A 113,713-nucleotide genomic window follows, 5' to 3' on the forward strand; every position below is an offset into this window, starting at 1 on the left:
ATACAGATTAATCGATACGTTGGTGAGACGTGTTGATAAAACAGAATTTGCCTGGCGGCACTAGCGCGGTGGTCCCACCTGACCCCATGCCGAACTCAGAAGTGAAACGCCGTAGCGCCGATGGTAGTGTGGGGTCTCCCCATGTGAGAGTAGGGAACTGCCAGGCATCAAATTTAGCGTGCTGATATGGCTCAGTTGGTAGAGCGCACCCTTGGTAAGGGTGAGGTCCCCAGTTCGACTCTGGGTATCAGCACCACTTTTTAGGTTAAAGTTCGGCACGTTGTAAAGAATTTGTCTGGCGACAATAGCGCGGCGGTCCCACCTGACCCCATGCCGAACTCAGAAGTGAAACGTCGTAGCGCCGATGGTAGTGTGGGGTCTCCCCATGTGAGAGTAGGGAATCGCCAGGCATCAAATAAAGCAAAAGGCCCAGTCGAAAGACTGGGCCTTTTGCTTTTGTGTTATCTGTTGTTTGCCGATGAGCTTCTTTGCTGCCCAGGGAAAATCTAACTGGCATCGATATGAACATTGCGCAGCAACGGCCCGGAGAGAGGGAAAGGACGTTCGCCATCATTGCTCACCATCAGAGTAAAGGCCCGCTCTTCGACCGGGCCTTTGGTGTTTGTTGGTTCTGAACCCTGAATCTGAAAAGTTTGCCGATAGCGATGGACGACTCATTGCCAGCGGTCCCTGGCAACAACAACGGCTAAGAAAGCTGGCGAACTATCGTCAGGAAGAACCTGAATGATCGCTTACTTTGGGGAATGGAGTGGAGCAGATACAGGGGATACACCTGTATCTGCGGTTGGGGAAGCGATCTAGCGGGTCAGAGCAACGATCCCTAACGTGAGGCCGGCTACCGCGGCCGCACCCCCGGCGATTGCGCCTGCGGTTTCCCAGTTGTCTTCTGTTGTGCCTTTCATACAGGTATTGGTATGGACTAAGCGGCCTTGCGAGTCATAAACCGGTACGCAGGGAGAGTCATGGGCACAGCCTGCCAGCAGAGAGGCCAGCAGCGCCACGATTAAATACTTTTTCATGATATTACCTCTGGATAATCCGCTGGGTTGTACTGAAAGCCAGTGCAGAACGGAATGGCTTATTTTATCACCGCGAATTGTCCGGGCCGGAGGCCGAAATCATCTCAATATATGAGCCGCGTAAATATCGTGAAGATAAGCGCGGGAATATGCAGAAAAGATGGAGAGAAAGATTGTGATTCAGCGATGCTGCGTGCGATGGCGGTTGCCAGACTGCGGCGCGTTTAGCTGGCTGCCAATATTGCATGCGAAAAAAAGCGCCCGCAAGGGGCGCCTTCAAGACATAGCCGAGTTATTCAGCGTGCCGGGTAAAGCGTCGTCTAACGACCACGAAGAACACCGGAACAAAGAAGATCGCCAGCAGCGTCGCGGTCAGCATCCCGCCCATCACGCCGGTGCCAACCGCATTCTGCGCCCCGCTGCCGGCACCATGGCTAATCACCAGCGGCATGACCCCGAGAATAAAGGCCAGAGAGGTCATCAGAATAGGCCGCAGGCGCATCCGCGATGCCTCCAGCGTGGCCTCAATGATCCCTTTCCCTTCTTTCTCCATCAGATCCTTGGCGAACTCGACGATCAGGATCGCATTCTTGGCCGACAAACCGATCGTGGTCAAGAGTCCGACCTGGAAGTAAACGTCATTATTCAGCCCACGCAGCGTGGCGGCTAACAGCGCGCCAATGACCCCTAGCGGAACCACTAACATGACTGAGAAGGGGATCGACCAGCTCTCATACAGCGCCGCCAGACACAGGAAGACGACGATCAGCGAGATGGCATAGAGCGCAGGCGCCTGGTTGCCGGAGAGCCGTTCCTGGTAAGACATCCCGGTCCAGTCATAACCGATGCCGCTCGGCAGTTTACTGGCCAGCGTTTCCATCAGCGCCATGGCTTCCCCGGTACTTTTGCCTGGCGAAGCTTCACCGAGGATCTCCATAGATGGCAACCCATTGTAGCGCTCCAGGCGCGGCGAGCCATATATCCAGCGTGAAGTGACAAAGGCGGAGAACGGCACCATTTCGCCGTTGGCGCTGCGAACATACATGTTGTTAATGTCGCTCGGCAGCATACGGAAGTGGGCATCAGCCTGAACGTACACTTTTTTCACGCGGCCGCGGTCAATAAAGTCATTGACGTAGTATCCGCCCAGCGCGGCTGATATCGTTTCATTGATATCAGAGAGTGATACGCCCAGCGCCTGCGCTTTTTCCTGATCGACATCCAGTTTGAACTGAGGGGTATCTTCCAGCCCATTAGGGCGTACCCGAACCAGCTGATCCGGATGCTGTTTCACCATGCCCAGCAATTGATTGCGCGCCTGGGTCAGAGCGGTATGACCGAGTCCGCCCTGGTCGATCAGTTCAAAGTCGAAGCCGGTGGCGGTACCCAGCTCAATAATGGCTGGCATGTTGAACGGGAAAACCATGGCGTCTTTGATCTGGCTAAAGGCTACGGTGGCCCGCTTGATGATGGACTCCACGCTGTTTTTATCGCCGCTGCGTGCTTCCCAGGGCTTCAGGCTGACAAACGCCATACCGGAGTTTTGTCCCTGGCCGCTGAAGCTGAAGCCGTTAACGGTAAAGACGCTTTCGACGTTGGCCTTCTCGTTATGCAGGTAGTAGTCTGTCACCGTATCCAGGACCTTCTGCGTGCGCTCCTGGGTAGCACCGGACGGCAGCTGGATCATGGTCAGGAAGACGCCCTGGTCTTCGTCGGGCAGAAAGGACGTGGGCAAGCGCATGAACAGCACGGCCATCCCCACGACGATCAGCAGGTAGATCACCAGATAACGGCCAGTTCCACGTAAAATACCGCTGACGCTGTTGGTATAGTGGTTAACGCTCTGGTCGAAGCGGGCGTTAAACCAGCCGAAAAATCCTTTTTTCTCATGGTGTTCAGCTGAGGCTGGCTTCAACAACGTGGCGCAGAGCGCCGGCGTCAGTACCAGCGCAACCAGCACGGAGAGCGCCATGGCGGAGACGATGGTGATTGAAAACTGACGATAAATCGCGCCGGTTGAGCCGCCGAAAAAGGCCATCGGGACAAATACTGCGGAGAGCACCATGGCGATACCCACCAGCGCTCCCTGGATCTGCGACATAGATTTTTCCGTCGCTTCTTTTGGCGAGAGCTTCTCCTCAACCATCACACGTTCGACGTTTTCCACTACTACGATAGCGTCATCGACCAGCAGACCTATCGCCAACACCATGCCAAACATTGTCAGCGTGTTGATGGAGTAGCCAAACATCGACAATACCGCGAAGGTTCCCAACAGCACCACGGGTACGGCAATGGTTGGAATGAGCGTTGCGCGCATGTTCTGCAGGAACAGATACATGACAAGAAAGACGAGAATAATTGCTTCAAAAAGCGTTTTGACCACTTCGTGAATGGAGATTTTGACGAAAGGGGTCGTATCATACGGATAAACCACCTTCATCCCCTGAGGGAAGTAGGGCTGCAGCTCGGCCAGCTTCGCTTTAATCGCGGTGGCGGTATCCAGGGCGTTGGCGCCGGTCGCAAGCTTAATACCCAGACCAGAGGCAGGTTTACCGTTAATTCTGGCGACAACGTTATAGTTCTCTCCCCCCAGCTCAATGCGGGCGACGTCTTTCAGATGGACGACAGAGCCATCGGCATTGACCCGCAGCGTGACCTTGCCAAACTCCTGCGGATCTTTGAGCCGCGTCTGAGCGATGATTGACGCGTTCAACTGTTGGCCTTTCAGCGCTGGCGTACCGCCGAGCTGACCCGCGGCGATCTGATCGTTCTGGACCTGCAGCGCATTGATGACGTCCACCGGCGTCAGGTTGTATTTATTCAGCAGGTTGCCATCCAGCCAGACGCGCATGGCGTATTGCGCGCCGAACAGCTGCACATCGCCCACGCCGTTGAGGCGGCTAATAGGATCTTTGACATTGGAGGCGACATAGTCAGAGATATCGTCCTGGGTGGTGGTCGGGTTATCAGAGATAAAGCCGGCGACCAACAGGAAGCTGCTACTGGATTTCTCGACGCTAATCCCCTGCTGCTGTACTTCCTGGGGCAGCAGCGGCGTGGCCAGCTGCAGTTTGTTTTGCACCTGTACCTGGGCAATATCGGGATCGGTACCCGATTTAAAGGTGAGCGTAATGGTTACCGAACCGGCAGAGTCGCTGGTCGACGACATATACATCAGGTTGTCGATGCCGTTCATATTCTGCTCGATAACCTGGGTGACGGTATCCTGTACGGTCTGGGCATCTGCACCGGGGTAGGTGGCGGAGATCGCTACCGCAGGAGGGGCGATTGTCGGGTACTGAGCTATCGGCAGCTGCAGGATGGCCAGGCCGCCGGCAATCATCATAATGATAGCCAGCACCCAGGCGAAGACCGGTCGATGAATAAAAAACTTAGACATGGCTGGGTATCCTTATTGCACGGCCGGCGCCGCACGCTCCGCTTCCGCTTTGACAGTGACGCCTGGACGAACTTTCTGTAAGCCGCTGACAATCACTTTATCGCCCGGCTTCAGCCCACTGGTGATAAGCCACTTATCGCCAACGGCCTGAGTCGCGACCACTTCCCGGGTTTCAACCTGGTTTTTGTCATTCACCAGCATCACAGAGGCATCACCACGCGGCGTGCGGGTCACCCCTTGCTGCGGTACCAGGATAGCCTGCGGATCGACGCCTTCGTCTATGCGGGCGCGGACGAACATCCCCGGCAGCAGGACATGCTGCGGGTTAGGGAAGATAGCGCGCAGAGTAATTGAGCCCGTACTTTCATCAACAGTGACGTCAGAAAACTGCAGTGAACCTTTGAGCGGATAGGCCTGGCCGTTCTCCATGACCAGCTCAACGCTTTTGGTATCACCGCCGCGCTGCAGGCTTTCCTGCTTAAGGCGCATGAAGTCATTACTGGACTCCGTCACGTCAACATAGATGGGATCGAGCTGCTGGACGGTAGCCAGGGCATCCGACTGGCCGTTGGTGACCAGCGCCCCTTCGGTGACGCTCGATTTACCGATGCGCCCGCTAATGGGGGAGGTTACTTTGGTGTAGGCCAGGTTGATACGGGCCGTTTCCACGGCAGCTTTGGTGGCGATGACATCGGCATCGGCCTGGCGGGCGGTGGCCACTGCCTGATCGTATTCCTGCTGGCTGATATATTTAGTACCCAGCAGTGGAACGTAGCGTTTCACCGTCAAATGGGCGATAGCGGCCGCGGCTTCGGCTTTGGCCTCATCGCCTTTGGCGCTGTTCCACGCCGCCTGGTAGGTCGCCGGATCGATCTGATAGAGCGACTGGCCTGCTTCGACATCACTTCCTTCAACAAAGTTACGCTTCAGAATGATACCGCTCACCTGGGGGCGGACTTCCGCTACGCGAAAAGCAGAGGTTCGGCCCGGCAGTTCGGTGGTGACTGATAGCGGCGCGCTGTTGACGACATGGACCGTCACCTGCGGCGCCCGCGCATGGGGTTGCTGGTTGTCAGAATTATCGCAACCGGTTAGCAATAAGGCCGAGATAATTAAACCGGATAAAAGTGTCACTCTGGCGTGAGTCGTCATGGCGGTTCCTTATAGATTACGTACCCAATCAGGCGGCGAATCTGTGAAAGAAAGAGGGAATCAAAAAGCAGTTTGCCATCCTACAAATAAACGCTGTTGGATGTAAGAGATACTTATTTTTAAGCAGTCAGCAAGGCACGCAAAAACAAAAAAATGGTCACTGTAGTATTGCGATTTATCGCAATTGTAAAAGTTGATAAATAGACATTATTTCAGTGAATGTATTTTCCGGTGATATTCACTTGAATAATTAATTCTCTTTTTGCATCAGGATTAACTTGTCTGCATTTTTGCTAAATAATACTTCATGGCAAATGCTAGATTAATTCTAATTAAGAATATCCTATATTATCTGCTTATCGGGAAGTGGGGCCTTGTATGGCAAGAAAAACAAAAGAAGAGGCGCAGCGCACGCGGCAGCTCCTGATTGAGTCCGCAATCCAGCAGTTCGCCCTGCGCGGAGTAACCAACACCACCCTGACGGATATCGCCGATGCGGCGGGAGTGACTCGCGGCGCGGTGTACTGGCATTTTGCCAGTAAGACGGAGCTGTTTAATGAAATGTGGCAGCAGCAGCCGCCGCTTAGAGATTTGATTCAGCCCAGTCAGGCCATAGAGTACGAACAGGAGCCGTTAAATGCTTTACGCGAGCGGTTTATTGCAGGCCTGCGCTATATTGCTACGAATCCTCGACAGCGCGCTCTGATGCAAATTCTTTATCAGCGCTGTGAGTTTTCCAGTGATATGCTTTCGGAATACGAAATTCGCCAACGTATTGGTTTTAATTATTCACTCATTGGCGGCATCCTGCAGTGCTGCGTGCGTAACAATATATTGCCAGCCGAAACAAACATTGAGATGATATTAATTGTTTTACACAGTGCTTTTTCCGGGCTGATTAAAAACTGGCTGCTCGATCCGCAACGCTTCGATCTTTATCAGCAGGCGCCTGCGCTGGTGGATAATATAATGGCGGTGGTCTGTGCTGCGCGTTTATCCGGAGGGCCTGCGCTACGGCTGGTGAATCAGTAATGAGGTCTGTTGGCGCAGATAATAAAAAAGGCGCTTCCCCATGCCGAAGAGCGCCTTTTATATCAAGCAAGCAACTGACTAGTATCAGTTCATGCCGTATTTTTTCAGTTTTTTACGCAGCGTACCGCGGTTGATGCCCATCATCAGAGCAGCGCGGGTCTGGTTACCACGGGTGTATTGCATCACCATGTCCAACAGGGGCTGTTCAACTTCAGCCAGTACCAGCTCATACAGGTCATTCACATCCTGACCGTTCAGTTGAGCAAAATAGTTCTTCAGTGCCTGTTTAACCGAGTCACGCAGGGGCTTTTGAGTTACCTGATCCTGAGAGTTAACGGTAGAAACGGTCAGTACGTCAGAATTTACGCGTTGTTCGAACATAGTTCTGTCAGCTCTTTATTTCTATTACGCAAAATTTTCGAAGTATGCCTCCAACGCCTCCAGCTGTTCGCTGGCATCCTCAATGGCGTTGAATGTGCGCCGAAACTGGTCATCTGGAGCATGTTCCTGAAGATACCAGGAGACGTGTTTACGCGCGATTCGGTACCCTTTTGCCTGACCATAAAAGTCATGCAACTCCCGAACGTGCGCACAAAGCAAGCGCTTCACCTCTGCCAGCGGCAGTGGGGGCAGCAGCTCTCCAGTGTCCAGATAATGCTGGATTTCCCGAAAGATCCAGGGTCTTCCCTGAGCTGCACGGCCTATCATCAGGGCATCAGCCCCTGTATAGTCGAGCACAGCTCTGGCTTTAAGCGGGTCAGTAATGTCGCCATTCGCGATAATCGGAATGGAAACTTTCTGCTTAACTGCCCGAATACTGTCGTACTCAGCGTCTCCGTTAAACAAGCAGGCGCGGGTGCGTCCGTGAATAGTCAGAGCCTGAATGCCACACTCTTCGGCCAGTTGGGCAATCTCTACGCAGTTACGGTGTTCCGGTTCCCAACCGGTGCGAATCTTGAGAGTCACAGGAACGTCCACCGCGTTAACGACCGCCGTCAGGATCGACTTCACCTGGTCGGGGTACTGCAAGAGGGCTGAACCTGCAAGCTTGCGATTCACCTTTTTCGCCGGGCATCCCATATTGATATCAATAATCTGGGCGCCGCTTTCCACGTTAATCCGCGCGGCGGCAGCCATCTCTTCCGGCACGCTACCGGCGATTTGCACGGTACGAATACCGGGCTCATCGATATGCACCATCCGTAAACGGGACTTGTCGCTCTCCCACACCTGTGGGTTAGAAGACATCATCTCGGAAACGGTTAAACCCGCTCCCATCTCGTAGCACAGCGTCCGGAATGGTCTGTCAGTAATGCCAGCCATGGGCGCTGCGATCAGGCGATTTCTGAGCTGGTGGTGTCCGATGCGCATGAGTTAAGAAATGACCATACTGTGACTGCAAGGCGGCGTATATTACGCATTTTTTGCACGAGATGAAAGGCCAAACTTTGAGCAATCCTCTGTTGCAGATCAATGAATCCGGGACTAGCGTAAAAGGGATGAATAAATACTTATATTAATCATTGATTTAATGGATGGTGGATAATTTGTGTCCATTTATAAAATCATAAAACTTCTCGATTTTTCTTGGATAAACTGGCCGTATGGCGATATAAAACGCTGTTTTTGTAGCCAAAAAAGTGCTCTGTAGTGCGATCTGCCTCTCATTTCCTGGCATTATTTGGTGGCTACTGGAAACAAAAATGCGGCCCGTAGGCCGCATCGCGCTTAGTTTTTCCGGCCGGTAATCCGGCACCACTCTTCCTTCTCGACCACCGGGTCAAGGGCGAAGAGATCGGCATAGGCTTCACAGACGCTCTCCGCCTGGCTGGCAAGGATGCCGGAAAGCCCCAGCAAACCGCCTGAAACGGGCAGGACGCTGATTAATGGCGCCAGCTCACGCAGCGGGCCTGCCAGGATATTCGCGACCACCACGTCGGCTTTCATCGACTCCGGTTGGTCCTGAGGAAGATAGAGCTCCAGGCGTTCAGAAACGCCGTTACGCTGCGCGTTATCACGACTGGCCTGAATAGCCTGCGGGTCGATATCAATCCCGATTGCTTTTGCCGCCCCCAGCTTCAGTGCGGCAATCGCCAGGATGCCGGAGCCGCAGCCGAAATCAATCACCGTTTTTCCGTTGAGGTCGAGTCCATCCAGCCACTGCAGACACAGGGATGTCGTCGGATGCGTACCGGTGCCAAAGGCCAGACCCGGATCGAGCATCACGTTGACGGCATTTTCATCCGGAACATCGCGCCAGCTTGGGCAGATCCATAGCCGCTCCCCGAAGCGCATGGGGTGGAAGTTATCCATCCATTCCCGTTCCCAGTCTTTATCTTCCAGCTGCTCGATCTTATGCGCGAACCCGGCGCCCAGCAGCGGATGCTGCTCCAGTTGGGCAACGACCGCTTTCATATCGGTTTCAGCATCGAACAGGCCGATTACGTCGGTATCCCCCCACAGGCGGGTTTCCCCGGGCAATGGCTCAAATACCGGCGTATCGTGCGTATCCTGGAAGGTGATCGAGACCGATCCGGCCTCCATCAGCGCATCGCTAAGATCTTCAGCGTTCGCGCCGGTGGTATTTAGTTTCAGTTGGATCCATGGCATAGCAAAACTCTTTATTTATCAGTAGTCAAAATGGGGGACTGTGGGGCGGGACGACCGAAACGGTTCCCCGCCACAAACGCCAGCAAACTCAGCAGCAGCGCGGGAACGATCGGGTGAAAGCCCAGAAACTGCACTTTCAGCGTGGCCAGTACGGCATACAGGACGCCGCCTACGATCATCGCGCTCAGCGCGCCAGCCGCGTTGGCGCGTTCCCAGTAAAGGCCCAGCACCAGCGGCCACAGGAAGACGGCTTCCAGGCCGCCGAAGGCCAGCAGGTTCAGCCAGATTATCATCTCCGGCGGCCGCCAGGCCGCGAGCAGCAACAAGACCCCCAGCAGGAGCGTGATGCCGGCGGACATGCGTTTAAGCCGCTTTTCGTTAGTCGCCTGATCCGGCCGCCAGTTCAGGTACAGATCTTTGATGATCGTAGCGGAACTTTGCAGAAGTTGGGCATTGATCGTCGACATAATCGCCGCCATCGGCGCGGCAAGGAAGATCCCGGCGGCAAAGGGCGGAAGCACTTTAACCATCAGCGTCGGGATCACCAGATCCGGCACGGTTAAATCGGGGATCACCGCCCGGCCTAATGCCCCAGCCAGATGCATGCCAAACATCAGGATCGCCACCACGATGGTGCCGATAATGATGCCGCGATGCACGGCTTTGCTGTCTTTGTAGGAGATACAGCGCACTGCGGTATGTGGCAGACCAATAACGCCGAAGCAGACCAGCACCCAAAACGAGGCCATAAAGGTTGGCGAGAGGATATCCTCCGCGCCCTGCGGGGACACCAGCTTGACGTCGATCGACTGCAGCGTCTCTACCGCATGGCCAACCCCCCCGGCGGCGTGGATCACGCCCACCAGCAGCACGATCGTGCCGATCAGCATTACCATGCCCTGCATCGTGTCGTTGAGCACGCTGGCGCGAAAGCCGCCATAGGCGGTATACAGCGCGATGCTGACCCCGAAGATCAGCAGGCCGGTATCGTAAGGAATACCGGCAGCCGTCTCCAGCAGGCGGGCGCCGCCGATAAACTGGACGGTCATGGCGCCGACAAAGGCCACCAGCAGACTCAGGCTGGCCAGCCAGACCAGCAGGCGACTCTGATAGCGAGCAAACAGCATGTCATTGAGGGTGACAGCATTATAGCGACGCGCAAGGATGGCGAATTTTTTCCCCAGCACGCCCAGCGACAGCCAGATGGCGGGGAGCTGGATCATCGCCAGCAGCACCCAGCCCAGGCCGTATTTATAGGCGGCGCCGGGTCCGCCGATAAATGAGCTGGCGCTGATATAGGTGGCGGTTAGCGTCATGGCCAGCACGAAGCCGCCCATCGAGCGGCTGCCGAGAAAGTACTCATTAAGAAAGCTACCTGAGGCGCGTTTTCTCATGGCGTAGAGGGATAAACCGAACACCACCACCAGGTAGGCGATCAGGGGAATAATGACCTCAAACTGCATCATCGTCCTCCAGAGAAATATCGCGGAAAATCAGTTTGACCATCGCCCAGCACAGCAGAATGAACAGCAGCGGTACCAGCAGGCAGGCCATTTCAAACCAGTGTGGCAGGCCGGTAAAGCCAATAGCCACCCCCGGCAAATAGGCGGCGGCCAGCCAGGCGGCAAGGTAGAGAAGGGTCAGCCACAGCGCCCAGCGCGCTTCTTTGTGGGCCTGAACAAAGCGTTTGTCCATTTTTTGTCCCTTGAGGATGAAGAAAGCGGGGATTGTACCGCATGGTATAGATGAGGAGAGAGAAAAAGAAAAAAGGCCGGTTTACCCGGCCTTTTGCTGAGAGAGCAGAATTATTTTTCCTGCAAGCCGAGTTTTTTCTCCAGATAGTGGATATTGGTGCCACCATGCTGGAAATTCTCGTCGCTCATAATGCGCATCTGCAGATCGACGTTGGTTTTGATGCCATCGATGATCAGCTCCTGCAGCGCATTCTTCATGCGGGCAATCGCCACGTCACGGCTTTCGCCGTAGCAGATCAGTTTACCGATCATGGAGTCATAGTACGGCGGTACGGTGTAACCGGCGTAAATATGTGACTCCCAGCGCACGCCAAAGCCACCCGGCGCGTGGAAACGGGTGATTTTGCCCGGGCTCGGCAGGAAGGTGTTCGGGTCTTCGGCGTTGATACGGCATTCCACCGCATGGCCGCGAACCACCACTTCATCCTGCTTGATGGACAGCGGCTGGCCGGCTGCGATACGCAGCTGCTCTTTGATCAGGTCAACGCCGGTGATCATTTCAGTTACCGGATGCTCTACCTGGATACGGGTGTTCATTTCAATGAAGTAGAACTCGCCGTTTTCGAACAGGAACTCAAAGGTACCCGCCCCGCGGTAGCCGATATCCACACAGGCTTTAGCGCAACGCTCGCCGATGTAGCGACGCAGTTCCGGGGTGATGCCCGGCGCCGGCGCTTCTTCGACCACTTTCTGATGACGGCGCTGCATGGAGCAGTCGCGTTCAGCCAGATAGATAGCGTTACCCTGACCATCCGCCAGCACCTGAATTTCAATGTGGCGTGGGTTTTCCAGGTATTTCTCCATGTAGACCATGTCGTTGTTGAAAGCCGCTTTGGCTTCCGCTTTGGTCATGGAGATGGATTGCGCCAGTTCAGCGTCGCTACGTACAACGCGCATACCGCGACCGCCGCCGCCGCCGGAGGCTTTGATGATCACCGGGTAGCCGATGCGTTTGGCATGGGCGCGGTTAGCGTCCATGTCGTCGGTCAGCGGGCCGTCAGAACCTGGAACGGTCGGAACGCCAGCTTTCTTCATGGCGGTGATGGCGGACACTTTGTCGCCCATCAGGCGGATAGTGTCGGCTTTCGGGCCGATGAAGATGAAACCGGAGCGCTCAACCTGCTCAGCAAAATTAGCGTTCTCAGAGAGGAAGCCATAACCCGGGTGAATCGCTACCGCGCCAGTGATCTCAGCGGCGCTGATAATGGCCGGAATGTTCAGATAGCTTTTTACGGACGGAGCCGGACCGATGCAGACCGTCTCATCCGCTAACAATACGTGTTTTAGATCGCGATCCGCAGTGGAGTGCACAGCGACAGTCTTGATGCCCAATTCTTTACAGGCACGCAGGATGCGCAGTGCGATCTCGCCACGGTTAGCGATGACAATTTTATCCAGCATGTTCGCCTCGTTACTCGATAACTACCAGCGGCTCGTCGAATTCTACCGGTTGGCCGCTTTCGATCAGAATGGCTTTCACCACGCCGGCTTTGTCGGCTTCGATCTGGTTCATCATTTTCATCGCTTCGACGATGCACAGGGTGTCGCCCACGTTAACTTTCTGGCCAACTTCCACAAACGCTTTCGCGTCCGGGCTCGGCGTACGATAGAAAGTACCAACCATCGGGGAACGTACGATGTGACCACTGATTTCCGCTTTCGCCGGCGCTTCAGCCGCAGCAGCTGGTGCGGCAGTCGCGGCGGCAGGCGCCTGAGGCTGCATCATCGGCGCAGCATAAGCCTGCTGCATAACCGGATAGCTTGCGGCCGGTGCAGAGCGGCTGATGCGAACAGACTCTTCGCCTTCAGAAATTTCCAGTTCGGAGATACCTGATTCTTCAACCAGCTCGATCAGTTTTTTAATCTTACGAATATCCATGAGTGGGTTCCGTACTCTTTGTTTAGTGTGATTGTGACAGGCGTTTTACCGCCGTCTGTAAAGCGTATGAATAACCATCCGCCCCCAGCCCGCAAATGACGCCAGCGGCGACATCTGACAGATACGAGTGCTGGCGGAAGGGTTCGCGTGCATGCACATTGCTCAGGTGAATCTCGATAAACGGGATGTTCACGGCGAGCAAAGCGTCACGGATTGCTACGCTGGTATGCGTGAACGCGGCCGGATTAATCAGGATATAGTCCACGTTGTCTTTAGCCTGATGAATTCGGTCGATTAACGCATGCTCCGCGTTGGACTGCAGGTGATCCAGACTCACATTCAGCGCCGCCGCTTCAGATGTTAAACGGTTAACAATTTCAGCCAGCGTGAGAGGGCCATACTTCTCAGGCTCGCGGGTACCGAGCATGTTAATGTTTGGACCATTCAAAAGCAAAATGTGAAACTTCACTGCCATTGTGTGGCGATCTCCTGCCATTTTCGGGTAAAAAACAACATATACCTTCAATGCGCCCTTGTCACCTTTTCAGGGTCAGAAAACCCCGTCAGGAAAACCAAAGTCGCACATTATAACGATTTCGTAGCAATTGGCAGCTAAATACTGGTCTTATCAGGGAAGATTATCAACCGCTATCTGAAAAAGAGTCGCGGTTGATAAAGGATCTGCGGGAAACTGCACATTACCGGATTGCGCGCCACCACTGGCGGAACTTCTTGTAACGCCATGTCAATAGCCCCGCTGCCAGCAGGGCATATATAACGGGCTGCGGCGAGACGATCTTCACTGACCACAGGTAGTGTATCGGCGCGAGGATCGCCACCAGATAGACGAAGTTGTGTAAAAGTTGCCAGCGACGCCCCAGTTTTCGCTGCATCGCTTGCGTGGAGGTCACCGCCAGCGCCAGCAGAATCGCCCAGCTGATCATGCCCAATGTCAGATAGGGGCGGGTGATAATCTCCGAGCCCAGCAGAGCCAGATTGTTAATGCCCAGCTCCAGTAGGGTATAGCTGGTCAGGTGCAGCGTCGCCCAGGCAAAACACCATAAACCTAACAGCCGACGAACGCGAATCAATAATGGCTGCTTCGCATAGCGCGCCAGCGGAGAGACCAGCAGCGTCGCCAGCAGAAACTTAAGCGCCATTCTGCCGGTAAAGTGCTGGATATCCTTGGCTGGATCGGCGCTAAAGTAGCCCTGGTGCCCGGCCCAGAATAACCAGACCAGCGGCAAAAACCCCGCAAGGTGAAGTGAAACCTTCAGCCAGACGATCTGTTTGACGGTGAAACGCACTAGAAGTTCTCCCGCAGATTCATGCCGCGATACAGCGACGCCACTTCGTCGGCATAGCCATTAAACAGCAACGTCGGTTGACGCTTCACATCGAGCACGCCGCCGGCGCCGATAAACCGCTCGCTAGCCTGCGACCAGCGGGGGTGATCGACGTGCGGATTGACGTTGGCGAAGAAGCCGTATTCGTCCGGCGCCGCCAGGTTCCAGGTGGTTGGCGGCCGCTCGCGGGTCAGCTCGATACTAACAATGGATTTTATGCCTTTAAAACCGTACTTCCACGGCACGGTCAGGCGGACCGGCGCGCCGTTTTGCGGCGGCAGCGCTTTGCCATACACCCCGACGGTGAGTAGCGTCAGCGGGTGCATCGCTTCATCCAGCCGTAGCCCCTCCACGTAAGGGTAAGCGAGCCCCCCGCCGATAAACCGGTCTTTCTGGCCGGGCATTTGATCCGGAGCATAGAGGGTTTTGAAGGCCACATAGCGCGCGCTGCTGGTGGGCTCCACCAGCGCCAGCAGTTTATGCAGCGGGAAGCCGACCCAGGGGACCACCATCGACCAGGCTTCCACACAGCGCATACGATAAATGCGCTCTTCCAGCGGGAAGCGTTTGGTCAGATCGTCATGGTCAAGGGTCAGAGGTTTCGCCACTTCGCCACCGATGGTGAGCGTCCAGGGATCGGTGCGCAGGCTACCCGCGTTCGCCGCCGGATCGGCTTTATCGAGGCCGAATTCATAAAAATTATTGTAACCGGCGACCTTATCTTCTGGGGTAAGCGTCAGATTAGCCTGCCACTCGGCGGGTTTAGCAAACTCCAGGGCCTTGCCCGCTGGCGCTGGTGGGCGGTCGTGGCCTTTAAACCAGTCCAGCAGGTCGGCCTGCGCGGCGGCGGGAAGGGAAAGCGCGGTCGCGCTGATACCCAGCATTTTCAGCACCTGGCGCCGCTTGAGCATAAAAACGGATTCGGCCGTGACGTCGGCTTCCGTCAGTTTTTTTCTTTTCATGGTGTCCTCCGTCATGCGTTTTCCTAAGCATGACGGAGACGGCGATGAATGGCGAATATGTCACGAAAAATTGCACATTAGGATGAGGAGCCGCCGCCGAAGCTGAGGCGCGGTCGTCCAGGAATCATCGGAAAGTGGCGCAAGACGTTTCCTTTGCCGCGCATGACCCGGCATCTTTAGCAGGGAAAAGGGGGCGGCAAGCAGGCCAAACGGTAAACCGGTAATAATTTGCGTCGCTGGCGCGGGTTTGCCATCCTGCGTCTAAAATTAAAGCGCTTCTGGCGCAGGCCGCAGGCGGGCGACGATTGGCAAATTTTTTCTGCAAACTATACTCGCTATCGGCATACTTTTACCGATAATACGCATTCCATTGCCAGACTCGCCATCTTTGATAGTATGCGTCGCGCTTTAAAAGGTTAATGCTTGCGGCAAGGCGCGCGCCGGCACGGGAGCCTGATGGTTCATCGGGTAGTCATTCACTCGCGGAGTTAACACAGGGATGCGATTAACGACGAAGTTCTCAGCCTTTATTACGCTGCTAACTAGCCTGACCATCTTTGTCACGCTGATTGGCGCTTCGCTGAGTTTTTATAACGGCATTGAGAACAAGGTCGAAAACCGCGTTCAGGCGGTGGCGACCATGCTGGATAACCGGCTCATCACCACCTCTTTCGATAAGCTTGAACCGCAGTTGGATGAGCTGATGACGCCGATCGAGATCGTGCATATCGATTTCATGCTCAACGGCAAACCGCTCTACAGCCATTCCCGACCCGATAGCTATCGCCCGCTCGGCAGCCATGAGCAATTCCGTGAGATCACGGTTCAGTCGCTTAAACATCCTGGTATTACGCTGCATCTGGTCTACGTTGACCCGATGGTGAACTATTTCCGTTCGCTGTCGATCACTGCCCCGCTGTCGATCTCCATTGGCTTCATGGTGGTAATTATTTTCTTCGCCGTCCGCTGGATCCGCCGCCAGCTGGCCGGCCAGGAGCTGCTGGAGCTGCGTTCCACGCGTATCCTGAGCGGCGAGCGCGGGCCGCAGGTGCGCGGGTCGGTCTATGAATGGCCGGCCAGCACCAGTAGCGCGCTGGATATGCTGCTGTCGGAGCTGCAGTTCGCCAGCGATCAGCGCAGCCGGATGGATACGCTTATTCGCTCCTACGCGGCGCAGGATTCGAAAACCGGACTGAATAACCGCCTGTTTTTTGACAATCAGCTGGCCACGCTGCTGGAAGACCAGGAGAAGGTGGGAGCCTACGGCATCGTGATGATGATCCGTCTGCCGGAGTTTGATCTGCTACGGGACAACTGGGGACGGGCGGCGGCCGAAGAACATTACTTTACGCTTATCAACCTGCTCTCTACCTTTATTATGCGTTACCCCGGCGCGCTGTTGGCGCGCTATCACCGTAGCGACTTCGCCGTGCTGCTGCCGCACCGTACGTTGAAAGAGGCGGATAGTATCGCCGGCCTGTTGCTGAAGGCGATGGATGCGCTGCCTCCAACGCGTATCCTCGATCGCGACGATATGATGCATATCGGCATCTGTTCTTTCCGCAGCGGGCAATCGGCGGCGCAGGTGATGGAACATGCGGAAGCGGCGACGCGCAACGCGGTGCTGCAGGGCAGCAACAGCTGGTCGGTCTATGATGACACCCTTCCGGAGAAAGGTCGTGGCAACGTTCGCTGGCGAACGCTGATCGAACAGATGCTGAGCCGCGGCGGGCCGCGGTTGTACCAAAAACCTGCTGTCACCCGCGACGGGCGGGTACATCATCGTGAACTGATGTCGCGGATGTACGACGGTAAAGAAGAGGTGATTGCAGCGGAATACATGCCGATGGTGCTGCAGTTTGGCCTGGCGGAGGAGTATGACCGCCTGCAGGTAACGCGCCTGCTGCCGTTTTTAGGCTTCTGGCCCGAGGAGAATCTGGCGCTCCAGCTGTCGGTGGAGTCGCTGATCCGTCCGCGTTTCCAGCGCTGGCTGCGCGATGCCTTGATGCAGTGTGAAAAATCGCAGCGTCAGCGGATTATTTTTGAACTTGCAGAGGCAGATGTTTGTCAATATATCGGCCGTCTGCAGCCGGTTATGCGATTGGTTAACGCTCTGGGCGTTCGGGTGGCAGTGGTTCAGGCGGGGTTAACCCTGGTTGGAACCAGCTGGATCAAGCAGCTGGATGCGGAGCTGATCAAACTGCATCCGGGTCTGGCGCGCAACATCGAAAAGCGCAGCGAGAACCAACTGCTGGTGCAAAGCCTGGTGGAAGCCTGTAAAGGCATGCCTATGCAAGTTTTTGCGACGGGCGTACGTAGCCGCAGCGAGTGGTTGGTACTGTCCCAATGCGGTGTCACGGGCGGGCAGGGGGAATTTTTTGCCGCCTCACAGCCACTTGACACAAATGTGAAAAAATATTCGCAAAGATACTCGGTTTGATCTGCCGTTTAGCGTGATTTCACGTAGAATAACGCGCGCCATCGTGAAGGGGGTGTGCTTGTCTACCTGCCGGATCATCGCAATGTAAATGCCAGTGACCCTCCTTTGACAGGTTACAAATTCAGGCGTGGAGCGCTGCTGAAGATTTCAGCAATGAACGGAGTCGGGAAAATTTGTAACAAAGGAAATGAACTGCACTAATTTTCACCGCAGCAGGTGATTTTTGCGCCTTGTCGCTGCTGCGTGTGGTTGGTAAAGTAAGCGGATTTTGTTTTCCGCCCCAGCTTTCAGGATTATCCCTTAGTATGTTAAAAAAATTTCGTGGCATGTTTTCCAATGACCTGTCCATTGACCTGGGTACCGCGAATACCCTTATTTACGTAAAAGGACAAGGCATCGTATTGAATGAGCCTTCCGTGGTGGCCATTCGTCAGGATCGTGCCGGATCGCCGAAAAGCGTCGCCGCCGTGGGTCATGAAGCGAAGCAGATGCTCGGCCGTACCCCGGGTAATATCGCGGCGATTCGCCCGATGAAGGACGGCGTTATCGCTGACTTCTTCGTGACGGAAAAGATGCTGCAGCACTTTATCAAACAAGTGCACAGCAACAGCTTTATGCGCCCGAGCCCGCGCGTGCTGGTGTGTGTACCGGTTGGCGCAACCCAGGTCGAACGTCGCGCTATTCGTGAATCCGCGCAGGGCGCAGGCGCCCGTGAAGTCTTCCTGATCGAAGAGCCGATGGCGGCAGCGATTGGCGCAGGCTTACCGGTTTCTGAAGCGACCGGCTCCATGGTGGTGGATATCGGTGGCGGTACCACTGAGGTGGCGGTTATCTCCCTGAACGGCGTGGTCTATTCCTCTTCTGTACGTATCGGCGGTGACCGCTTCGACGAAGCCGTTATCAATTACGTGCGTCGTAACTACGGCTCCCTGATCGGTGAAGCGACCGCTGAACGTATCAAGCATGAAATCGGTTCGGCTTACCCGGGCGATGAAGTGCGCGAAATTGAAGTGCGCGGTCGTAACCTGGCGGAAGGCGTGCCACGCGGCTTCACCCTGAACTCAAACGAAATTCTTGAAGCGCTGCAGGAGCCTCTGACCGGCATCGTGAGCGCGGTCATGGTTGCCCTTGAGCAGTGCCCGCCGGAACTGGCGTCTGATATCTCTGAACGCGGGATGGTTCTCACCGGCGGTGGTGCGCTGCTGCGCAACCTGGACCGTCTGTTAATGGAAGAAACCGGTATTCCAGTCGTGGTTGCTGAAGATCCGCTGACCTGCGTAGCGCGTGGCGGCGGCAAGGCGCTGGAGATGATCGACATGCACGGCGGCGACCTGTTTAGCGAAGAGTAGTCAGCCTGAAGGTCTGGGGCGGCATACGAGCTGCCCCTGGTCTTTACTGACACGAGAATACGCATAGCCTATGAAGCCAATTTTTAGCCGTGGCCCCTCGCTACAGATTCGCCTTATTCTGGCGGTGCTGGTGGCGCTTGGCGTGATTATCGCCGACAGCCGCCTGGGTACGTTCAGTCAAATCAGAACGTACATGGATACAGCCGTCAGCCCTTTCTACTTTGTCTCTAATGGTCCCCGGGAACTGCTCGACAGCGTATCGCAGACGCTAGCTACCCGCGACCAGCTCGAACTGGAAAACCGCGCGCTGCGCCAGGAGCTGTTGCTGAAAAACAGCGATCTGCTGATGCTGGGCCAGTACAAGCAGGAGAACGCGCGCCTGCGTGAACTGCTTGGCTCGCCGCTGCGCCAGGACGAGCAAAAAATGGTGACGCAGGTCATCTCAACGGTCAACGACCCTTACAGCGATCAGGTGGTTATTGACAAAGGCAGCGTGAACGGCGTCTATGAAGGCCAGCCGGTTATCAGCGATAAAGGCGTCGTGGGGCAGGTCGTGGCCGTGGCGAAAATGACCAGCCGGGTGCTGCTGATCTGCGATGCCACTCATGCGCTGCCGATCCAGGTTCTGCGTAACGACATTCGCGTCATTGCCGCCGGTAACGGCTGCACGGACGATCTCCAGCTTGAGCATCTGCCGGCAAATACCGATATTCGCGTCGGCGACGTGCTGGTGACCTCCGGTCTCGGCGGTCGTTTCCCTGAAGGGTATCCGGTTGGGGTAGTCTCCTCGGTGAAACTGGACACCCAGCGCGCCTATACCGTGATTCAGGCGCGTCCGACGGCCGGGCTGCAGCGCTTGCGCTATCTGTTGCTGCTGTGGGGCGCCGATCGTAATGGCGCTAACCCGATGACCCCGGAAGAGGTTCATCGGGTGGCTAACGAACGTCTGATGCAGATGATGCCGCAGGTACTGCCTGCGCCGGATGCGATGGGGCCGCAGATGCCGGCGCCCGCCACCGGGTTGACGCCGCCTCAGCCGTCGCAGCCTGCAGGGGGGCAATAGTGGCAAGTTACCGTAGCCAGGGACGCTGGGTTATCTGGCTCTCGTTTCTTATCGCGCTATTGCTGCAAATTATGCCCTGGCCGGCGGACATCAGCGTTTTCCGGCCCAACTGGGTATTATTGATCCTGCTGTACTGGATCCTCGCGTTGCCGCACCGGGTAAACGTGGGGACGGGTTTCGTGATGGGGGCTATTCTTGATCTCATCAGCGGTTCAACGCTCGGCGTTCGCGCGCTGTCTTTAAGCATCGTCGCCTATCTGGTCGCGCTGAAGTATCAGCTGTTCCGTAACCTGGCGCTGTGGCAACAGGCGCTGGTGGTAATGCTGTTATCCCTGGCCGTGGATATCATTGTTTTCTGGGCAGAGTTTTTAGTGATCAACGTCTCTTTCCGTCCGGAAGTATTCTGGAGTAGTGTAGTAAACGGTATCCTCTGGCCATGGCTCTTCCTGCTGATGCGTAAAGTGCGTCAGCAATTTGCAGTGCAATAAGGTTGATATGACAACTCTGTATCTCGCTTCTGGTTCCCCGCGTCGGCAGGAACTGCTGACTCAGCTTGGTCTCGCTTTCGAGCGTCTGGTTCCTGGTATTGAGGAGCAGCGCCAGCCGCAGGAGAGCGCCCAGCACTATGTCGTCCGCCTGGCGCGCGAAAAAGCGCAGGCCGGGGTGGCGATGGCCACCCGCGATTTGCCGGTGCTGGGAGCGGATACGATTGTCATTTTGAACGGCGAAGTGCTGGAAAAACCGCGCGACGCCGAACACGCTGCAGCGATGCTGCGTTTGCTTTCCGGCCACACCCATCAGGTCATGACCGCGGTGGCGCTGGCGGATAAGCAGCAAACGCTGGACTGTCTGGTGGTCACGGAAGTGACCTTCCGGCGGCTCAGCGAGCAGGATATCGCCGATTATGTGGCCAGCGGCGAGCCTTTAGATAAAGCAGGTGCATACGGTATTCAAGGGTTGGGTGGTTGCTTCGTCAGGAAGATTAATGGCAGCTATCACGCCGTAGTCGGCTTACCGCTGGTGGAAACGTATGAGTTGCTCAGTAACTTTAACTCACTGCGTAAAGGAAAGGGATAAAGATGACGGCTGAATTATTAGTTAACGTAACGCCATCCGAAACGCGCGTTGCGTATATTGATGGCGGTATTCTGCAGGAAATCCATATTGAGCGTGAAGCGCGACGCGGAATAGTAGGCAATATCTACAAAGGTCGTGTTAGCCGAGTGCTGCCGGGAATGCAGGCGGCTTTTGTAGATATTGGTCTGGATAAGGCGGCGTTCCTTCACGCCTCCGATATCATGCCGCATACCGAGTGCGTCGCCGGTGAGGAGCAAAAGCAGTTTACCGTGCGCGATATTTCGGAGCTGGTGCGCCAGGGCCAGGACCTGATGGTCCAGGTGGTTAAAGATCCGCTGGGTACCAAAGGCGCGCGTCTGACCACCGATATTACCCTGCCTTCCCGCTATCTGGTCTTTATGCCAGGCGCCTCCCACGTGGGGGTCTCTCAGCGGATTGAAAGCGAAGCCGAGCGCGAGCGCCTAAAAAAGGTCGTCGCAGAATATTGCGATGAGCAGGGCGGGTTTATCATTCGCACCGCTGCGGAAGGCGTTCACGAGCAGGAGATGGCCGCCGATGCCGCTTATCTTAAGCGCGTATGGACCAAGGTGATGGAGCGCAAAAAGCGCAACCAGACCCGCTATCAGCTGTATGGCGAGCTGGCTCTGGCCCAGCGCGTGCTGCGTGATTTTGCCGATGCGCAACTGGATCGCATTCGCGTCGACTCGCGCCTGACCTATGAGGCGTTGCTCGAATTCACCGCCGAATATATCCCGGAAATGACCAGCAAGCTGGAACACTACAGCGGCCGTCAGCCGATATTCGATCTCTTTGACGTTGAGAACGAAATTCAGCGCGCGCTGGAGCGTAAAGTCGAGCTCAAATCGGGGGGCTATCTGATCATCGACCAGACCGAGGCGATGACCACCATCGATATCAACACCGGGGCCTTTGTCGGGCACCGCAATCTTGACGATACGATCTTCAATACCAACATCGAAGCCACCCAGGCGATAGCCCGCCAGCTACGTTTGCGTAATCTCGGCGGCATTATCATCATTGATTTCATAGACATGAACAATGAAGATCACCGTCGACGGGTGTTGCACTCTTTAGAGCAGGCGCTGAGTAAAGATCGGGTGAAGACCAGCATTAACGGCTTCTCCCAGCTGGGCCTGGTGGAGATGACCCGTAAACGCACCCGTGAAAGCGTGGAGCATGTGCTGTGCAACGAGTGCCCAACCTGCCACGGACGTGGAACGGTAAAGTCGGTGGAAACGGTGTGCTATGAGATTATGCGTGAGATCGTCCGCGTACATCATGCTTATGATTCCGATCGCTTCCTGGTCTATGCTTCCCCTGCGGTGGCGGAAACCCTGAAAGGGGAAGAGTCGCATGCGCTGGCGGAAGTGGAAATCTTTGTCGGCAAGCAGGTGAAGGTACAAATTGAGCCGCTCTATAATCAAGAGCAGTTCGATGTGGTTATGATGTAAGACACCGCGTCATTGTGCGGCTGACAAGGAGAGAGGCGTGAGGCGACTGCCCGGGATTTTATTGCTCACCGTGGCAACATTGATTGTTATCGTCGCGCTGCTGGTGAGTGGCTTGCGTCTCGTGTTGCCACAGCTCGACGCCTGGCGTCCGCAGCTGCTGGAGAAGATCTCCACCCTCACCGGTACGCCGGTGGACGCCTCGCAGATCACCGCCAGCTGGCAGACTTTTGGTCCGACGTTAGACGCCCGCGATATCCATGTCGGGCTGAAAGATGGCGGCACAATGGCGGTCAAGCGCGTAACCCTGGCGCTGGATGTCTGGCAGAGCCTGCTGCATATGCGCTGGCAGTTCCGCGACCTCACCTTCTGGCAGCTGCAGGTCCATACCAATACCCCTATTCAGACCAATGACGGTGGCGAAAGCCTGAAAACCGACCGCATCAGCGATCTCTTTTTACGTCAGTTCGATCACTTTACTCTGCGCGACAGCCATCTGAGCTTCCTGACCCTTTCCGGTCAGCGGGCGGAGCTGGCGGTTCCGCAGCTGACATGGCTTAACGGCAGGAACCGTCATCGCGCCGAGGGGCAGCTCAGCCTCTCCAGCCTCACCGGCCAGCATGGCGTCATGCAGGTGCGGATGGATCTTCGCGATGAGGATGGCCTGCTGAATAAAGGCCGGGTCTGGCTGCAGGCGGATGATATCGACGTCAAACCGTGGCTGGGACGCTGGATGCAGGACAATATCGCCCTGAAAAGCGCCCGCTTCAGCCTCGAAGGCTGGATGACCATTGAAAAAGGTGATGTGGCCAGCGGCGACGTATGGCTGAAAAAAGGGGGCGCCAGCTGGCAGGGCGATAACGAAGTCCATCATTTGTCGGTGGATAACCTGACGGCGCATCTCTCCCATGATAAGCAAAGCTGGGCCTTTTATATTCCCGATACGCGGATCGCTATCGATGATAAACCCTGGCCAAGCGGAGCCCTGGCGATGGCGTGGATCCCGGCGCAGGACGTTGGTGGCGACGATCGTCAGCGTAGCGATGAGTTACGTATTCGCGCCAGCAATTTGGCCCTCAGCGGCCTGAGCGGGTTACAGCCGTTTGCTGATAAGCTGGCGCCTTCTCTGGGCGAACTCTGGCGAACCACGCAGCCTGGCGGCAAAATCAATTTGCTGGCTCTCGATATCCCCCTGCAGGCGACGGAGAAAACGCGTTTTCAGGCGCAGTGGAGCGATCTGGCGTGGAAGCAGTGGAAACTCCTGCCGGGGGCAGAGCACTTCTCCGGCAGTCTGAATGGCAGCGTTGAGCACGGGGAATTACGCGCTCATATGGCGAAGGCGCTGATGCCGTATGCCGGCGTCTTCCGCGCGCCGCTGGAGATAGCCGCTGGCGAAGCCACGCTCAGTTGGGTGAAAAACGACAAAGGGTTTATGCTTGATGGCCGCGATATAGACGTGCAGGCGACAGGCGTACGCGCCCGCGGCGGCTTCCGCTATCTGCAACCGCAGGGGGACGATCCCTGGCTGGGCATTCTGGCGGGCATCAGCACCAATGACGGTGGCCAGGCATGGCGTTATTTCCCGGAAAATCTGATGGGCAAAGCGCTGGTGGACTATCTCAGCGGCGCGATTAAAGCAGGGCAAGCCAGCGATGCGACGCTAGTGTATGGCGGCAATCCGCATCTATTCCCTTATCCGCATAATGAAGGCCAGTTCCAGGTTTATGTTCCGCTGAAGAACGCCACTTTTGCCTTCCAACCGGACTGGCCGGCGCTAACCGGGCTGAACATCGACCTCAATTTTATCAACAACGGCCTGTGGATGCGGGCGGATAAAGCGATGCTTGGCAACGTGACCGCCAGCAATCTCGATGCCGCGATCCCGGACTATGCGCAGGAAAAACTGCTGATTGATGCCGATATCAAAGGCCCGGGCAAAGAGGTTGGACCTTACTTTAATACTACGCCGCTGAAAGAGTCGCTCGGGGCGGCGCTGGATTCCCTGCAGCTGGATGGGGATGTGAGCGCTCGCTTACATCTTAATATCCCCCTCGACGGCGAGATGACCACCGCGAAAGGCGATGTGCGCCTGCAGAATAATAGCCTGTTTATCAAACCGTTAGATACTACGCTGCAGAACCTGAGCGGTAATTTCAGCTTTGTGAATGGCGATCTCAATAGTCAAACGTTGAGCGCGACCTGGTTTAATCAGCCGCTGAACCTCAATTTTTCCACCCGCGAAGGTGAAAAAGCGTTTCTGGTGGATGTCGGGATGAATGCCAACTGGCAGCCGTCGCGCACCGGGCTGCTGCCGAAAGCCGTGAGTGAGGCGTTGAGCGGTAGCGTCCCGTGGGATGGCAAGGTCGCCATCGAACTGCCGTACCATGGCAATGCCAGCTATAAGGTCGATATCAACGGCGATCTGAAGAATGTGAGCAGTCGCTTACCTTCGCCAGTTAGTAAGCCCGCCGGCGAACCCCTTCCGGTCAAAATTAACGTCGCCGGCGGCCTGAGCAGCTTCGACCTGACCGGCTCCATCGGGGCGAAGAATCATATTAACAGCCGCTGGTTGCTCAATCATAAGCTGACGCTGGATAGAGCGATCCTTACCACTGACAGCAAAGGGCACTCTCCGCTGCCCGATCAGCCCGGTATCGAGCTCAACCTGCCGCCGATGGATGGCGCGCAGTGGCTGGCGCTCTTCGAGAACGGCGCGGCAAATGAAGTGAGCAGCAGCGTGCTCTTTCCACCGCGCATTGTGCTGCGTACGCCGTCGCTGGTCCTCGCGGGTCAACAGTGGAACAACGTCAGTCTGATGTCCCAGCCGGTCGTCGGCGGCTCGCAGGTTGAGGCGCAGGGGCGTGAGATCAATGCCACATTGACGATGCGCGACAATGCTCCGTGGCTGGCAAATGTGCGTTATCTCTATTTCAATCCGGCCAGCGCCAGCGGCCAGAACGCAACAAAGAATGTGGCCCCCCAGACGGCGACGCGGCTGGATTTCCATGGCTGGCCCGATCTGCAGCTACGCTGCGCGGAATGCTGGCTGTGGGGACAAAAATATGGCCGCATCGATGGGGATGTGGCGATCAAAGGGGATACCTTAACGCTCTCCAACGGCCTGGTGGATACCGGGTTTGGCCGGCTGACGACCAACGGCGTGTGGGTGAACGCCCCTTCAGGTGTTCGAACCTCGCTGAAAGGCAGACTGCACGGCAATAAGACGGATGCATTTGCGGATTTCTTTGGCGTCTCCACGCCGGTGAAGGATTCGCCGTTTGATATCGACTACGATCTGCACTGGCGCGCGCCGCCCTGGTCACCCGATGTCGCGTCGCTCAATGGCATCATTAAAAGCCACCTGGGCAAGGGGCAGTTTACCGACCTGAGTACCGGGCACGCTGGCCAGCTGCTGCGTCTGCTGAGTGTGGATGCCCTGCTGCGTAAACTGCGTTTCGATTTCAGCGATACCTTCAGCGAAGGCTTTTACTTCGATTCGATTAACAGTACGGCATGGATTAAGGATGGCGTACTGCATACCGATGATACGCTGGTGGATGGCCTTGAAGCGGATATTGCTATGAAAGGGTCGGTCGATCTGGTGCGTCGCCAGCTGGATCTGCAGGCGGTGGTGGCGCCGGAGATCTCCGCGACCGTCGGCGTGGCGGCGGCCTTTGCCGTCAACCCCATCGTCGGCGCGGCGGTATTTGCCGCCAGCAAAGTGCTGGGTCCGCTGTGGAATAAAGTTTCGATTCTGCGCTACCGCATCACCGGCCCGATTGACCAGCCGCAGATCAATGAAGTGCTGCGCCAGGCGCGCAGCAATAAAAAGCAATGATTTGACGATTGCCAGGAATTGCCGCAATCTCAATAGATAGCCTTCTGTATTTCCGCCTGTCAGGCGGCAACAAACGAGTAGCATAACGATGAGTCTGAACCTGGTAAGTGAACAATTACTGTCGGCAAATGGCCTGAATCATCAGGACCTGTTTGCCATTCTTGGTCAACTGACCGAGCGCCGCCTCGATTACGGCGATCTCTATTTTCAGTCGAGCTATCACGAATCCTGGGTTCTGGAAGACAGCATCATTAAAGATGGGTCGTACAATATCGACCAGGGCGTAGGCGTGCGCGCCGTCAGCGGCGAAAAAACGGGCTTTGCCTACGCCGATCAGATCAGCAAACTGGCGCTGGAGCAGAGCGCCCAGGCGGCGCGGACCATTGTGCGCGACACCGGCAATGGCAAAGTGCAGACCCTCGGCGCCGTAGAGCATCGTGCCCTGTACACCAGCATCGACCCGCTGCAGAGTATGACCCGGGAAGAGAAGCTGGATATTCTGCGCCGGGTAGACAAAGTCGCCCGGGCGGCGGACCAGCGGGTGCAGGAGGTTTCAGCCAGCCTGAGCGGGGTGTATGAGCTGATCCTGGTCGCCGCCACCGATGGCACTCTGGCCGCCGACGTTCGTCCGCTGGTTCGTCTTTCCGTCAGCGTGCTGGTGGAAGAGGATGGCAAGCGTGAGCGCGGCAGCAGCGGCGGTGGCGGGCGTTTTGGTTATGACTATTTCCTCGCCTCCCAGGAGGGCGACGTGCGGGCCGATGCCTGGGCGAAAGAAGCGGTGCGCATGGCGCTGGTCAACCTCTCGGCGGTCGCCGCCCCTGCGGGGATGCTGCCGGTGGTACTCGGCGCCGGCTGGCCTGGCGTCCTGCTGCATGAAGCGGTCGGCCATGGGCTGGAAGGCGATTTCAACCGGCGTGGCACCTCGGTCTTTAGCGGCCATATGGGGGAATTAGTCGCCTCTGAGCTGTGCACCGTAGTGGATGACGGCACCATCGCCGATCGCCGTGGCTCGGTGGCCATTGATGACGAAGGGACGCCGGGGCAATACAACGTGCTAATCGAAAACGGCATTCTGAAAGGCTATATGCAGGATAAACTCAACGCGCGCCTGATGGGCGTCGCACCGACCGGCAATGGCCGACGTGAGTCGTATGCCCATCTGCCGATGCCGCGTATGACCAACACCTATATGCTGGCGGGCCAGTCAACGCCACAGGAGATTATCGAATCGGTCGACTACGGTATCTTTGCGCCTAACTTCGGCGGCGGGCAGGTGGATATCACCTCCGGTAAATTCGTCTTCTCCACTTCCGAGGCCTATCTGATCGAAAAAGGGAAGGTCACGAAGGCGGTGAAAGGGGCCACGCTGATTGGCTCCGGCATTGAGACCATGCAGCAGATTTCGATGGTGGGCAACGACCTGCGCCTGGATAACGGCGTCGGCGTCTGTGGCAAAGAGGGCCAGAGCGTGCCGGTGGGCGTCGGCCAGCCGACCCTGAAGGTCGATAACCTTACCGTCGGCGGCACCGCCTGATCCTGACCTGGTTCCCGGCGCTGCCGGGAACCGCTTCACCGGGCGATCCCGCGCCCGTGCATGCCCTGATAGATCTTCGCCACGTCGACAAAATACTCCGTCAGATAGTTGATACAGACCTGCACTTTCAGCGGCAGTTTATCCTTTTCCGTATACAGGGCGTAGACCGGTCGCGGATCGGACTGATAGCTGGGCAGCAGGATCTCAAGCTCACCGCGGTTGATCTCTTCGATCGCCCACATTAAGGGTACATAGGCGATACCCACCCCGGCGGTCAGCCAGCGCACCAGCGTCATAGGGTCGTTGGTCACGAAGCGCCCCTGCGGGGTCAGGCGGGTCGAGATCCCTTCCGGCGCGATAATGACAAACTCATTGTCCGGCCGCACGCTATATTCCAGCCAGGCATGTCCGGCAAGGTCGGCCGGTTTCTCTGGATTGCCAGCCTGCGCCAGATAGCTTTTAGCGGCGCATAATACCATCGGCATTGAGCCCAGGCGGCGGGAAAAAAGGCTGGAATCCTGCAGGGCGCCCACGCGGATCACCACGTCAAGGCCGTCGGCGATCAGGTCTGGCGCAGGTATGCCGGTGACCAGATTAACAGAGAGCCCGGGGTATTCTTTGAGCATTTTCGCCGTTATGCGCGCCAGAACATTCTGTGCCATAGTTGAAGAGCAGCCGATGCGCAGCGTCCCGATGGGGGTATTGTTAAATGCGTATAATTGCTCATGGACATCCTGCGCTTCAAACAGCATCCTACGGCAGCCCTGGTAATAGATTTTACCTGCTTCAGTTAAGCCAAGGCTGCGGGTGCTGCGGTTGAGTAGCTTTACCTGCAGCTCATCTTCCAGTTTGGCGACGGTCTGACTGATCGAGGAAACGCTCATCTGAAGCTGGCGGGCCGCTGCGGTGAATGAACCTAATTCGACCACTTTGGCGAAAACGGACATGCGTTTTAATCGTTCCATTATTCACTCTGGCTTAAAAGTGATTTAGATCACACATTGTAGATAATGCGGCAATCGTTACGTTAATATATTGTTAGCTACATAATAAACGCATCTGCTCACTACCTGTACGCTTCTTATTCAAGGTCATCATGAGTCTGTTTCCTGTCATCGTGATTTTCGGCTTATCGTTTCCGCCGATCTTCTTCGAGTTGCTTTTGTCGCTGGCTATCTTTTGGCTGGTGCACCGACTGCTGGTTCCGACCGGCATTTACGATTTTGTCTGGCACCCAGCACTGTTTAATACGGCGCTCTATTGCTGCCTTTTTTATTTGATATCGCGCTTGTTCGTTTGAGGTTGATGTGAAAACACTAACAAGAAATATCCTCCGTACTGCCATTACCGTGATACTGGTCATTCTGGCCTTCGTGGCGATTTTCCGCGCCTGGGTTTATTACACCGCCTCGCCGTGGACGCGTGATGCGCGCTTTAGCGCCGACATTGTGGCGATTGCCCCCGACGTCTCCGGGCTGATTTCTCAGGTAAACGTCAAGGATAACCAACTGGTTAAGAAAGACCAGGTATTGTTCGTTATTGACCAACCTCGTTACCAAAAAGCGCTGGCGCAGGCGGAAGCTGATGTCGCCTATTATCAGACGTTAGCTCAGGAAAAACGCGTCGAAGCCGGTCGGCGTAATAAGCTTGGCGTACAGGCGATGTCGCGGGAAGAGATTGATCAGGCGAACAACGTACTGCAAACCGTTGAACATCAGCTGGCGAAAGCGGTGGCTAGTCGCGACCTGGCCAGGCTAGATCTGGAGCGGACGGTCATTCGCGCCCCTGCGGATGGCTGGGTGACTAACCTTAACGTCTACACTGGGGAATTTATCACCCGTGGCTCCACGGCGGTGGCGCTGGTGAAAGAGAATACGTTTTACGTCATGGCCTATCTGGAAGAGACCAAACTGGAGGGCGTCCGTCCAGGCTATCGTGCGGAGATTACCCCGCTGGGCAGCAGCAAAACCATTAAAGGGACGGTGGACAGTATCGCTGCGGGGGTGACCAACGCCAGCAGCAGCAGCGACTCGAAAGGGATGGCCTCGGTCGACTCCAACCTTGAGTGGGTGCGTCTGGCGCAGCGTGTGCCGGTGCGTATTCGCCTCGATCACCAGCAGGGGAATCTGTGGCCATCGGGCACCACGGCGACGGTAGTGATCACCGGTCAAGAAGATCGTGATACCAGCCAGGCCAACTTCTTCCAGAAACTGGCTATGCGCCTGCGCGAATTTGGTTAATCGCTATGGGGACATATACCATTGCTCCCCGGCATCTCCGCTTTGCCATTAAGCTTGCATGCGCGGTGGTGCTGGCGCTGTTTGTCGGTTTCCATTTTCAGCTCGAAACGCCGCGCTGGGCGGTACTGACGGCAGCGATCGTCGCCGCCGGGCCGGCCTTTGCTGCTGGCGGCGAACCGTACTCCGGCGCGATCCGCTATCGCGGTATGTTGCGTATTGCCGGGACCTTTATTGGCTGTATTGCGGCGCTGGTTATCATCATCCTGATGATCCGCGCGCCTCTGTTGATGATGCTGGTCTGCTGTCTGTGGGCCGGTTTTTGTACCTGGGTTTCGTCGCTGGTCAAGGTCGAAAACTCCTATGCCTGGGGGCTGGCCGGGTACACCGCGCTGATTATCATTATTACCATCCATACCAATCCGATGCTGGCGCCGCAGTTTGCTGTCGAACGCTGCAGCGAAATTGTCATCGGTATTGTCAGCGCCATCGTCGCCGATCTCCTGTTTTCGCCGCGTTCGATTAAAAAAGAGATCGACCTCGAGCTCGATAATCTGCTAATTGCACAGTATAAGCTGATGCAGTTATGCGTCGCGCACGGTGAAAAAGAGGAAGTGGATCAAGCCTGGGGAGCGCTGGTACGCCGCACTACGGCGCTGGAAGGTATGCGTAGTAACCTGATTATGGAATCCTCACGCTGGGCAAAGGCCAATCAGCGCCTGAAGGCGATCAACACCCTTTCGCTAACCCTTATCACCCAGGCTTGCGAAACCTATCTGATTCAGAACTCACGCCCGGAAATGGTCACGGACGACTATCGCGAGCTGTTCGCCGAGCCGGTTGAGACGGTGCAGGATGTTCACCAGCAGCTGAAGCGCATGCGCCGCTTCCTGACCTGGAAAGGCGAGCATAATACCCCGGTCACGATTTATAGCTGGGTGGGCGCCGCCACGCGTTATCTGCTGCTTAAGCGCGGCGTGGTGGGGAATACTAAAATCAGCCGTATCGAGGATGGCGTGTTGCGCGGCGAAACGGTGGTTAAAGTGGAGTCCGCCGAACGTCATCACGCGATGGTGAACTTCTGGCGCACCTCCGTCTCTTGTATTCTCGGAACGCTATTCTGGCTGTGGACGGGCTGGACCTCAGGCAGCGGCGCGATGGTAATGATCGCCGTGGTTACCGCGCTGGCGATGCGCCTGCCTAACCCGCGTATGGTGGCGATAGACTTCCTCTATGGCACCCTGGCGGCGTTACCGTTGGGCACCTTGTACTTCCTGGTGATCATGCCGGCGACGCAGCAGAGCATGCTGTTGCTTTGCATCAGCCTGGCGGCGATGGCGTTCTTTATCGGGATCGAAGTGCAAAAAAGGCGTCTCGGATCGCTGGGGGCGCTGGCGAGCACCATCAACATTCTGGTGCTGGATAACCCGATGCAGTTCCAGTTCAGCCAGTTCCTCGATAGCGCGCTGGGGCAGATCGTCGGCTGTTTCCTCGCTCTGATGGTTATTCTTATTGTCAGGGATAACTCCCGGGCCAGAACCGGTCGGGTGCTGCTGAACCAGTTTGTCTCCGCGGCGGTCTCTTCGCTGACCACCAACTCGGCGCGTCGCAAAGAAAATCATCTGCCCGCGCTCTATCAGCAGCTGTTTTTATTACTCAATAAATTCCCAGGTGACGTCGCCCGTTTCCGTCTGGCGTTGACGTTAATCATCGCCCATCAGCGCTTGCGCGATGCGCCCGTGCCGGTGAATGACGATCTCTCCGCCTTCCATCGTCAGCTGCGACGTACCGCGGACCATGTGATCTCCGCCGGCAGCGATGATAAGCGTCGGCGCTATTTTACCCAGCTGCTGGCGGAGCTTGATGTCTATCAGGAGAAGCTGCGGGTCTGGGAGGCCTCGCCGCAGGTCACCGAGCCGGTACGGCGACTGGTTGAGATGTTGCATAAGTACCAGCATGTGCTGACCAGCAGCTAACCCATAAACCGACGCCCAGGCGTCGGTTTTTTTATCGCTATACTTAACGGCGACAGAAAGAGAAGCGGGAGGGGCTGTCATGACCACCTATACGTTTGATTTTGACGAAATCGCCGAACAACAGGATTTCTACCGGGAGTTTTCCCGAACCTTCGAGCTGGCTCAGGATAAGGTCAACAACCTGGATTCGCTATGGGACGCAGTGACCGGTGGCCTGCTACCGCTGCCGCTGGATATTGAGTTCATCCATTTAAATGACAAGCAGCGCCGGCGCTTTGGCGCATTGATTTTATTGTTTGATGAAGCAGAGGAAGAGCTGGAGGGGGAGTTGCGTTTTAATGCCCGACAAGCATAAAAAAGCCCCCGGCAGGCGGGGGCAAGTCGTCGAAATAAGACGACGAGGGTTTATTTGTACAGCTCAGCGGTGGCGTGCCAGCTATCGCCGGTACGTGCTTCAATAATACGGTAGCTGCTGGCGCCTTCTTTCTCGGCTTTAGCCGCCAGTTCCTGACGCATGTCCATTGGCGCACTACCTACCTGGGATACGGAGATGGTGCCCATGGATTGCAGATTTTGGGCTTGCTCTGCGTTCACTTGCTGGACAGCCGCGCTGGCACCGAAAGAGAGAAGGGAAGCCAGGCCAAGGGATGCGATGATCATTGCGCGTTTCATAATCTTTACTCCAGTCTTTGTTTTGCCGCGGCGGGGCGATGTATGTCGCCGGGCCGCGGTAGAGAATTTTTGTCAGGTTAATCGTTGACGTCTAAAACTTATTTATACAGCTCAGCAGTGGCATGCCAGTGGTCGCCAGTGCGGGCTTCAATAATGCGGTAAGAAGAAGCCCCTTCTTCCTGCGCTTTTTTGTTCAGCATTTCATGCATATCCATCGGGGAAGATGCTACCGCGCCGACGGAAACCGTGCCGATGGCCTCGCGGCCCTGGGCCTGCTCGCTGTTGATAATATCAGCGGCGAAAGCGCCAAACGACACGACGGACAGGATGCTGATAGCAGCTACAGTGGTTTTGATTTTCATGATGTTCACCTCGTCGAATCTTTTTGTTGGGGGTCTTTGTTTCGTGACCCTCATCACAAAACCAAGTATACACTAATCACCAAAAATATTAATACCATGCTAATTGTTTTGTGCGTTAATAGTTACAATAGATTGCGCTTTTTATAACGGATAAGAATTAAAAATGACACGTTAGCGACAGCGATAAGATTTATTTCTAATAAATTCATAAAGGTATACGAATTTGATCTTTTGTGCGTTTTACGATTTTTGCGTTAGTAAAAGAACGTATAGACGGCGTAAATGACACTAAGTGTTAAATAGTTGTTGTGCCAGAAGGGGGAGAAGCAAAAGAAAGGGGAGTCGCCCTCTGACGGTAGCCAGAGGGGAATTACTCAGAGTTCCTGCTCAAACAGAACCAGAATGGCGTCGTGCAGATCTTTCACCGTAAAACCGCGCGCAGGCGTGGTAAAGATGGTGTCATCCCCGGCGATACTGCCAAGAATGCCTTCCGCTTTGCCCAGCGAGTCGAGAAGACGGGCGATCAGCTGCGCGGCGCCGGGGCTGGTATGAATCACCACTACGGCATCGTTATAGTCGATATCCAGCACCAAATTCTTCAGCGGGCTGGAGGTGGTCGGTACCCCAAGCTCGGCAGGCAAGCAATAGACCATTTCCATTTTGGCGTTACGGGTACGCACCGCGCCAAATTTGGTGAGCATGCGGGAAACCTTCGATTGGTTGATATTCTCGAAGCCCTCTTCCTGCAGCGCCTGGACGATCTCTCCCTGCGAGCTGAATTTCTCTTCTTTAAGCAGCGCTTTAAACGCTTTAACCAGTTCTTCTTGTTTTGCCGAACTTCGCATAAGTCACCCAGATTATGGTGGTAAAATCAACATCATTATGCATAACCATGAATTTTTATGCAAATAATCCGCGAAAGGATAGGTCAATAATGTTATGAAGGGGGCATATTTTAGCAAAAAAACCGTATAAGGAACATGTTCTCATCACAACGCTTAAAGCCATGTAAAAGTAAATGAAATGTTATTGAGTTGGTGTTGTTTTGCGCAACTGGCTGGGTGTATTGTAACCAATAGTCGATCCGGTACTTCGCTTTGCTGGATGGTCAGTCAGGAAGCATAAAGTGCGCCGCTGTTCTATTGCTACGCACAATAATGCATTCTTCAGCCATAATCATTGTAATTGTTCATCTTGTGAATTAAGGTCCAGGCGACGGAATAACGAAAGACTAAATTAACCATAATAAGGAGTTTAGGATGAAAGTTGCAGTCCTTGGCGCTGCCGGTGGTATCGGCCAGGCGCTTGCCCTACTACTTAAGACCCAACTGCCTTCAGGTTCAGAGCTCTCGTTGTACGACATCGCTCCGGTTACGCCGGGCGTGGCGGTAGATCTAAGTCATATCCCCACAGATGTAAAAATTAAAGGATTTTCCGGTGAAGACGCTACTCCGGCGCTGGAAGGCGCGGATGTAGTGCTGATCTCCGCGGGCGTGGCGCGTAAGCCCGGCATGGATCGTTCCGACCTGTTTAATGTGAATGCGGGTATCGTGAAGAACCTCGTGCAGCAGATTGCCAAAACCTGCCCGCAGGCCTGCATCGGCATTATCACCAACCCGGTGAATACCACCGTGGCTATCGCCGCCGAAGTACTGAAAAAAGCCGGCGTGTACGATAAAAACAAACTGTTCGGCGTTACCACGCTGGACATCATCCGTTCCAATACCTTTGTGGCGGAGCTGAAAGGTAAATCGGCAACCGAGGTGGAAGTCCCGGTCATTGGTGGTCACTCCGGGGTCACCATTCTGCCTTTACTGTCGCAGATCCCCGGCGTCAGCTTTAGCGATCAGGAAATTGCCGACCTGACTAAACGTATTCAGAACGCCGGTACCGAAGTCGTGGAAGCGAAAGCGGGCGGCGGGTCGGCGACCTTGTCGATGGGCCAGGCGGCTGCCCGTTTTGGTCTCTCTCTGGTTCGCGCCATGCAGGGGGAAAAAGGCGTGGTGGAGTGCGCCTACGTGGAAGGCGACGGCCACTATGCGCGTTTCTTCTCCCAGCCGCTGCTGCTGGGGAAAAACGGCGTGGAAGAGCGACAGTCTATCGGCAAACTCAGCGCCTTTGAACAGCAGGCGCTGGAGGGCATGCTGGACACCCTGAAGAAAGATATCGCGCTCGGCGAAGACTTCGTCAACAAGTAATCTCGCCCTAACAGAAGAGCCGGAACCGCTGTTCCGGCTTTTTATTGTCCAGCATTCATGGAAACCGGGTTTCTGGTCAGATTCCCGGCCGGTCCGGTATTTAGCGATTAACGTGGCTCCCCAAACGGGGAGCCGTTTAGTTGGTGGCCGGGTATTCCTGGACGGCGATATGGAGCGTGATTTTCTTATCATCACGCATGATGACCACCGGAATTTCCGATCCCGGGCGGATCTCGGCCACCTGATCCATCGTCTCCAGTGCCGAGACGGCGGGTTTGTCATTCACGGAGATGATTACGTCGTTGGCGCGGATCCCGGCTTGCGCCGCTGGACCGTCCGGGGCGACATCGTTAACGACGATCCCCTGAATCTGATCGATCCCTCCGCCCTGCGCGTGCAGCGGGGCGATCTCCCGGCCGCTAATGCCGATATAGCCGCGGATCACCCGGCCATCGCGGATCAGTTTATCCATAATTTTGGCCGCTAACTGGAACGGGATCGCAAAGCCAATGCCTTCCGGCGTTTCGCCGTCATTGCTCTTGTCAAAGGAGAGGGTGTTAATCCCCATCAGCTCGCCGAGAGAGTTCACCAGCGCCCCGCCGGAGTTACCGTGGTTGATCGAGGCGTCAGTCTGCAGGAAGTTCTGGCGGCCGGTCGGATTGAGGCCAATGCGCCCTGTGGCGCTGATAATCCCCTGGGTGATGGTCTGCCCCAGGTTATAAGGGTTGCCAATCGCCAGCACCACGTCGCCGATGTGCGGCGTGCGTTTCGGATTGATCGGGATCACCGGCAGCCCGCCGGTAGCATTGATCTTGAGCACGGCGAGATCGGTGAGGGAATCGGATCCTACCAGCAGCGCTTCGAAGACGCGGCCGTCCTGCAGGGCGACGATAATCTGATCGGCATCGTTGATAACATGCTTGTTGGTCAGGATATAGCCGCGCTGATCCATAATCACCCCTGAGCCAAGCGTCAGCTGATTATGGCTGGTGCTGTTAAGGGCGCGGTTATAGACGTTCACCACGGCGGGCGCCGCGCGGCGCACCGCGGCGTTATAGCTCGCCGGGGAGTCGTCTGCCGTATCGTTCTGGGTAGTCGGCGCCAACTGCCACTGGCGCAGCGAGGGCATCAGGGCCAGCAGCAGACCCCCGACAAGCAAACCGATGAGTACTGAACGTAATAACTTTCCAGGCATGATGCAGATATCGTTAATGAATGGTCAGGCGCAGCATAGCATGAGTTGTCCGGACATCGCACATGGCGGCGATGCCCGGAGAGACAATCAGCGCAGCAGCAGATAGATGCTTTCGTTGCCGCGGATCACGTTCAGGGCGATGACCGGCGGTTTGCCTTCGAGCGCTTTGCGCAGTTCGGCAATTGAGTGAATACGCTGCCGGTTAAGGCCAATGATAATGTCATCCTTATGCAGACCGACCTGGGCGGCGGCGCTGCCTTTATCCACATTATCGATCACCACTCCTTTGGTGCCATCTTTCATCTGGCCGTCGCTGAACGAGGCCCCCTGCAGCGCCGGGATAATCAGTTCCGCGCTGGCGGTTGAGGAGGTGCTCTTATCCAGGGTCACTTCGACATCGACCGGCTTTCCATCGCGCAGCAGGCCCAGTTTGACCTTGGTACCCGGCTCGGTGGTGGCGATCCGCGAACGCAGTTCGGCGAAACTGTTCAGCGGTTTGCCGTTCAGACTCACGATGACGTCCCCGGATTTAATCCCCGCTTTGGCGGAGCCGGAGTTTGGCAGGACTTCACTGACGAAGGCGCCGCGCTGAACGTTGAGATTCATCGCTTTGGCGATGTCGGCGCTCATTTCCATGCCTTTAATGCCCAACAGGCCGCGCTTGATTTCGCCAAACTGAATAAGCTGGTCGGCGAGGGTTTTCGCCATATTGCTTGGAATGGCAAAGCCGATGCCGATGCTGCCGCCGCCCGGCGCGAGGATCGCGGTGTTGATCCCGATAAGCTCGCCGTTGAGGTTCAGCAGCGCGCCGCCGGAGTTGCCGCGGTTAATCGAGGCGTCGGTCTGAATGAAATTCTCCAGCCCTTCAAGGTTCAAGCCGCTGCGGCCAAGGGCAGAGATAATGCCGGAGGTGGCGGTCTGGCCAAGGCCGAACGGGTTGCCGACGGCGACGGCGAAGTCGCCGACGCGAAGTTTATCAGAGTCAGCAATGGCGATTTGCGTCAGGTGGTCTGGCTTAATCAGCTGCAGCAGAGCGATATCGCTCTGTTCATCGCTCCCGACCAGTTTGGCATCGAACTCACGGCCATCGTTCAGCTGGACGCTGATCTTCTGCGCCTGATTGATGACGTGGTTATTGGTCAGCACATAGCCTTTCGCCGCGTCGATGATAACGCCGGAGCCGAGCCCTTCAAACGGCTGCGCCTGCTCCTGCGGGGCGTTATCGCCAAAATATTTTTTCAGCTCTTCCGGCATATTGAGCGTCGGCGAGGCGGTGCCTTCCACCTGTACGCTAACTACCGCCGGCAGAACCTTTTCCAGCATCGGCGCCAGGCTTGGTAAGGCGCCCTGGCCGGGCACCTGAGTCGGTAAGGATGCCGCTGCCGGAGGCAGGACCGACAACGATAACCCAATGCTTAACGCTAACGCACTCAACAGCAAAGTCTGTTTCTTCATTAGATGCTGGCTCTCGTAACCTGAGGTGTATGGAAAAATGTCCTGAATAACCTGATGTTATTGAATTTTTGCACAGGTAACAACGTGGGGACTGGTTTAAATTGTAGCCGGGAAGTGGGGGAAGGAGCGGGCGCGACGGGCGCGCCCGGAGAATATTTTAATCGCAGCGAGGCTTAATCGCGTTTTGCGCCTCCGCGCAGTAAACCGGATGCGCCCTCGGAGTAGTCGCGCGGCATCTGGACCGGCGCCTGATCGTTGCTGGCTTCAGACTCTTCCAGACGGTTGCGGAACGGGTTGGCGTCTGCCATCGAGTCCGGCAGCAGGTTGTTAGAGCTTTTCGCCATATGCTGATATAGCTGACGATAGTCGTGCGCCATGTTATCCAGCAGTTCGGCGCTACGCGCAAAGTGGCTCACCAGCTCTTCACGGTACTCTTCAAGCTCGGCTTTATTCTTTTCCAGTTCGTACTGCAGCGCCTGCTGTTGGCGCAGTTTGCGGTTGCCGAAACGCATGGCGACGGCGCCAATGATGATACCGACGACTAACCCAATTAGCGCGTATTCCCAGGTCATGAACATCTCCCGTTGTATTGTGGTTCCGTAGGGTGGCTCTTAGGCTCTCCGCCTGCGCCCGATAGTGCCACTATAACCGCTAATTCCACAGAAGTGGAATCCTGGCGTATCATCGCGTAGTGTAGAACGGCCTTTTTTTCGTCAATCGTGAGCTTCGGCATTACGGTTTTCAAGGAATAACAATTAGATCATGCAAAGCCTGTCTCCAACATCGCGTTACCTTTTAGCCCTGAAAGAGGGCAGCCATCAACCCGACGACGTCCAGCAAGAAGCGGTGAGCCGCCTTGATACCATTTACCAGGAACTGCAGACGCAGCCCGCGCCGGTCGCGTCAGGCGGCGGTTTGCGCGCGAAATTCGGCAAACTGCTGGGTAAGCGCGAGCCGGCTGCCGGGACGGCACCTGTCCGCGGCCTGTATATGTGGGGCGGCGTGGGGCGAGGCAAAACCTGGCTGATGGACCTGTTTTACCAGAGCCTGCCGGGCGAGCGTAAACAGCGCCTGCATTTCCATCGTTTCATGCTGCGCGTACACGAAGAGCTGACCACCCTGCAGGGACATAGCGACCCGCTGGAGATCGTCGCCGACCGCTTTAAAGCGGAAACCGACGTGCTCTGTTTCGACGAGTTTTTTGTCTCCGATATTACCGACGCCATGCTGTTGGGCGGGCTGATGAAAGCCCTGTTCGCCCGCGGCATCACCCTGGTGGCGACCTCCAATATTCCGCCGGATGAACTCTATCGTAATGGCCTGCAGCGGGCCCGTTTTCTGCCGGCGATCGACGCCATCAAGCAGCATTGCGATATTATGAACGTCGATGCCGGCATCGATTATCGACTGCGTACCCTGACGCAGGCGCACCTGTGGCTGTCGCCGCTGAATAACGACACCCGCGAACAGATGGATAAACTGTGGCTCGCGCTGGCGGGCGCGCCGCGCGCTGCCGGGCCGACGCTGGAGATTAACCATCGCGAGCTGCCTACCCTCGGCGTAGAAAACCAGACGCTGGCGGCGTCATTCGCCACGCTATGCGTGGATGCGCGCAGCCAGCATGACTATATCGCGCTCTCCCGACTGTTCCATACGGTGATGCTGTTCGACGTGCCGGTGATGACCGCGCAGCTGGAGAGCGAGGCCCGCCGCTTTATCGCTCTGGTGGATGAGTTCTACGAGCGCCATGTAAAGCTGGTGGTCAGCGCGGCAGTACCGCTGTACGACATTTACCAGGGCGAGCGGCTGAAGTTTGAGTTCCAGCGCTGTCTCTCTCGTCTGCAGGAGATGCAGAGCGAAGAGTACCTCAAACGTCCGCATATGCCCTGACAGGGGACTTTTTCAGGCGGATTCAGGGCCGCAAGGCCGCCCCGGGCGCGGCCTGAAAAATCTCATAAAGGGGTCGATCTTTGACCCCGACTTCTCTATAATCTTGCGACCCCACGTTACGAGAAGGTTTTTTTCCCGAAACTTTCTATGCGCCGGCATAGGCTATTCGAAGGGGTAGGTTTGCTGGACAATGTCGTGTGAACCTCAACTGACTAAACGTTTGGGTGTTCACCAACGTGTAACTTATTATTTGGGTAAGCTTTTAATGAAAACTTTTACAGCTAAACCAGAAACCGTAAAACGCGACTGGTATGTTGTTGACGCGACCGGTAAAACTCTGGGCCGTCTGGCTACTGAACTGGCTCGTCGCCTGCGCGGTAAGCACAAAGCGGAATACACTCCGCACGTTGATACCGGTGATTACATCATCGTTCTGAACGCAGAAAAAGTTGCTGTTACCGGCAACAAGCGCGAAGACAAAATGTACTACCACCACACCGGCCACATCGGTGGTATCAAAGAAGCGACCTTTGAAGAGATGATTGCCCGCCGTCCTGAGCGTGTGATTGAAATCGCGGTTAAAGGCATGCTGCCAAAAGGCCCGCTGGGTCGTGCTATGTACCGTAAACTGAAAGTTTACGCGGGTAACGAGCACAACCACGCGGCACAGCAACCGCAAGTTCTTGACATCTAATCGGGATTATAGGCAATGGCTGAAAATCAATACTACGGCACTGGTCGCCGCAAAAGTTCCGCAGCTCGCGTTTTCATCAAACCGGGCAACGGTAAAATCGTTATCAACCAGCGTTCTCTGGAACAGTACTTCGGTCGTGAAACTGCCCGCATGGTAGTTCGTCAGCCGCTGGAACTGGTCGACATGGTTGAGAAACTGGATCTGTACATCACTGTTAAAGGTGGTGGTATCTCTGGTCAGGCTGGTGCGATCCGTCACGGTATCACCCGCGCTCTGATGGAGTACGACGAGTCCCTGCGTTCCGAACTGCGTAAAGCTGGCTTCGTTACTCGTGACGCTCGTCAGGTTGAACGTAAGAAAGTCGGTCTGCGTAAAGCACGTCGTCGTCCGCAGTTCTCCAAACGTTAATTGTTTTCTGCTCACGCAGAACAATTTGCGAAAAAACCCGCTTCGGCGGGTTTTTTTATGGATAAAACGGCTGTTATCCACAAGCATAGCGCCGGTTCTCGCCACTTTTTCAGCATTTCCAGAATCCCCTCACCACAACGTCTTCAAAATCTGGTAAACTATCATCCAATTTTCTGCCCAAATGCTGGTGATTGTTCATTTTTTGTTTTATTCGTGAACGAAGGTGACATCGCGCTAATGGGGTTTTTACATCTGGCTGGTCATGAGTGGCCGGCAGCAGTACAAAATTCTGAATATACCTGGAGGTTTTCATGGCTGTCGCTGCCAACAAACGTTCGGTAATGACGCTGTTTTCTGGTCCTACTGACATCTATAGCCATCAGGTCCGCATTGTGCTGGCCGAGAAGGGTGTCAGTTTTGAGATAGAGCACGTGGAGAAGGATAACCCGCCTCAGGATCTGATTGACCTCAACCCGAATCAAAGCGTACCGACGCTGGTGGATCGTGAGCTCACTCTGTGGGAATCCCGCATCATTATGGAGTATCTGGATGAGCGTTTCCCGCACCCGCCGTTAATGCCGGTTTATCCGGTGGCGCGTGGTGAAAGCCGCCTGTATATGCAACGTATCGAGAAGGACTGGTATTCGCTGATGAACACCATCCAGAGCGGTACCGCAGCGCAAGCTGATGCTGCGCGTAAGCAGCTGCGTGAAGAATTGCTGGCCATCGCGCCGGTCTTCACCCAGAAACCTTACTTCCTGAGCGATGAGTTCAGCCTGGTGGACTGCTACCTGGCGCCGCTGCTGTGGCGTCTGCCGGTTCTTGGTGTGGAGCTGGTTGGCGCTGGCGCGAAAGAGCTCAAAGGCTATATGACTCGCGTATTTGAGCGTGATTCCTTCCTCGCTTCTTTAACTGAAGCCGAGCGTGAAATGCGCCTCGGTCGGGGCTAAATAATGGATGTATCACAGCTGACGCCGCGTCGCCCGTATCTGTTACGGGCGTTTTATGACTGGCTGCTGGATAACCAGCTGACGCCGCACCTGGTGGTGGATGTGACGCTGCCGGGCGTGCTCGTGCCGATGGAGTACGCGCGCGATGGGCAAATCGTTCTCAATATTGCCCCGCGTGCGGTAGGCAATCTCGAGCTGGCGAACGACGAAGTGCGCTTCAACGCGCGCTTTGGCGGGGTACCACGCAACGTGTCTGTCCCGCTGGCTGCGGTACTCGCCATCTACGCCCGTGAGAACGGCGCTGGTACGATGTTCGAACCGGAAGCGGCCTATGACGAAGACGTCAGCAGCCTCAACGATGATGACGTCGCGCCGGAGAGTGAAAGCGATACGGTGATGTCGGTGATCGATGGCGATAAGCCGGATAATCACGACGACGATCCTGACGACACGCCGCCGCCGCGCGGTGGTCGCCCGGCGCTGCGCGTGGTGAAGTAAATCCCTTCTCTGACAGGCCCTGCGGGGCCTGTTTTTTTGTCTGTCCGCTTTGTTAACTCTGCCACAAACGAGGCGTCCCATGGCTGGTATCGTCATCGCCACAGGTAGTTTTTAGGGAGCAGACATGTCTTTACTCGCACAACTGGACCAGCGTATCCGTCATCATGGCGGATTAATTGTCTCCTGCCAGCCGGTGCCGGGCAGCCCGCTGGATAATCCCGCTATCGTCGCGGCAATGGCGCTGGCGGCTGAGCAGGCGGGAGCGGTAGCGCTGCGCATCGAAGGCCTGGCCAACCTGCAGGCCGTTCGTCCGTTAGTGACAGTGCCCGTTATTGGGTTGATCAAACGCGATTTGCCCGATAGCCCGGTGCGTATTACGCCATGGCTGGAAGATATCGACGCGCTGGCGCAGGGCGGAGCGGATATTATTGCTATTGACGGCACCCAGCGTCAGCGTCCGGCGTCAGTGTCGGCGCTATTAGCAGAAATTCATCAGCTGGGAAAAGTGGCGATGGCCGATTGCTCATCTCTCGACGATGCTCTCGAGTGCTGGCAGTTGGGGGCTGAGATTGTCGGGACGACTCTCTCCGGCTATACCGCAGAGGAGACGCAGGATGAGCCGGATCTGGCGCTGGTGCAATGCCTGAGCGTTGCGGGCTGCAGAGTGATTGCCGAAGGGCGCTATAACACGCCTGCCCAGGCGGCGGAGGCGATGCGTTGCGGCGCGTGGGCGGTGACCGTCGGCTCGGCGATTACCCGCCTGGAGCATATCTGCGGCTGGTATAATACGGCGCTGAAAGCGGCGGTTTGCCCGGCGAATGAGCAATAAAAAAGCCCGATGACGTTAACCATCGGGCTTTTATGCGTGAGGCTCCGGACCTAATCAGACTTCAAGGTAGTTGAGGATCCCGTCCGCCGCTTTACGGCCTTCGGCAATCGCGGTGACCACCAGATCGGAACCGCGAACGATATCGCCACCGGCGAAGATTTTCGGGTTGCTGGTCTGGAAGGCGTTTTCGCTGCCTTCCGGGGCGATAATACGGCCCTGGGAGTCCAGTTCGACGCTGTGCTTCGCCAGCCACTCCATGCTGTGCGGACGGAAGCCAAACGCCATGACTACGGCGTCAGCCGGCACCACGTGCTCAGAGCCGGGGACGATCTCCGCGCGGCGGCGGCCCTTCGCATCCGGCTGGCCCATTTCGGTGCGCGCCATCTTCACGCCGCAAACCTTACCATTGGCATTCACTTCCACGCCCAGCGGCTGGACGTTAAACTGGAACTCAACGCCTTCTTCGCGCGCGTTTTTCACTTCGCGTTTTGAGCCGGGCATGTTCTCTTCGTCACGGCGATAGGCGCAGATCACGTGCGCCGCATTCTGACGGACGGAGGTGCGTACGCAGTCCATCGCGGTATCGCCACCGCCGAGCACCACCACGCGTTTGCCTTCCATGCTGACATAGGGCTCATCGGCGGTTTCACCAAAGCCCATGATCTGCTTAGTGTTAGCGATCAGGAACGGCAGCGCGTCGTAAACACCCGGAGCGTCTTCGTTGTCCAGTCCACCGCGCATCGACTGATAGGTCCCGACGCCGAGGAACACCGCATCGTACTCCTTCAGCAGGTCGTCGAGCTGCACGTCGCGGCCCACTTCGGTATTGAGTTTGAACTCAATGCCCATGCCGGTGAAGATCTCCCGGCGGCGGGTCATCACCTCTTTTTCCAGCTTGAACGCCGGGATACCGAAGGTCAGCAGGCCGCCGATTTCCGGATGACGGTCAAATACCACCGCCTTGACGCCGTTACGGGTCAGCACGTCGGCGCAGGCGAGGCCCGCCGGGCCAGCGCCGATGATCGCGACGGTTTTACCGGTCGGCTTCACGTCGGAGAGATCCGGACGCCAGCCCATCTCGAATGCCTTATCGTTGATATAGCGTTCGATGTTGCCGATGGTCACCGCGCCGAACTCATCGTTCAGCGTACAGGAGCCTTCACACAGGCGGTCCTGCGGGCAGACGCGCCCGCAGACTTCCGGCAGAGTGTTGGTTTGATGCGACAGCTCGGCCGCTTCAAAAATACGCCCCTCGTTGGCCAGCTTCAGCCAGTTCGGGATGTAGTTATGCACCGGGCACTTCCATTCGCAGTACGGGTTGCCACAGGAGAGGCAGCGATCCGCCTGCGCCTTGGCCTGGCCTTCTGAAAACGGCTCGTAAATTTCCACAAACTCAATTTTACGGATCTTCAGCGGTTTCTTTGGCGGATCAACGCGCTGCAGGTCGATAAATTGATAAACGTTCTGACTCATCTTAACCCCTTACTGCGCCTGCACCCGCAGCTCAGCTGCGGAACGACTACGGTGACCCAACAGTGCTTTAACATCGCTGGACTTTGGTTTAACCAGCGCAAACTTCGCGGAGAAGGCCGGCCAGTTGGCGAGGATCTCTTCGCCGCGTTGCGAACCGGTAAGCTGTACGTGCTCGGTGATTAAACCGCGCAGGTGCTCTTCATGGATGGCCAGAGAATCAACGTCCAGCACTTCCACCAGCTCCGGGTTCACGCGTTTGCGGAAGTCGCCATCTTCATCCAGGACATAGGCAAAGCCGCCGGTCATCCCTGCGCCAAAGTTGACGCCGGTTTTTCCGAGCACGCAGACGATGCCGCCGGTCATATATTCGCAGCCGTTGTCGCCGATGCCTTCCACCACGGTGATGGCGCCGGAGTTACGCACGGCGAAACGCTCGCCCGCGCGGCCTGCGGCGTACAGACGACCACCGGTCGCGCCGTACAGGCAGGTGTTGCCGATAATACTGGCTTCATGGCTGCGGAACGCAGAGCCCACCGGCGGACGAATGGCCAGCAGACCGCCCGCCATGCCTTTCCCGACGTAGTCGTTGGCGTCGCCAGTCAGATGCAGTTCCACGCCGCCGGCGTTCCACACGCCGAAGCTCTGGCCCGCGGTGCCGCTAAAGTGAGCGACGATCGGGTCGCCCGCCAGTCCTTGGTCGCCATGGGTCTGGGCGATATACCCGGACAGCGAGGCCCCCACGGAGCGGTCGGTGTTACGAATATCAAACCAGAACGTCTTGCTCTGCTTTTCATCCACGTACGGTTTCGCCTGCTGCAGCAGCTGGGCGTTGAGCACGCCGTTATCGAACGGTGGGTTGTTCTCGGTGCAGTACAGCGCTTTGCCCGGATGCGGCTCTGCGGTCTCCAGCAGTTTACCCAGATCCAGTTTCTGCTGCTTGGCGGTGAACCCATCCAGCTCTTTGAGCAGATCGGTGCGGCCAATCAGATCCACCAGACGCTTGACGCCCAGCTGGGCCATCAGCTCGCGGGTCTCACGGGCGATAAATTCAAAGTAGTTGGTCACTTTGAACGGCAGACCGTGATAGTGATTCTTACGCAGTTTGTCATCCTGGGTCGCCACGCCGGTAGCGCAGTTGTTCAGGTGGCAAATACGCAGGTATTTACAGCCCAGCGCGACCATCGGGCCGGTACCGAAACCGAAGCTCTCCGCGCCGAGGATCGCCGCTTTGATGATATCAAGACCGGTTTTCAGGCCGCCATCCACCTGCAGACGGATCTTATGACGCAGACCGTTAGCGACCAGCGCCTGCTGGGTTTCCACCAGGCCGAGCTCCCACGGACAGCCGGCATATTTCACCGAAGAGAGCGGGCTCGCCCCGGTGCCGCCGTCGTAGCCGGCGATGGTGATCAGGTCGGCATAGGCTTTGGCCACGCCGGTGGCGATGGTGCCAACGCCCGGCTCAGAAACCAGTTTGACCGAAATCATCGCTTTCGGATTGACCTGCTTGAGGTCGAAAATCAGCTGCGCCAGATCCTCGATAGAGTAGATATCGTGGTGCGGCGGCGGGGAAATCAGCGTGACGCCCGGTACCGAATAGCGCAGTTTGGCGATGTACGGGGTGACTTTATCACCCGGCAGCTGGCCACCTTCACCCGGTTTCGCCCCCTGGGCGACTTTGATCTGGATGACGTCGGCATTGACCAGGTAGGCTGGCGTGACGCCGAAGCGGCCGGACGCGACCTGCTTGATGCGCGACACTTTATTAGTGCCGTAGCGCGCCGGGTCTTCACCGCCTTCACCGGAGTTGGAGAAGCCGCCGATGCTGTTCATCGCTTCCGCCAGCGACTCGTGCGCTTCCGGGCTCAGGGCGCCGATCGACATCGCCGCGGTATCGAAGCGTTTAAACAGCTCCTTCGCCGGCTCTACTTCGTCGATGCTGATGGCGTCTTCGCCTGGGTTGAGCGCCAGCAGGTCGCGCAGCGTGGCCGCTGGACGTTCGTTAACCAGTTTCGCGTATTGTTGATAATCGCTGTATTCGCCGCTCTGCACGGCCTGCTGCAGGGTGCGCACCACGTCCGGGTTGTAGGCATGATATTCGCCGCCGTGCACATATTTCAGCAAACCGCCCTGGGCCAGTGGCTTACGCGCCAGCCAGGCGCGTTTCGACAGATTCAGCAGATCCTGCTGGAAGTCGTCGAAGCTGGCGCCGCCGATGCGGCTGACCACGCCCTGGAAGCAGAGCTCGGAGACATCGCGATGCAGACCGACCGCTTCGAACAGCTTCGAGCAGCGGTAGGAGGCGATGGTCGAGATCCCCATCTTGGACATGATCTTATACAGACCTTTATTGATACCGTTGCGATAGTTCAGCATCACCGCACGGTACGGTTTATCGATGGCTTTGCTGTCGACCAGCTTCGCCAGCGTTTCGTAGGCGAGGTAGGGATAGATAGCCGTCGCCCCAAAGCCGAGCAGCACGGCGAAGTGGTGCGGATCGCGGGCGCTGGCGGTTTCAACGATGATGTTGGCATCGCAGCGCAGGCTTTTATCGACCAGACGGGTCTGGATCGCGCCAACGGCCATCGGCGCCGGTACCGGCAGACGGTCTTTGGCGATGTTGCGGTCAGAGAGCACCAGCAGCACGGTGCCGTCGCGCACCATTTGCTCCGCTTTATCGCACAGCGCTTTCACCGTCTCGCTGAGGGAGGCCTCTGCCGGGTTGAACGTGATATCGAGGACGTCGGCGCGATAGTGCTCTTCTTCCATCGTCGTCAGCTGTTTAAAATCGGAGTACAGCAGGATCGGCGATTTGAAGCTCAGACGATGCGCCTGGCCTTCCGCTTCGCAGAAGACGTTCATTTCACGGCCGATGCTGGTAGCCAGCGACATGACGTGCGCTTCGCGCAGCGGGTCGATCGGCGGGTTAGTCACCTGGGCGAACTGCTGACGGAAGTAATCGTAGATAATGCGCGGCTGGCTGGAGAGCACGGCGAAAGGCGTGTCATCGCCCATCGAACCGACTGCTTCCTGGCCATTTTCGCCGAGCACGCGCAGGACGGAGTCCAGCTCTTCCGCGCTGTAGTTAAACTGTTTCTGGTAGCTGGCGAGCGTGTCGTTATCCAGCTGGCGGCTGCCAACCTCTTCGTCCGGCAGATCTTCGAACGGCACCAGGCGACGAACGTTTTTCTCCATCCACTCTTTATACGGATGGCGGCTCTTCAGATCGTCATCGGTTTCCGCTGAGTGCAGAATGCGTCCGGCACGGGTATCGATAACCATCAGCTCGCCCGGGCCCACGCGGCCTTTCTCGACCACTTCGTCAGGCTGGTAATCCCAGATGCCGACTTCGGAGGCGCAGGTGATGAGCTTATCTTTGGTAATGACGTAGCGCGCCGGGCGCAGACCGTTACGGTCGAGGTTACAGGCCGCATAGCGGCCATCGGACATGACGATGCCCGCCGGGCCGTCCCACGGCTCCATATGCATGGAGTTAAAGTCGAAGAACGAACGCAGCTCCGGATCCATATCCGGGTTGTTCTGCCAGGCTGGCGGCACCAGCAGACGCATGGCGCGCACGATGTCCATCCCGCCGGCCAGCAGCAGCTCCAGCATGTTGTCCATGGAACTGGAGTCGGAGCCGGTTTCGTTAACGAACGGCGCGGCGTCGTGCAGGTCTGGGATCAGCGGGGTCTGGAACTTATAGGTACGGGCGCGGGCCCACTGGCGGTTGCCGGTAATGGTGTTAATTTCACCGTTGTGCGCCAGGTAGCGGAACGGCTGCGCCAACGGCCAGCGTGGTACGGTGTTGGTGGAGAAGCGCTGGTGGAACAGGCAGATAGCCGACTCCAGGCGCAGGTCCGCGAGGTCCAGGTAGAAGCGCGGCAAATCCGCCGGCATACACAGACCTTTATAGATGTTGACCAGATTGGACAAGCTACAAACGTAGAAATCTTTGTCTTCCTGCAGACGTTTTTCAATGCGACGACGCGCAATAAACAGACGGCGCTCCATATCGCGCGGGCGCCAGCCAGCCGGGGCGTTGACAAAGATTTGCTCAATACGGGGCAGCGAGGAGAGGGCGATTTCACCGAGCACGCCTTCGTTGGTCGGCACATCGCGCCAGCCGACAATCGACAGGGTCTCAAGCTGAAGTTCTTCTTCAACGATGCGGCGCGCCGCTTTAGCCAGCTCAGGATCTTTATTCAGGAACAGCATCCCAACGGCGTAGTTTTTGGCTAAACGCCAGCCGCGCTCTTCGGCAACGATGCGGAAGAAACGATCGGGTTTTTGCAGCAGCAGACCGCAACCGTCGCCGGTTTTACCATCGGCAAGGATTGCGCCACGGTGCTGCATGCGGGCCAGTGCGTGTATTGCGGTTCGCACTACCTTGTGGCTAGGTTCGCCTTCTATGTGGGCGATCAGGCCGAAACCACAGTTATCCCTCTCAAGGGATTTGTCGTACAACATATCAGTGAACCTCCCCAGGCTCTACGGACACCCTCCGATACCGATTGCGCACAGGCACAGAAAGAGCATGGCGACGGGGTTTACACCTCGCATTCGCCCTCTTTAAATCCTTTTCGCATCGGTACACAAGTTTGAGGACTTGCTGTTAAGAGGGAATCTCAATTACTGCATAAATATGATGAGCAGAGTGCTCATCCAGAAAGCTTCCAGCGGATTCCCAACTTATCGGGAATCCACACTTACGTCAAATGGCAATCTTATTAATACAAAAATGTGCTATACCCAAGTTAACTAATTGTTATTAAAGAAAATAATGGCAATTTTTATGCTTTGAATACGCCTGCTGGTGGTGCGGCTAGTGTGATCTGTCTCACTGTGCACGCGGCTTTGCATTACCAATATGCGCTGAAATATATTTCATTATTAGCATATTTGACTGCAATATTTTTAACTACTGGACATTAATACCGTTTTTTACCAGAAAGCAGATTAGGGCAATGCGAAGATAAAATATAAGGAAAACTCATCACCTGGTGGTTGAATGAAATTGCAGTAATCTTGATTGTTTATGCAATAGGGTTGGTCGCCGCGCTGACGATTGATCCAGGTCATCGCCGTCGGTGACGAAAAGTGGCAGGCTTGGCCCCCTTTGTTGAGGGCGGTCTATCAGATTATGCAGTTACAGAAATTAGTCAATATGTTTGGTGGGGATCTTATGCGTCGCTATGGCGAAAAGGTCCATAAGCTAACGCTGCACGGCGGTTTTAGCTGCCCAAACCGCGACGGCACGCTGGGCCGCGGCGGTTGTACTTTCTGTAACGTGGCATCGTTTGCCGATGAGGCGCAGCAGCATCGCTCTATCGCCGAACAGCTCGCTCATCAGGCGCAGCTCGTCAACCGGGCGAAGCGCTATCTGGCCTATTTTCAGGCCTACACCAGCACCTTCGCTGAAGTGCAGGTGCTCCGTTCAATGTATCGTCAGGCCGTCAGTGCCGCAAATATCGTTGGCCTGTGCGTCGGCACCCGCCCGGACTGCGTTCCGCAAGCGGTCCTTGACCTGCTGAGTGAATACCATCAGCAAGGGTATGAGGTATGGCTGGAGCTGGGGCTGCAAACTGCTCATGACAAGACCCTGCATCGCATTAACCGTGGACACGATTTCGCCTGTTATCAGCGTACCGCGCGCCTGGCGCGAGAGCGGGGGCTGAAAGTCTGTGCGCATCTGATCGTCGGTCTGCCCGGAGAGAGCCAGGGGCATTGTCTGCAGACGCTGGAGCAGGTAGTGGCGACCGGCGTGGATGGGATCAAATTGCATCCACTGCATATTGTGAAAGGCAGCATTATGGCCAAAGCGTGGCAGGCCGGGCGTCTCGATGGCATTGAGCTGGAGGCGTATACCGTCACCGCTGGAGAGATGATCCGCCATACGCCGCCGGAGGTGATCTACCACCGTATTTCCGCCAGCGCCCGTCGGCCCACGCTGTTGGCGCCGCTGTGGTGTGAAAATCGCTGGACCGGCATGGTTGAACTGGATCGTTATCTGAATCAGCAGGGCGCTCAGGGCTCGGCGCTGGGCCGTAGCTGGGTTGCTCCCCAGGCTGAGTGAGAAGTACGAGCGCGATGTCGGGAACAATGCCGGACATCGCGCTCCTGCCATTTATGCCTGGCTGGCTTTCATCGTCACACGCGGAGTTTTGATCACGAACAGCACCAGCAGGGCGCCAAGCGCGGCGATAGTGCCGGCGAGAACGAAAGCGCTGTCAAATTTACCAGTAGACTGCACGATATAGCCGGTAACAATCGGCCCCACGATGCCGGAGACGCTGCCGATAAGATGGATAAAGCCGCTGGCGCCGCCGACGCGGGATTTATGCACCACGTCCTGGATAATCGCCCAGTAGATCGCCCCGGTTACATAGAGGAAAAAGATGGAGACCGACATCAGCAGAACGGCAGGCACGACGCTGCTGACGGTACCCGCCAGTCCCACGCAGATAGCGGCCATCAGCAGGCATACCACCAGCACAATTTTGCGCGACAGCAGCAGGCGCCCGGTGAGTTTAAAAATTTTATCGGAAATATAGCCCCCAAGCGCCAGACCGACAAAGCCGACTATCCATGGGATCATAGTGGTAAGGCTCATCTGTTTAATATCCAGATGGTGCTGTTGTACCAGATAGGACGGGAACCAGCTGAGAAAGAAAAACAGAATATAGTTGTAGCAGAAGAAGGCAAAGGCCGTTACCAGAATAATTGGCTGTTTCAAATAATAACCCAGCGAGTGAGCTGTTTGATTTTCTATTGTTTCCAGCGCGACTTCTTCTTCTTTCATTTTATTAATCAGCTTAAGTTCTTCCTGGCTGACTTTTTTGTGCTTTTCGGGCGAATTAGCGGCAATGAAAAACCACGCTATCATCCATACAATACCGATAGCGAAAATAATCATAAAAGCCGGGCGCCAGCCGAATGCCAGGGCCAGGTAACCGACGATGGGGCCGGCGACCGCGCCGCCCAGCGGAGAGCCTGCGCTGAGAAAGCCGACGGCGGTAGCCGCTTGCTTTTTAGGAAACCAGCCGTTGATCATCTTGTTCGCCGATGCGCAGATCGGGCCTTCCGCCATCCCGAAAAGCACCCGCAGCACCAGCATGGAATAAAAGCCGGTGGCTACCGCGGTTAAGCCGCAAAACAGCGACCACAGACCGACCGCCAGGCCCATTACCAGCGTTGCGCCAAACTTATCCACGGCCAAACCGCCAATAAAATTAAATACCGCGTAGCCGAAGAAAAAGCTGCCGAAAATAATGCCGAATTGTTCAGCGTTAAGTGCAAGGTCCTTTTCAATCATCGGGACCGTAATGGATAATGCCACCCGGTCCAGATAATTTATCATATATACTAAAAATAATAACAGGACGATAATCCAGCGGATATTTTTTCCCATGATAACACCATGCTCATTATATTATTTATATCAGGCGCGGCGGATATGCAGATATCCGTCGGCCGTTATTCTATACGATGCCGGTTTAACCCAGCTGCAGCAGCACTTTGCAGCAGGTCTTACGGTCGTTAGCAAAAATCTCCATGGCCTCTTTCACCTGCTCCAGCGGCATACAATGGGTGATTAACGCCTCCGGACGAATAAGGCCTTTCTCCATCCAGTCGATGACCAGCGGAAAACGCCCGCTGTTCAGCCGGGAGGAGAAAATAGAAATTTCTTTACTGGTGATGCTTTGCTGAGTGAGGGTCGAGGCCTCGCCGGAGAAACCGAGTATACCGATGCGGGCGGCGGGGGAGGCGAGGAGAATGGCTTCCTGCAGGATCGCCGGGTGGCAGGCGGCATCAATGACCAGCGTGGGGGCAAGCTGCCGCTGCGCCAGCTGTTCCGCGAGCGGCTGGTCAGTGTTATCGAGCGTCAGATCGGCGCCGTTTTCCCGGGCCATCTGCAGACGTTCGGCAATGCGATCCACGACGATCACCTGCTTAACGCCATATACCCCCTTTAGCGCCTGAATGATCGTCAGCCCCATCGGGCCAGCGCCGTAAACCAGGGCAATATCTTGCGCCGTGGGCTGCAGCTGGGCGGTAATATTTGCCGCGATGGTAAAAGGCTCAACCATCGTTGCCTGACGGTCGCTGATAGCCTCGGGGATGCGCCAGGCATTTTTCGCCGGCACGCAGGCATAGTCGCTAAATCCCCCGTCGCGGTGAACTCCTATGACCTGGAGCTGCGTACAGACATTCGGCCTTCCTACCGAGCAAGGATAACAATGGCCGCAGCTGACAACGGGGTCCACCGCGACACGCTCGCCGATGCGTGCCGGAGATACCTGCTCGCCGACGGCGTCGATGATGCCATAGAATTCATGGCCGATGACGCGGGGATATTTCGCGAAAGGGTTGTGGCCGTGATAGATGTGTACATCGGAACCACAGATCCCGGCAAAAGCAATTTTCACCCGTACTTCATGGGCGCCCGGAACTGGAACCGGACGTGATTCAATGTTCAGTTGGCCTGGCTCTTTGACGACGACGCTTCTCATTTTGATTCCTTCCATTGTCTTTTTTCTGAACAAATTACGCTACTTTTATTACCATACAAGTATGCAAAAGATCATAATCAGGCCTGGATCACATTTGAGAAAGCTCGGCAGAAAAAGCCATGGCATGATTAATCTATTGAAATAAATTGAAAAAAATTATGAATGCGCCGACGCATTCGCCGCTTGCGAGCCGGTCGGCAGGAATGTGATCGCTATCACGACAGCCAACGCTCAATCATCTATGATTACTGGTATGGTAGTAGGGTAAATTAAACTAAGTTGAGCAGGTGAAGACAATGCAGATGACAATGCGCTGGTTTGGACCAGAGGAAGACAAGATTTCATTAGAACATATTCGCCAGGTGCCTGGCGTTGAGGGGGTGGTCGGCGCGCTCTACGACGTCGCGGTGGGCGAAGTATGGCCGGTGGATAAAATTGAGCGTCTGGTCGGTCAGGCCCATGCCGCAGGCCTGAAAATGGAGGTGATAGAGAGCGTCAACATCCATGACGACATCAAAATCGGCCTACCTACCCGTGAGCGCTATATTGCCAACTACCAGCAGACCATCCGCAACCTTGCCCGCTTTGGCGTTAAAGTCATCTGCTATAACTTCATGCCGGTTTTCGACTGGATGAAGACGGATATGAACTACGTCCTGCCGGATGGCTCGCTGACGATGGCGTTTGAGAAGAAAGATATCGATAAGCGGCTGGAAGACGTGGTGAAGGAGGTGCTTGAGAATTCAAACGGCTTCGCCTTGCCGGGCTGGGAGCCGGAACGGCTGGCGGAGGTGCAGACCCTGTTTGCCAAATATAGCGCGGTGGATGATCAGAAGCTGCGGGAGAACCTGGTTTATTTTCTGCAGGCGGTGATCCCGGTTTGCGAAGAGGTTGGGGTGAAAATGGCGATCCACCCGGACGACCCGCCGTACTCCATTTTTGGCCTGCCGCGGGTGGTCAAAAACCGCGACGATCTGGACTGGATCTGCCGGGCCGTCGATTCACCCGCCAACGGCATTACGCTCTGCACCGGCTCGATTGCCGAAGATCCTGATAATGACGTGTACGCCATCCTGGCCGAATTTACGCGGCGTAAGCGAATTCATTTTGCCCACGTCCGCAATATAAAGCTGATGCAGGATAAAGACTTTTACGAGTGCGCCCATCCGTCAGAGTACGGCTCCCTGGATATGTACAAAGTGATGCAAGCGCTGTATGACAACGGATTCGACGGCTATATTCGCCCGGATCATGGTCGCTTTATCTGGGGAGAGACCGGACGGCCGGGCTATGGCCTGTTCGACCGCGCCCTTGGCGTGACCTACCTGAAAGGACTCTGGGAGGCGTTAAGCAAGCGTTAATCCCTCTCCTGATCCCCCTCTTTTGCGGCTGGTTCGCCTCAGCGGCCGGCCGCCGTATCGACTCCTGCCCGCATTTTTTGCACAACTTACAGCGCATTGCTCAGAATTGAGTATTATTGTGCGGAGTTGTCGTGAAGGAATCCCCTATGAAGCAAATTCGTATGCTGGCGCAGTATTATGTCGACCTGATGATGAAGCTGGGTCTGGTCCGCTTTTCGATGCTGTTGGCTCTTGCGCTGGTGGTGCTGGCCATCGTGGTACAGATGGCGGTTACCATGGTGCTGCATGGCCAGGTTGAAAGTATCGACGTTATCCGCTCTATCTTCTTTGGCCTGCTGATCACGCCTTGGGCGGTCTACTTTCTCTCGGTGGTGGTGGAGCAGCTCGAAGAGTCCCGTCAGCGTCTTTCGCGGCTGGTGGACAAGCTGGAGGAGATGCGTGAGCGCGATCTAAAGCTGAACGTCCAACTGAAAGATAACATCGCGCAGTTGAATCAGGAGATTGGCGAACGTGAAAAAGCGGAAGCCGAGCGCGAGACCACCCTCGAGCAGTTGAAGATTGAGATGAAAGAGCGTGAAGAGACGCAGATCCAGCTCGAACAGCAATCCTCCTTTCTGCGCTCTTTCCTTGATGCTTCCCCGGACCTGGTCTTCTATCGCAATGAGGATAAGGAGTTTTCAGGCTGTAACCGGGCGATGGAGCTGCTGACCGGCAAAAGCGAGAAACAGCTGATCCACCTCAAACCGCAGGACGTCTATAGCGAAGAGGCGGCGGAAAAGGTACTGGAGACCGACGAGAAGGTGTTCCGCCATAATGTATCGCTGACCTATGAGCAGTGGCTGGACTATCCCGATGGCCGCAAAGCGTGCTTTGAAATCCGCAAGGTCCCCTACTACGATCGCGTCGGTAAGCGTCGCGGCCTGATGGGCTTCGGCCGCGATATCACCGAACGTAAACGCTATCAGGACGCTCTTGAGCGCGCCAGCCGGGATAAAACCACCTTTATTTCCACCATCAGTCATGAGCTGCGTACCCCGCTAAACGGGATCGTCGGGCTGAGCCGAATTTTGCTGGATACCGAACTGACCAGCGAGCAGGAAAAATACCTGAAAACTATCCATGTCTCGGCGGTGACGCTGGGGAATATCTTCAATGATATTATCGACATGGACAAAATGGAGCGCCGCAAGGTGCAGCTCGATAACCAGCCGGTGGACTTCACCAGCTTCCTTGCCGACCTTGAAAACCTATCCGGCTTGCAGGCACAGCAGAAGGGGCTGCGCTTTGTGCTGGAGCCGAGCCTGCCGCTGCCGCATAAGGTAATCACGGATGGGACCCGCCTGCGGCAGATCCTGTGGAATCTTATCAGTAACGCCGTGAAGTTTACCCCGCAGGGCGGAGGGGTGAACGTCCGCGTGCGCTATGACGAAGGCGATATCCTGCACTTCGAAGTGGAAGACTCCGGAATTGGTATTCCTGAAGCGGAACAGGACAAAATTTTCGCCATGTATTACCAGGTCAAAGACAGCCACGGCGGCAAACCGGCCACCGGAACCGGGATTGGTCTCGCCGTCTCGCGTCGCCTGGCGCGTAATATGGGCGGTGATATCAGCGTTACCAGCCAGCCGGGTAAAGGGGCGACCTTTACGCTTACCGTCCATGCGCCTGCCATTGCGGAAGAAGTGGAAGATACGCTGGCGGAAGACGACATGCCATTACCGGCGCTCAACGTGCTGCTGGTTGAGGACATTGAGCTCAACGTTATTGTGGCCCGTTCAGTGCTGGAAAAACTGGGTAACAGCGTTGATGTGGCGATGACCGGGAAAGCCGCGCTGGAGATGTTTGAGCCAGGCGAATATGACCTTGTGCTGTTGGATATTCAGTTACCGGATATGACCGGACTGGATATTTCCCGGGAACTGAAACAGCGCTTTGCCGCTGACGAGCTACCGCCGCTGGTCGCCCTGACCGCCAACGTGCTGAAGAATAAAAAAGAGTATCTCGACGCCGGGATGGACGATGTGTTAAGTAAGCCGCTATCGGTGCCAGCGCTAACGGCCATGATCAAGAAATTCTGGGATGCACCGGATGAGGAAGCGCAGGAAGCGCCGGCGGCCGATCTGCATAAAGCCGACGCGGTGCTGGATACCGATATGCTGGAGCAATATATCGAGCTGGTGGGACCGAAGCTTATCAACGATGGTCTCGCGGTGTTTGAGAAGATGATGCCGGGCTACATGTCCGTTCTGGAGTCTAATCTGACCGCCCGCGACCAAAAAGGGATTGTCGAAGAGGGGCATAAGATCAAAGGGGCGGCCGGTTCTATCGGACTGCGCCACATCCAGCAGCTGGGCCAGCAGATCCAGACTCCGGATCTGCCTGCCTGGTCTGATAATGTCGCTGAATGGGTTGAAGAGATGAAATCCGAGTGGCAAAACGATGTAGCGGTACTGAAGGCGTGGGTGGCGAAAGCCAGCAAAAAATGACCCCGGACAGACCGGGGTGCGCGAATACTGCGCCAACACCAGGGAACTGGTGGTTGAGCCAGTGTTGTTTGAGTGATGTTGTTACGTGGCGCAACCGAAGAAGTGGATTGCTCGCTCATTAAGATAGCAAAGCTTAACTAATTTGTTACATGAATCAGTAAAATATGTGAAGCATAGCGAGTTAATCGACATTTTTGACTGGTTTCAGCGAGTTGCATGGAGGAGCGAAAGCGATGAAAAAAATTGGTGTGGTACTGGGCGGCTGCGGCGTGTACGACGGCAGTGAAATCCATGAGGCGGTGATTACCCTGCTGGCGATCGCGCGCAACGGCGCGCAGGCAGTGTGCTTTGCGCCCGATAAACCGCAGCGCGATGTCATCAACCATCTGACCGGGGAGGCGATGCCAGAGCAGCGCAATGTGCTGGTGGAAGCAGCGCGTATCGCCCGCGGCGACATCCTGCCGCTGGTGCAGGCGCGTGCGGAGACGCTGGACGCGCTGATCGTCCCTGGCGGATTCGGCGCGGCGAAAAATCTAAGCAGCTTCGCCGCCGAGGGCAGCGAATGCCAGGTGGATCCCGATCTGCGGGCCCTGGCGCTGGCGATGCATCAGACCGGCAAGCCGCTGGGCTTTATGTGCATTGCCCCGGCGATGCTACCGAAGATCTTTGCGTTTCCGCTGCGGATAACCATTGGGACCGATCTTGATACCGCCGATGTGGTGGAAGAGATGGGGGCAGAGCACGTGCCTTGCCCGGTCGACGACATCGTGGTGGATGAAGACAACAAAGTGGTCACCACTCCGGCGTATATGCTGGCGGAGGACATTGCGCAAGCCGCCACCGGAATTGAGAAGCTGGTGGCCCGCGTGCTGGCGCTGAGCGCATGAGGCTCCGCGTTGCGCCCCTTGCGCTGCTAAAACGTCTGGCATTGCGTCTGCTGCTGATCGCCGCCGTTTTCTGGGGCGGGGGGATCGCGCTGTTTAGCGTGCTGCCGGTGCCGTTTTCGGCGGTGATGCTTGAGCGGCAGGTGAGCGCCTGGCTGTCCGGTGATTTCCATTATCTGGCGCATTCCGACTGGGTTGCCATGGATAAGATCTCCCCATGGATGGGGCTGGCGGTGATTGCCGCCGAAGATCAGAAGTTCCCGGAACACTGGGGGTTCGACGTGTCGGCGATTGAGAAAGCGCTGGCGCACAATGAACGTCACGAGACCCGCATCCGCGGCGCGTCAACGCTGTCGCAGCAGACGGCGAAAAACCTGTTTTTATGGGATGGCCGCAGCTGGCTGCGTAAGGGGCTGGAAGCCGGGCTGACTGTCGGGATCGAAACCGTGTGGAGTAAAAAGCGGATCCTGACCGTCTACCTGAATATTGCCGAGTTCGGCGATGGGATATTTGGTGTGGAAGCGGCCGCCCAGCGCTATTTTCATAAACCCGCCAGTCAGCTGACGCCGGGGGAAGCGGCTCTGCTGGCCGCGGTGCTGCCGAACCCGATCCGCTATCGCGCCGATGCGCCGTCAGGCTATGTGCGCAGTCGTCAGGCCTGGATCTTACGCCAGATGCGACAGCTGGGCGGGGAAGGGTTCATGCGCGAGCATAAGCTCTATTAGCGGGTTACTCCGGCGCCGGGGCTGGTACAGTCGCCAGTCGTCCGCCGCCGGGAAGCGTCACGTTTAGTCTTCGTCAAAGCCAGCGTTAAACAGGGCAATCACCGCGGCGAGGGCTTCAACTTCCTGCGGACCGCTGGCCTCCACCTCTATCTGTCGCCCTTTCGCCGAGTCCAGCATCAGCAGGGCAATCACGCTGTTGGCTTCCGCCTCCGTGCCTTCATCGTTGCGCAGCAGTACTTCGGCATCGAAATTCTGCATCAGTTCGAACAGCTTCATCGCCGGGCGGGCGTGCATGCCCAGCTTATTGGTGATTTCAACGGTCTGCTTTACGGTCATGATTTACGTTTTTCCAGCGTCCGATGACGAGACTGCACGTTCTTGCCGCGCGAGCGGAAGTAGTCAGCCAGTTGTTCAGCAATATAAACCGAACGATGTTTACCGCCGGTACAGCCAATGGCCACCGTCAGATAGCTGCGATTGTTGGTCTCCAGCATCGGTAACCATAGCTCAAGATAGCTTCGGGTCTGATAAATAAAGTTGTGCACTTCAGTGTGCCGATCGAGGAAGGCGGCCACTGGTTTATCCAGACCGGTCATTGGACGCAGTTTCGGATCCCAGTGCGGGTTGGGCAGAAAGCGCACGTCAAAGACGTAATCGGCATCGATCGGAATACCGTGCTTGAAGCCGAAGGATTCGAAGACCATCGTCAGTTCACGCTCGCGTTTACCCAGCAGTCGGGTACGCAGCATTTCCGCCAGCTCATGCACCGACATTTCCGACGTATCGACGATCAGATCGGCGCGGGAGCGCAGGGGCTCCAGCAGATCGCTCTCTTCGTCGATGGCGCTTTCCAGCGACAGATTCTTGCTGGAGAGCGGGTGCAGGCGACGGGTATCGCTGTACCGGCGGATCAGGGTATTGCGGTCGGCATCAAGGAACAGCAGCTGCGGAGAAAAACATTCCGGCAGATTCTGCATCGCCTGCTCGAAGATCTCCGGGGATTCCGGCATGTTACGCACGTCGATGCTGACGGCCGCGGAGATATTGCGGTCAGCCAGCGACCGCGCCAGGTCGGGCAGCAGCACGACCGGCAGGTTATCCACGCAGTAAAAGCCCATATCTTCCAGCGCTCGCAGAGCGACGGATTTCCCCGAGCCCGAGCGGCCGCTGACGATCATCAGTACCATGTACCGTTTCTCCTCAGTACGATAAAGGATAAGGTGCGACTGCCGTTATGCGTCATCGCTGCTTCCTGCTTCGGTGATGATCTCATACAACTCTTCATCGCTCTGCGCCGCGCGCAGGCGACGACAAATCGCTTTGTCCGCCAGCCGTTTGGCCACCAGGGAGAGCGTATGCAGGTGAGTTTTTGTCTGGTCGGCCGGCACCAGCAGCGCGAACAGCAGGTCGACAGGTTGATTGTCGATCGCGTCGAAGGCGATGGGGGTTTCCAGCTGGACAAAAACGCCGACAGCACGCAGCGTATCCTCTTCCAGTTTTCCGTGGGGAATGGCGATACCATTGCCGATCCCGGTACTGCCCATTTTTTCGCGGGTGAGGATCGCTTCGAACACCACCTGCGGCGGCAAACTTAACTGTTTGGCGGCCAGTTCGCTGATGATTTCCAGAGCACGCTTCTTGCTCTGGCAGTGCACCTGGCTACGGGTACATTCCTGGTTCAGGACGTTGCTCAGTTGTAGAGCCGAATCGTTGTTCATCATAATTTCACCTGAGCGCCCCCGCGCCCGTCGCCGATGATATCCAGCGGCGGGCGCAAGGGGGCCCGGACAATTAGTGTTGTTTTAGTTTATCTTTGTGCTTCGTTAACTGTCTTGCCAGCTTGTCGATAAGACCATCGACAGCCGCATACATATCCTGCCCTTCCGCACTGGCATGGATTTCGCCACCGTTGACATGCAGATTCGCGTCCGCAATTTGCGTCACTTTCTCTACTTTTAACACAATATAGACCTGATTGATCCGGTCGAAAAATTGCTCCAGCTTGCTGAACTTCGCCGTAACGAATTCGCGCATCGCAGGCGTAATTTCGACGTTGTGTCCTGTAATGTTGAGCTGCATAGTGTCTTCCTTATCGGTTATGTCAGACCAGTTGTTTACGCTGGTTTGACGGCGGGATGGATAAAGACTCTCTGTACTTCGCGACAGTGCGGCGCGCCACCATAATACCCTGCTCGGACAGCATGGAGGTGAGCTTACTGTCGCTCAACGGCTTCGCGGGGTTTTCCGCGGCGATGAGCTTCTTCACCAGCGCGCGAATCGCCGTCGACGAGGCTTCGCCTCCGCCTTCGGTATTCACATGGCTGGAGAAGAAATACTTCAGTTCAAAAATACCGCGCGGACTGTGCAGATATTTTTGCGTGGTGACACGGGAAATCGTCGATTCATGCATCTCGACGGCCTGGGCGATATCGGCCAGCACCATCGGCTTCATATACTCTTCACCCTGTTCGAAAAAAGCCTGCTGCTGCTCTACGATGCAGCGGCTGACGCGCAGCAGGGTATCGTTGCGGCTTTCCAGACTTTTAATCAGCCAGCGGGCTTCCTGCAGATTGCTGCGAATGAACTGGCCGTCGGCGTCATTGCGGGCGCTGTTGCCCATTGCCGCATACTGCTGATTTATTTTCAACCGTGGAATGCTGTCGGCGTTGAGCTCGACGGTCCAGCGGCCGCTCACCTTGCGCACCAGCACATCCGGGATGACATATTCCGGTTCGCTGGTCTGAATGGACTGGCCAGGGCGAGGATCCAGGGACTGGATCAGGTTGACCGCCTCTTTAAGCACCTCTTCTTTCAGGCGGGTGACTCGCATTAGAGTGCGGAAATCATGGTTGGCCAGCAGATCAAGATGGTCGCTGATAATCAGCCGCGCCTCTTCCAGCCACGGCGTCTCTTTAGCAAATTGCGACAGCTGGATCAGCAGGCAGTCGCGCAGATCTTTCGCTGCGACGCCAACCGGATCAAAACGCTGGATTCGCTTGAGGACCGCTTCCACCTCCTCCAGGCCGATCTCGTCATCGCCGATGCTGTCGACAATATCTTCAATCTGAATCGTGAGGTAGCCCGTATCGTCGACGGCGTCGACGATAGAGGTGGCAATAGCGCGGTCGGTGTCGGTGAAAGGCGTCAGCTCAACCTGCCACATCAGATAGTCCTGCAGCGTCTGGGTGGTCTCGCCTTGATAGACTGGAAGCTCGTCGTCCTGATAGTCGACGCCGTTACCCGACGGCGTGCCAGCGGTATAGATTTCATCCCAGCTGGCATCGAGAGGCAGTTCGTCGGGCATCTCTTTTTGCTCAAGCGCATCGACGGTATCGAGGGACTCGCGGTCCTCCACCTCTTTTGCCTCTACCTCGTCGTGAAGATCGGTTTGCTCAAGCAACGGGTTACTTTCCAGCGCTTGCTGGAGCTCTTGCTGGAGTTCTAACGTGGACAACTGCAGCAAACGAATTGCCTGCTGCAGCTGCGGCGTCATGGCAAGCTGTTGGCTAAGCCTTAATTGCAAACCTTGCTTCATGTTCAGGGTAAATATCTCCGGCTAAAACGTCTGTAACCTCTACCCTATCAGAGTCTGAAGTCTTCCCCAAGATACACGCGCTTAACCTGCTCATCTTCGAGGATCTGCTGCGGTGTACCATGAGCGATAAGGTGTCCCTGACTGACAATATACGCGCGTTCGCAGACCGCGAGGGTCTCACGGACGTTATGGTCGGTAATCAGAACGCCGAGACCGCTGTCGCGCAGGTGCTCAATGATGCGTTTAATATCGATAACGGAGATCGGATCCACGCCGGCAAAGGGTTCATCCAGAAGAATAAATTTCGGATTCGCCGCCAGCGCGCGGGCGATTTCGACGCGGCGGCGTTCACCACCGGAGAGCGCCTGACCGAGGCTGTCGCGCAGGTGCTCAATATGAAACTCTTCCATCAGCTCTTTAGCGCGATCTTCCCGTTGTTCGCTGGTTAGATCGTCACGGATCTGCAGGACCGCCATCAGGTTGTCATAGACGCTGAGGCGACGGAAAATCGACGCTTCCTGCGGCAGATAGCCGATGCCCCGTCGCGCGCGCGCGTGCAGCGGCAGCAGGCTGATGTCTTCGTCATCGATGATGATATTGCCTGCGTCGCGGGGCACAATCCCGACCACCATGTAGAAGGTGGTCGTTTTACCGGCGCCGTTCGGGCCGAGCAAGCCGACAATCTCGCCCGAGTTAACGGTGAGACTGACATCTTCCACCACGCGGCGGCCTTTATACGCTTTAGCGAGATTCTTCGCAGTTAAGGTTGCCATAACGGATTAGTTACTCTTCTTTTGCTGGTTGCCGCTTTTATCCTGCAGCTCGGACGGCACCAGAACGGTGGTGACGCGTCGACCTTTATCGCTGAAGGCCTGCATTTTTTGCTCTTTCACCAGATAGGTGATCTTGTCGCCCTTGATGTTGCTGTCGAGCTGTTCCAGATAAGCGTTGCCCGTCAGCACGACGTAATCGTTCTGCAGCTCGTAGCGCATTTTCGACGCCCGGCCTTTTACCGGCTTGCCGTTATCCTGCATCTGATAGAAAGTAGCCGGGTTACCGAAACCTTCGATCACCTCTTTGCCTTTCTCGTTGCCTGGACGGGTGACCACCACTTTATCAGCGTTAATCTTGATCGTCCCCTGGGTCACGACCACGTTACCGGTGAAGGTGACGACATTGCCCTGCATGTCCAGCGACTGCTGATCGGACTCGATATGGATCGGCTGATCGGTATCGCCCGTCTTGGCGAGGGCCGGCAGGCTGGCGGCCAGTAACGCGCCGGCGAGCGCAATCTTAAGGCTGAGTTTGTTTGTTCTGAATTTCATAAGAGGTTCTCACCTTTTCAATCAGCTCGGCATTTTTGCTGCGAAGGTTTCCACGCATTTTCAGGCCGCTGGAATTAAATGTGGTGCCGTATAACGTCACCATGTCATCGGAGGTAACGTCCTGCGTTACCAGATTTATCTGGGCGTTATCCGTCGTAATTTTGCGCAGTTGAGAATCTGGCGCGAGCGCATTCACCTCAACGTGCCCGTAAAGATAGAGCATCCGGTCATTCGTCAGCTTCGCTTTGTCTGCTCTGACCGACCAGGTAGGCACCTTGTTAGTATCAAAGGTGGTCATCACCGGTTTGGTAAACCAGGAGACCTCCTGATCGGAAAAATATTCCACGTGCTCGGCAATCAGCCGATAGCTCAGGGCGCCTTCCGGACTGTATACCACGGTGTCGGTATGTTCGCTTTTATACGTAGGGTCGTTAGGATTGACCTCCGGCTGGGCCGTGTCGTCCGTATTCGCCAGATTCAGGCCGATAAGGATCAGCGCGAGCAGCGACAGTAAAATGATAACCCAACGTCTGGTTTTACTCATATTGATTGCCCTTTGGCCTCATCCAACTTGCCCTGCGCCAATAGTAACAAATCGCAGACTTCGCGTACCGCGCCGCGTCCGCCGTTAATTCGCGTGACATAATTCGCCCGCGGTAGCAGCAGCGGATGCGCATCGGCGACGGCGACGCTAAGGCCCACTTCGGCCATCACCGGCCAGTCAATCAGATCGTCGCCGATGTAGGCGACTTCTTCCGGCCGCACGTGCAGTTTGTCCGTCAGATCGCGGAACGCCAGCAGCTTGTCCGACTGCCCCTGGTACAAATGCGTGATGCCCAGCGTCTGACAGCGATCTTCTACCAGTTTAGCTTTTCGCCCGGTAATAATCGCCACTTCAATACCCGAGGTCAGCGCGCAGCGGATACCATAGCCATCGCGGACGTTAAACGCTTTCAGCTCCTCGCCGTGATTACCCATATAGATAAGCCCGTCGGATAATACACCGTCGACATCAAGGATCAGTAGACGGATCTTCGCCGCGCGATCGACAAACGCCTGGCTTACCGGCCCGTAGCAGGTCGCTAACTGAGCATCAGCATTATTCATTATTTTTTCCTTACTTACACTACGCCCGCGCGCAGCAGATCGTGCATATGTACCACACCCAGCAGATGGTCGCCATCGGCAACCAGCACGCAGGTGATATGACGGGATTGCATCAGGTTTAACGCATCCACCGCCAGAGTGCCGGGGCGGATGCGGATACCTCCCCGGGTCATGACGTCGGCAATGCTGGCATCGCGCATATCAACGCCGGTATCGAAGACCCGGCGCAGGTCACCGTCGGTAAAAATACCGATGATGTTCATATCGTCATCGCAGATAGCGGTCATGCCTAAATTTTTACGCGTGATTTCCAGCAGCGCATCGCGCAGGGTCGCCTGCAGGCCGACGTGCGGGATTTCATCACCGGTATGCATAATATCATTGACCCGCAGCAACAGCTTACGGCCGAGTGCGCCGCCCGGATGCGACAGGGCGAAATCCTCAGCGGTAAAGCCGCGGGCTTCCAGCAGGGCGACGGCGAGGGCATCACCCATCACCAGCGCGGCGGTGGTGCTCGACGTGGGCGCCAGTCCTAACGGGCAGGCCTCCTTCGGCACTTTCACGCACAGATGGATATCCGCCGCGCGCGCCATGCTGCTCTCCGGCCGGCTGGTGATACAGATAAGCTTCACCTGCTGGCGCTTGAGGACCGGGATCAGCGCGAGGATTTCATTCGATTCGCCGGAGTTCGACAGCGCAATTACCACATCCTGCGGCGTGACCATACCTAAATCACCGTGCGCCGCTTCGCCGGGGTGGACAAAAAATGCCGAGGTGCCGGTACTGGCGAAGGTTGCCGCCATTTTGCGGCCGATGTGGCCGGATTTGCCCATCCCCATCACCACGACTTTCCCGCCGCAGCGGAAAATCGTTTCGCAGGCATGGGTAAAGTCTTCATTTATGTATTGATCGAGCTGGGCCAGACCTTCACGTTCAATTTCCAGCACCTGACGGCCTGCCTGTTGAAAGTCAAAATCCGTGGGCAAATCTATTTGCGACATGATGTTATCCCGAATCATTCAACGAAGAGCGGTGCTGTCCAAAACAGCATCGCCAACCAAACCACAAAGCCGCCGACCAGCAGCGCGCCAACCAGTCGTCCCGGCTGCTGCTGACGGCGCCAGCACAGCACTGCGAAGATCAGGCTGACCAGCAGCATCACGCCATAATCGCGAGTGAAGGCTTCGGTCGCAAAGCTCCCCGGCGCGATCAGCGCCGGTAAACCCAGCACCAGTGCGATATTAAGGATATTGGCGCCGATGATATTGCCGATGGCAATATCATCTTCCCCTTTCCGCGCCCCGGCGATGGCGGTGGCCAGCTCCGGCAGGCTGGTGCCTATCGCCACCACCGTCAGGCCGACGGTCAGTTCGCTGATGGCGAAATAGTTTGCCAGCACTGTACTGTTATCCACCACCATGCGGGTCGCCATCGGCATGACGATCATCGCTACCCCTAACCAGAGCAGGGCGACCGGCAGCGACCCTTCGCGTGGCAGCTCCGCCAGCTGTTCGCGGGTCAGGCTATCGCTTCCCTGGCGCTCCGCCAGGCGAGCGATTTTGATGGTGAACAGCAGCCACAGAAGCGCTAACGCCAGTAAAAATAGCCCGTCGAGACGGGTCAGTTGTCCATCGTAGAGCACCAGTCCCGCCAGCACGCTGACCAGCAACATTAGCGGTAATTCGCGGCGCAGAATATCAGAATGCACGGTAAATGGCCTGAGTAAGGCGGCGAGACCGAGGATCAATAAGATATTGGTGATATTAGATCCGAGCGCGGTGCCGACCGCCAGATCGGTCTGCCCGTGCAGCGAGGCCGCGGTGGCGACCATGATCTCAGGCAGGCTGGTGCCGATACTGACCACTGTCATGCCGATGATCAGCGGCGGGATCCCCAACATACGACACAGGATGGAGGCGGCATAGACCAGACGATCGGCACTGTAGACAACCAGCAATAAACCAATAATTAACAGAGCCGTCGCTAAGAGCATCTAAAGTCCTTTCTTCAGGTATAATCGTCGCCTCGCTGGGTTATCCCTACGCAGCGTAACGAATTCTTAATTTTGACTTTATGTGTGCCAAAAGTAAAACAAATGCCAGCTTTCGCTAACCTGTGCAGGTAAGATTCTGTAAAAATGTTGTGATTGTGGCGCAAGAAAGGGCCATGCTTGCCCGTCAGGTGTTTAGTAAGGATGATTTTATGAGCCAAACTCAGGCGAATTTAGTTGAAGTGCGCGGTATCCGCTTTTCACGCGGCGATCGTGTGATCTTCGACGACATCTCGCTGTCGGTGCCGCGCGGTAAAATTACTGCGATCATGGGACCTTCGGGGATCGGCAAGACTACCCTGTTACGCCTGATCGGCGGCCAGATCCCGCCGGACAGGGGAGAGATCCTGTTTGATGGCGAGAACGTGCCGCAGATGACGCGTTCGCGTCTTTATACGGTGCGTAAGCGGATGAGCATGCTGTTCCAGTCCGGCGCGCTGTTCACCGATCTCAATGTCTTTGACAACGTTGCCTATCCGCTGCGCGAACATACGCATTTGCCGCCTGCGCTGCTGCATACGACGGTGATGATGAAGCTGGAAGCGGTGGGGCTACGCGGTGCGGCGAAGTTAATGCCTTCTGAGCTTTCCGGTGGGATGGCGCGCCGCGCCGCCCTGGCGAGAGCCATTGCCCTGGAGCCGGATCTGATTATGTTCGACGAACCGTTCGTCGGGCAGGATCCCATCACTATGGGCGTGCTGGTGAAGCTGATTTCCGAACTCAACAGCACGCTGGGTGTCACTTGCATCGTGGTTTCGCACGATGTGCCCGAGGTGCTTAGTATTGCGGACTACGCGTATATCGTGGCGGATAAAAAGATTGTCGCCCACGGTAGCGCCCAGTCGCTACGGGAGAATACCGATCCTCGGGTTCGTCAGTTCATTGATGGTATTGCCGACGGTCCGGTGCCGTTCCGTTATCCTGCTGGCGACTATCACCATGATTTATTAGGCATAGGGAGTTGAGCGACTCATGCTGTTTAATGCGCTGGCCGCGCTAGGTCATCGCGGTATTAAAACCACCGCGACGTTTGGACGCGCCGGATTAATGCTATTCAACGCCGTTGTCGGCAAACCAGAGTTTCGCAAGCACGCGCCGCTGCTGGTTCGTCAACTCTATAACGTCGGCGTCCTGTCGATGCTGATTATCATTGTATCGGGCTTGTTTATCGGTATGGTGCTCGGGCTGCAGGGGTATCTGGTGTTAACCACCTACAGCGCAGAGACCAGTCTTGGCATGCTGGTGGCGCTGTCGCTGCTGCGTGAGCTGGGGCCGGTGGTCGCCGCGCTGCTGTTTGCCGGCCGCGCCGGGTCGGCGCTGACCGCCGAGATTGGCCTGATGCGGGCCACGGAACAGCTCTCCAGTATGGAGATGATGGCGGTGGATCCGCTGCGTCGCGTCATTTCCCCACGCTTCTGGGCCGGTGTCATTTCGCTGCCGCTGCTGACGATTATCTTCGTCGCGGTAGGGATCTGGGGCGGTGCGCTGGTGGGTGTGAGCTGGAAAGGCATTGACGGTGGTTTTTTCTGGACCGCGATGCAAAATGCCGTCGACTGGCGAATGGATCTGGTGAACTGCCTGATTAAGAGTCTGGTGTTCGCTATTACGGTAACCTGGATTGCGTTATTTAATGGTTATGACGCTATCCCCACTTCCGCCGGGATTAGCCGGGCGACAACGCGTACCGTGGTGCATGCGTCGCTGGCGGTTCTGGGGCTGGATTTTGTGCTGACTGCGCTGATGTTTGGGAATTGAGTTCATGCAAACGAAAAAAACTGAAATCTGGGTAGGGGTGTTCTTACTGGTGGCGCTGCTGGCGGCGCTGTTTGTCTGCCTGAAGGCGGCGAACGTCACCTCGCTACGCACCGAGCCGACTTATCGCCTTTATGCGACTTTCGATAACATCGGCGGCCTGAAGGCGCGTTCGCCGGTGCGCATCGGCGGCGTGGTAGTGGGGCGGGTAGCGGACATTACGCTCGATCCGAAAACCTATCTGCCACGCGTGGAGCTCGATATCGATGAGCGCTACAACCATATCCCGGATACCAGTTCGTTGGCGATCCGCACCTCTGGCCTGCTGGGCGAGCAGTACCTGGCGCTGAACGTCGGTTTTGAAGACCCGGACCTCGGGACGACTATCCTTAAAGACGGCGGCACTATCCAGGACACCAAGTCCGCCATGGTGCTGGAAGATCTGATTGGTCAGTTCCTTTATAACAGTAAGGGCGGCGACAATCAGAATTCTGGCAATGATAAGGCCGAGGCAGAAGGTCATACTGACGCGACGCCGGCAGCCGGCACGACGCATTAATTTCAGGAGAAATACGATATGTTTAAACGCTTACTCATGGTCGCCATGCTGGTGATTGCCCCGCTGACCGCCGTCCAGGCTGCAGATCAGTCCAATCCGTATAAGCTGATGAATGAAGCGGCGCAGAAAACCTTCGATCGCCTGAAGAATGAACAGCCGAAGATTAAAGCTAATCCTAACTATCTGCGCGACATCGTCGACCAGGAGTTATTGCCGTATGTACAGGTGAAATATGCCGGCGCGCTGGTGCTGGGCCGCTATTACAAAGAAGCGACCCCTGCGCAGCGTGAGGCCTATTTTGCCGCCTTCCGTGAATACCTGAAGCAGGCCTACGGTCAGGCGCTGGCGATGTACCATGGGCAGACTTACCAGATTGCTCCGGAGCAGCCGCTGGGCAGCGCAACCATCGTTCCGATCCGCGTCACTATCATCGACCCGAACGGTCGTCCGCCGGTACGTCTTGACTTCCAGTGGCGTAAAAATACCCAGACCGGCAACTGGCAGGCCTACGATATGATCGCGGAAGGGGTGAGCATGATCACCACCAAACAGAATGAGTGGAGCGATCTGCTGCGCACCAAGGGCGTTGATGGCCTGACCGCGCAGCTGAAAGCGATCTCTGCGCAGCCGATCACCCTGGAACAGAAAAAATAATGAGCGGGCAGCTGAGCTGGACTCGCGAGGGCGAGACGCTGGCGCTGCACGGGGAGCTGGATCAGGATCTGCTGGTCCCGCTCTGGGAGGCGCGCGCCCAGGCGACGGCGGGAACGGCGATCATCGATCTCAGTCAGACCACGCGCGTGGATACCGCGGGCCTGGCGCTGTTAGTGCATTTTGTGGCGCTGATTCGCCGTCAGGGCCGGGAAGCGCAGCTGGTCGGCAAGAGCGAAAACCTGCAAACGCTGATCGGTCTTTACAACCTGCCTGCCGATCTGATCTCATAATCTTTTCAGTGTCTTAGCACTGAAGCTATTCCGAAAGCCCTGGCAATCTTTTCGCCGGGGCTTTTTGCTTGTTTAAGACCGCGCCACTTTCCTCTAAGATGTTGGGCTGTTTTCACTATCAGATAAATTTGAGCCCATGGAAAATCATGAAATTCAGACCGTGCTGATGAACGCACTCCCCCTCCAGGAAGTCCACGTCTCTGGCGATGGCAGCCACTTTCAGGTTATTGCTGTGGGTGAGATGTTCGATGGCATGAGTCGGGTGAAAAAGCAGCAGAGCGTCTACGCGCCGCTGATGGAATATATTGCCGACAACCGCATCCATGCGCTGTCGATCAAGGCCTTTACTCCGCAGGAGTGGGCGCGAGACCGCAAACTCAATGGCTTCTAAGCTGTGGGGGATCCCCTGCAGCGTATGTGAATTTTTAATAGAGAACAGAATCAATGGATAAATTCCGTGTTCAGGGGCCGACTCGCCTTCAGGGTGAAGTCACCATCTCCGGGGCAAAAAACGCCGCCCTGCCAATCCTCTTTTCCGCGCTGCTTGCCGAAGAGCCGGTAGAGATCCAAAACGTACCTAAGCTGAAAGACATCGATACCACCATGAAGCTGCTGAGCCAGCTGGGCGCGAAGGTCGAGCGCAATGGTTCGGTATGGATTGACGCCGGCCCGGTCGATGTATTCTGTGCTCCGTACGATCTGGTGAAAACCATGCGCGCCTCTATCTGGGCGCTGGGCCCGTTGGTGGCGCGTTTCGGTCAGGGTCAAGTTTCTCTGCCTGGCGGCTGCGCTATCGGCGCGCGTCCGGTCGATCTGCATATTAGCGGTCTGGAGCAGCTAGGCGCCGAGATCAAACTGGAAGAAGGTTATGTCAAAGCCTCGGTCAGCGGTCGCCTGAAAGGCGCGCATATTGTGATGGATAAGGTGAGCGTCGGCGCCACCGTAACCATCATGAGCGCAGCGACGCTTGCGGAGGGAACGACGATTATTGAAAACGCCGCTCGCGAGCCGGAGATTGTCGATACCGCCAACTTCCTGAACGCGCTGGGCGCAAAAATCACAGGCCAGGGTAGCGATCGCATTACCATCGAAGGCGTGCAGCGCCTGGGCGGCGGCGTCTACCGTGTGCTGCCTGACCGTATTGAAACCGGGACTTTCCTGGTGGCCGCGGCGATTTCCGGCGGCAAGATCCTCTGCCGTAACGCGCAGCCGGATACCCTGGATGCCGTACTGGCGAAGCTGCGCGACGCCGGGGCTGACATCGAAACGGGCGAAGACTGGATCAGCCTCGATATGCACGGCAACCGTCCGAAAGCGGTCAACGTGCGTACCGCGCCGCACCCGGGCTTCCCGACCGATATGCAGGCCCAGTTCACGCTGCTTAACCTGGTAGCGGAAGGGACCGGCGTGATCACCGAAACGATCTTTGAAAACCGCTTCATGCACATTCCGGAGCTGATCCGTATGGGCGCGCACGCGGAGATCGAGAGCAATACCGCTATCTGTCACGGCGTGAAGCAGCTTTCTGGCGCGCAGGTGATGGCGACCGATTTGCGCGCGTCGGCGAGCCTGGTGCTGGCCGGCTGTATCGCTGAAGGGACCACCATCGTTGATCGCATCTATCATATCGATCGCGGCTATGAGCGTATCGAAGATAAACTGCAGGCCCTGGGCGCCAATATTCAACGCGTGAAGGGCGAGTAACCGCGTCCTGACAGCGCCCCGGGACGTTGTTCCGGGGCGCTGTCGAGCAATCACATCACTTGTCGATCTTCTTCTGACGCATCATCTGCGTTCTGTCGATAAACTCATGAGTCACCGGGTCGTGGTAGCGTGACGGCCAGATGACCCACGGCTGCGTTTCCAGCGCTGTGGCGATAATCAATTCGCCTTTCGGCCAGGGGCGGGTCAGGGCGTTCGCCAGCGTTGAAGAACTTAGTCCGTGCCGTCGCGACTCTGCCGCCAGCGATGTTCCCCGTTTACGTAATCCCGCAACAATATCTGCGGGATGCCAGTCGATGAACTTATCCATAAATTCTCCTGGTGTTAAAGGTCCAGATCGTCCCACATGGGCGATAGAGACACTATACCCGCGTACTATGTAGGGTTCTAACAAGTTCTGTTAAAGCGCCGGAATATTCAGAATCTATCAAGATATTCGGAAGTTTAGGGAGAGAAATGGCATTTTACTGGAACTTTCCCGCGCGCGTCGCGCGGGAAAGGAGGGGGGATTAATGATCGCGCTGGACTGCAATATGCGCCAGCCCAATCAAGGCTTCGCGCCAGGGCGTGTCCGGGAGGATCTGCAGCGCGGCAATGGCTTTGTCAGCTTCTTCTTCGGCACGCTTCTGCGTCCATTCCAGCGAACCGCAGGTCGCCATCGTTTCCAGCACAGCATCCAGTAGATGGCGGCCGTTGCCTTGCTCGATCGCACCGCGGATCATCGCTGATTGATCGGGTGTGCCATGGTGCATGGCGTGCAGCAGCGGTAGCGTGGGTTTACCTTCGTTCAGGTCGTCACCGACGTTTTTACCGAGCCGCTCGCCGTCAGAGCTATAATCGAGTAAATCGTCGATTAGCTGGAAAGCGGTGCCGAGATAGCGGCCATAATCCTGCAACGCGCGCTCTTCTTCCGCAGTGCAGTCGGCCAGCAGTCCCGCACACTGCGAGGCTGCTTCAAACAGGCGCGCCGTCTTGCTGTAGATAACGCGCATGTAGTTCTCTTCGGTGATATCCGGGTCATTGACGTTCATCAGCTGCAGCACTTCGCCTTCGGCAATGACGTTCACCGCTTCCGACATGACCTCAAGGATCTTCAGCGAGCCCAGCTGGGTCATCATCTGAAAGGCGCGGGTATAGATAAAATCGCCGACCAGCACGCTGGCGGCATTGCCAAACGCCGCATTGGCCGTGGCTTTGCCGCGACGCATATCAGACTCATCGACGACGTCGTCATGCAGCAGGGTGGCGGTATGAATAAATTCAATCAGCGCGGCAATGGTGACATGCGCGCTCCCCTGATAGCCCACCGCGCGTGCGGCGAGCACAGCAATCATCGGGCGAATGCGTTTGCCGCCGCCGCTGACGATGTAATAGCCTAACTGATTGATAAGCTGAACATCGGAGTTGAGTTGCTCAAGAATCGTCGCATTGACACCCGCCATATCTTGCGCGGTTAACTCATTGATTTTTTCTAAATTCATCGCAAAAGCCGGGCCAAATGTCCTGTTACCATGAATCCAGGTGGGATCACAGAAGGATTAAGACAGAATTAAAAGAAGATATGATTGTACTGAAAAATTGCCGTAGATAAACGTTGTCGTGAAAGTTGTGTTTTTTTTCTGCATTGATCGCTAATCGCTCTTGTCAAAGGCTCGCGTTTTGCGTAATATTCGCGCCCTATTGTGAATATTTATAGCGCACTCTGAATCACATAAAGAGGTGCGCGGAAGCGGAGTTTTATATGTACGCGGTTTTCCAAAGTGGTGGTAAACAACACCGAGTAAGCGAAGGTCAGACCGTTCGCCTGGAAAAGCTGGACATCGCAACTGGCGAAGCTGTTGAATTCGCTGAAGTGCTGATGATCGCAAACGGTGAAGAAATCAAGATCGGCGTTCCTTTCGTTGAGGGCGGCGTAATCAAAGCTGAAGTTGTTGCTCACGGTCGTGGCGAGAAAGTTAAAATCGTTAAGTTTCGTCGTCGTAAACACTATCGTAAGCAGCAGGGCCATCGTCAGTGGTTCACTGATGTGAAAATCACTGGCATCAGCGCCTAAGACCTGAGGAGTAGATTTAAATGGCACATAAAAAGGCTGGCGGCTCGACTCGTAACGGTCGCGATTCAGAAGCTAAACGTCTGGGCGTAAAACGTTTCGGCGGTGAAGCAGTTCTGGCAGGTAGCATCATCGTTCGTCAACGTGGTACTAAATTCCACGCTGGTACCAACGTTGGTTGCGGCCGTGACCACACTCTGTTCGCTTTGACTGACGGTAAAGTCAAGTTCGAAGTTAAAGGCCCGAAAAACCGTAAATTCATCAGCATCGTTGCTGAATAAGTTTTTCGCGTCCCGGTAACGGATGAAAGCCCCGCAACACGTTGCGGGGCTTTTTACATTCGTCTACCGGAAAATTTTTGCAGGGAAACAGGCATGAAGCAGCAGGCTGGGATTGGCATTATTCTGGCGCTTACCACCGCAATGTGTTGGGGAGCGTTGCCGATTGCAATGAAACAGGTTCTCGAGGTGATGGCGCCGCCTACGGTGGTCTTTTATCGCTTTCTGATGGCCAGCATTGGGCTTGGCGCGATCCTCGCGATCAAAGGCAAACTGCCGCCGATGCGAATTTTTCGCAAGCCGCGCTGGCTGGTGTTATTAGCGATTGCCACCGGCGGTCTGTTCGGTAACTTCATCCTGTTTAGTTCTTCCCTGCAATACCTCAGCCCCACGGCTTCTCAGGTCATCGGCCAGCTATCGCCGGTGGGGATGATGGTGGCTAGCGTCGTAATTCTGAAAGAGCGCATGCGCGGCACCCAGGTGGTGGGCGCGTTGATGCTGCTCAGCGGGCTGGTGATGTTCTTCAATACCAGTCTGATTGAAATCTTTACCCGCCTGACGGACTACACGTGGGGGGTAATTTTCGGCGTTGCTGCCGCTACGGTGTGGGTAAGCTACGGCGTCGCGCAAAAGGTGTTATTGCGCCGTCTGGCATCACAGCAGATACTATTTTTGCTGTACACTTTGTGTACGATTGCATTACTGCCACTTGCTGAGCCCGGAGTGATTTCCCGGTTAAGCAGCTGGCAACTGGCATGCCTGATTTTTTGCGGGCTGAATACCCTGGTCGGCTACGGGGCGCTGGCGGAAGCCATGGCGCGCTGGCAGGCGGCGCAGGTCAGCGCGTTAATCACCTTGACGCCACTGTTTACGCTACTGTTTTCTGATTTATTATCAATGGCCTGGCCCGATGTTTTCGCCAGACCGATGTTAAACCTGATTGGTTATCTCGGTGCGTTTGTCGTGGTTGCGGGCGCGATGTATTCCGCCATCGGTCATCGTCTTTGGGGACGTTGGCGTAAGCGAGAGGCGGTAGTACCGCTGCCCCGCTCAGGCGAATGATTTACGGAGAGTAAAATGAAGTTTGTAGATGAAGCAACGATCCTGGTCGTAGCAGGTGACGGCGGCAATGGTTGCGTAAGCTTCCGCCGCGAAAAGTATATTCCGAAAGGCGGTCCGGATGGCGGCGATGGCGGCGATGGCGGCGATGTCTGGCTGGAAGCGGACGAGAACCTGAACACCCTGATCGACTACCGTTTTGAAAAATCGTTCCGCGCCGAACGTGGGCAGAATGGTCAAAGCCGCGACTGTACCGGTAAGCGCGGTAAAGACGTGACGGTAAAAGTGCCGGTCGGCACCCGGGTTATCGATCAGGGCACCGGCGAGACCATGGGCGATATGACCAAACACGGTCAGCGTCTGATGGTGGCGAAAGGCGGCTGGCACGGTTTGGGCAACACCCGTTTCAAATCGTCCGTTAACCGTACGCCGCGTCAGAAAACCATGGGTACCCCGGGTGATAAACGCGACCTGCAGCTGGAGCTGATGCTGTTGGCCGATGTCGGGATGCTGGGCATGCCGAACGCCGGCAAATCCACCTTCATCCGTGCGGTCTCCGCCGCCAAGCCGAAAGTGGCTGACTATCCGTTTACCACCCTGGTGCCAAGCCTGGGCGTGGTGCGTATGGACAATGAAAAGAGCTTCGTAGTTGCCGATATCCCGGGGCTGATTGAAGGCGCAGCGGAAGGGGCAGGCCTCGGTATCCGCTTCCTCAAGCACCTCGAGCGCTGCCGCGTACTGCTGCACCTCATCGATATCGATCCGATCGACGGCTCCGATCCGGTTGAGAATGCGCGCATTATCATCGGCGAGCTGGAGAAATACAGCGAGAAGCTAGCCTCCAAACCACGCTGGTTAGTTTTCAACAAGATTGACCTGATGGACAAGGCCGAAGCCGAAGCCAAAGCCAAAGCGATTGCCGAAGCGCTGGGTTGGGAAGAGAAATTCTACCTGATCTCCGCGGCCAGCCAGCAGGGCGTGAAAGAGCTGTGCTGGGACGTGATGACCTTCATCATCGAAAACCCGATCGTGCAGGCGGAAGAAGAGCAGAAGCCGGAGAAAGTCGAGTTTATGTGGGACGACTATCACCGTCAGCAGCTTGAAGAGGCCGAAGCCGAAGCAGAAGATGACGAAGACTGGGATGACGACTGGGATGAGGACGACGAAGAAGGCGTCGAATTCATCTACAAACGCTAATCCTGACTTCTCTGGATCAAAAAGGGCCGCATCTGATGCGGCCCTTTTGTTTTAATTGTTCTGGTACAAATCTTTATACAAGCGGCTTTCAAAGCGGACCAGTGGGATGCGGCGATTGCGCTGATCAGCTGGCTCCACGGCGTATCCGGAGAGATATTGCACGAAGGCCATCTTTTGTCCGCTGGCGGTAGTGATGAAGCCTGCGAGGTTATAAACCCCCTGGAGCGACCCGGTTTTCGCCGAGACTTTACCATCGACGCCCGCCTGATGAAGACCGGCGCGATACTGCAGCGATCCGTCATGGCCCGCCAGCGGCAGCATGGAGATGAAGTTGAGCTCGGTATCGTGCTGGGCGATATACTGCAGCACCTGCATCATGGTCGCCGGGGCGATCAGGTTGTGGCGCGACAGGCCAGAGCCGTCGGCGATGATAGTGTTGCCGAGATCGACCCCAGCCTGTTGACGCAGGATCTGCCGTACGGCATCGGAGCCCGCCCGCCAGGTGCCAGGTACGCCGAACCGGGCGTGGCCGATGGTGCGAAAGACGGTGTCGGCAATCATGTTGTCTGACTTCTTCAGCATGATCCGCAGCAGATCGTGCAGCGGAGCCGACTGGCTGGTTGCCAGCACGGTGCCGGGCTCATTGGCCAGCGTCTGGCGCAGCAGCGTGCCGCTGTAGGTGATCCCCGCCTGGGCCAGCTCCGCTTTGAGGATCGCTCCGGCGTAGCTGGCGCCATCCTGAATGGCGAAGGCCAGAGGCAGCGGCTCGCTACGCTGCGGCAGGCAGCCGGTGAGAGTATAGCGATTGAGATCGCCCGGCACCACGTCGAGCTCGCAATACTGCGCTTCCGATGAGCCACGCGCCAGCGTTCGCACCTGGCTGAACATGGTGACCGGATAATAGGATGCAACGCGAATGAAGGCGACATCGCCCGGTTTCTGCGCGCTATACAGCGAGACAGAGAAGCAGTTACGGTCGACAATCGCCGCCGCCGGCGGGGCGCTGAAGCACTGCGTCAGGTCGTTCCACGGCCAGCCGGGCGCTTTGTCATGGCTGGCGAAGACCGACGTATCGATGAGCACATTGCCTTCGATACGCTGCACGCCGGCTTTTTTCAGCGTCGCCACCATATTGCGAATATCCTGCCGTTTAAGCGTCGGATCGCCGCCGAAGCGTGCAATCAGGTCGCCTTTCAGCACGCCGCCGTCAAGGGAACCTTTGGTTTCCAGCGTGGTGGTAAAGCGAAAATCGGGCCCCAGTTGCAGCAGCGCCGCCAGCGCGGTGATGACCTTTTGCGTACTGGCCGGGAGCGCCATTTGCTGGCTGTGATAGTCGATTTCCGGCGTCGATGCGCCGACCTTTTGCGCCATAAAGGCAAGGTTCGCACCGGCGGGAAGCTGGTTGATGTACTCGTCAATATTCGCCGCCTGAGCGCTAAGCGCTATACCGGCGGTCAATCCGATGATAAATCTGGGAAATCGCATAATCTCGCGCTAACAACCTGAAGCCAGGCCGTCATACTACGGTGCAACGCCCAGTAAAGTAAACGATGACCCATAATGAACTTCGGGGTAAAATACCCATCAAATGAAAAATTGCTGCTGACCTGGGGAGTGTTTCCCGGGTCGGTTTCTTTTTGCTCGTGTCCTGCCCGTGGGCAGGACAGGTGGCGGAGCGGAGCTATCCGTTCCCTGAAGGAATGATAAAGAGGTATAACTAATGCAAGCGATTCCGATGACCTTACGTGGCGCTGAAAAACTGCGCGAAGAACTGGATTATCTGAAGTCTGTGCGTCGTCCTGAAATCATTGCCGCTATTGCTGAGGCCCGTGAACACGGCGATCTGAAAGAGAATGCCGAGTATCACGCCGCGCGTGAGCAGCAGGGTTTCTGCGAGGGGCGTATCAAGGATATCGAAGCGAAACTGTCTAACGCGCAGGTTATCGATATCACCAAAATGCCGAACAACGGCCGGGTGATTTTTGGTTCTACCGTCAGCGTGCTGAACCTCGATACCGACGAGGAACAGACCTACCGCATCGTGGGCGATGACGAAGCTGATTTTAAGCAGAATCTGATCTCCGTGAACTCGCCGATCGCCCGCGGTCTGATCGGCAAAGAGCAGGATGACGTCGTGACTATCCGTACCCCGGGTGGGGAAGTGGAATACGAAATTACCAAGGTTGAATACCTGTAAGGCGTATTTCCCGCTACGATGTTTATAGATTGTAAAGAAAGGAAAAAGGCCGCATAGCGGCCTTTTATCAACGTCAGGAGCATGGCATTTTGCTCGCCTGGCCGCAGAAATCCCTCGTTTTACACAAAGTTGTGTCGAGATTCAGGATATTCTTAGCGTGGCAGCGAGATTTTACGCTCTGGCGTTGGGCGGTACAGAACCAGCGTTTTACCGATGACCTGTACGTTACAGGCGCCGGTTTCGCGTACGATGGCTTCCACGATCAAGGCTTTTGTTTCGCGATCTTCTGAGGCGATCTTCACCTTGATGAGTTCATGGTGCCCTAACGCTTGTTCGATCTCGGCCAGTACCCCTTCGGTCAAACCATTGTTGCCAAGCATAACTACCGGCTTGAGCGGATGTGCCAGACCTTTCAGGTGCTGTTTTTGTTTAGTACTCAGATTCATCGTATTTTTTTGCTTACGTTGGGATTGAAAACGGGTCATTCTACCGCCATCTCCCATATATCGCCAAACTACCGCGTCGATTTTTTCGCAGTAAAGTACGATGAACCCGAACGGGAATGTTAAATGACAGGTAAAAAGCGTTCTGCCAGCTCAAGCCGCTGGCTTCAGGAACACTTTAGCGATAAATATGTTCAACAGGCACAGAAAAAGGGGTTACGTTCCCGTGCCTGGTTTAAACTTGATGAAATACAGCAAAGTGACAAAATTTTTAAGCCGGGGATGACGGTAGTCGACCTCGGTGCTGCTCCCGGTGGCTGGTCGCAGTATGCGGTCACGCAGATCGGCAACAGCGGCCGCATCATCGCTTGCGATCTTTTACCAATGGATCCAATCGTTGGTGTGGACTTCCTTCAGGGCGATTTTCGTGATGAATTAGTCCTGAAAGCGTTACTTGAGCGAGTGGGCGACAGTAAAGTCCAAGTTGTCATGTCCGATATGGCGCCGAATATGTGCGGAACACCGGCGGTGGATATTCCCCGGGCTATGTATCTGGTAGAACTGGCGCTTGAAATGTCTCGTGATGTATTAGCGCCAGGTGGTAGTTTTGTAGTGAAGGTGTTCCAGGGCGAAGGCTTCGATGAGTATCTTCGAGAAATTCGCTCCCTGTTTACGAAGGTCAAAGTTCGTAAGCCGGACTCTTCCCGCGCTCGTTCGCGTGAAGTGTATATTGTAGCGACCGGGCGTAAACCATAACCGGCAGATTTCAAACGAAAGTTTGAAAGAAACTGGATATAGAGTATCCTGACGCTGTTTTTAACACAGTTGTAATAAGAGGTTAATCCCTTGAGTGACATGGCGAAAAACCTAATACTCTGGCTGGTCATTGCCGTTGTGCTGATGTCAGTATTCCAGAGCTTTGGGCCCAGCGAGTCGAATGGCCGCAAGGTGGATTATTCTACCTTCCTGCAAGAGGTCAATCAGGACCAGGTTCGCGAAGCGCGTATCAACGGACGTGAGATCAACGTTACCAAGAAAGATAGTAACCGTTACACGACTTACATTCCGGTTAACGATCCGAAGCTGCTCGATAACCTGTTGACTAAAAACGTCAAAGTTGTTGGCGAACCACCAGAAGAGCCGAGCCTGCTGGCTTCCATCTTCATCTCCTGGTTCCCAATGCTGCTGCTGATCGGCGTCTGGATCTTCTTTATGCGGCAAATGCAGGGCGGCGGCGGGAAGGGCGCGATGTCCTTCGGCAAAAGCAAAGCCCGTATGTTGACGGAAGACCAGATCAAAACCACTTTTGCAGACGTTGCCGGGTGTGACGAAGCGAAAGAGGAAGTCGGCGAGCTGGTAGAATACCTGCGTGAGCCGAGCCGCTTCCAGAAACTGGGCGGTAAAATCCCGAAAGGCGTCCTGATGGTCGGCCCTCCGGGTACCGGTAAAACGCTGCTGGCGAAAGCGATCGCTGGTGAAGCGAAGGTACCGTTCTTTACCATTTCCGGTTCTGACTTCGTCGAAATGTTCGTCGGTGTGGGCGCTTCTCGTGTGCGTGACATGTTCGAACAGGCTAAGAAAGCCGCGCCTTGCATCATCTTCATCGATGAAATCGACGCCGTCGGCCGCCAGCGTGGCGCAGGCCTGGGCGGTGGTCACGATGAACGTGAGCAGACCCTGAACCAGATGCTGGTTGAGATGGACGGCTTCGAAGGTAACGAAGGTATCATCGTTATCGCGGCGACTAACCGTCCGGACGTTCTTGACCCCGCGCTGTTGCGTCCGGGCCGTTTTGACCGCCAGGTGGTGGTTGGCCTGCCGGATGTTCGCGGTCGTGAGCAGATCCTGAAAGTGCATATGCGTCGCGTTCCGCTGGCGCCGGATATCGATGCGGCAATCATTGCGCGCGGTACCCCGGGCTTCTCCGGTGCGGATCTGGCCAACCTGGTCAACGAAGCGGCGCTGTTTGCTGCCCGCGGCAACAAACGCGTTGTGTCGATGGTTGAGTTCGAGAAAGCGAAAGACAAAATCATGATGGGTGCGGAACGTCGCTCCATGGTGATGACGGAAGCGCAGAAAGAGTCTACTGCTTATCATGAAGCGGGCCACGCGATTATTGGTCGCCTGGTGCCGGAGCACGATCCGGTGCACAAAGTGACGATTATCCCGCGCGGTCGTGCGCTGGGTGTGACCTTCTTCCTGCCGGAAGGCGATGCAATCAGCGCCAGCCGTCAGAAACTGGAAAGCCAGATCTCCACCCTGTACGGCGGTCGTCTGGCGGAAGAGATTATCTACGGTCCGGAACATGTTTCTACCGGTGCGTCCAACGATATTAAAGTGGCGACGAACCTGGCGCGTAACATGGTGACCCAGTGGGGCTTCTCCGACAAACTCGGTCCGCTGCTGTATGCGGAAGAAGAGGGTGAAGTCTTCCTCGGCCGTAGCGTCGCGAAAGCGAAGCATATGTCCGATGAAACCGCGCGTATCATCGACCAGGAAGTGAAATCGCTGATTGAGCGTAACTACGGTCGTGCTCGCCAGCTGCTGAACGACAACATGGACATTCTGCACGCGATGAAAGATGCGCTCATGAAGTATGAGACCATCGATGCGCCGCAGATTGACGACCTGATGGCTCGTCGCGAAGTTCGTCCGCCAGCGGGTTGGGAAGAACCAGGTTCTTCTAACAACTCTGACAACAATGGCACGCCTCGTGCGCCGCGTCCGGTTGATGAACCGCGTACGCCGAACCCGGGCAACACCATGTCAGAGCAGCTGGGCGACAAGTAAGCTACCGCTGTTGATGCTTGTTTAACCTTAAAACCCCGGGCGTCCGCTCCGGGGTTTTTCTTTTTTAACCTCTTCAGTCTCAGGGATTTTGTGATGAAACTTGTAGCCCAGGGCTCAACCCTCGATCTCTCTCACCCCCACGTGATGGGTATTCTAAATGTGACGCCTGACTCCTTCTCCGATGGCGGCGCCCATAATTCGCTGATTGAGGCGGTGAAGCATGCCAATCTGATGATCAACGCCGGCGCGACCATCATTGATATCGGCGGTGAATCGACGCGGCCAGGGGCGGCTGAGGTTAGTGTGGAAGAGGAGCTTGCGCGGGTGATACCGGTGGTTGAAGCCATTGCCCAGCGCTTTGAGGTATGGATCTCAGTGGATACCTCCAAGGCGGAGGTTATTCGCCAATCGGCCAGGGCCGGGGCGCATATCATCAACGATATTCGTTCGCTGACCGAGCCCGGCGCGCTGCAGGCCGCCGCGGAAACCGGACTGCCAGTGTGTCTGATGCATATGCAGGGACAACCAAAAACCATGCAGGAGGCGCCGAAGTATGAGGACGTCTTCGCCGATGTTGAGCGTTTTTTTAATGAGCACATTGTGCGCTGCGAACAGGCAGGGATCGCAAAAGAAAAATTGCTGCTCGACCCGGGATTCGGTTTCGGTAAAAATCTCTCCCACAATTACCAACTGTTGGCCAGGCTTGGGGAGTTTCATCACTTTGGTCTGCCGCTGCTGGTCGGTATGTCACGTAAGTCGATGGTAGGTCAGTTGCTGAACGTCGGGCCGTCGGAGCGGCTGAACGGCAGCCTGGCGTGTGCCGTCATTGCAGCAATGCAGGGCGCGCAGATTATCCGCGTCCATGATGTCAAAGAAACGGTAGAAGCGCTGCGCGTGGTGGAAGCCACCCTCGCCGCTAAGGGAAAAAAACGTTATGAGTAACCGCAAGTATTTTGGCACCGATGGTATTCGTGGCCGCGTCGGCGATGCGCCGATCACTCCGGAGTTTGTGCTCAAGCTGGGCTGGGCGGCGGGCAAAGTGCTAGCGCGTCACGGTTCGCGTAAAATTATCATCGGCAAGGATACCCGTATTTCGGGCTATATGCTGGAATCGGCGCTGGAAGCTGGACTGGCAGCAGCGGGGCTCTCTGCGTCGTTCACCGGGCCTATGCCGACACCGGCCATTGCCTACCTGACGCGCGCCTTCCGCGCCGAGGCGGGGATTGTTATCTCTGCTTCACATAACCCTTTCTACGACAACGGCATTAAATTCTTCTCCATTGAGGGCACCAAGCTGCCGGATGATGTCGAAGAGGCGATTGAAGCCGAAATGGAGAAAGAGCTCACCTGCGTGGATTCGGCTGAGCTGGGCAAAGCCAGCCGTATCGTCGATGCGGCGGGGCGCTACATTGAATTTTGTAAGGGTACCTTTCCCAACGAACTGAGCCTGGGAACGCTGAAAGTGGTGGTGGATTGCGCGCACGGCGCGACCTATCACATCGCCCCTAATGTCTTCCGCGAGCTGGGAGCCCAGGTTATCGCGATGGGCTGCGAGCCAGACGGTCTCAACATCAACGAAGAGGTCGGCGCCACTGACGTGCGGGCGCTGCAGGCGCGCGTGCTGGCGGAAAAAGCCGATCTGGGTATTGCCTACGACGGCGATGGCGATCGGGTGATTATGGTTGACCACGAAGGCAATAAAGTCGATGGCGACCAGATCCTCTATATCATAGCCCGGGAAGGATTGCGTCAGGGGCAGCTGCGCGGCGGCGCCGTCGGCACGCTGATGAGTAATATGGGGCTGGAGCTGGCGCTCAAGCAGTTAGGCATCCCGTTTGCCCGCGCGAAGGTCGGTGACCGCTATGTACTGGAGATGCTTCAGGAAAAAGGCTGGCGCATCGGTGCGGAAAACTCCGGCCATGTGATCCTGCTGGATAAAACCACCACCGGCGATGGCATTGTTGCCAGCCTGCAGGTGGTCGCGGCGATGGTCCGCAACCACATGAGCCTGCATGACCTGTGCAGCGGGATGAAAATGTTCCCTCAGCTGCTGGTGAATGTCCGCTTTACCGAGGGCAGCGGTAACCCGCTGGAGAATGAGCACGTCAAAGCGGTGACCGCGGAAGTGGAGGCGGCGTTAGGAAAACGCGGCCGTGTCCTGCTGCGTAAATCGGGTACGGAGCCGCTGATCCGCGTGATGGTGGAAGGCGAGCATGAAGATCAGGTGCACGAGTTTGCGCACCGCATCGCTGAGGCGGTAAAAAGCGTTTAGCTTTGCCGGCTAAGTGGTTAAAAAGGCGGCGCTTGCCGCCTTTTTTATGATCGAAAATTGGCTTTTTGCTGTTTTTTTCTGCAGTTGATACAATGTGTCGAAATTGCCCTTGCGAAGGTCATTCGCTTTGGTTAGTATTCACACCCGCTTCAGTGGGAAACGTTGAAACGTCCCGCTTTATTGGTCGAAGCACTTAGTATGCGGCGAATCCGCAAGGAACAGGTTGATTATGTACGAAGCTCTTTTGGTTGTTTTCCTTATTGTAGCGATTGGCCTTGTAGGTCTGGTTATGCTGCAGCAAGGTAAAGGCGCTGATATGGGAGCCTCCTTCGGTGCAGGCGCTTCCGGCACACTGTTTGGGTCCAGCGGTTCTGGCAACTTTATGACCCGTATGACCGGCATCCTGGCTGCGCTGTTCTTCATCATCAGTCTGGCGCTGGGTAATATCAACAGCAACAAGACCAGTAAAGGAAGTGAGTGGGATAATCTGAGCGCGCCGAAAACGGAGCAAACTCAGCCAACTGCGCCGGCTCAGCCGACCAGCGATATCCCGCACTAAGTATTCTGTACCGAGGTGGTGGAATTGGTAGACACGCTACCTTGAGGTGGTAGTGCCCTAACGGGCTTGTGGGTTCGAGTCCCATCCTCGGTACCAATATTCCAGAAAAAAGACGCTGAAAAGCGTCTTTTTTTGTTTTTGTCCCCGCTGGACATTTATTTATAAACATCTCTTCGCTGGTTGCCTCCTTTTACTGTCGTTAAAGTCGCCTCGTCAAATTAACAGAGGTGAAGTGACACAATGAACAAGATCGGGTTGCTTATCGTCGCCGGCGTGCTCGGTTTAGCTGGGTGCAGTTCAACATCGCCCTCCCAAACGGTGGAGACGATTAATGCGCTAACCGTACCGGTATCGCCCAGTGAGTCTGGGACTACAGCGAATCATGCCCAGGCAGTGAGGCGCTATTTCCAGGACAATACGGCACTGATTAGTCGCCTTAACCATTCGTTGAAAAGTCATTATCTGCAGGACGTGGAGCGCCGCGATGTGTTCGACAGACACAGCGAGGCGTATAAAGTGTATGGCGCCCTGACCCGCCTGGAGCAGATGGCGTCCATGAATGAGGTTTACCGCAAAGAGAATAATGTTGCGGGCCTACAAGAGATCAACCGCGTACTGAAAAGCGTGCCGCTGACCAGCTGAGAATGAAACAGGGACTGCTGACCGGCAATCCCTGTGAAGAGTTAAAAGCGGAAGTTAACCCCGGCGTAAGCGCCGTCGGCCAGCGTGTTATCGCGATTGCCATCTTTCCCTGCCATATCAATATAGCGATAGCCAGCTTCGATATTCAGAGATGGGAGCACGTTAAGGCGTACCCCGGCATTGGCCTCCACATAATCCTCAACGCCGCTGGACATTGAGTCCGGTGAGTAATAGCCCTCGCCGAAAAGCGTGAAATACTGACCAAGGGGGAGTTCAGCGCCACCACCGGCGGCGATGGCGTAACCTTCATCACCATCTTTTGGATTCAGATAGACCGCCTTACCGCCCAGGGTCATCAGAAAAGGGCCAAGGTTAAAGTTATAACCCATTCCCAGTCCTACACTATCTCCGTCGTTGTCGCTATGGGCCCACTGAGAACTGAACGTCATACCCGGTTCCCCGGCGCCAAAGCTGGCGGACAGATTGGTAAACTCGGCGCCAGCTTCTCCATGCAGGTTAACGGCTGCGCAGGCAGCGCTGCTGGCTCCCAAAGCGATCGTTACGGCAACCATTTTTGCAGCAATAGACTTCATTATTAAATTCCTTCAGATAAAAAAAAGCCCGATATGGGCGTTCGGGCATAATTAACGGGTTCGTGCATCTCATTGTTATGGTCGCGGCAGGCGAGGGGGCAACTCTCGCTACCGCCGCACACGTCTGGCCGATTTCCGCTGGCATATCCTGAGCCGGTGCAGACCCGGCGGTTAACGCCGTTTGTGGTCGTCTGCTGGCGAACTCAGGAATAGATTGTCTTCCGGGAAACCCAGGCGCTTAGCATAAAATTTTTGTTCTTTTAGCGGTAACGGTTATTGGTTTAAATTTAAACATCTTCCCCGCTGCAGCAAATAACAATAAATGATAGGAGGAGTGCGGGTCAGAATTTTTCAGGAAGTGAGACGATATTTTGTAAATAACCGCCGCGGGCAAAGGTAATATAACCGCCTTTCTTTAATGCTGACAATACATTGAGAATACTGCTACGCGACAGAAGGGTCCTGTCCTGAATATACTCAAGAATAGATACCCGCTGTCGGGTCTCTTCGCTTAATAGCATCATCTCCAGCAAATGGTTACGGATGACCGAATAGGTACGCTGCTGCAGGACCAGATCGTCACGATACACCATATACGAGGTATGATAAGCCAACAGGCTGGTCACTTCTTCCCACAGGTTATGCTGACGAAAAAGCGCCGAAGCCAGGTCATAGTCGATCCGTAGCAGTTCGCATGATACCTCGGCTCGCAGGCTGTGGCTGCGGCTGGGCTGCAGCATTTCCGCCACGCCGAAAAGATGCGACTCATAGACGGTCACCATCAGTAGCCTGTCGGAATTACGAATAATCGACAGCTCGCCTTTTTTAAAAATAAAGAGCTGGGTTTTGCCTTTATATTCCCATGTCAGTCTTTTTCTGGCGATCGCGTTAACGGGGGTAGCGTGTGGCTCAAGTACATCGATCAGTCGGTCAATGGTCTTTTGCGGCCTGATCGGCGGTTTAATATTCATGATGTGTATCACCAGATATGAATTAATCAATTGAGGCTATTATAGTCAACAGTTTTGCTGGTCTGGCGATAAGGAAAAAATGCGTCATGGCATTTTTTTTACGTTGGTGGGTCATTCAAAATAAAAAGCCGGCGGTGAGCCGCCGGCGGAAAGCAACATTGTCAGGCGATTATTTGCCTTTGTTTTCCAGATTTTCAACCTGCGGTAAACCGGTTGCCGAGGAGGCGCTCAGCAGGCCAGACTGGGCATAGCCGAACAGCTTCTCGCGGGTATCGGTGATGTCCAGATTACGCATGGTCAGCTGGCCGATACGGTCTTCGGCAGTAAACATGGAATCGCCTTTTTCCATGGTCAGACGCTCCGCTTTATAGGTCAGGTTGTCTGATACCGTATTAAGGATCGAGTAGTCGTTACCGCGACGCAGTTCGAGGGTGACTTCGCCGGTGATCTGGCTGGCGACCCAGCGCTGCAGCGAATCACGCAGCATCAGCGCCTGGGAATCAAACCAGCGGCCCTGATACAGCAGGCGGCCCAACTGGCGACCGTGGGCGTGATATTGCTCAATCGTATCTTCGTTATGGATACCGGTCAGCAAACGCTCGTAGGCAATATGCAGCAGCGCCATCCCCGGAGCTTCATAAATGCCGCGGCTTTTCGCTTCGATAATCCGGTTTTCAATCTGGTCGCTCATGCCCAGGCCGTGACGACCGCCGATGCGGTTGGCTTCCAGCATCATCTCGACGTCATCGGCAAAGGTTTTACCATTCAGCGCCACCGGATGGCCCTGCTCAAAGCGTACGGTGACCTCTTCCGCAGGGATCTTCACGTTTTCGTCCCAGAACTTCACGCCCATAATCGGGTTGACGATCTTGACGCTGGAGTTCAGGAATTCGAGATCTTTCGCTTCATGGGTCGCGCCGAGCATATTGGAGTCGGTGGAGTAGGCTTTCTCGACCGACATCTTGTAATCAAAGCCGCAGGCGATCATAAATTCGGACATTTCGTGACGACCGCCGAGCTCATTGATAAAGTCGCTGTCCAGCCACGGTTTGTAAATCTGCAGTTCAGCGTTGGTCAGCAGGCCGTAACGATAGAAACGTTCGATATCGTTGCCTTTATAGGTGCTGCCATCGCCCCAAATGTTAACGCCGTCTTCTTTCATCGCCGCCACCAGCATGGTGCCGGTGACCGCGCGGCCTAGCGGCGTGGTGTTGAAGTAGGTCAACCCACCGGTGGTGTTATGGAAAGCGCCACACTGAATCGCGGCGATCCCTTCTGCGACCAGCTGTTTGCGGCAGTCGATCAGACGGGCGCCTTCAGCGCCGTACTCTTTCGCGCGGCGCGGGATAGCATCGTAGTCGTCTTCGTCCGGTTGACCCAGGTTAGCGGTATATGCATAAGGCACGGCGCCTTTTTTGCGCATCCATAACAGCGCGGCGCTGGTATCCAGTCCACCAGAGAAAGCGATACCAATACGTTGACCAACCGGGAGATGCTTGAGAATCGTCGTCATAAAATAAAACCCTGCTCGATAGACTGTGGTGAGTTCGACCCAACAACCTTAACTGCATTTTTATGCATTAATTGTGAGTATTCATTTAACCATCTTTTACTGGCGACAGGAAGTGCTTCATCATCTTTTTGCTAAAAAAGCCTGAAATACCAGCACAAACGGCAATCGGGGACGCTAAAAAGCATGTTGACAAAATATACTAATCGCCGTTACAATTCATCTCGATTTTATGTCCCGTCTTCGGTACCAAATCCCAGCAGTATTTGCGTCTTTTGCTCAAAAAGAGTAAAATATGCCACGTTTCAGGCGCGGGGTGGAGCAGCCTGGTAGCTCGTCGGGCTCATAACCCGAAGGTCGTCGGTTCAAATCCGGCCCCCGCAACCACTTTCCCATTAAGTACTTTTTCAAATATACTGTGAGGACTAGGTGTCCTTCGTAGCCGAATTTGAAAGAATTCTTGCGGAAGGTGTTCCAGATCGCCATGGCGATCTCAGGGTTCAGTTATCTAAAGCCCCGATTTATCGGGGTTTTTTGTTATCTGACTTCAGAATAACTGGGCTATACGCCCTTTTTTTATGTCTTGGGGGTGGGTTTGTCCACATTAGAGCAAAAATTGACAGAGATGCTCACTGCGCCGGTTGAAGCGCTTGGCTTTGAGCTGGTCGGCATCGAATTTATTCGCGGTCGCACATCCACACTGCGCATCTATATTGATAGTGAAGATGGCATCAACGTTGATGATTGTGCTGATGTGAGCCACCAGGTAAGCGCCGTCATGGATGTCGAAGACCCGATCACTGTCGCTTACAACCTGGAAGTCTCTTCGCCTGGTCTTGACCGTCCGATGTTCACCGCCGAACACTATCAACGTTTCACCGGCGAAGAAGTTGCGCTGGTGCTGCGCATGGCGGTTCAGAACCGCCGCAAATGGCAGGGCATTATCAAAGCGGTAGACGGTGAGATGATCACGGTAACCGTCGAAGGCAAAGATGAAGTGTTCGCGCTGAGTAACATCCAGAAGGCGAACCTGGTTCCCCACTTTTAACAGTCTGGATTGAGGTGAAAGGCCCCGATGAACAAAGAAATTTTGGCTGTTGTTGAAGCCGTTTCCAACGAAAAAGCGCTGCCGCGTGAGAAAATTTTCGAAGCGCTGGAAAGCGCGCTGGCAACGGCCACCAAGAAAAAATACGAACAAGAGATCGACGTTCGCGTTGAAATCGACCGCAAGAGCGGCGATTTCGATACCTTCCGTCGTTGGCTGGTTGTAGAAGAAGTCACCCAGCCGACGCGCGAGATCACGCTGGAAGCAGCGCGTTTCGAAGATGAAAGCATGAACGTCGGCGACTATGTCGAAGATCAGATCGAATCTGTTACCTTCGACCGTATCACCACCCAGACCGCTAAGCAGGTTATCGTGCAGAAAGTCCGCGAAGCCGAGCGCGCGATGGTGGTCGATCAGTTCCGCGAGCACGAAGGTGAGATCATCACCGGCGTGGTGAAAAAAGTGAACCGCGACAATATCACACTGGATCTGGGTAACAACGCTGAAGCCGTGATCCTGCGTGAAGATATGCTGCCGCGTGAAAACTTCCGTCCGGGCGACCGCATTCGCGGCGTACTGTACGCTGTCCGTCCGGAAGCGCGTGGCGCCCAGCTGTTCGTCACCCGTTCCAAACCTGAGATGCTGATCGAACTGTTCCGCATCGAAGTGCCGGAAATCGGTGAAGAAGTGCTGGAGATCAAAGCGGCGGCTCGCGATCCGGGCTCTCGTGCCAAAATCGCGGTGAAAACCAACGACAAGCGCATCGACCCGGTTGGCGCTTGCGTCGGTATGCGCGGTGCGCGTGTGCAGGCCGTGTCGACTGAGCTGGGTGGTGAACGCATCGATATCGTCCTGTGGGATGATAACCCGGCGCAGTTCGTGATTAACGCTATGGCGCCGGCAGACGTCGCGTCCATCGTGGTGGATGAAGATAAACACACCATGGATATCGCGGTAGAAGCGGGCAACCTGGCGCAGGCGATCGGCCGTAACGGTCAGAACGTCCGCCTGGCTTCACAGCTCAGCGGCTGGGAACTCAACGTCATGACCGTTGACGATCTGCAGGCTAAGCACCAGGCGGAAGCGCATGCCGCTATCGATACCTTCACCAAATATCTTGATATTGATGAAGATTTCGCGACAGTGCTGGTTGAAGAAGGCTTCTCCTCGCTGGAAGAGCTGGCCTATGTGCCGATGAAAGAACTGCTGGAAATCGACGGTCTGGATGAAGCCACCGTTGAAGCACTTCGTGAGCGTGCGAAAAACGCACTGACTACGCTGGCGCTGGCTCAGGAAGAAAGCCTGGGAGATAACAAACCTGCCGATGATCTGTTGAATCTCGAAGGTCTGGATCGTGCCCTGGCATTCAAACTGGCTGCCCGTGGTGTTTGTACGCTGGAAGATCTCGCCGAGCAGGGCGTTGATGACCTGGCTGATATCGAAGGGATGACCGACGAGAAAGCTGGCGAGCTCATCATGGCCGCTCGCAACATTTGTTGGTTCGGCGACGAAGCGTAATAAACTGTAGCAGGAAGGAACAGCATGACAGATGTGACTATTAAAGCGCTGGCCTCAGAGATTCAGACCTCTGTGGATCGCCTGATACAGCAATTTGCTGACGCAGGCATCCGCAAATCGGCTGATGATTCTGTGACCTCGCAAGAGAAACAAACTTTGTTGACGCACCTGAACCGTGAACACGGCTCGGCGCCAGACAAGCTGACGTTACAGCGTAAGACGCGCAGTACGTTGAATATTCCAGGTACCGGTGGAAAGAGTAAATCGGTACAAATCGAAGTCCGCAAGAAACGCACCTTTGTGAAACGCGATCCGCAAGAGGCTGAACGCCTGGCCGCGGAAGAGCAGGCGCAGCGTGAAGCGGAAGAGCAGGCCCGTCGTGAAGCTGAAGAAGCAGCGAAACGCGAGGCGCAATTAAAAGCTGAACGTGAGGCCGCAGAACAAGCTAAACGTGAAGTCGCTGATAAAGCGAAACGTGAAGCTGCGGAAAAAGACAAAGTGAGCAATCAACATACCGACGAAATGACCAAAACCGCCCAGGCTGAAAAGATCCGTCGCGAGAACGAAGCCGCGGAATTGAAGCGCAAATCGGAAGAAGAAGCACGCCGCAAACTTGAAGAAGAAGCGCGCCGTGTAGCGGAAGAAGCACGCCGTATGGCTGAAGAAAACGAAAAAAATTGGTCTGAAACCTCAGACAGCCCGGAAGATAGCAGCGACTATCACGTCACCACATCACAGCATGCTCGTCAGGCTGAAGATGATAACGATCGTGAAGTCGAAGGCGGTCGCGGCCGTAGCCGTAGCAGCAAAGCGGCTCGTCCGGCGAAGAAAGGCAACAAACACGCTGAATCGAAAGCTGATCGTGAAGAAGCCCGCGCGGCCGTTCGCGGCGGTAAAGGCGGTAAGCACCGTAAAGGTTCCGCTCTGCAGCAGGGCTTCCAGAAGCCAGCGCAGGCCGTTAACCGTGACGTCGTAATCGGCGAAACCATCACCGTTGGCGAACTGGCTAACAAGATGGCGGTGAAAGGTTCTCAGGTCATCAAAGCGATGATGAAGCTGGGCGCCATGGCGACCATCAACCAGGTCATCGACCAGGAAACCGCACAGCTGGTTGCCGAAGAGATGGGCCACAAAGTTATCCTGCGTCGTGAAAACGAACTGGAAGAAGCCGTAATGAGCGACCGTGACACCGGCGCGGCGGCTGAACCGCGCGCACCGGTCGTGACCATTATGGGTCACGTTGACCACGGTAAAACCTCGCTGCTGGACTACATTCGTTCTACCAAGGTTGCCTCCGGCGAAGCGGGTGGTATTACCCAGCACATCGGTGCTTACCACGTCGAAACCGACAACGGCATGATCACCTTCCTGGATACCCCGGGCCACGCCGCGTTTACCTCCATGCGTGCTCGTGGCGCGCAGGCGACGGATATCGTGGTTCTGGTGGTGGCGGCAGACGACGGCGTGATGCCGCAGACTATCGAAGCTATCCAGCACGCTAAAGCGGCGCAGGTACCGGTGGTAGTGGCGGTGAACAAGATCGATAAGCCAGAAGCCGATCCGGATCGCGTGAAGAACGAACTGTCCCAGTACGGCATCCTGCCGGAAGAGTGGGGCGGCGAGAGCCAGTTCGTCCACGTTTCCGCGAAAGCGGGTACCGGCATCGACGACCTGCTGGACGCGATCCTGCTGCAGGCTGAAGTTCTTGAGCTGAAAGCGGTCCGCAACGGTATGGCGAGCGGCGCGGTCATCGAATCCTTCCTTGATAAAGGTCGTGGTCCGGTAGCTACCGTTCTGGTTCGCGAAGGTACTCTGCACAAGGGCGACATTGTTCTGTGCGGCTTCGAATATGGCCGTGTGCGCGCGATGCGTGACGAACTGGGTCGCGAAGTGCTGGAAGCGGGTCCGTCCATTCCGGTGGAAATCCTCGGCCTGTCCGGTGTGCCGGCTGCCGGTGATGAAGTGACCGTAGTGCGTGACGAGAAAAAAGCGCGTGAAGTGGCGCTGTATCGTCAGGGCAAATTCCGTGAAGTTAAGCTGGCGCGTCAGCAGAAATCTAAACTGGAAAACATGTTCGCTAACATGACCGAAGGCGAAGTTCACGAAGTGAACATCGTACTGAAAGCGGACGTACAGGGTTCTGTCGAAGCGATTTCCGATTCCTTACTGAAACTGTCTACCGACGAAGTGAAAGTGAAGATCATCGGTTCCGGCGTAGGTGGTATCACCGAAACCGACGCTACCCTGGCAGCAGCATCCAACGCGATTCTGGTTGGCTTCAACGTTCGTGCCGATGCCTCTGCGCGTAAAGTTATCGAAGCGGAAAGCCTGGATCTGCGTTACTACTCCGTCATCTATAACCTGATCGACGAAGTGAAAGCGGCGATGAGCGGCATGCTGTCTCCGGAACTGAAACAGCAGATCATCGGTCTGGCTGAAGTGCGTGATGTCTTCAAATCGCCGAAATTCGGCGCCATCGCGGGCTGTATGGTTACCGAAGGGACGATCAAACGTCACAACCCAATCCGCGTTCTGCGTGACAACGTGGTTATCTATGAAGGCGAGCTGGAATCCCTGCGCCGCTTCAAAGATGACGTTAACGAAGTCCGTAACGGCATGGAATGTGGTATCGGTGTGAAGAACTACAACGACGTTCGCGTTGGCGATATGATCGAAGTGTTCGAAATCATCGAAATCCAGCGTAGCATCGATTAATCATTTGATGGCTAAGCAGCCGGGGAAGCGAAGCGCCACCCGGCAATCATTTTAAAAAGGGGCTTTTGGCCCCTTTTTTGTCTTTATTCTGGAGAACTTATTATGGCGAAAGAATTTGGTCGCCCGCAGCGTGTGGCCCAGGAGATGCAAAAAGAGATTGCCATCATCCTGCAGCGTGAAATTAAAGATCCGCGTCTGGGCATGATGACCACCGTTTCCGGTGTGGAAATGTCCCGTGACCTGGCCTATGCCAAGGTGTATGTCACCTTCCTTAACGACAAAGATGAAGCCGCGGTGAAAGCGGGCATCAAAGCGCTGCAGGAAGCTTCTGGCTTTATCCGCTCTCTGCTGGGGAAAGCGATGCGTCTGCGCATCGTACCGGAACTGACTTTCTTCTACGACAACTCACTGGTGGAAGGGATGCGTATGTCCAACCTGGTCACCAGCGTGGTGAAACACGACGATGAGCGTCGTGTGAACCCGGACGACAGCAAGGAGGACTGATGAGTCGTCCTCGTCGTCGCGGCCGCGACGTGCATGGCGTATTGTTGCTGGACAAGCCTCAGGGCGCCTCCAGTAACGATGTGCTGCAAAAAGTAAAACGTATTTATAATGCCAACCGCGCCGGGCATACCGGCGCGCTGGATCCGCTGGCGACCGGTATGCTGCCGATCTGCCTTGGCGAAGCGACCAAGTTTTCCCAGTATCTGCTGGACTCCGATAAGCGTTACCGCGTGATCGCCAAACTTGGCCAGCGCACGGATACCTCCGATGCCGACGGTCAGGTGGTGGAAGAGCGCCCGCTGACTTTTAGCGACGAACAGCTGGCGGCGGCGCTGGACAGCTTCCGCGGCGAGACGCAGCAGGTGCCGTCGATGTATTCGGCGCTGAAATATCAGGGCAAGAAGCTATACGAATATGCTCGCCAGGGTATTGAAGTTCCGCGGGAAGCCCGGCCGATAACCGTCTATGAGCTGCTGTTTATTCGCCGCGAAGGCGATGAGCTGGAGCTGGAGATCCACTGCTCGAAAGGCACCTACATCCGGACGATTATCGATGATTTAGGTGAGAAGCTCGGCTGCGGCGCGCACGTGATTTTCCTGCGTCGCCTGGCGGTAAGCAAATACCCGGTCGAGCGGATGGTGACCCTCGAGCAGCTGCAGGCGCTGGTCGATGAGGCGGCGGCGCAGGATATTCCTGCCGCTCAGTTGCTTGATCCGCTGCTGATGCCGATGGACAGCCCGGCCTCGGATTACCCGCTGGTTAATATTCCAGAAACCTCCGCAGTCTACTTTAAGAACGGCAACCCGGTACGTCAGTCAGGCGCGCCGCTTAACGGGCTGGTGCGGGTGATGGAGAGCGAGTCCGGCAAGTTTCTCGGCATGGGCGAAATTGACGATGAAGGCCGCGTGGCCCCGCGTCGTCTGGTGGTGGAATACCCGGCGTAAGCGCTTTTCTTGCGATAAAAGCCTGCTACGAGTAGAATATCGCCGCTTAACGTCCGCTAACGTGTTTTAACATTTTCGGGCGTTGCATCAGGGGTCGCTGAATTAGAGATCGGCACCCTTTCTTTCTTTTAATTTTTGGAGTTATAAAATGTCTCTAAGCGTTGAAGCTAAAGCAAAAATCGTTTCTGAGTTTGGTCGTGGCGAAAACGACAGCGGTTCTACCGAAGTTCAGGTTGCACTGCTGACCGCACAGATCAACCACCTGCAGGGCCACTTTGCAGAGCACAAAAAAGATCACCACAGCCGTCGTGGTCTGCTGCGCATGGTTTCTCAGCGTCGTAAACTGCTCGACTACCTGAAACGTAAAGATGTTGCCCGTTACTCTGCGCTGATTGAGCGTCTGGGTCTGCGTCGCTAATTCTGCGAGTTTCAGAAAAAGGGGCCTGACGGCCCCTTTTTTCGACCGGGCGGCAGCAATTCATTCAAAACTCATGTATTGTTGCTAGTAATGATCTTCATGCAGAGGTTCGCGCGGCTAATGAGAGGCTTCATCCGCAGGGGCGGGTAAAGGTTGTCATTAGTCGCGAGGATGCAGAAGATCGGGTCAATAGACGCTATGTCGTGGATATGGCGTGATTTATAGATAAAAAGGATAGAATTTTGCTTAATCCGATCGTTCGTAAATTCCAGTACGGCCAGCATACCGTGACCCTGGAAACCGGCATGATGGCGCGCCAGGCAACGGCCGCTGTGATGGTTAGCATGGATGACACTGCGGTATTCGTTACCGTTGTGGGTCAGAAAAAAGCGAAGCCAGGCCAGGACTTTTTCCCGCTGACCGTTAACTACCAGGAGCGTACCTACGCTGCCGGTAAAATCCCGGGTGGTTTCTTCCGTCGTGAAGGCCGTCCAAGCGAAGGCGAAACCCTGATCGCGCGTCTGATTGACCGCCCGGTTCGCCCGCTGTTCCCGGAAGGCTTCGTTAACGAAGTTCAGGTTATCGCCACCGTCGTTTCCGTTAACCCGCAGGTTAACCCAGACATCGTCGCGATGATCGGTGCTTCCGCTGCGCTGTCGCTGTCTGGTATTCCGTTCAATGGCCCAATCGGCGCTGCGCGCGTGGGTTACATCAACGACCAGTACGTACTGAACCCAACCCAGGAAGAACTGAAGTCCAGCAAACTGGACCTGGTGGTTGCCGGTACCGAAGCGGCCGTGCTGATGGTGGAATCCGAAGCGGAACTGCTGAGCGAAGACCAGATGCTGGGCGCGGTGGTCTTCGGCCACGAGCAGCAGCAGATTGTTATTCAGAACATCAACGACCTGGTGAAAGAAGCCGGTAAACCGCGTTGGGACTGGCAGCCGGAAGCGGTCAACGAAGCGCTGAACGCGCGCGTGGCTGCGCTGGCTGAATCCCGTCTGAGCGATGCTTACCGTATCACCGACAAACAAGAGCGTTACGCTCAGGTTGACGTGATCAAATCTGAAACCATCGCCACGCTGGTTGCTGAAGATGAAACCCTGGACGCTAACGAGCTGGGTGAAATCCTGCACGCCATCGAGAAAAACGTGGTTCGTAGCCGCGTACTGGCCGGCGAGCCGCGTATCGATGGCCGTGAAAAAGATATGATCCGTGGTCTGGACGTTCGTACCGGCGTTCTGCCGCGTACTCACGGTTCCGCGCTGTTCACCCGTGGCGAAACGCAGGCGCTGGTTACCGCGACTCTGGGTACCGCACGCGATGCGCAGAACATCGACGAACTGATGGGCGAGCGCACCGACTCCTTCCTGTTCCACTACAACTTCCCTCCGTACTCCGTAGGCGAAACTGGCATGGTGGGGTCTCCGAAGCGTCGTGAAATCGGTCACGGTCGTCTGGCGAAGCGCGGCGTACTGGCCGTGATGCCGACTATTGAAGAATTCCCGTACACCGTGCGCGTGGTATCGGAAATCACCGAATCTAACGGTTCCTCTTCCATGGCTTCCGTCTGCGGCGCCTCTCTGGCGCTGATGGACGCGGGCGTGCCGGTAAAAGCCGCTGTGGCGGGTATCGCAATGGGTCTGGTGAAAGAAGGCGACAACTTCGTCGTGCTGTCTGACATCCTCGGTGACGAAGACCACCTCGGCGATATGGACTTCAAAGTTGCGGGTTCCCGCGACGGTATCTCTGCGCTGCAGATGGATATCAAAATTGAAGGTATCACCAAAGAAATCATGCAGGTTGCATTGAACCAGGCTAAAGGTGCGCGTCTGCACATCCTGGGCGTGATGGAGCAGGCGATTAACGCGCCGCGCGGCGATATCTCTGAATTCGCACCGCGTATCCACACCATCAAGATCAACCCGGACAAGATCAAAGACGTTATCGGTAAAGGCGGTTCTGTTATCCGTGCCCTGACCGAAGAGACCGGTACTACCATCGAGATCGAAGATGACGGTACCGTGAAGATCGCAGCGACCGACGGCGACAAAGCGCAGCATGCTATCCGTCGTATCGAAGAGATCACCGCTGAGATCGAAGTTGGCCGCATCTACAATGGTAAAGTGACCCGTATCGTTGACTTTGGCGCATTCGTTGCCATCGGCGGCGGTAAAGAAGGTCTGGTTCACATCTCGCAGATCGCTGACAAGCGCGTTGAGAAAGTGACTGACTACCTGCAGATGGGTCAGGAAGTACCGGTTAAGGTTCTGGAAGTTGACCGCCAGGGCCGTGTCCGTCTGAGCATTAAAGAAGCAACTGAACAGACTCCGTCTGCCGCAGCGCCGGAAGCTCCGGCTGCCGAGCAGGGCGAGTAAGGTTGCCGTTAGCCCTCCGTTTTTGCGGAGGGCGTTTTACGGGCAGGACGCCTCGTTTGCAGCCGGGGAACAGGACGTTCATCCAATCGTTGTCTTCGGGAGTGGGAAATGAAGCCTTTTTTGCGCTGGTGTTTCGTGGCGACAGCTCTCACGCTGGCAGGATGCAGTAGCACCGCCTGGCGTAAGGACGCCGTCCTCGCAGTACCATTGCAACCGACTTTACAGCAAGAAGTGATTCTGGCACGCATGGAACAAATTCTTGCCAGTCGGGCTTTATCCGATGACGAACGCGCACAGCTTTTATATGAGCGCGGAGTGTTGTATGATAGTCTCGGTCTGAGGGCACTAGCGCGAAATGATTTTTCACAAGCGCTGGCAATCCGACCCGATATGCCGGAAGTATTCAATTACTTAGGCATTTACTTAACGCAGGCAGGCAATTTTGATGCTGCCTATGAAGCGTTTGATTCTGTACTTGAGCTTGATCCAACTTACAACTACGCGCACTTGAACCGCGGTATCGCCCTGTATTACGGCGGCCGGGCTAAGTTAGCGCAAGATGATCTGCTGGCGTTTTATCAAGACGATCCCAATGATCCTTTCCGTAGCCTGTGGCTTTATATCGCCGAGCGTAAACTCGACGAGAAGCGGGCGCTTGAAGCACTCAGAGAGCGCTTAAACAAGTCGGATAAAGAGCAATGGGGATGGAACATTGTCGAGTTCTACCTTGGCGACATTAGCGAAAAAGAGCTGATGACTCGTCTGAAGGCAGACGCAACGGATAACACCTCGCTCGCTGAGCATCTCAGTGAAACCAACTTCTATTTAGGTAAGTACTACCTAAGTCTGGGGGACAAGGACAGCGCTACGGCACTGTTCAAACTGGCGGTCGCCAACAACGTACATAACTACGTTGAGCACCGATACGCATTGTTGGAATTATCGCTCTTGGGCCAGGAGCAAGATGACCTGGCAGAATCGGACCAGCAATAGCTGACGAACACATCAGCCCATAGTTTTTTGCTTGCCATCACCTTCGCGGGTGAGGGCGTTGTTGTTCGTTAATACACCTACTTTGAGCCGGTTCACACTTTTCAATGAAAATTACCGTAAATTTTCACGATGAGTTATGTAGACTGGCCGCCATTAATTTTGAGGCACACGTACTACATGGCTGAATTCGAAACCACTTTTGCAGATCTGGGCCTTAAGGCTCCTATCCTTGAAGCGCTCACCGATCTGGGTTACGAAAAACCATCTCCGATCCAGGCTGAGTGCATTCCGCATCTGCTGGACGGCCGCGACGTTCTGGGTATGGCCCAGACCGGTAGCGGTAAAACCGCAGCATTCTCTTTACCGCTGCTGAACAACATCGATCCTGAGCTGAGAGCACCGCAGATTCTGGTGCTGGCGCCGACCCGCGAGCTGGCGGTACAGGTTGCTGAAGCAATGACGGAATTCTCTAAACATATGCGCGGCGTGAACGTGGTTGCCCTGTACGGCGGCCAGCGTTATGACGTGCAGCTGCGCGCCCTGCGTCAGGGTCCGCAGATCGTCGTCGGTACCCCGGGTCGTCTGCTGGACCACCTGAAGCGCGGCACCCTGGACCTCTCCAAACTGAGCGGCCTGGTACTGGATGAAGCAGATGAAATGCTGCGCATGGGCTTTATCGAAGATGTAGAAACCATTATGGCGCAGATCCCGGAAGGGCATCAGACCGCGCTGTTCTCCGCCACCATGCCGGAAGCTATCCGTCGCATTACCCGTCGCTTTATGAAAGAGCCGCAGGAAGTGCGCATTCAGTCCAGCGTGACGACTCGCCCGGATATCAGCCAGAGCTACTGGACTGCCTACGGCATGCGTAAAAACGAAGCGCTGGTGCGTTTCCTGGAAGCGGAAGACTTTGATGCGGCGATTATCTTCGTCCGTACCAAAAACGCGACCCTGGAAGTAGCTGAAGCGCTGGAGCGTAATGGCTACAACAGCGCGGCGCTGAACGGCGACATGAACCAGGCGCTGCGTGAGCAGACTCTGGAACGCCTGAAAGATGGTCGTCTGGATATCCTGATTGCGACTGACGTTGCGGCCCGTGGCCTGGACGTTGAGCGTATCAGCCTGGTGGTGAACTACGACATCCCAATGGATTCTGAATCCTACGTTCACCGTATCGGCCGTACTGGTCGTGCCGGTCGTGCTGGCCGCGCGCTGCTGTTCGTTGAGAACCGCGAGCGTCGTCTGCTGCGCAACATCGAACGCACTATGAAGCTGACCATTCCTGAAGTGGAACTGCCTAACGCGGAGCTGCTGAGCAAGCGTCGTCTGGAAAAATTCGCCGCGAAAGTTCAGCAGCAGCTGGAAAGCAGCGATCTGGATCAGTACCGTGCACTGCTGGCGAAAATCCAGCCGACGGCGGAAGGTGAAGAGCTGGACGTGGAAACGCTGGCTGCTGCGCTGCTGAAGATGGCTCAGGGCGAACGTTCGCTGATCGTTCCGCCGGACGCGCCGATGCGTCCACGTCGTGAATTCCGCGATCGTGACGATCGTTTCGACCGTCGTGGCGACCGTAATGATCGCGGCCCGCGCGGCGATCGCGAAGATCGTCCGAAGCGTGAGCGTCGTGACGTGGGTGACATGGAGCTGTATCGCATTGAAGTGGGTCGCGATGACGGCGTTGAAGTGCGTCATATCGTTGGCGCGATCGCCAATGAAGGCGATATCAGCAGCCGTTACATCGGTAACATCAAGCTGTTCGCTTCTCACTCCACCATTGAGCTGCCGAAAGGGATGCCGGGCGAAGTGCTGCAGCACTTTACTCGTACCCGTATCCTGAACAAGCCGATGAACATGCAGCTGCTGGGCGATGCGCAGCCGCGCACCGAACGTCGTGGCGGCGGTGAGCGTCGCGAAGGCGGCCGTGGCTTTGGCGGCGAGCGTCGTGAAGGCGGCCGTGGCTTCGGTGGCGAACGTCGTGAAGGCGGTCGTGGTGAAGGACGTCGTTTCAGCGGCGAACGTCGTGAAGGCCGTGCGCCGCGTCGTGACGATGCATCCGCGCCGCGCCGCGATGACTCAGCCGGTCGCCGTCGCTTCGGTGGCGATGCGTAATCAACGCCGCCCGCTAGCGTAAACTAAATAATACAGCCCCGATCGTCATGATTGGGGCTTTTTTTATTCCCTTTGTACTCGTGTACTGGTACAGTGCGTCATGCTCAACGTGAGCGAAGTATTTTCGACTGGAGAATTCGGTAAATGGCGACACTAACCACTACGGCAACCCGTCCGTCTCTGTTTGGCGGCGTGGTGATTATCGGCGGCACGATTATCGGCGCGGGCATGTTCTCGCTGCCGGTGGTGATGTCCGGCGCGTGGTTTTTCTGGTCGCTGGCGGCGCTGGTCTTCACCTGGTTCTGCATGCTGCACTCCGGTTTGATGATCCTCGAGGCCAATCTTAACTACCGCATCGGCTCCAGCTTCGACACCATTACCAAAGACCTGCTCGGCAAGGGCTGGAACCTGGTGAACGGTGTATCAATCGCCTTTGTGCTCTATATCCTGACCTACGCCTATATTTCGGCGAGCGGTTCGATCCTCCACCACACCTTCAGTGAACTGTCGCTGAAGGTGCCGGCGCGCGCGGCGGGCTTCGGCTTTGCGCTGCTGGTGGCGTTTATCGTCTGGATGAGCACCAAAGCGGTGAGCCGCATGACGGCTATCGTACTGGGCGCTAAGGTGATCACCTTCTTCCTGACCTTCGGTAGCCTGCTCGGGCACGTCGAGCCGACGACGCTATTTAACGTTGCGGAGAAGAATGCCTCCTATGCGCCATACCTGCTGATGACGCTCCCGTTCTGCCTGGCCTCCTTTGGCTATCACGGCAACGTGCCGAGCTTGATGAAATACTACGGAAAAGATCCGCGCACCATCATCCGCTGCTTAACCTACGGTACGCTGCTGGCGCTGGGTCTGTATGTCGTTTGGCTGCTGGTGACGATGGGTAACATCCCTCGTCCGCAGTTTATCGACATCGCGCAGAAGGGCGGCAACATTGATGTGCTGGTGCAGGCGTTGAGCGGCGTGCTGAATAGTCGGAGCCTGGATCTGCTGCTGGTGGTATTCTCGAACTTTGCCGTCGCCAGTTCATTCCTCGGCGTGACGCTGGGGCTGTTCGACTACCTGGCGGATCTGTTTGGCTTTGACGATAGCGCGATGGGACGCTTTAAAACCGCGCTGCTGACCTTTATCCCGCCGATGATTGGCGGACTGGTCAAACCCGATGGTTTCCTCTACGCCATCGGCTATGCTGGCCTGGCGGCGACGATCTGGGCGGCGATTGTACCGGCGCTGCTGGCTCGCGTCTCACGCAAACGCTTCGGCAGCCCACAGTTCCGCGTTTGGGGCGGAACGCCAATGATTGTGCTGATCCTGCTCTTTGGCCTCGGCAATGCGGTTGTACATATCCTGTCGAGCGTCAATCTGCTGCCGGTTTATCAGTAAAGCTATTGCCCGGTGGCGCGACGTCCACCGGGCTGACGTGTGTGTTACCCCAACAGCTCCTCTTTCACCTGCATCGCTAAATCGAAAGAATGCAGACGCGCCTGGTGGTCGAAGATCTGGCCATTGACCATGATTTCGTCCGCCTCGGTTTCACGCAGAATCGACTCTAGCCCATGGCGGACTTTAGTTTTATCGCCGACCAGCGACATGCTCAGTGCCTGCTGCACACCATACTGCTCGGACGCTGACCACAGCTGATGCATATTTTCCACCGGCGGCGGCAACTGCCCGGTCTCGCCGCGACGCAGCTTCACAAACGCCTGCTGCATGGAGGTGAAGAGAAACTCCGCATCGCGGTTGCTGTCGGCGGCGATGATATTGATACACACCATCGCGTACGGTTTTTCCAGCCGCGCCGAAGGTTTGAAATTGCTGCGATACAGATGTAGGGCCTGGAACAACATATCCGGCGCGAAGTGCGAGGCGAAGGCAAACGGCAGGCCGAGCTGCGCCGCCAGTTGCGCGCTATAGAGGCTTGAGCCCAGCAGCCATACTGGAATGCGCTCCCCGTAGCCGGGAACCGGGCGCACGTGCGGGTTCGGATCGCGGGCGTCAAACCAGTCCACCAGTTCCGCTACATCGCGCGGGAAATTATCGACATCGCCGCTCATATGGCGACGCAGGGCGCGCATGGTCGGCTGATCGCTGCCCGGCGCGCGGCCAAGGCCGAGGTCGATCCGCCCGGGGTAAAGGGTGTTCAGGGTGCCGAACTGCTCAGCTATCACCAGTGGAGAGTGGTTAGGCAGCATCACGCCGCCGGACCCGAGATGCAGGGTGGTGGTGTTGGCGGCGAGATAGCCAATCAGCACCGAGGTCGCTGCGCTGGCAATGCCGACCATATTATGGTGCTCCGCCAGCCAGTAGCGATGATAGCCGCGCGATTCGGCCAGCCGGGCGAGATCCAGAGAGTGGGTAAAGGCTTCTTTGGCAGAAGATCCTTGCGGGATCGGCGCCAGATCGAGCACCGAGAATGGAACAGATTTGTCAGTCATAAAGGCTCACTTTGCTACAGCATCGTCATCAGATTGAAGGTCTTCTTCCAGCCTGGCGCATCCTGGACGCGCCAGCCAGAAAAGCTGCATTTTTAATAATGCATTAAAATCTGAGCACTGTTGTTAACAAAGTGAGCGGTTTATCAGGCATGAAGCACCAGTCCTGGCAATCGTTTCCAGTAGCCGTTGCAATCGCTATTGCTGGTGAGATCCAGCGGCGCAGCGCCGTTTTCGTTGGCGCGGAAGGCCTCGAGCATGGCGAAGGTCTCGTTGCCCATCGGCGACAGGCGCACCATATCCACCAGGCCGTGCATGGAGGTCAGCTCATTGCCCAGGTTATAGACGTAGCCGCTCATGGTCTGAATACCGTTGAGCACGAACACCTGCTGGTTCTCCTGCGACAGCATGCTGCGCCCGGTAGGGTACTTGATGCAGCAGGTTTCGCACTCGTCCTTTGGCCGGTCTTCCGAGCGGGCGGTAAAGCAGCGCGCGGAATAAGCCAGCGGCAGATGGCCGTAGCTCAGCACTTCGACTTCAAACTGGTTGCGGATACCCAGCTCTTCGCACTGGGTCAGTAAATTAGCCAGCCAGTCACGGGAGAGTTCCACCGGCATGCACCAGCGCACCATGCCCTGTTTCCGCAGCAGGCGCAGGGTGACGGCGTTGTAGCAGTTCAGCGCATGCCCGGCGACGAACGGTAGCTTGCGTTCGGCGCAGAGATTTACCACGCCCAAATCGCTGGCCTCAATCAGAAATTCGCCGTTATCGACATAGCGCTTCAGCTCGCCCAGTTCAGAAGAGGCCTGCACCAGCGCGAGGGTGGAGAGCACAATCTGCTTGCCGCTAGCGGCCAGCGTTTTCGCCATTTCGATCCAGTCGCCAACTTTGGTGGCGCGGCGTTTGCTGCATACCGCTTCGCCGAGATAAATGGTGTCGGCGCTGCAGTTTGCCGCCTGCTGGTAAAAATCTTCCAGCGTCTCTTTTGGCCAGTAGTACAGCACCGGCCCTAATGAATATTTCATGTTTCTCACTGCCATTTACGGTGATAAGCGCCAAGGGTAGTTTGTGTCCCCTCGGACATGGCGCCCAGGGTCTCCATCCAGGCGGACTGCGGTACGAAATTCTGCGGATCGGCTTGGCAGCGATCGATCGCCTGGCGCCAGACTTTCGCCACCTGGGTCACGTAAGCCGGGCTGCGCTGACGGCCTTCGATTTTCACCGAGGCGATATTGGCGGCCATCAATTCCGGCAACAGTTCCAGGGTGTTGAGGCTGGTGGGCTCCTCCAGCGCGTGATAGCGCTCGCCATCAACCAGGTAGCGGCCTTTGCACAGCGTCGGATAACCGGCATTTTCGCCATCCTGATAACGGTCAATCAGCACTTCATTGAGACGCGATTCCAGCCCCTGCGGCGTTTGCTGCCAGCGTACGAAGCGGGCAGGCGAACAGGCGCCGACGGTGTTGGGCGATTCGCCGGTCAGGTAGGAAGAGAGATAGCAGCGGCCTTCCGCCATGATGCACAGGCTGCCGAAGGCGAAGACTTCCAGCGGCACCGGCGTAGCGCGGGCCAACTGTTTCACCTGATGAATAGACAACACGCGCGGCAGTACGACGCGCGCGACGTCGAAGTTGCGATGATAGAAGCGAATGGCCTCTTCATTGGTGGCGGAAGCCTGCACCGAAACGTGACGCTCAATGTGTGGGTAACGCTCCGCAGCGTACTCCAGCATGGCGATATCGGCCAGAATGAGCGCATCGGCGCCCAGCTGAGCGGCCATATCCACTGCTCGCTGCCAGCGGGCGTAGCCGTCGGGATGAGCGAAGGTATTGATGGCGATATGCAGCTTACGACGGTGCTGATGCACAAAGCTGACGGCTTCCTGCAGTTTCTTTTCGGTGAAATTAAGGCCGGCAAAGTGGCGGGCATTGGTGTCATCTTTCAGCCCGATATAGACGGCATCGGCGCCGTTTTCGATGGCCGCCTTAAGCGCCGGAAGGTTACCGGCTGGGCAGAGCAGCTCCATAATTTTTCCTGAAAAATGCGGCCCGTCAGGGACGCTGAATGGTTAACGAGCAGGGATTTTAGTTAACCTTCTGGTGACAATTTTTGATTTGAGGCAGTTAAAAGTGTATTGGCGGCGCCAATAACTGGCGGCCGTCATCGCGTTTTTGTTGATTTACGCCGCTATGTTGTTTATGTGATATGGCACAATAGCGGAACTATTGCATTCATGGAGTAAAGCTTGTGTTGGATAAACTGCGTTCCCGGCTGGTCCACTTTGGCCCGTCTTTAATGAGCGTGCCGGTTAAGCTGGCGCCTTTTGCCCTCAAGCGCCAGGTGCTGGAGCAAGTGCTGAGCTGGCAGTTTCGCCAGGCGCTGGCGGAGGGGGAGCTGGAGTTTCTTGAGGGGCGTTGGTTAAGTATTCATGTGCGTGACATCGGTCTGCTGTGGTATACCTCGGTAGTCGATGGTCGACTGGTGGTCAGCCAGCAGGCCGACGCCGACGTCAGCTTCAGCGCCGACGCCAGCGATCTGTTAATGATCGCCGCGCGCAAGCAGGATCCGGATACGCTATTCTTCCAGCGTCGTCTGGTCATTGAAGGCGATACGGAGCTGGGGCTGTATGTAAAAAATTTGATGGACGCCATTGAGCTCGAGCAGATGCCAAAAGCGCTGCGCGTGATGTTGCTGCAACTGGCGGATTTTGTCGAAGCTGGACTGAAGAGCCCGCAGAAACCTGAACAGACATCGGTAGGTGAGGCATGCTGATTCGAGTGGAGATTGGGATTGATGCACCGGGAATCGACGCGCTGCTGCGTCGTACCTTCGGCCGCGATGCCGAAGCGCAGCTGGTGCACGATCTGCGTGAAGATGGACTGATCACGCTGGGGGTAGTGGCGACGGATGATGAAGGCCAGGTGATCGGCTACGTTGCCTTCAGCCCGGTGGCGGTGGAAGGTGAAGAGCTGCAGTGGGTCGGCCTGGCGCCGCTGGCGGTAGATGAACGCTACCGCGGACAGGGCATTGGCCGGCAGCTGGTTTATGAAGGGCTGGACTCGCTGAATGAGTTTGGCTACGCCGCGGTGGTGACGCTGGGCGACCCGGATTTATACCGTCGCTTCGGCTTTGAACCGGCCGCGCGCTTCGATCTCCGCTGCCGCTGGCCGGACAGCGCCGAGGCGTTCCAGGTTCACCGTCTGGCGGATGACGCCCTCGACGGCGTCCATGGCCAGGTAGAATACAGCGAGCACTTTAATCGTCTTTAAGCCTTGCCAGCAGGGTTTCGAAGGCATCCTCTCCGGCAACGAGGCGCTCTTTTTCGCGCTTCGTTAGCTGCTTGACGCGATATTCCAGTCGCAATGCAAGTGAGTGTTCACCAACTTCGTGGCTAAAGGCCAGCTGCAGGTCGCCTTTGCCGCGCAACGCCTTCGCGCCTTTTCCCGCCTGATGCTGGCGAAAGCGGCGTGGCACGTCGGTGGTGATGCCGGTATAAAGGCGATTATCCGCGGTTCGAATGAGATACAGAAACCAGCACACGGTCACAAAGTCACTATGGTAAGGTGTGTGCACCATAGCATAATGGAGAAGAAAGATGGATACGCTTGCCGCCATTGGTCGCTGGCTGAGTAAACAGCACGTCGTCACCTGGTGCGTCTCCCGTGAAGACGAGCTGTGGTGCGCGAATGCCTTTTACGTCTATGACCCGGATACCGTGGCCTTTTATCTGCTCAGCGAGGAGCACACCCGCCATGGCCAGATGACCGGACAGAGGGCGAAGGTGGCCGGCACGGTTAACGGCCAGCCAAAAACGGTGGCCCTGATCCGCGGCGTGCAGTTCAAAGGCGAGATCCGTCGTCTGAGCGGTGACGAAGAGGCGCGAATGCGCCAGCGCTACGTCAAGCGCTTCCCGGTGGCCCGCATGCTGTCGGCGCCGGTATGGGAGATTCGTCCGGACGAAATCAAATTTACCGACAACACGCTGGGTTTCGGGAAAAAATTACACTGGCGGCGTGATGCCGGCGCCGAGCAGGCGTAGCGCTTCGCGATTGAAGGCCGGTAGATCGTCCGGCGTTCTGCTGGTGACCAGCTGTTCGTTATCGACCACCACCTCCTGGTCGTAAAACTCGCCCCCGGCGTTTTTCACATCCACCACAATCGGTTTCACCGCCGTGAGCTTACGTCCGCGGATCACATCGGCGCTGATCAGCAGCTGCGGGCCGTGGCAGATGGCAAACACCGGCTTACCGCCGTTGACAAAATCGCGGGTAAAGGTGACGAAGCGTTCATCACCACGCAGCTGGTCGGGAGAGTAGCCCCCGGGCAGCAATAAGGCATCAAATTCACCCGGTGTGACGTCATCGATGGCTCTGTCGATGGCGACCTCGGCTTCTCCCTGCTTACCCTTCACCGTTTTGCCAGCCTGCTTTTCGATCGTGATGACCTGATGCCCGGCGAGCTTAAAGGCTTCGGCGGGAGAGGTAAATTCAGAATCTTCAAAGTCGTCGGTAATGAGGACGGCTATCTTTTTACTCATGCTTCCTCCACTGTCTGGATGGTCAATGAGGTAATTCCATGATGATGGTGGATACTTACCTTGTAAGGTATTAAGCCTGGAACATGAGCCTGAAAGTGCAAGGCGGAGAATTCTGTAAAGGAGAACCAATGAGTCAGGTATTATTAACCGGCGCGACCGGGTTAGTTGGCGGTCACTTACTCCGGCTGCTGCAGAATGAGCCCCGTATAAGCACCATCGCCGCGCCGACGCGTCGCCCGCTGGCGCCAGCGGAAGGTGTCTTTAATCCTCACGATCCCCAGCTGACCGATGCCCTGGCGCAGGTGGTTGACCCGGTGGATATCGTCTTCTGTTGCCTGGGAACGACGCGCCGGGAGGCCGGGAGCAAAGAGGCCTTCGTCCATGCTGACTACACGCTGGTGGTTGATACCGCGCTGACCGGCAAACGACTGGGTGCGCAACATATGCTGGTGGTTAGCGCGATGGGCGCCAACGCCCACTCGCCGTTTTTCTACAATCGGGTGAAGGGAGAAATGGAGGCGGCGCTGATTGAGCAAGACTGGCCGCGGCTGACCATCGCCAGGCCGTCGATGCTGTCAGGCGAGCGGGAAAAAAAGCGGGCCAATGAGACCTTCCTCGCACCATTGTTCCGGCTCTTGCCGGGGAACTGGAAATCCATTGCGGCCCGCGATGTGGCGATCGCCCTGCTGGCGGAGGCGCTGTCGCCCACCCACGAAGGGGTGCGAATTCTGACATCATCGGAACTACGGGAGCGCGCCGCGCGGCAGGCTGAATAGCGGTTTGCAAACGCAGGCTTCCGGCGTAGTATTCACGGCTTCAATTCATATCCACATTTCTTGCTGGGGAATGCTATGGCTGGTCAGTCTTCATCTCAGGCGGCGTCACCATTTCAATGGTGGAAACCCGCGCTTTTCTTTCTCGTCGTGATTGTTGGTCTGTGGTACGTCAAATGGCAGCCGTACTACGGGAAAGCCTTCACCGCTGCGGAAACCCACAGTATCGGTAAATCTATTCTCGCCCAGGCCGACGCTAACCCGCTGATGGCGGCGTGGGACTATGCGATGGTTTACTTCCTTGCCGTCTGGAAAGCGGCGGTGCTCGGCGTGCTGCTCGGGTCGTTGATTCAGGTACTCATTCCGCGCGACTGGCTGCTACGCACCCTGGGACAATCGCGGTTTCAGGGCACGCTGCTGGGAGCGATTTTCTCGCTGCCCGGCATGATGTGCACCTGCTGCGCCGCGCCGGTCGCGGCCGGGATGCGCAAACAGCAGGTGTCGATGGGCGGGGCGCTGGCGTTCTGGATGGGGAACCCGCTACTCAATCCGGCGACGCTGGTGTTTATGGGCTTTGTTCTGGGCTGGCAGTTTGCGCTGGTTCGCCTGGTGGCGGGTCTGGCGACAGTATTAACTGTGGCGACGCTGGTGCAGAAATGGGTGAAAGAGGCGGCGACGCAGCCGGTAGCGGTGCCTGCTGCACCGTCGGAAGCGACTCAGGGCGGCTTCTTTAGCCGCTGGCTGCGGGCGCTGTGGACGCTGTTCTGGAACACGATCCCGGTTTATATCCTCGCGGTGCTGGTGCTGGGAGCGGCGCGCGTCTGGCTGTTCCCGCACGCCGATGGCGTGGTGGATAATACGTTGTTCTGGGTTATCGCGATGGCGATCGCCGGCTGCCTGTTTGTGATCCCTACCGCGGCGGAAATTCCGATTGTGCAGTCGATGATGCTGGCGGGTATGGGGACGGCGCCCGCGCTGGCGCTGCTCATCACACTGCCGGCAGTGAGCGTGCCGTCGCTGATTATGCTGCGTAAAGCCTTCCCGGCCAAAGCGCTGTGGCTGACGGGCGGACTGGTGGCGCTGTGCGGGGCGATTGTCGGTGCGCTGGCGCTGGTGTAGTTTGCCGTAAACGTACGCATAGCCGGATTGGATGCCGGGTGGCGGCTACGCCTTACCCGGCACACAACGGACAGGGGGCGGTAGCCCGGCTAAGCGCAGCGCCAGCCGGGAAACTGCAGCTTTATTTAATGTAGCTAAAGGCGGTGGTCACCCGGGATACGCCGCTTACCCGGCTGGCAATATCCGCCGCCGCCCGGCCTTCGCGGTCGGTCACCAGCCCCATCAGGAAGACTTCGCTGTTTTCCGTGGTTACTTTCACGTTCGAGGATTTGACCTGATCGGTGCTCAGGAGCTGCGAACGCACCTTGGTGGTAATCCAGGTATCAGACGAGGCGGTGCCTAAACCAATCGGCTGGCCCTGGCGCACTTCATTAAACACTTCCGTGGTCCCTTCCACGCCCATGGCGATTTGCTTGGCGCGCGCGGAGAGGTCCGGCGTCGGCGACTGGCCGGTCAGCAGGACTTTGCCCTGATAAGCGGTGACGTTGATACGGGCCTGTTTCTTAATCTGTTCATCTTTCGACAAGGCGCTATTGACGCGCAGTTCCAGGGTACTGTCATCGACCTGGGTTCCCACCGTACGCGGGTCCGTTGCGGCTTTGGTGCCGACTGCTGCCGTTCCGACTACCGCGGCGGCAACGCAGCCCTGCAGCAGTAGTGCAGAAAGCAGGATGGCGAGGGGCGAGAGAGCCTTCATGTGTTCTCCTTAATCGTCCTGGTGTGGAAAAAGAGTGTTATCTATCAAATCGCACAGACAGTTGACGGTCAGCATGTGCATCTCCTGGATACGCGCGCTGCGATGGGAGGGGATGCGGATTTCGACATCCTGTTGACCTAACAGGCCCGCCAGCTCACCGCCGTCATAGCCGGTTAACGCGACGATGGTCATGTCGCGGGTCACGGCGGCTTCCACCGCCTTGACGATGTCCCGACTGTTTCCGCGCGTAGAGATCGCCAGCAGCACATCGCCGGCGTGTCCCAGGGCGCGCACCTGCTTGGCGTAGATCTCGTCATGCAAGCGATCGTTAGCGATGGCGGTTAAGACCACATTATCGGTATTTAGTGCAATGGCAGGTAAACCAGGGCGTTCCGTTTCAAAGCGATTAATCATGCTGGCAGCAAAATGCTGTGCGTTGGCGGCGGAGGTGCCATTACCACAACAGAGGATTTTGTTGCCGTTAAGCAGGGACTGGACGAGCGTCATCGCCGCCCGGGAGATGGCGTCCGGGAGTGCTTCCGCTGCGGCAATTTGGGTTTGAATGCTTTCGGTAAAGCAGGCTTTGATTCTGTCGAGCACGGGATCCCTTACTTCTGGTATTACGCTATTCGCCAAAGGCGTTTTTTAGCCATTGGATGTCGTTTCCGGTGAAGGCTACCACATCGAAACGGCAATCCACAGTCTCAAAGCTCCCATTCTGTCGGCAGAGCCACAAACGGGCGGCTTTAAGCAGTCGTTGTTGTTTTTGCGGAGTGACGCTGGCTGCCGCATCACCGTACCGGGCGCTACGGCGGTAGCGCACTTCGATAAAAACGGTGACCGTGCCGTCGCGCATGATAAGGTCAATTTCGCCGCCACGCTCGCGGGCATTGGCGGCGATAAAACGCAGGCCCTGGCCTTCCAGCCAGCGGCGAGCCTGGTTTTCCCAGGCATCGCCGGTCTGTTTGCTTAGCTGGCCGGAACGATTTTTCCCTGCTGGTACTTGAGCCATGACAGTTTCCTGTTAATCACGCAATCCTGGTTGGCCGTCAGATCGCCGGTATTGCCGTTCAGCTCGAAGCCAGGCGTCTGGCGCATTTGCGTGAAGTGATTTGCCAGTGACCAGGCGTCAGCGCCCATGGCATACAGACGCGCCAGCGAGTAGTCATTACGCACCGCGGACAGCGCCTGCTGCATTAGCGACGGATTGCTGCCGGCCAGCATTGGGATCTCACTATACTGCAAGCCTTCCATTTCCAGACGGAAATCCGGCCCCGCGGTGCCCTGGGCGCTGCGCGAGCTGGCGTACAGGGTGACATTGCTCTGGCTGCCGTTGCGCATGGCGATCATCGGTTTGATATAGGCAATCTGTTCCGGGGTGGCGAGGATATAGGCCGCATCGACGCTGCCGCCGCTGCTTACCGGCATCTCATCCGCACTGCCGAGGATGCTGTTCTGCGCTGATGGCAGGGTGGAGACCGGGGTGCCGCTCAGCGCAATGCCCCCGCCGCCGTTCACGCCGGCGCGCAGCTCGGCCGTGGATCCAAAACGCTGCTGCAGGACGCTGGCGCCGCCCAGCTTCAGCCACTCGTCGGCAAAAGCGCTAACCACACGATCGCCCAGCGCGCCGCGCGGAACCAGCAGCAGCGGGGTCTGTTTCCCCTGTTGGTGGATATGTCGGGCGGCGTCACGCGCTTCGTCTTCCGGAGAAAGCGCGAAATAGCAGAGGTTAGCGCGGCTTTCGACTTTTTCCGGCTGGTTGAGGGCCAGCACATTGAGCGGCGTGTTGCTCTTGATAACCTCTTCAACGTTTTCTTTCAGCAACGGCCCAACCACCAGGGTGGCGCCATCCTGCTGCGCCTGGGCGAGCAGCTGGCTTATCGGCTGGGTGGTGGTGTCGTAAATTTTCAGTTCCGCAGAAGGGTTAGCGGCGGTTGCGACCACGGGCTGCGGCTGTGCGGCCGGCGCGGTAACCGGCTGGGTGGCCGGGGAAGCGGTAGTCTGCGGCGTGGTGGATGTTGCCGGCGCCTGGGCTGCCGGTTCCGCAGCAGGCGCTGCCTGGTCCTGCGTCGGGGCCTGAACCGGATCCGCGCGGCTTCCGGTGGCGGTAAGATCGCTGATTTCTGCCTGCGACGGACTCACCACATCATCATTACCGGAGACATTCGCCGCCTGGGCGACCTGGGCGGGAACCGCGCTGCCCGTCACCGACGGCGCGCCGTTTTTAGCGGCTTCAAAGCCCTGCTGGATAGTGCGGCCGAAGATCGACGCCTGACCGTTCAGCGGCAGAAAAAGCGCAATCTTGTTGATGGACGCAGGCTTATAGTTTTGCATATTCACAAGCGCCGTCGGCAGCATTTTAGCGCCCGGGTTTTGCGGATAGCGCGTCTGCCAGTCTTTAACGCCCGCTTTCAGTAGCGTCGGATCGTTGCGGTTGTCAAACCACATCCGCTGCAGATCCAGCCAGCCCTGGAGGATATTTTCATCGGCGTTGATCACCAGCGCATTGGCCTGGTCCTGGGGCATCGAGGTGAGCGCTTGCCAGGTCGCATCAATATTTTTCTGACGCTGTTTGGCGTCACTCAGCAGCGGCTGCTGGGCGATTAAGGCGCGCAGCAGGGTCAGCGATGGTTTACCCTGGCTGGCATCGATTTGCGCCTGCCAGTAGCGCGCCTGCTGAGGCTGCTCAAGGTTTGTCGGATCGATCTTAGCCAGCAGATTACGGGCGGCCTGATAATCGTTCTGCGCCAGCTTCACTTCCACCGCCAGCAGCGACTGTTCACGGGCCTGAGTGCTGTTCAGGTTCGCCGGCAGCTGGTTAAACAGGTCGATAGCCTGCTGCTTCTTCCCTTCCTGCAGTAGTGCACGAATGGCGAGTAATTGCCAGTTGGTCTTGCTATCATTCGTGCTTTGCTGCATCTGCTGTAAGTAGAAACTGGAGTTGGCCTGCGACGTACCCTGCATAAACGCCGCGCTTTGATCCTGCGTGTGGGTGCCGCAGCCAGCAAAAATAAGAGTCGCCAGCAATACGGGCAGGCAGCGCGCGGGCTTAGAACGAAGAAATGTTGACGGTACCATAAGTGTCCAGTGATATTTTTTTGGCTCAATGCTCAATATTAAATCGGCAATACGGACGAGACAATGAAACAACACGAATCAGCGGATAATTCTCAGGGGCAGCTCTATATTGTGCCCACTCCGATAGGAAATCTGTCT

Annotated in this window: 113 protein-coding genes, 3 tRNA genes and 2 rRNA genes (1 of these 118 cut by a window edge); 67 read left to right on the plus strand and 51 right to left on the minus strand. The window is 56.2% G+C overall.

Going from position 1 to position 113,713, the window contains the following annotated elements; translation table 11 throughout:
• The first annotated feature begins 50 nt into the window (after positions 1-50).
• From rrf (KHQ23_RS09080) to rrf (KHQ23_RS09090), 3 genes are all read left to right on the plus strand, one after another.
• Positions 51-166, plus strand: a 5S ribosomal RNA gene (gene rrf, locus KHQ23_RS09080).
• Between the two features lie 14 nt (positions 167-180).
• Positions 181-256 (plus strand) — tRNA-Thr (locus tag KHQ23_RS09085).
• Between the two features lie 38 nt (positions 257-294).
• Positions 295-410: ribosomal RNA gene (gene rrf, locus KHQ23_RS09090) — 5S ribosomal RNA — on the plus strand.
• Between the two features lie 408 nt (positions 411-818).
• Here rrf (KHQ23_RS09090) and KHQ23_RS09095 read toward each other — a convergent pair.
• The 3 genes from KHQ23_RS09095 to KHQ23_RS09105 form a co-directional block, all read right to left on the minus strand.
• Positions 819-1,040, minus strand: a complete 222-nt coding sequence (locus KHQ23_RS09095; RefSeq protein ID WP_002919103.1) for a membrane protein — start codon at positions 1,038-1,040, stop codon at positions 819-821.
• 292 nt (positions 1,041-1,332) lie between these two features.
• Entirely contained in the window at positions 1,333-4,443 is a 3,111-nt protein-coding gene (locus KHQ23_RS09100) for an efflux RND transporter permease subunit (RefSeq protein ID WP_004174089.1), read from the minus strand.
• 12 nt (positions 4,444-4,455) lie between these two features.
• Positions 4,456-5,595 (minus strand): efflux RND transporter periplasmic adaptor subunit, encoded by a 1,140-nt coding sequence (locus KHQ23_RS09105; protein ID WP_020804355.1) that lies wholly within the window; start codon positions 5,593-5,595, stop codon positions 4,456-4,458.
• Positions 5,596-5,973: 378 nt separating this feature from the next.
• On the opposite strand from KHQ23_RS09105, the gene envR reads away from it, so the two are divergent.
• Positions 5,974-6,627, plus strand: a complete 654-nt coding sequence (envR, locus tag KHQ23_RS09110; RefSeq protein ID WP_020804353.1) for an acrEF/envCD operon transcriptional regulator — start codon at positions 5,974-5,976, stop codon at positions 6,625-6,627.
• Between the two features lie 84 nt (positions 6,628-6,711).
• Here envR and fis read toward each other — a convergent pair whose 3' ends face one another.
• From fis to msrP, 10 genes are all read right to left on the minus strand, one after another.
• Positions 6,712-7,008, minus strand: coding sequence for a DNA-binding transcriptional regulator Fis (gene fis / locus KHQ23_RS09115; RefSeq protein ID WP_000462905.1), 297 nt, complete (start codon positions 7,006-7,008; stop codon positions 6,712-6,714).
• A gap of 24 nt (positions 7,009-7,032) precedes the next feature.
• Positions 7,033-7,998, minus strand: coding sequence for a tRNA dihydrouridine synthase DusB (gene dusB, locus KHQ23_RS09120; RefSeq protein ID WP_004144972.1), 966 nt, complete (start codon positions 7,996-7,998; stop codon positions 7,033-7,035).
• Between the two features lie 357 nt (positions 7,999-8,355).
• Positions 8,356-9,237 (minus strand): 50S ribosomal protein L11 methyltransferase, encoded by an 882-nt coding sequence (gene prmA / locus KHQ23_RS09125; RefSeq protein ID WP_002918745.1) that lies wholly within the window; start codon positions 9,235-9,237, stop codon positions 8,356-8,358.
• Between the two features lie 11 nt (positions 9,238-9,248).
• The gene (panF, locus tag KHQ23_RS09130; RefSeq protein ID WP_004188394.1) at positions 9,249-10,700 is read right to left on the minus strand and encodes a sodium/pantothenate symporter; all 1,452 of its coding nucleotides are present in this window, start codon (positions 10,698-10,700) and stop codon (positions 9,249-9,251) included.
• Entirely contained in the window at positions 10,690-10,932 is a 243-nt protein-coding gene (locus tag KHQ23_RS09135) for a YhdT family protein (protein WP_002918740.1), read from the minus strand. The genes panF and KHQ23_RS09135 overlap by 11 nt, the downstream gene beginning before the upstream one ends.
• A gap of 110 nt (positions 10,933-11,042) precedes the next feature.
• Positions 11,043-12,392: an acetyl-CoA carboxylase biotin carboxylase subunit gene (gene accC / locus KHQ23_RS09140; protein WP_004174096.1), complete on the minus strand. Its 1,350-nt coding sequence runs from the start codon at positions 12,390-12,392 to the stop codon at positions 11,043-11,045.
• A gap of 10 nt (positions 12,393-12,402) precedes the next feature.
• Positions 12,403-12,870 carry an acetyl-CoA carboxylase biotin carboxyl carrier protein gene (gene accB, locus KHQ23_RS09145; RefSeq protein ID WP_002918736.1) on the minus strand — a complete coding sequence of 156 codons (468 nt, stop codon included), beginning with the start codon at positions 12,868-12,870 and terminating at the stop codon, positions 12,403-12,405.
• 22 nt (positions 12,871-12,892) lie between these two features.
• Positions 12,893-13,345, minus strand: a complete 453-nt coding sequence (aroQ, locus tag KHQ23_RS09150; protein WP_004174104.1) for a type II 3-dehydroquinate dehydratase — start codon at positions 13,343-13,345, stop codon at positions 12,893-12,895.
• A gap of 223 nt (positions 13,346-13,568) precedes the next feature.
• On the minus strand, positions 13,569-14,177 hold the full coding sequence (gene msrQ, locus KHQ23_RS09155; protein WP_020804354.1) for a protein-methionine-sulfoxide reductase heme-binding subunit MsrQ: 609 nt from the start codon (positions 14,175-14,177) through the stop codon (positions 13,569-13,571).
• Positions 14,177-15,178 (minus strand): protein-methionine-sulfoxide reductase catalytic subunit MsrP, encoded by a 1,002-nt coding sequence (gene msrP / locus KHQ23_RS09160; protein ID WP_004174108.1) that lies wholly within the window; start codon positions 15,176-15,178, stop codon positions 14,177-14,179. The genes msrQ and msrP overlap by 1 nt, the downstream gene beginning before the upstream one ends.
• 228 nt (positions 15,179-15,406) lie before the next feature.
• Between msrP and KHQ23_RS09165 the strand changes: the two genes are divergently transcribed.
• The 9 genes from KHQ23_RS09165 (at position 15,407) to tldD (ending at position 27,948) form a co-directional block, all read left to right on the plus strand.
• On the plus strand, positions 15,407-15,598 hold the full coding sequence (locus KHQ23_RS09165; RefSeq protein ID WP_002918687.1) for a hypothetical protein: 192 nt from the start codon (positions 15,407-15,409) through the stop codon (positions 15,596-15,598).
• A 79-nt stretch (positions 15,599-15,677) separates the two neighbouring features.
• Positions 15,678-17,618, plus strand: a complete 1,941-nt coding sequence (csrD, locus tag KHQ23_RS09170) for an RNase E specificity factor CsrD (RefSeq protein WP_002918686.1) — start codon at positions 15,678-15,680, stop codon at positions 17,616-17,618.
• Positions 17,619-17,923: 305 nt separating this feature from the next.
• On the plus strand, positions 17,924-18,967 hold the full coding sequence (mreB, locus tag KHQ23_RS09175) for a rod shape-determining protein MreB (RefSeq protein WP_002918653.1): 1,044 nt from the start codon (positions 17,924-17,926) through the stop codon (positions 18,965-18,967).
• 70 nt (positions 18,968-19,037) lie between these two features.
• Positions 19,038-20,030 carry a rod shape-determining protein MreC gene (gene mreC / locus KHQ23_RS09180; RefSeq protein WP_004149974.1) on the plus strand — a complete coding sequence of 331 codons (993 nt, stop codon included), beginning with the start codon at positions 19,038-19,040 and terminating at the stop codon, positions 20,028-20,030.
• Positions 20,030-20,518 carry a rod shape-determining protein MreD gene (gene mreD / locus KHQ23_RS09185; RefSeq protein WP_002918648.1) on the plus strand — a complete coding sequence of 163 codons (489 nt, stop codon included), beginning with the start codon at positions 20,030-20,032 and terminating at the stop codon, positions 20,516-20,518. The genes mreC and mreD overlap by 1 nt, the downstream gene beginning before the upstream one ends.
• Before the next feature lie 7 nt (positions 20,519-20,525).
• Positions 20,526-21,107 (plus strand): nucleoside triphosphate pyrophosphatase, encoded by a 582-nt coding sequence (locus tag KHQ23_RS09190; RefSeq protein ID WP_002918646.1) that lies wholly within the window; start codon positions 20,526-20,528, stop codon positions 21,105-21,107.
• Between the two features lie 2 nt (positions 21,108-21,109).
• Positions 21,110-22,579, plus strand: coding sequence for a ribonuclease G (gene rng, locus KHQ23_RS09195; RefSeq protein WP_002918644.1), 1,470 nt, complete (start codon positions 21,110-21,112; stop codon positions 22,577-22,579).
• A 37-nt stretch (positions 22,580-22,616) separates the two neighbouring features.
• Complete coding sequence (gene yhdP, locus KHQ23_RS09200) at positions 22,617-26,414, plus strand: AsmA2 domain-containing protein YhdP (RefSeq protein ID WP_032435095.1); 3,798 nt, start codon at positions 22,617-22,619, stop codon at positions 26,412-26,414.
• An 88-nt stretch (positions 26,415-26,502) separates the two neighbouring features.
• Entirely contained in the window at positions 26,503-27,948 is a 1,446-nt protein-coding gene (gene tldD, locus KHQ23_RS09205; RefSeq protein WP_004144958.1) for a metalloprotease TldD, read from the plus strand.
• Between the two features lie 35 nt (positions 27,949-27,983).
• On the opposite strand, the gene aaeR is transcribed toward tldD, so the two are convergent.
• Positions 27,984-28,913, minus strand: a complete 930-nt coding sequence (gene aaeR, locus KHQ23_RS09210) for an HTH-type transcriptional activator AaeR (protein WP_002918641.1) — start codon at positions 28,911-28,913, stop codon at positions 27,984-27,986.
• A 131-nt stretch (positions 28,914-29,044) separates the two neighbouring features.
• Between aaeR and aaeX the strand changes: the two genes are divergently transcribed.
• The 4 genes from aaeX to KHQ23_RS09230 all read left to right on the plus strand — a co-directional run bounded on the left by aaeX (position 29,045) and on the right by KHQ23_RS09230 (position 32,516).
• On the plus strand, positions 29,045-29,248 hold the full coding sequence (gene aaeX, locus KHQ23_RS09215; protein WP_002918640.1) for a p-hydroxybenzoic acid efflux pump operon protein AaeX: 204 nt from the start codon (positions 29,045-29,047) through the stop codon (positions 29,246-29,248).
• A 7-nt stretch (positions 29,249-29,255) separates the two neighbouring features.
• Positions 29,256-30,188: a p-hydroxybenzoic acid efflux pump subunit AaeA gene (aaeA, locus tag KHQ23_RS09220; RefSeq protein WP_002918639.1), complete on the plus strand. Its 933-nt coding sequence runs from the start codon at positions 29,256-29,258 to the stop codon at positions 30,186-30,188.
• A gap of 5 nt (positions 30,189-30,193) precedes the next feature.
• On the plus strand, positions 30,194-32,161 hold the full coding sequence (aaeB, locus tag KHQ23_RS09225) for a p-hydroxybenzoic acid efflux pump subunit AaeB (protein ID WP_002918632.1): 1,968 nt from the start codon (positions 30,194-30,196) through the stop codon (positions 32,159-32,161).
• A gap of 79 nt (positions 32,162-32,240) precedes the next feature.
• Positions 32,241-32,516 (plus strand): barstar family protein, encoded by a 276-nt coding sequence (locus tag KHQ23_RS09230; protein WP_002918629.1) that lies wholly within the window; start codon positions 32,241-32,243, stop codon positions 32,514-32,516.
• Between the two features lie 50 nt (positions 32,517-32,566).
• Here KHQ23_RS09230 and yhcN-B read toward each other — a convergent pair whose 3' ends face one another.
• The 3 genes from yhcN-B to argR form a co-directional block, all read right to left on the minus strand.
• On the minus strand, positions 32,567-32,833 hold the full coding sequence (yhcN-B, locus tag KHQ23_RS09235; protein ID WP_002918627.1) for a DUF1471 family stress response protein YhcN-B: 267 nt from the start codon (positions 32,831-32,833) through the stop codon (positions 32,567-32,569).
• A gap of 98 nt (positions 32,834-32,931) precedes the next feature.
• Positions 32,932-33,195: a peroxide/acid stress response protein YhcN gene (yhcN, locus tag KHQ23_RS09240; protein WP_002918626.1), complete on the minus strand. Its 264-nt coding sequence runs from the start codon at positions 33,193-33,195 to the stop codon at positions 32,932-32,934.
• A 374-nt stretch (positions 33,196-33,569) separates the two neighbouring features.
• On the minus strand, positions 33,570-34,040 hold the full coding sequence (argR, locus tag KHQ23_RS09245) for a transcriptional regulator ArgR (protein WP_002918625.1): 471 nt from the start codon (positions 34,038-34,040) through the stop codon (positions 33,570-33,572).
• A 414-nt stretch (positions 34,041-34,454) separates the two neighbouring features.
• Between argR and mdh the strand changes: the two genes are divergently transcribed.
• On the plus strand, positions 34,455-35,393 hold the full coding sequence (mdh, locus tag KHQ23_RS09250) for a malate dehydrogenase (protein WP_002918570.1): 939 nt from the start codon (positions 34,455-34,457) through the stop codon (positions 35,391-35,393).
• Between the two features lie 136 nt (positions 35,394-35,529).
• Here the strand turns inward: mdh and degS are convergent, their stop codons facing one another.
• From degS to zapG, 3 genes are all read right to left on the minus strand, one after another.
• Complete coding sequence (gene degS, locus KHQ23_RS09255; RefSeq protein WP_032435093.1) at positions 35,530-36,588, minus strand: outer membrane-stress sensor serine endopeptidase DegS; 1,059 nt, start codon at positions 36,586-36,588, stop codon at positions 35,530-35,532.
• Between the two features lie 87 nt (positions 36,589-36,675).
• Positions 36,676-38,043 (minus strand): serine endoprotease DegQ, encoded by a 1,368-nt coding sequence (gene degQ, locus KHQ23_RS09260; RefSeq protein WP_004174125.1) that lies wholly within the window; start codon positions 38,041-38,043, stop codon positions 36,676-36,678.
• Between the two features lie 173 nt (positions 38,044-38,216).
• Positions 38,217-38,615, minus strand: a complete 399-nt coding sequence (gene zapG / locus KHQ23_RS09265) for a Z-ring associated protein ZapG (RefSeq protein WP_002918565.1) — start codon at positions 38,613-38,615, stop codon at positions 38,217-38,219.
• A 190-nt stretch (positions 38,616-38,805) separates the two neighbouring features.
• On the opposite strand from zapG, the gene zapE reads away from it, so the two are divergent.
• The 7 genes from zapE to KHQ23_RS09300 all read left to right on the plus strand — a co-directional run bounded on the left by zapE (position 38,806) and on the right by KHQ23_RS09300 (position 43,312).
• Positions 38,806-39,933 carry a cell division protein ZapE gene (zapE, locus tag KHQ23_RS09270; RefSeq protein ID WP_004144945.1) on the plus strand — a complete coding sequence of 376 codons (1,128 nt, stop codon included), beginning with the start codon at positions 38,806-38,808 and terminating at the stop codon, positions 39,931-39,933.
• A gap of 265 nt (positions 39,934-40,198) precedes the next feature.
• Complete coding sequence (gene rplM, locus KHQ23_RS09275) at positions 40,199-40,627, plus strand: 50S ribosomal protein L13 (RefSeq protein WP_002918559.1); 429 nt, start codon at positions 40,199-40,201, stop codon at positions 40,625-40,627.
• Positions 40,628-40,642: 15 nt separating this feature from the next.
• Complete coding sequence (gene rpsI, locus KHQ23_RS09280; RefSeq protein ID WP_000829818.1) at positions 40,643-41,035, plus strand: 30S ribosomal protein S9; 393 nt, start codon at positions 40,643-40,645, stop codon at positions 41,033-41,035.
• A 57-nt stretch (positions 41,036-41,092) separates the two neighbouring features.
• A complete protein-coding gene (locus tag KHQ23_RS09285) occupies positions 41,093-41,377 on the plus strand; it encodes a hypothetical protein (protein WP_135801240.1) in 285 nt (94 codons plus the stop codon).
• On the plus strand, positions 41,347-41,985 hold the full coding sequence (sspA, locus tag KHQ23_RS09290) for a stringent starvation protein SspA (protein ID WP_002918467.1): 639 nt from the start codon (positions 41,347-41,349) through the stop codon (positions 41,983-41,985). Before KHQ23_RS09285 ends, sspA begins: the two co-directional genes overlap by 31 nt.
• 3 nt (positions 41,986-41,988) lie before the next feature.
• Positions 41,989-42,483, plus strand: coding sequence for a ClpXP protease specificity-enhancing factor (gene sspB / locus KHQ23_RS09295; protein WP_004188423.1), 495 nt, complete (start codon positions 41,989-41,991; stop codon positions 42,481-42,483).
• Between the two features lie 124 nt (positions 42,484-42,607).
• Positions 42,608-43,312, plus strand: a complete 705-nt coding sequence (locus KHQ23_RS09300) for an N-acetylmannosamine-6-phosphate 2-epimerase (RefSeq protein ID WP_032435091.1) — start codon at positions 42,608-42,610, stop codon at positions 43,310-43,312.
• Between the two features lie 54 nt (positions 43,313-43,366).
• On the opposite strand, the gene KHQ23_RS09305 is transcribed toward KHQ23_RS09300, so the two are convergent.
• Both KHQ23_RS09305 and gltB read right to left on the minus strand, forming a co-directional pair.
• A complete protein-coding gene (locus tag KHQ23_RS09305) occupies positions 43,367-44,785 on the minus strand; it encodes a glutamate synthase small subunit (RefSeq protein WP_002918461.1) in 1,419 nt (472 codons plus the stop codon).
• 9 nt (positions 44,786-44,794) lie between these two features.
• Complete coding sequence (gene gltB / locus KHQ23_RS09310; RefSeq protein ID WP_032432296.1) at positions 44,795-49,255, minus strand: glutamate synthase large subunit; 4,461 nt, start codon at positions 49,253-49,255, stop codon at positions 44,795-44,797.
• Between the two features lie 673 nt (positions 49,256-49,928).
• Between gltB and KHQ23_RS09315 the strand changes: the two genes are divergently transcribed.
• A complete protein-coding gene (locus KHQ23_RS09315; protein ID WP_002918455.1) occupies positions 49,929-50,861 on the plus strand; it encodes a TIGR01212 family radical SAM protein in 933 nt (310 codons plus the stop codon).
• 51 nt (positions 50,862-50,912) lie between these two features.
• Here the strand turns inward: KHQ23_RS09315 and KHQ23_RS09320 are convergent, their stop codons facing one another.
• Both KHQ23_RS09320 and KHQ23_RS09325 read right to left on the minus strand, forming a co-directional pair.
• On the minus strand, positions 50,913-52,196 hold the full coding sequence (locus KHQ23_RS09320; RefSeq protein ID WP_002918453.1) for an MFS transporter: 1,284 nt from the start codon (positions 52,194-52,196) through the stop codon (positions 50,913-50,915).
• Positions 52,197-52,281: 85 nt separating this feature from the next.
• Positions 52,282-53,298 (minus strand): Zn-dependent oxidoreductase, encoded by a 1,017-nt coding sequence (locus KHQ23_RS09325; protein ID WP_002918451.1) that lies wholly within the window; start codon positions 53,296-53,298, stop codon positions 52,282-52,284.
• A 296-nt stretch (positions 53,299-53,594) separates the two neighbouring features.
• Between KHQ23_RS09325 and uxuA the strand changes: the two genes are divergently transcribed.
• From uxuA to mtgA, 4 genes are all read left to right on the plus strand, one after another.
• Entirely contained in the window at positions 53,595-54,659 is a 1,065-nt protein-coding gene (gene uxuA / locus KHQ23_RS09330; RefSeq protein ID WP_002918448.1) for a mannonate dehydratase, read from the plus strand.
• Positions 54,660-54,805: 146 nt separating this feature from the next.
• Positions 54,806-57,145 carry an aerobic respiration two-component sensor histidine kinase ArcB gene (arcB, locus tag KHQ23_RS09335; protein ID WP_002918444.1) on the plus strand — a complete coding sequence of 780 codons (2,340 nt, stop codon included), beginning with the start codon at positions 54,806-54,808 and terminating at the stop codon, positions 57,143-57,145.
• A gap of 233 nt (positions 57,146-57,378) precedes the next feature.
• Positions 57,379-58,032 carry an isoprenoid biosynthesis glyoxalase ElbB gene (gene elbB, locus KHQ23_RS09340; RefSeq protein ID WP_004185856.1) on the plus strand — a complete coding sequence of 218 codons (654 nt, stop codon included), beginning with the start codon at positions 57,379-57,381 and terminating at the stop codon, positions 58,030-58,032.
• Positions 58,029-58,754 (plus strand): monofunctional biosynthetic peptidoglycan transglycosylase, encoded by a 726-nt coding sequence (gene mtgA, locus KHQ23_RS09345; protein WP_004174135.1) that lies wholly within the window; start codon positions 58,029-58,031, stop codon positions 58,752-58,754. The genes elbB and mtgA overlap by 4 nt, the downstream gene beginning before the upstream one ends.
• Positions 58,755-58,817: 63 nt before the next feature.
• Here mtgA and npr read toward each other — a convergent pair whose 3' ends face one another.
• The 11 genes from npr to KHQ23_RS09400 all read right to left on the minus strand — a co-directional run bounded on the left by npr (position 58,818) and on the right by KHQ23_RS09400 (position 66,714).
• Positions 58,818-59,090, minus strand: a complete 273-nt coding sequence (gene npr, locus KHQ23_RS09350; RefSeq protein ID WP_002918431.1) for a PTS phosphocarrier protein NPr — start codon at positions 59,088-59,090, stop codon at positions 58,818-58,820.
• Positions 59,087-59,941 carry an RNase adapter RapZ gene (gene rapZ / locus KHQ23_RS09355; RefSeq protein ID WP_002918428.1) on the minus strand — a complete coding sequence of 285 codons (855 nt, stop codon included), beginning with the start codon at positions 59,939-59,941 and terminating at the stop codon, positions 59,087-59,089. Before rapZ ends, npr begins: the two co-directional genes overlap by 4 nt.
• 45 nt (positions 59,942-59,986) lie before the next feature.
• Positions 59,987-60,475: a PTS IIA-like nitrogen regulatory protein PtsN gene (gene ptsN, locus KHQ23_RS09360; RefSeq protein ID WP_004144926.1), complete on the minus strand. Its 489-nt coding sequence runs from the start codon at positions 60,473-60,475 to the stop codon at positions 59,987-59,989.
• Between the two features lie 70 nt (positions 60,476-60,545).
• On the minus strand, positions 60,546-60,833 hold the full coding sequence (gene hpf, locus KHQ23_RS09365) for a ribosome hibernation promoting factor (protein ID WP_002918423.1): 288 nt from the start codon (positions 60,831-60,833) through the stop codon (positions 60,546-60,548).
• Between the two features lie 22 nt (positions 60,834-60,855).
• Positions 60,856-62,289 (minus strand): RNA polymerase factor sigma-54, encoded by a 1,434-nt coding sequence (rpoN, locus tag KHQ23_RS09370; RefSeq protein WP_002918420.1) that lies wholly within the window; start codon positions 62,287-62,289, stop codon positions 60,856-60,858.
• Between the two features lie 47 nt (positions 62,290-62,336).
• On the minus strand, positions 62,337-63,062 hold the full coding sequence (gene lptB / locus KHQ23_RS09375) for an LPS export ABC transporter ATP-binding protein (protein ID WP_002918417.1): 726 nt from the start codon (positions 63,060-63,062) through the stop codon (positions 62,337-62,339).
• A gap of 6 nt (positions 63,063-63,068) precedes the next feature.
• Complete coding sequence (gene lptA / locus KHQ23_RS09380) at positions 63,069-63,614, minus strand: lipopolysaccharide ABC transporter substrate-binding protein LptA (RefSeq protein WP_002918415.1); 546 nt, start codon at positions 63,612-63,614, stop codon at positions 63,069-63,071.
• Positions 63,583-64,158: an LPS export ABC transporter periplasmic protein LptC gene (gene lptC, locus KHQ23_RS09385; protein ID WP_002918413.1), complete on the minus strand. Its 576-nt coding sequence runs from the start codon at positions 64,156-64,158 to the stop codon at positions 63,583-63,585. The genes lptA and lptC overlap by 32 nt, the downstream gene beginning before the upstream one ends.
• On the minus strand, positions 64,155-64,721 hold the full coding sequence (gene kdsC, locus KHQ23_RS09390; RefSeq protein WP_002918405.1) for a 3-deoxy-manno-octulosonate-8-phosphatase KdsC: 567 nt from the start codon (positions 64,719-64,721) through the stop codon (positions 64,155-64,157). The genes lptC and kdsC overlap by 4 nt, the downstream gene beginning before the upstream one ends.
• A gap of 14 nt (positions 64,722-64,735) precedes the next feature.
• Positions 64,736-65,740 carry an arabinose-5-phosphate isomerase KdsD gene (gene kdsD, locus KHQ23_RS09395; RefSeq protein WP_004144922.1) on the minus strand — a complete coding sequence of 335 codons (1,005 nt, stop codon included), beginning with the start codon at positions 65,738-65,740 and terminating at the stop codon, positions 64,736-64,738.
• A complete protein-coding gene (locus KHQ23_RS09400; RefSeq protein ID WP_002918397.1) occupies positions 65,737-66,714 on the minus strand; it encodes a calcium/sodium antiporter in 978 nt (325 codons plus the stop codon). Before KHQ23_RS09400 ends, kdsD begins: the two co-directional genes overlap by 4 nt.
• A gap of 209 nt (positions 66,715-66,923) precedes the next feature.
• Here KHQ23_RS09400 and mlaF point away from each other — a divergent pair, with 209 nt between their 5' ends.
• From mlaF to murA, 7 genes are all read left to right on the plus strand, one after another.
• Entirely contained in the window at positions 66,924-67,736 is an 813-nt protein-coding gene (mlaF, locus tag KHQ23_RS09405; protein WP_004150950.1) for a phospholipid ABC transporter ATP-binding protein MlaF, read from the plus strand.
• Between the two features lie 7 nt (positions 67,737-67,743).
• Positions 67,744-68,526 carry a lipid asymmetry maintenance ABC transporter permease subunit MlaE gene (gene mlaE / locus KHQ23_RS09410; protein WP_004150949.1) on the plus strand — a complete coding sequence of 261 codons (783 nt, stop codon included), beginning with the start codon at positions 67,744-67,746 and terminating at the stop codon, positions 68,524-68,526.
• 4 nt (positions 68,527-68,530) lie between these two features.
• Positions 68,531-69,082, plus strand: coding sequence for an outer membrane lipid asymmetry maintenance protein MlaD (gene mlaD / locus KHQ23_RS09415; protein ID WP_002918387.1), 552 nt, complete (start codon positions 68,531-68,533; stop codon positions 69,080-69,082).
• Between the two features lie 18 nt (positions 69,083-69,100).
• Complete coding sequence (gene mlaC / locus KHQ23_RS09420) at positions 69,101-69,736, plus strand: phospholipid-binding protein MlaC (protein WP_002918386.1); 636 nt, start codon at positions 69,101-69,103, stop codon at positions 69,734-69,736.
• A complete protein-coding gene (gene mlaB / locus KHQ23_RS09425; RefSeq protein WP_004174142.1) occupies positions 69,736-70,026 on the plus strand; it encodes a lipid asymmetry maintenance protein MlaB in 291 nt (96 codons plus the stop codon). Before mlaC ends, mlaB begins: the two co-directional genes overlap by 1 nt.
• A 136-nt stretch (positions 70,027-70,162) precedes the next feature.
• The gene (ibaG, locus tag KHQ23_RS09430) at positions 70,163-70,417 is read left to right on the plus strand and encodes a BolA family iron metabolism protein IbaG (RefSeq protein WP_004144910.1); all 255 of its coding nucleotides are present in this window, start codon (positions 70,163-70,165) and stop codon (positions 70,415-70,417) included.
• 53 nt (positions 70,418-70,470) lie between these two features.
• Entirely contained in the window at positions 70,471-71,730 is a 1,260-nt protein-coding gene (gene murA / locus KHQ23_RS09435) for a UDP-N-acetylglucosamine 1-carboxyvinyltransferase (protein WP_002918382.1), read from the plus strand.
• Between the two features lie 55 nt (positions 71,731-71,785).
• Here the strand turns inward: murA and sfsB are convergent, their stop codons facing one another.
• Positions 71,786-72,058 carry a DNA-binding transcriptional regulator SfsB gene (gene sfsB, locus KHQ23_RS09440; RefSeq protein ID WP_002918381.1) on the minus strand — a complete coding sequence of 91 codons (273 nt, stop codon included), beginning with the start codon at positions 72,056-72,058 and terminating at the stop codon, positions 71,786-71,788.
• A 199-nt stretch (positions 72,059-72,257) separates the two neighbouring features.
• On the minus strand, positions 72,258-73,229 hold the full coding sequence (ispB, locus tag KHQ23_RS09445) for an octaprenyl diphosphate synthase (RefSeq protein ID WP_004144907.1): 972 nt from the start codon (positions 73,227-73,229) through the stop codon (positions 72,258-72,260).
• Between the two features lie 260 nt (positions 73,230-73,489).
• Between ispB and rplU the strand changes: the two genes are divergently transcribed.
• The 4 genes from rplU to cgtA all read left to right on the plus strand — a co-directional run bounded on the left by rplU (position 73,490) and on the right by cgtA (position 76,332).
• Complete coding sequence (gene rplU / locus KHQ23_RS09450; RefSeq protein WP_002918379.1) at positions 73,490-73,801, plus strand: 50S ribosomal protein L21; 312 nt, start codon at positions 73,490-73,492, stop codon at positions 73,799-73,801.
• 20 nt (positions 73,802-73,821) lie between these two features.
• Positions 73,822-74,079, plus strand: a complete 258-nt coding sequence (gene rpmA, locus KHQ23_RS09455) for a 50S ribosomal protein L27 (RefSeq protein ID WP_002434222.1) — start codon at positions 73,822-73,824, stop codon at positions 74,077-74,079.
• 93 nt (positions 74,080-74,172) lie between these two features.
• Positions 74,173-75,138, plus strand: a complete 966-nt coding sequence (locus KHQ23_RS09460; protein ID WP_004149938.1) for a DMT family transporter — start codon at positions 74,173-74,175, stop codon at positions 75,136-75,138.
• Between the two features lie 15 nt (positions 75,139-75,153).
• A complete protein-coding gene (gene cgtA / locus KHQ23_RS09465; protein ID WP_002918377.1) occupies positions 75,154-76,332 on the plus strand; it encodes an Obg family GTPase CgtA in 1,179 nt (392 codons plus the stop codon).
• A gap of 51 nt (positions 76,333-76,383) precedes the next feature.
• Here the strand turns inward: cgtA and dacB are convergent, their stop codons facing one another.
• Complete coding sequence (gene dacB / locus KHQ23_RS09470; protein ID WP_002918376.1) at positions 76,384-77,817, minus strand: serine-type D-Ala-D-Ala carboxypeptidase; 1,434 nt, start codon at positions 77,815-77,817, stop codon at positions 76,384-76,386.
• Between the two features lie 235 nt (positions 77,818-78,052).
• On the opposite strand from dacB, the gene greA reads away from it, so the two are divergent.
• Entirely contained in the window at positions 78,053-78,529 is a 477-nt protein-coding gene (greA, locus tag KHQ23_RS09475; protein ID WP_002918375.1) for a transcription elongation factor GreA, read from the plus strand.
• Positions 78,530-78,681: 152 nt separating this feature from the next.
• On the opposite strand, the gene yhbY is transcribed toward greA, so the two are convergent.
• Entirely contained in the window at positions 78,682-78,975 is a 294-nt protein-coding gene (gene yhbY / locus KHQ23_RS09480; protein WP_002918374.1) for a ribosome assembly RNA-binding protein YhbY, read from the minus strand.
• A 123-nt stretch (positions 78,976-79,098) separates the two neighbouring features.
• Here yhbY and rlmE point away from each other — a divergent pair, with 123 nt between their 5' ends.
• The 7 genes from rlmE to KHQ23_RS09515 all read left to right on the plus strand — a co-directional run bounded on the left by rlmE (position 79,099) and on the right by KHQ23_RS09515 (position 85,235).
• A complete protein-coding gene (gene rlmE / locus KHQ23_RS09485; RefSeq protein WP_002918373.1) occupies positions 79,099-79,728 on the plus strand; it encodes a 23S rRNA (uridine(2552)-2'-O)-methyltransferase RlmE in 630 nt (209 codons plus the stop codon).
• A gap of 99 nt (positions 79,729-79,827) precedes the next feature.
• Positions 79,828-81,762 (plus strand): ATP-dependent zinc metalloprotease FtsH, encoded by a 1,935-nt coding sequence (gene ftsH / locus KHQ23_RS09490; protein WP_002918372.1) that lies wholly within the window; start codon positions 79,828-79,830, stop codon positions 81,760-81,762.
• Positions 81,763-81,855: 93 nt separating this feature from the next.
• Positions 81,856-82,704 (plus strand): dihydropteroate synthase, encoded by an 849-nt coding sequence (gene folP, locus KHQ23_RS09495; RefSeq protein ID WP_002918371.1) that lies wholly within the window; start codon positions 81,856-81,858, stop codon positions 82,702-82,704.
• The gene (glmM, locus tag KHQ23_RS09500; protein WP_002918370.1) at positions 82,697-84,034 is read left to right on the plus strand and encodes a phosphoglucosamine mutase; all 1,338 of its coding nucleotides are present in this window, start codon (positions 82,697-82,699) and stop codon (positions 84,032-84,034) included. Before folP ends, glmM begins: the two co-directional genes overlap by 8 nt.
• A 229-nt stretch (positions 84,035-84,263) precedes the next feature.
• On the plus strand, positions 84,264-84,593 hold the full coding sequence (secG, locus tag KHQ23_RS09505; protein ID WP_002918369.1) for a preprotein translocase subunit SecG: 330 nt from the start codon (positions 84,264-84,266) through the stop codon (positions 84,591-84,593).
• 9 nt (positions 84,594-84,602) lie between these two features.
• Positions 84,603-84,689 (plus strand) — tRNA-Leu (locus KHQ23_RS09510).
• Between the two features lie 297 nt (positions 84,690-84,986).
• Positions 84,987-85,235, plus strand: coding sequence for a hypothetical protein (locus KHQ23_RS09515; protein ID WP_014906872.1), 249 nt, complete (start codon positions 84,987-84,989; stop codon positions 85,233-85,235).
• 41 nt (positions 85,236-85,276) lie between these two features.
• On the opposite strand, the gene KHQ23_RS09520 is transcribed toward KHQ23_RS09515, so the two are convergent.
• From KHQ23_RS09520 to argG, 3 genes are all read right to left on the minus strand, one after another.
• Positions 85,277-85,828: a YfaZ family outer membrane protein gene (locus KHQ23_RS09520; protein WP_002918367.1), complete on the minus strand. Its 552-nt coding sequence runs from the start codon at positions 85,826-85,828 to the stop codon at positions 85,277-85,279.
• Between the two features lie 341 nt (positions 85,829-86,169).
• Complete coding sequence (locus tag KHQ23_RS09525) at positions 86,170-86,799, minus strand: winged helix-turn-helix transcriptional regulator (protein WP_021463181.1); 630 nt, start codon at positions 86,797-86,799, stop codon at positions 86,170-86,172.
• Positions 86,800-86,968: 169 nt separating this feature from the next.
• Positions 86,969-88,312, minus strand: a complete 1,344-nt coding sequence (gene argG / locus KHQ23_RS09530) for an argininosuccinate synthase (protein WP_004144895.1) — start codon at positions 88,310-88,312, stop codon at positions 86,969-86,971.
• Between the two features lie 307 nt (positions 88,313-88,619).
• On the opposite strand from argG, the gene KHQ23_RS09535 reads away from it, so the two are divergent.
• The 12 genes from KHQ23_RS09535 to mtr all read left to right on the plus strand — a co-directional run bounded on the left by KHQ23_RS09535 (position 88,620) and on the right by mtr (position 102,322).
• A tRNA-Met gene (locus KHQ23_RS09535) sits at positions 88,620-88,696 on the plus strand.
• Between the two features lie 208 nt (positions 88,697-88,904).
• Positions 88,905-89,357, plus strand: coding sequence for a ribosome maturation factor RimP (gene rimP / locus KHQ23_RS09540; protein ID WP_002918364.1), 453 nt, complete (start codon positions 88,905-88,907; stop codon positions 89,355-89,357).
• Between the two features lie 27 nt (positions 89,358-89,384).
• The gene (nusA, locus tag KHQ23_RS09545) at positions 89,385-90,872 is read left to right on the plus strand and encodes a transcription termination factor NusA (RefSeq protein WP_002918252.1); all 1,488 of its coding nucleotides are present in this window, start codon (positions 89,385-89,387) and stop codon (positions 90,870-90,872) included.
• A gap of 24 nt (positions 90,873-90,896) precedes the next feature.
• A complete protein-coding gene (infB, locus tag KHQ23_RS09550; RefSeq protein WP_002918250.1) occupies positions 90,897-93,587 on the plus strand; it encodes a translation initiation factor IF-2 in 2,691 nt (896 codons plus the stop codon).
• Between the two features lie 102 nt (positions 93,588-93,689).
• On the plus strand, positions 93,690-94,091 hold the full coding sequence (gene rbfA, locus KHQ23_RS09555) for a 30S ribosome-binding factor RbfA (protein WP_002918248.1): 402 nt from the start codon (positions 93,690-93,692) through the stop codon (positions 94,089-94,091).
• Positions 94,091-95,035, plus strand: a complete 945-nt coding sequence (truB, locus tag KHQ23_RS09560) for a tRNA pseudouridine(55) synthase TruB (RefSeq protein WP_004144892.1) — start codon at positions 94,091-94,093, stop codon at positions 95,033-95,035. The genes rbfA and truB overlap by 1 nt, the downstream gene beginning before the upstream one ends.
• A 148-nt stretch (positions 95,036-95,183) precedes the next feature.
• Complete coding sequence (rpsO, locus tag KHQ23_RS09565; protein WP_002918244.1) at positions 95,184-95,453, plus strand: 30S ribosomal protein S15; 270 nt, start codon at positions 95,184-95,186, stop codon at positions 95,451-95,453.
• 242 nt (positions 95,454-95,695) lie between these two features.
• Complete coding sequence (pnp, locus tag KHQ23_RS09570) at positions 95,696-97,831, plus strand: polyribonucleotide nucleotidyltransferase (RefSeq protein WP_004150944.1); 2,136 nt, start codon at positions 95,696-95,698, stop codon at positions 97,829-97,831.
• A gap of 108 nt (positions 97,832-97,939) precedes the next feature.
• On the plus strand, positions 97,940-98,824 hold the full coding sequence (gene nlpI / locus KHQ23_RS09575; RefSeq protein WP_002918241.1) for a lipoprotein NlpI: 885 nt from the start codon (positions 97,940-97,942) through the stop codon (positions 98,822-98,824).
• 104 nt (positions 98,825-98,928) lie between these two features.
• A complete protein-coding gene (gene yrbN, locus KHQ23_RS09580) occupies positions 98,929-99,009 on the plus strand; it encodes a protein YrbN (RefSeq protein ID WP_085903200.1) in 81 nt (26 codons plus the stop codon).
• Complete coding sequence (deaD, locus tag KHQ23_RS09585; protein ID WP_004150943.1) at positions 99,002-100,933, plus strand: ATP-dependent RNA helicase DeaD; 1,932 nt, start codon at positions 99,002-99,004, stop codon at positions 100,931-100,933. The genes yrbN and deaD overlap by 8 nt, the downstream gene beginning before the upstream one ends.
• Positions 100,934-101,077: 144 nt before the next feature.
• Positions 101,078-102,322 carry a tryptophan permease gene (mtr, locus tag KHQ23_RS09590; RefSeq protein ID WP_015959055.1) on the plus strand — a complete coding sequence of 415 codons (1,245 nt, stop codon included), beginning with the start codon at positions 101,078-101,080 and terminating at the stop codon, positions 102,320-102,322.
• A gap of 44 nt (positions 102,323-102,366) precedes the next feature.
• On the opposite strand, the gene KHQ23_RS09595 is transcribed toward mtr, so the two are convergent.
• The 3 genes from KHQ23_RS09595 to KHQ23_RS09605 form a co-directional block, all read right to left on the minus strand.
• The gene (locus KHQ23_RS09595; RefSeq protein ID WP_002918234.1) at positions 102,367-103,374 is read right to left on the minus strand and encodes an LLM class flavin-dependent oxidoreductase; all 1,008 of its coding nucleotides are present in this window, start codon (positions 103,372-103,374) and stop codon (positions 102,367-102,369) included.
• A 143-nt stretch (positions 103,375-103,517) separates the two neighbouring features.
• A complete protein-coding gene (locus KHQ23_RS09600; protein WP_015959054.1) occupies positions 103,518-104,396 on the minus strand; it encodes a U32 family peptidase in 879 nt (292 codons plus the stop codon).
• Positions 104,397-104,401: 5 nt separating this feature from the next.
• Positions 104,402-105,397 carry a peptidase U32 family protein gene (locus tag KHQ23_RS09605; protein WP_015959053.1) on the minus strand — a complete coding sequence of 332 codons (996 nt, stop codon included), beginning with the start codon at positions 105,395-105,397 and terminating at the stop codon, positions 104,402-104,404.
• Between the two features lie 221 nt (positions 105,398-105,618).
• On the opposite strand from KHQ23_RS09605, the gene KHQ23_RS09610 reads away from it, so the two are divergent.
• Together KHQ23_RS09610 and KHQ23_RS09615 are read left to right on the plus strand one after the other, a co-directional pair.
• The gene (locus KHQ23_RS09610) at positions 105,619-106,143 is read left to right on the plus strand and encodes an SCP2 domain-containing protein (protein ID WP_002918231.1); all 525 of its coding nucleotides are present in this window, start codon (positions 105,619-105,621) and stop codon (positions 106,141-106,143) included.
• Positions 106,137-106,640, plus strand: coding sequence for a GNAT family N-acetyltransferase (locus KHQ23_RS09615; protein WP_002918229.1), 504 nt, complete (start codon positions 106,137-106,139; stop codon positions 106,638-106,640). Before KHQ23_RS09610 ends, KHQ23_RS09615 begins: the two co-directional genes overlap by 7 nt.
• Here KHQ23_RS09615 and KHQ23_RS09620 read toward each other — a convergent pair.
• Positions 106,627-106,917 (minus strand): GIY-YIG nuclease family protein, encoded by a 291-nt coding sequence (locus KHQ23_RS09620; RefSeq protein WP_002918226.1) that lies wholly within the window; start codon positions 106,915-106,917, stop codon positions 106,627-106,629. The two genes, KHQ23_RS09615 and KHQ23_RS09620, sit on opposite strands and share 14 nt — an antisense overlap.
• Positions 106,918-106,966: 49 nt before the next feature.
• Here KHQ23_RS09620 and KHQ23_RS09625 point away from each other — a divergent pair, with 49 nt between their 5' ends.
• The gene (locus tag KHQ23_RS09625) at positions 106,967-107,410 is read left to right on the plus strand and encodes a YhbP family protein (protein ID WP_002918223.1); all 444 of its coding nucleotides are present in this window, start codon (positions 106,967-106,969) and stop codon (positions 107,408-107,410) included.
• Here the strand turns inward: KHQ23_RS09625 and KHQ23_RS09630 are convergent.
• Positions 107,372-107,908, minus strand: coding sequence for a type 1 glutamine amidotransferase domain-containing protein (locus tag KHQ23_RS09630; protein WP_002918221.1), 537 nt, complete (start codon positions 107,906-107,908; stop codon positions 107,372-107,374). The two genes, KHQ23_RS09625 and KHQ23_RS09630, sit on opposite strands and share 39 nt — an antisense overlap.
• A 128-nt stretch (positions 107,909-108,036) precedes the next feature.
• Here KHQ23_RS09630 and KHQ23_RS09635 point away from each other — a divergent pair, with 128 nt between their 5' ends.
• Complete coding sequence (locus KHQ23_RS09635; protein WP_002918218.1) at positions 108,037-108,684, plus strand: NAD(P)H-binding protein; 648 nt, start codon at positions 108,037-108,039, stop codon at positions 108,682-108,684.
• 75 nt (positions 108,685-108,759) lie between these two features.
• A complete protein-coding gene (locus KHQ23_RS09640) occupies positions 108,760-109,800 on the plus strand; it encodes a permease (protein WP_015959052.1) in 1,041 nt (346 codons plus the stop codon).
• Between the two features lie 121 nt (positions 109,801-109,921).
• Here KHQ23_RS09640 and dolP read toward each other — a convergent pair whose 3' ends face one another.
• Genes dolP through KHQ23_RS09660 form a run of 4 tightly spaced genes read right to left on the minus strand, consistent with a single transcriptional unit; the run spans position 109,922 to position 113,575 of the window.
• Positions 109,922-110,497, minus strand: coding sequence for a division/outer membrane stress-associated lipid-binding lipoprotein (gene dolP / locus KHQ23_RS09645; RefSeq protein ID WP_015959051.1), 576 nt, complete (start codon positions 110,495-110,497; stop codon positions 109,922-109,924).
• Positions 110,498-110,506: 9 nt separating this feature from the next.
• Positions 110,507-111,097, minus strand: a complete 591-nt coding sequence (diaA, locus tag KHQ23_RS09650) for a DnaA initiator-associating protein DiaA (RefSeq protein ID WP_002918211.1) — start codon at positions 111,095-111,097, stop codon at positions 110,507-110,509.
• 25 nt (positions 111,098-111,122) lie between these two features.
• A complete protein-coding gene (locus KHQ23_RS09655) occupies positions 111,123-111,509 on the minus strand; it encodes a YraN family protein (RefSeq protein ID WP_002918206.1) in 387 nt (128 codons plus the stop codon).
• A complete protein-coding gene (locus KHQ23_RS09660) occupies positions 111,467-113,575 on the minus strand; it encodes a penicillin-binding protein activator (protein WP_004185807.1) in 2,109 nt (702 codons plus the stop codon). Before KHQ23_RS09660 ends, KHQ23_RS09655 begins: the two co-directional genes overlap by 43 nt.
• A gap of 63 nt (positions 113,576-113,638) precedes the next feature.
• On the opposite strand from KHQ23_RS09660, the gene rsmI reads away from it, so the two are divergent.
• Positions 113,639-113,713 carry the 5' portion of a 16S rRNA (cytidine(1402)-2'-O)-methyltransferase gene (gene rsmI / locus KHQ23_RS09665; protein ID WP_015959049.1) on the plus strand. Its footprint extends 789 nt past the window's final position, so only the first 75 of its 864 coding nucleotides appear in the window; the start codon lies at positions 113,639-113,641; the stop codon falls past the right edge of the window.

Origin of the sequence: Klebsiella sp. 64 (assembly GCF_018223915.1) — a bacterium.
Classification (GTDB): domain Bacteria; phylum Pseudomonadota; class Gammaproteobacteria; order Enterobacterales; family Enterobacteriaceae; genus Klebsiella; species Klebsiella pneumoniae.

Coding starts and splice junctions, on each gene's coding strand:
- dacB (WP_002918376.1), bottom strand. CDS start 77,817: ATGCGATTTCCCAGATTTATCATCGGATTGACCGCCGGTATAGCGCTT.
- KHQ23_RS09520 (WP_002918367.1), bottom strand. CDS start 85,828: ATGAAGTCTATTGCTGCAAAAATGGTTGCCGTAACGATCGCTTTGGGA.
- KHQ23_RS09230 (WP_002918629.1), top strand. CDS start 32,241: ATGACCACCTATACGTTTGATTTTGACGAAATCGCCGAACAACAGGAT.
- aaeB (WP_002918632.1), top strand. CDS start 30,194: ATGGGGACATATACCATTGCTCCCCGGCATCTCCGCTTTGCCATTAAG.
- KHQ23_RS09460 (WP_004149938.1), top strand. CDS start 74,173: ATGAAGCAGCAGGCTGGGATTGGCATTATTCTGGCGCTTACCACCGCA.
- mreC (WP_004149974.1), top strand. CDS start 19,038: ATGAAGCCAATTTTTAGCCGTGGCCCCTCGCTACAGATTCGCCTTATT.
- ftsH (WP_002918372.1), top strand. CDS start 79,828: ATGGCGAAAAACCTAATACTCTGGCTGGTCATTGCCGTTGTGCTGATG.
- mlaF (WP_004150950.1), top strand. CDS start 66,924: ATGAGCCAAACTCAGGCGAATTTAGTTGAAGTGCGCGGTATCCGCTTT.
- mtgA (WP_004174135.1), top strand. CDS start 58,029: ATGAGGCTCCGCGTTGCGCCCCTTGCGCTGCTAAAACGTCTGGCATTG.
- envR (WP_020804353.1), top strand. CDS start 5,974: ATGGCAAGAAAAACAAAAGAAGAGGCGCAGCGCACGCGGCAGCTCCTG.
- dusB (WP_004144972.1), bottom strand. CDS start 7,998: ATGCGCATCGGACACCACCAGCTCAGAAATCGCCTGATCGCAGCGCCC.
- KHQ23_RS09615 (WP_002918229.1), top strand. CDS start 106,137: ATGCTGATTCGAGTGGAGATTGGGATTGATGCACCGGGAATCGACGCG.
- rbfA (WP_002918248.1), top strand. CDS start 93,690: ATGGCGAAAGAATTTGGTCGCCCGCAGCGTGTGGCCCAGGAGATGCAA.
- mreB (WP_002918653.1), top strand. CDS start 17,924: ATGTTAAAAAAATTTCGTGGCATGTTTTCCAATGACCTGTCCATTGAC.
- npr (WP_002918431.1), bottom strand. CDS start 59,090: ATGACCGTAAAGCAGACCGTTGAAATCACCAATAAGCTGGGCATGCAC.
- KHQ23_RS09305 (WP_002918461.1), bottom strand. CDS start 44,785: ATGAGTCAGAACGTTTATCAATTTATCGACCTGCAGCGCGTTGATCCG.
- degS (WP_032435093.1), bottom strand. CDS start 36,588: ATGCCTGGAAAGTTATTACGTTCAGTACTCATCGGTTTGCTTGTCGGG.
- mdh (WP_002918570.1), top strand. CDS start 34,455: ATGAAAGTTGCAGTCCTTGGCGCTGCCGGTGGTATCGGCCAGGCGCTT.
- deaD (WP_004150943.1), top strand. CDS start 99,002: ATGGCTGAATTCGAAACCACTTTTGCAGATCTGGGCCTTAAGGCTCCT.
- zapE (WP_004144945.1), top strand. CDS start 38,806: ATGCAAAGCCTGTCTCCAACATCGCGTTACCTTTTAGCCCTGAAAGAG.
- nlpI (WP_002918241.1), top strand. CDS start 97,940: ATGAAGCCTTTTTTGCGCTGGTGTTTCGTGGCGACAGCTCTCACGCTG.
- dolP (WP_015959051.1), bottom strand. CDS start 110,497: ATGAAGGCTCTCTCGCCCCTCGCCATCCTGCTTTCTGCACTACTGCTG.
- rpoN (WP_002918420.1), bottom strand. CDS start 62,289: ATGAAGCAAGGTTTGCAATTAAGGCTTAGCCAACAGCTTGCCATGACG.
- KHQ23_RS09525 (WP_021463181.1), bottom strand. CDS start 86,799: ATGAATATTAAACCGCCGATCAGGCCGCAAAAGACCATTGACCGACTG.
- prmA (WP_002918745.1), bottom strand. CDS start 9,237: ATGCCATGGATCCAACTGAAACTAAATACCACCGGCGCGAACGCTGAA.
- KHQ23_RS09655 (WP_002918206.1), bottom strand. CDS start 111,509: ATGGCTCAAGTACCAGCAGGGAAAAATCGTTCCGGCCAGCTAAGCAAA.
- nusA (WP_002918252.1), top strand. CDS start 89,385: ATGAACAAAGAAATTTTGGCTGTTGTTGAAGCCGTTTCCAACGAAAAA.
- KHQ23_RS09625 (WP_002918223.1), top strand. CDS start 106,967: ATGGATACGCTTGCCGCCATTGGTCGCTGGCTGAGTAAACAGCACGTC.
- KHQ23_RS09100 (WP_004174089.1), bottom strand. CDS start 4,443: ATGTCTAAGTTTTTTATTCATCGACCGGTCTTCGCCTGGGTGCTGGCT.
- murA (WP_002918382.1), top strand. CDS start 70,471: ATGGATAAATTCCGTGTTCAGGGGCCGACTCGCCTTCAGGGTGAAGTC.
- KHQ23_RS09400 (WP_002918397.1), bottom strand. CDS start 66,714: ATGCTCTTAGCGACGGCTCTGTTAATTATTGGTTTATTGCTGGTTGTC.
- KHQ23_RS09660 (WP_004185807.1), bottom strand. CDS start 113,575: ATGGTACCGTCAACATTTCTTCGTTCTAAGCCCGCGCGCTGCCTGCCC.
- yhcN (WP_002918626.1), bottom strand. CDS start 33,195: ATGAAAATCAAAACCACTGTAGCTGCTATCAGCATCCTGTCCGTCGTG.
- KHQ23_RS09190 (WP_002918646.1), top strand. CDS start 20,526: ATGACAACTCTGTATCTCGCTTCTGGTTCCCCGCGTCGGCAGGAACTG.
- sspB (WP_004188423.1), top strand. CDS start 41,989: ATGGATGTATCACAGCTGACGCCGCGTCGCCCGTATCTGTTACGGGCG.
- KHQ23_RS09600 (WP_015959054.1), bottom strand. CDS start 104,396: ATGAAATATTCATTAGGGCCGGTGCTGTACTACTGGCCAAAAGAGACG.
- KHQ23_RS09630 (WP_002918221.1), bottom strand. CDS start 107,908: ATGAGTAAAAAGATAGCCGTCCTCATTACCGACGACTTTGAAGATTCT.
- yrbN (WP_085903200.1), top strand. CDS start 98,929: ATGAAAATTACCGTAAATTTTCACGATGAGTTATGTAGACTGGCCGCC.
- arcB (WP_002918444.1), top strand. CDS start 54,806: ATGAAGCAAATTCGTATGCTGGCGCAGTATTATGTCGACCTGATGATG.
- KHQ23_RS09595 (WP_002918234.1), bottom strand. CDS start 103,374: ATGACTGACAAATCTGTTCCATTCTCGGTGCTCGATCTGGCGCCGATC.
- ptsN (WP_004144926.1), bottom strand. CDS start 60,475: ATGATGAACAACGATTCGGCTCTACAACTGAGCAACGTCCTGAACCAG.
- rplM (WP_002918559.1), top strand. CDS start 40,199: ATGAAAACTTTTACAGCTAAACCAGAAACCGTAAAACGCGACTGGTAT.
- ibaG (WP_004144910.1), top strand. CDS start 70,163: ATGGAAAATCATGAAATTCAGACCGTGCTGATGAACGCACTCCCCCTC.
- rapZ (WP_002918428.1), bottom strand. CDS start 59,941: ATGGTACTGATGATCGTCAGCGGCCGCTCGGGCTCGGGGAAATCCGTC.
- hpf (WP_002918423.1), bottom strand. CDS start 60,833: ATGCAGCTCAACATTACAGGACACAACGTCGAAATTACGCCTGCGATG.
- aaeX (WP_002918640.1), top strand. CDS start 29,045: ATGAGTCTGTTTCCTGTCATCGTGATTTTCGGCTTATCGTTTCCGCCG.
- degQ (WP_004174125.1), bottom strand. CDS start 38,043: ATGAAGAAACAGACTTTGCTGTTGAGTGCGTTAGCGTTAAGCATTGGG.
- gltB (WP_032432296.1), bottom strand. CDS start 49,255: ATGTTGTACGACAAATCCCTTGAGAGGGATAACTGTGGTTTCGGCCTG.
- sfsB (WP_002918381.1), bottom strand. CDS start 72,058: ATGGATAAGTTCATCGACTGGCATCCCGCAGATATTGTTGCGGGATTA.
- fis (WP_000462905.1), bottom strand. CDS start 7,008: ATGTTCGAACAACGCGTAAATTCTGACGTACTGACCGTTTCTACCGTT.
- glmM (WP_002918370.1), top strand. CDS start 82,697: ATGAGTAACCGCAAGTATTTTGGCACCGATGGTATTCGTGGCCGCGTC.
- KHQ23_RS09320 (WP_002918453.1), bottom strand. CDS start 52,196: ATGGGAAAAAATATCCGCTGGATTATCGTCCTGTTATTATTTTTAGTA.
- aroQ (WP_004174104.1), bottom strand. CDS start 13,345: ATGGCAGTGAAGTTTCACATTTTGCTTTTGAATGGTCCAAACATTAAC.
- csrD (WP_002918686.1), top strand. CDS start 15,678: ATGCGATTAACGACGAAGTTCTCAGCCTTTATTACGCTGCTAACTAGC.
- tldD (WP_004144958.1), top strand. CDS start 26,503: ATGAGTCTGAACCTGGTAAGTGAACAATTACTGTCGGCAAATGGCCTG.
- rplU (WP_002918379.1), top strand. CDS start 73,490: ATGTACGCGGTTTTCCAAAGTGGTGGTAAACAACACCGAGTAAGCGAA.
- mlaB (WP_004174142.1), top strand. CDS start 69,736: ATGAGCGGGCAGCTGAGCTGGACTCGCGAGGGCGAGACGCTGGCGCTG.
- accC (WP_004174096.1), bottom strand. CDS start 12,392: ATGCTGGATAAAATTGTCATCGCTAACCGTGGCGAGATCGCACTGCGC.
- argR (WP_002918625.1), bottom strand. CDS start 34,040: ATGCGAAGTTCGGCAAAACAAGAAGAACTGGTTAAAGCGTTTAAAGCG.
- greA (WP_002918375.1), top strand. CDS start 78,053: ATGCAAGCGATTCCGATGACCTTACGTGGCGCTGAAAAACTGCGCGAA.
- panF (WP_004188394.1), bottom strand. CDS start 10,700: ATGCAGTTTGAGGTCATTATTCCCCTGATCGCCTACCTGGTGGTGGTG.
- mtr (WP_015959055.1), top strand. CDS start 101,078: ATGGCGACACTAACCACTACGGCAACCCGTCCGTCTCTGTTTGGCGGC.
- KHQ23_RS09315 (WP_002918455.1), top strand. CDS start 49,929: ATGCAGTTACAGAAATTAGTCAATATGTTTGGTGGGGATCTTATGCGT.
- KHQ23_RS09135 (WP_002918740.1), bottom strand. CDS start 10,932: ATGGACAAACGCTTTGTTCAGGCCCACAAAGAAGCGCGCTGGGCGCTG.
- yhbY (WP_002918374.1), bottom strand. CDS start 78,975: ATGAATCTGAGTACTAAACAAAAACAGCACCTGAAAGGTCTGGCACAT.
- rng (WP_002918644.1), top strand. CDS start 21,110: ATGACGGCTGAATTATTAGTTAACGTAACGCCATCCGAAACGCGCGTT.
- KHQ23_RS09105 (WP_020804355.1), bottom strand. CDS start 5,595: ATGACGACTCACGCCAGAGTGACACTTTTATCCGGTTTAATTATCTCG.
- KHQ23_RS09605 (WP_015959053.1), bottom strand. CDS start 105,397: ATGGAGCTGCTCTGCCCAGCCGGTAACCTTCCGGCGCTTAAGGCGGCC.
- accB (WP_002918736.1), bottom strand. CDS start 12,870: ATGGATATTCGTAAGATTAAAAAACTGATCGAGCTGGTTGAAGAATCA.
- uxuA (WP_002918448.1), top strand. CDS start 53,595: ATGCAGATGACAATGCGCTGGTTTGGACCAGAGGAAGACAAGATTTCA.
- argG (WP_004144895.1), bottom strand. CDS start 88,312: ATGACGACGATTCTCAAGCATCTCCCGGTTGGTCAACGTATTGGTATC.
- rlmE (WP_002918373.1), top strand. CDS start 79,099: ATGACAGGTAAAAAGCGTTCTGCCAGCTCAAGCCGCTGGCTTCAGGAA.
- aaeR (WP_002918641.1), bottom strand. CDS start 28,913: ATGGAACGATTAAAACGCATGTCCGTTTTCGCCAAAGTGGTCGAATTA.
- elbB (WP_004185856.1), top strand. CDS start 57,379: ATGAAAAAAATTGGTGTGGTACTGGGCGGCTGCGGCGTGTACGACGGC.
- lptA (WP_002918415.1), bottom strand. CDS start 63,614: ATGAAATTCAGAACAAACAAACTCAGCCTTAAGATTGCGCTCGCCGGC.
- rpmA (WP_002434222.1), top strand. CDS start 73,822: ATGGCACATAAAAAGGCTGGCGGCTCGACTCGTAACGGTCGCGATTCA.
- yhcN-B (WP_002918627.1), bottom strand. CDS start 32,833: ATGAAACGCGCAATGATCATCGCATCCCTTGGCCTGGCTTCCCTTCTC.
- KHQ23_RS09640 (WP_015959052.1), top strand. CDS start 108,760: ATGGCTGGTCAGTCTTCATCTCAGGCGGCGTCACCATTTCAATGGTGG.
- mlaD (WP_002918387.1), top strand. CDS start 68,531: ATGCAAACGAAAAAAACTGAAATCTGGGTAGGGGTGTTCTTACTGGTG.
- KHQ23_RS09095 (WP_002919103.1), bottom strand. CDS start 1,040: ATGAAAAAGTATTTAATCGTGGCGCTGCTGGCCTCTCTGCTGGCAGGC.
- msrP (WP_004174108.1), bottom strand. CDS start 15,178: ATGAAAAGAAAAAAACTGACGGAAGCCGACGTCACGGCCGAATCCGTT.
- lptB (WP_002918417.1), bottom strand. CDS start 63,062: ATGGCAACCTTAACTGCGAAGAATCTCGCTAAAGCGTATAAAGGCCGC.
- cgtA (WP_002918377.1), top strand. CDS start 75,154: ATGAAGTTTGTAGATGAAGCAACGATCCTGGTCGTAGCAGGTGACGGC.
- zapG (WP_002918565.1), bottom strand. CDS start 38,615: ATGACCTGGGAATACGCGCTAATTGGGTTAGTCGTCGGTATCATCATT.
- secG (WP_002918369.1), top strand. CDS start 84,264: ATGTACGAAGCTCTTTTGGTTGTTTTCCTTATTGTAGCGATTGGCCTT.
- kdsC (WP_002918405.1), bottom strand. CDS start 64,721: ATGAATAATGCTGATGCTCAGTTAGCGACCTGCTACGGGCCGGTAAGC.
- KHQ23_RS09325 (WP_002918451.1), bottom strand. CDS start 53,298: ATGAGAAGCGTCGTCGTCAAAGAGCCAGGCCAACTGAACATTGAATCA.
- kdsD (WP_004144922.1), bottom strand. CDS start 65,740: ATGATTCGGGATAACATCATGTCGCAAATAGATTTGCCCACGGATTTT.
- KHQ23_RS09300 (WP_032435091.1), top strand. CDS start 42,608: ATGTCTTTACTCGCACAACTGGACCAGCGTATCCGTCATCATGGCGGA.
- truB (WP_004144892.1), top strand. CDS start 94,091: ATGAGTCGTCCTCGTCGTCGCGGCCGCGACGTGCATGGCGTATTGTTG.
- sspA (WP_002918467.1), top strand. CDS start 41,347: ATGGCTGTCGCTGCCAACAAACGTTCGGTAATGACGCTGTTTTCTGGT.
- ispB (WP_004144907.1), bottom strand. CDS start 73,229: ATGAATTTAGAAAAAATCAATGAGTTAACCGCGCAAGATATGGCGGGT.
- rpsO (WP_002918244.1), top strand. CDS start 95,184: ATGTCTCTAAGCGTTGAAGCTAAAGCAAAAATCGTTTCTGAGTTTGGT.
- KHQ23_RS09285 (WP_135801240.1), top strand. CDS start 41,093: ATGGATAAAACGGCTGTTATCCACAAGCATAGCGCCGGTTCTCGCCAC.
- mlaC (WP_002918386.1), top strand. CDS start 69,101: ATGTTTAAACGCTTACTCATGGTCGCCATGCTGGTGATTGCCCCGCTG.
- mlaE (WP_004150949.1), top strand. CDS start 67,744: ATGCTGTTTAATGCGCTGGCCGCGCTAGGTCATCGCGGTATTAAAACC.
- lptC (WP_002918413.1), bottom strand. CDS start 64,158: ATGAGTAAAACCAGACGTTGGGTTATCATTTTACTGTCGCTGCTCGCG.
- infB (WP_002918250.1), top strand. CDS start 90,897: ATGACAGATGTGACTATTAAAGCGCTGGCCTCAGAGATTCAGACCTCT.
- rpsI (WP_000829818.1), top strand. CDS start 40,643: ATGGCTGAAAATCAATACTACGGCACTGGTCGCCGCAAAAGTTCCGCA.
- KHQ23_RS09635 (WP_002918218.1), top strand. CDS start 108,037: ATGAGTCAGGTATTATTAACCGGCGCGACCGGGTTAGTTGGCGGTCAC.
- folP (WP_002918371.1), top strand. CDS start 81,856: ATGAAACTTGTAGCCCAGGGCTCAACCCTCGATCTCTCTCACCCCCAC.